Here is a 115,343-nt window from a genome sequence, read left to right as displayed (position 1 = left end):
CACGCCTTTGAACCTGATCATGGCAGTTCAACCTGATGTCATTGCCAAAGGCAGCGACTACACCGCAGCCCAAGTGGTCGGCGGCAAAGAGGTGCTCTCTTGGGGCGGTGAAATTGCATTGATTGACTTGGTGGAAGGCCGAAGTACCACCAACCTGATTAAAAAAATGCATGCATGAGTAGTGCTGACAAGATTCTGGTCATCGGCCCGTCGTGGGTAGGCGACATGGTTCTCGCGCAAAGCTTGTTCAAGCAACTCAAGTCGGACCGTCCCGCTTGCCAGATTGATGTCGCTGCACCTTTGTGGACACTGCCATTGCTGGCGCGCATGCCTGAAATCACCCAAGCCATCGCCCTGCCCTTCAAACACGGGCAATTATCTTTAGGCGCGCGCTGGCGCTTTGGCCGTGGCCTGAGGGTTCAGGGTTACACACAAGCCATCTTACTCACAAACAGTCTGAAATCAGCCATTTTGCCCTGGGCTGCCGGCATTCCATTACGGACCGGTTTTAAAGGAGAGATGCGTTACGGCTTGGTCAATGACATGCGCCCGCTGGATAAAACCCGTCTCAAAAAAACCGTCGAGCGCTTTGTGACGCTGGGTTTAAGCCCGCAAACTGTGCTCCCTAGCGCCTTGCCACAACCTGCATTGGTCGCGGATGCAGCCAATGCAGACCGATTACTGCATGCTTTCAAGCTCAATGCCTCCAAACCGATGCTGGGTCTCTGCCCAGGGGCCGAATATGGCGAAGCGAAACGCTGGCCAGCCGAGTATTACGCGCAAGTCGCCAATCATGCGCTAGATGCAGGCTGGCAAGTGATGCTGTTTGGTTCCGATAAAGATGCCCTGGTGACGGCCTCCATCCAACACCTCACGCAGCAGCGATGCCTGGACCTGGCGGGCAAAACCAGCCTGGGGGATGCGATTGACCTGATGTCGTTGTGCCAACGCGTGGTCAGTAACGACTCAGGGCTGATGCATGTGGCTGCCGCACTGGATAAGCCATTGGTAGCGATTTATGGCTCTTCTGACCCGAAACATACGCCACCGATGCACCCGGATGCAGTGATCCAATATCTGGGGCTGGCATGTAGCCCGTGTTTCAAGCGTGTATGTCCGCTCGGTCATTTGAATTGTTTGCGACAATTGTCCACTGAACAAGTCTTACCCACACTCGCACTCACGCGCGTGGAGTTTGCGTCATGAAACGCTTTTCTTACCTGCAAAAAATCACGCAAGCCCAGTGGTTAACCCTGTATTTGCTGGCCGCCTTTCTGATCGTCAGCAAAATTATGTATAACCAGCACGGCTGGGTAAACAACGACTCACTGTTGTATTTTGAGCAGGCCAGACTTCTGGCTGCCGGGCAATGGCATCAGGCGTATCGCCTGTTCTCGTGGCCGTTCTACCCAAGCCTGCTCGCACTGATACACCGCAGTACGGGTCTGGAGATACACAGCGCGGCCATCGGCTTGAATATAGTGTGCTTTGTGCTGTTTGTCGCAGGCTTTCAACAATTGCTGCTAGAAGCGGGCGCCAAGTTGCGCACGCTGCACTGGGGGCATGGCCTGCTGTTCTCCACGCAATATATGGTCGGCAGTGTATTAGGCATGTTGCTGCGCGACGAGGGCTTTTGGGCGGCCTACACCTGGGGCCTGGTATATTGGCTACGCAGCCTTAAAACGCAACGCTGGCAGGACCTGCTGGCGTTTCAGGCCGCCATGGTCATCGCCACCTTATTCCGGATTGAAGCGGCGGTTTATTTGCTCGCCCTGCCCTTCTGCGCGCTTGCCTATACCGGCTTAAGCGCCTCAGGGCGAATCAAGCTTTGGCTGCGCGCCAATAGCCTCAGCCTGCTCACAGCATTGATGTTAGGAATCGCCTTATTCGCTGGCGTATTGCGACTGGATCAATTAGGCAGATTGCAAGAAATCGTCACTCAGGTCACGCGCCTGTTTGGGGAACGCATCGATTTTATTCAACAAAAAGCCGCCATTATCAACCAGCAGGTATTAGGTGAAGATCTGGATGAATACGGCCTGTTCAGCCTCTGGGTAACCTTGATCCTGATTGCCATCAGCAAAACATTAAAAACGGCCGGCCTGCCAGCATTAATTGCCATCTGCTGGCCCAAACAGAGCTGGTGGTCGCGCTTACCGGCACCCGCCCGGCATCTGGCGCTGGCAACACTCAGCGTCAGCTTTGTCGTCAGCCTGGTGATCTTGTTGAATGTGTTTGTCCTCTCCAGCCGCTATGTCATTGCCAGTGGCATCGTGTTTATTTTCCTCGCCGCGTTTGCCATGACTGAATGGCAAAGCCGCTGGCCTAAGCTCAGTAGCCGAGGGGTTGCGTGCTTGCTGGTTGCCATGCTCGCCTACTCCTTATGGGATAGAAATCCGACTGATCTTGATCGGCAGGCGGTGGACTACATCCAGACCATAAATCCACAACAGCAACCGGTGTTTTATGACACCGAAAATGCGAGGTTTTATGCCCACCAACCATATCAGGATAGAGTACTGGGTCATACACTGTTTCCCGAGCTGGTGAAGCAGCAGGCGATCTCGAAGTATGACTACTATATGATCACTATCAGCAAGGATGCGGTGGACGTGGCTTATGAACAGCTCGCTGTGCAAACCTTGCAAAAAGCCAATTTCAAACTGGTCAAAACCTTTTACGGTTGGCGCGGTAAATCTAAAGTCATGATTTTTAGCAAACAGGCCGTGACACCCTGATGCAATACGTTAAAATTCATAAAAATAATTCACTATTCGTTCAGGCCTCCTCATGATTCATTCGCTGACCCAAAAATTTCCCATTCTTAACCTCTGGCAACCACCGTTCAAACATTTGCTGCGCTTGAGCATTCTTTGGGTGATTCTGGTCGCGTGTACCGCTAACGTCTGCAACAGCTTTTTCATTAAATGGGGTTTCCGCGACGACTCCCGCTATGCGTCGCTAATAGGGGTGATTGATGGCACGGCTTACCAGCCCTATGTTTACCGCTCAACGGTCCCGCGTCTGGCTGACCTGGCGGTGCAGCAGATTCCGGAAAAGAAACAGGAAAAGCTGTTTGAACGCATCATCTCGTCCGACAAACTGAAAAACCATTTCTTTCACGATGTACCTGCCGAGGAATGGACGCCTCGCGTGGCGCTGGACTACCACCTGATGTATGGCGTGACTTTGCTCAGTTTTCTGCTGACGCTGATTTACCTGCGCAAGATTTTTCTGCACTTTTCTGACAACTACTCGGCCTCTATCCTCGCCGTGGTGCTGTTTAGCCTGATCTACCCGCTGACTTTCAAGCGTGGCGGCTATTTTTATGATTTCTTTGAACTGCTTGGTATCACAGTCAGCACCTATTACTTTCTGACTGACCGCAAGTTTCTGGCGTCCATCTTGCTCATGCTCACGGCATTTAACAAAGAAACCGCCTTCGTTGCCGCATTCGGATTTTTCTTTTTACATGCCAAAGACTACCCCATGCAAAAGCGCGTGGCTTACTTTGCGCTGCAATTCATTGCCTGCTTCCTGATCCGGCAATGGATCATCGCACCCTATACCGGGAACACGGATTCTGCGCTGCATTTTCACTTGCTTGATAACGCAAAATTCTGGCTCAATCCGGTCAACTATTTCAAATTGAGTGATTTTTATACACTGGGATTGTTCTCGCCCACACTGCAGCACGTCTTGCTGTTTCCATGGCTGGCCTACTGGATACGCGCTGGCTGGCAACAAATGGATGACATGCTCAAACGGTATACATTGGGGATTTTTATTCCTAACCTGCTGCTGTTCCTGAACTTCACCACCAAGGATGAGTTCAGAAACTTCTCGCTGAGCATGATCGCCTTGTACATCATCCTGATTCATGGGTTTTCAAACTTCAGGCAGTGGCTGGACCAGAAGTGATTACGCACGCATGAGATTCGTAGATAAATTGCGCATGGGTTACCGGCGCTGGCAATTGGGTGACGCCTTCAAGCATCAATACAACTGCCACCCGGACTTTGACCTGCAGCGCGGGGAGCACAGCTGCACCGTCCTCTGGAAAAAGCAGCCAATAGCCACCATCCCTTTTGCGCATACGCTGAGCCAACAACAACGGGGACCATGCTGGATCGTCGCTTCCGGCCCTTCGCTGGCCGAGATTGATCTGCAGCAAATCGCCGCGTATCCGACCATCAGCCTCAATTGCGCAATTAAGAAATTTAGCGCGGCCAAGCTCCATCCGACCGACTGCGTGATTGTGGATCACCGCGTATTTGAGCGCCAGTGGGATTGTGTCGTCGAATCTGTCCGTTCGGGCGCGCGCTGTTTCTTCAACTTTGAAGGGCTGAGTATTATTGCTGAGCGGGCGCCGGAACTGCTGAAGCAAGGCAATCTCTACCTGATTGAGTCGGTGAGTCGCAAATATGGGGTGGCCAGAGGCAGTGCCGAGCAATACTTGCAGGCTTTTACGCAGTCGCCTGAGATTCTGCTGGCCCCGGATTTATTGCCCTACTGCCGCTCGATAGGCTTTAGCCACAATTTACAACAAGGCGTGTTTGCCGGGAAAACGGTGGCCACCTGGGCAGTTCAACTGGCGTTTGCCCTGGGCTATGAGGCGATTTATATTCTGGGCATGGATTTGGGCGGCACCGGTAAAGCCCATTTTTATGCCGACCAGCACAATCCTTCACCAGATTTTCTGCGCTATTACGAACCGCATATTCGCGGCTGCTTTGAGCTGGCGCGTCTGGCCAGTGAAAAAACAGGGGTTAAGCTATATAATCTGTCGCTACAGAGCGCCTTGCCTGCCGAGATTATTCCAAAAATGTCGTTTGCCGAGGCTTTGCAACAAATTACCGAGACGGCATCCGTCAAGAAATGATTTAAGTTATGAAAATTATTATCCCGCTGCAAACCTGCTCCACGCGTATTCCGCATAAAAATATTCGCCCTTTTTATCAGGACGATTCGCTGTTCGACATCAAGGCCAAGCAAATTCTGACCTTTGAAGCGCCAGAAAATGTCTATGTGTCATCAGAAAGTGTGGAACTGGTCAAACCGTTGTGTGACAAGTATGGCTTTCACTTTATGCAGCGCGATGCCTCCCTGACCGGCAACAAAATTTATCAGCCTGACCTGGTCAAAGCGCTAACCGACCCGCTGCCTGGTGACGATGACATTATGTGGATTCAGGTCACCTCGCCCTTATTTAATCAGTTCAAGGAAGCTTTGGCGGTCTGGAAAGATGTCCGCAACGATTATGATTCGCTGGTTGCTGTCAAGCCGTTCAAAGGGCATTTGCTGGATGACAAGGGCAATCCGGTCAACTATGGGTTTGGTTACTGGCACAAGGTCTCGCAAGACTTGCCCAAGTTATATTCGGTGTTGTGGAGCCTGTTTATTCTCAAACGCGAGACGGTCAACCGCTTTCACTACCATATTGGCGTCAATCCCTACTTGTTTGAAACCAACCATATGGTGGTCGATATTGATTACCATGAGGACTTCGAGCTGGCAGGCATGATTTACACCAAGCTACACGGTACGATTTAATTCACCCCGCCAAATCACTCACGCCGCGCTTACATGGCCACGCCAGCGCGGCGTTTGCGCTGGTACTTGGCGTAAAGCTTGTCGGCACGCTGCGCAATGGCACGGTAAAATGCCGACTCCCCACGCAATAACTGACGGTCGTCACCAACATAATGCCGAAGAAATGTGAGCAGATCTCCGCGGGTCAATTGAACATCCATGGCTGAAAAATACAGCGCAGCCAGATCTTTCATTTGCATACGTTGCGAAGGCTGTGCGCGGATTTCTGCTCTATGCAAATCCAGCACATGCAATCGTGGCGGCATCAGCGCGAGCTCAGCCGCTTTAAAGCAGAAATGGCAGATATAAAAGTCACGATGGTAGAGCGGATACGCATGCATCTGACGTGCAATCTCCGCCACCCGGCGGATCAGCGCCCGCTTGAACCGCAGTGTGGGCGGTGTGATTTGCCACTGTAGCGCCAAATCCTCCAGCGTGACAATCTCGCCCAAATCCTCGGTAATCACAAATGAGCGCTGAGTGGCGGGCAGCCAGCCCTGGATGCCATGCCCCACATAAGGCGTGGTGGGAATATGCAAGCGCTGCAAGGCGGCGATGGCCGCCACCTCATTCTGCGCATTCACCACCGGGCGTTTAAAGCTGAGCCAGTTTTTGAACAGCTCGCCCCACCCCACACCAAAATGCCGTTTAATAAAAAAATGCTGGCCGGCCAGCGCAATCCGCAAGGTCTCGCGTTCGGCAACCTTGCGGAAACTTTTGCCTGGCAACTGCATAAAAAAATCAAACACATCCGGTCGTTGCCGAATCTCTGCAGGCAGCGGATTTTCTGCTTTAAATTGCACCGTGGTACTCATGACGCCTTGTCTTTGTGCAAGGCCAAAAAGCGGCTGCAATTCTGGATCGCCTGCAATAACAATGGTTGATATTTGGCCATGAGGCTGTCTTGCGCGCTGGCAGATAACGATTCATCGTGCGGCCCGGTCGGCACAAAATGATCCACGCCATGATGCAAATATGGAATACGGTACTTCATATCCGTTGTTTGCACGCTAATAGAGTGCCAGTCACTGACCACAACAAATGGGCGTGACTGCGTGGTCAGCAACGACAGGCCCAGCGAATAGCTGCTACTATCTTCAGGCGCACCCAGGGCCTGTAATAACGTTGGTGAAATATCCAGATGGCTGGTCATGCGCTCAATCTCGGCATGCGAGTGCTGCGGCATCCACACCACCATAGGCGTATGTGTCTGCTCCTCAACAAAACTCGAGTTATGTCCCCAGAAGCCCTTTTCCAGAAACTCTTCTCCATGATCGCCAGTGATGATGACAATGGTATTGTCTAATGCGCCCTGCGCACGCAGTTCATCAAGCACCCGCCCCATTTGTTGATCGACCCAATGGGCAGCATTGGTATAGCGGTTTTTGAACTCGCCGATCTTGGGCTTGAGCGACTCGCGGCTCATGCCCCAGTAATTCACATCCTTTAAATATGGGGAGGCAATCACGGCTTGCTCTGGGAAGTCATAACGCGCATGCGTAGACTCAAAGAAGAAAAAGCTCATGAATGGCCGCTGCTTGTCCCGTGTACGCAAAAAGGCGATTTGCTCAGAGGCATTTTGTTGGTCGCGCTGCCAGGGGGTTAACTTCTCCTCCGCCTCGTGCAGCTGTGCAAGCGGCACGCTGGCGAATAAGGTTTTATTAAACTCGGGATAAGAAAACAGTGCGCTGGTACGCAGGTCGAGTTGGTAATTCAAGGCCTGCACGCGCTGCATGAGCAAGGGCGGCTGTTGTGCATGTAAAAAGCTGGACCAGTAAGAGCCATATAGCCCATAAAACATGCCGAACAGGCCTTCACGCGTACCGTTGCCACTGGAATAGTGGTTTTTAAAATACAAGCCTTGCTGCGCAAATTGCCAGACATGAGGCATGATCTCAGGCGTTAAACGATCCCAGCGCAGAGACTCTGCCACTAGAATGACAATATTGGGCGGCTGTTGGACGGCGCTAAACGTCACCGGCGATAAAGGATACTGAATTCTGGAAGTATCCACATTGAGATGGTTACTGCTATGGCGCACCGTTTGCACGCCCATTTTTTCTGCCCAACTGCGGAAGGTAATCCGTTTATAGAAGGGATAGACTGTCGCCGAATCAAGAATCGCCCCGTTATTTTTGACATCACTGATGCCATATAAGACAGCTTGCGCGACAAAGGCCAGCAGCACAACCAGATACAAAGGCCGTGTCAGCAATAGCGCGGGCTTGAATGACTGCATGCGCGTACTCAACCACCAGGCGAACAGCTGAATCAGGATGACAATCGCGACCGATACGCCGATCGCCACATAGGTCTCGTCGCTGGTCCCCAGCGAGGCCAGGCCGCCTTTGGTGGTAACCAGATTCCAGATAAAGCCGTTGAAATGAAAGTTATACAGGTCATAAATCATTAAATCCGATCTGACCAGTAAAATGCCTATCACGGAAAACGTGAGCGCCAATAGTGCGGTGTAGCGGTTGATGGTGCGTGCCAGCAGCGACTGCAGCCAGGCCGGGATCAGGGTCACGACGGCATAGGCAAAACTGTAAAACAGCCAGGCACAGACATGAAACCAGAAGGCTGCGCCCGTGGTGGCTTGCCCACCAATGCTGAAGAATCCCCAGCAGGTGACTAGCATGTGCAGTGTAGTCAGGCCTAAAAACAGTTTGAGTGGTGAAATTTTCTTCATGGCGGCATTCATCTTTAAGCAGTCAGGCGACGGTTAGGGCGCACAGAAAGCCGTTACAGGCGACAATTCAAGCTGATGACAAACGGTCACCCCATGCGTCTGGCAGTAGGCTTGCCAGTCCGGCATATCGGTCCAGTCTGCGACAAAAATGAAATCCAGCCCGGCGCCAGTCGAAGCCTGATGATCAAAGCGGCTATCGCCAATAAACAAGGCCGGGAACTGGATGGTCCCATCGGCAATCATGCTGGCCAGGTGCTCATTCTTTTTAGTCGGTCCACCATAAATGCCCAGTTCAAACAGCGTATCCAGGCCACGGCGCGGGAAAATTTGCCGCAATTCTGTTTGATCTCCGCCAGACAGCAGCATCCACTTGGCGTTTGCGGTTTCTTTTTTCAAATCCATCAGTGCAGGCGCAACCTCACACTGCATCAGGGTTTCATCCAGAATCTCGGTAAACGTATCCATAAAGGCCTGAAAACGCTCAGGCGTTAAAGGCTGTTTGATAATCTCGGTGATGTAATAACGGATTTTGTCATTGCGCGGGATGCTGCCCAACTGGATATGATAGTCCACAAAGGCCTGCGCCTGCGCCTCCGTCCCCCCCATACGCTTGGCGGTGTTGTAATAGGCATCCACCTTGGTCTGGTTGCTATTGAGGACAACGCCATCGCAATCGAGCACAATGGTTTTATACAGGGAGAGGTCTGGTCTTTGGGACATAACGGAGTGGGCTTGGCAAATAAAAAAGGCTTGTATCACTACAAGCCTTCATTATAGACGATTTGTCTAACGCTATACTTATTTGGCCGCCACGATCGCAGAAGCCTCTTTCGCCAGCTTGGTGATCTGTGCCCAGTCCTTATTGGCCACGGCATCGGCAGGTGTCAACCAGGTGCCGCCGCACACAACCACGTTAGGCAACGCCAGGAATTGTGGGGCGCTTTCAACGCTGACACCGCCCGTTGGGCAGAATTTCACGTCTGCAAATGGGCCGGCAAAGCCTTTGAGCAGGTTAATGCCACCCACCGCCACCGCTGGGAACAATTTCAGGAAGTAGTAATCATCGGCATTCGCCATCATGATTTCTGAGCCGGTAGACACGCCTGGCAACAGTGGCAAACCGATTTCACGGGCATATTTGCCTAACTCGCTGGTGTAGCCTGGGCTGACCGCAAACTGGCAACCTACATCCTTGGAGTTTTTCGCATCTTTCAGGTTACGTACGGTCCCGGAACCCAAGATCGCGTCAGGCACATGCTTGGCAATTTCTTCCATGGCTTGCAGTGCAACCGGGGAACGCAATGTGACTTCCAGCACCTTAATGCCGCCTTCCAGCAACGCTTCGGCCATCGGCACCGCATCTTCCACTTTGTTAATGACAATCACCGGAATCACCGGGCCATGATTTGCTAACTCTAATGTGCTCATGTTTTGAATATTGACCTAATAAATAAAAAAATTGTTTTTTTAATCGTTTGCTTTATGTAAATGAAGATTGCTAAGCAAGACTAGGCGCAGGCGCGTAGACAGTACGAATAGTACGGCAAGCAAACTGCAACGACGTATTGCGACGCAATGTGCATTTACAACCAGGTAACGGCGCCTTCTTCTGCAGACAGCACATTCCTGCGCATGCCACCAAACAACTCACGGCCCAAGCCATGGGCGTTGTAATGCCGTTTGGCATCGCTCAGCTCTTCAGCCTCGCGCTCAGCCCAGGTGTCTTCATCAACCAGCACATTCAACTGACCGACGGTACCATTGAGGCGGATGATGTCACCATTGCGGATTTTGGCAATCGGACCACCCGCGCTGGCTTCGGGACTCAAGTGAATTGCAGCAGGAATCTTGCCTGAAGCACCACTCATGCGGCCGTCCGTTACAATCGCCACCCGGAAGCCCTTGTTTTGCAACACAGCAAGTGGTGGTGTCAATTTATGCAACTCTGGCATGCCGTTGGCTTTAGGGCCCTGGAAGCGCACGACAGCAATGAAGTCACGCTCCAGCTCACCGCGGTCAAACGCGGCCAGCAATTCTTCTTGCGCATCAAACACAATGGCTGGCGCCTCGATGATGTGACGGTCTTCAGGGACGGCAGAAATCTTGATGACGCTGCGGCCAAGGTTACCCTTGAGCAGACGCAGGCCACCGGACTCGTTAAACGGATGAGAAGCTGTGCGCACGATGGTTTCATCACCACTTTCGGCCGGGTAGTCTTTCCACACCAGCTTGTCCGCTTCTTTTTCCGGCTTTTTACCGTAATCGCGCATGCCGCCACCACTCACGGTGTAGACATCCGGATACATATAACCGCCTTCGATCAGTTCGCGGATCACAAAACCTGGCCCACCAGCTGCTTGGAATTCGTTGACGTCGGCCTTACCGTTTGGATAAACACTGGCCAGCAGTGGCGTACCTTTAGCCAGATAATGGAAATCTGTCCAGTCAATGATAATGCCCGCAGCACGCGCAACCGCTACCCAGTGAATCAAATGGTTGGTGGAACCGCCAGTAGCCAGCAAAGCCACCATCGCGTTCACGATCACATGCTCATCTACCAGACGGCCAATCGGCACGAATTTATCTTTTTTAGCGTTTTGCACTACCAAACGCACCGCTTCACGCGTCAAGTCTTCACGCATGCCATCATGCGGGTGGATAAAAGCCGCCCCTGGCACGTGCAAGCCCATGGCTTCCAGCAACATCTGGTTACTGTTGGCCGTACCGTAGAAGGTACAGGTGCCGGCACCGTGGTAGGCCGCAGATTCGCTGGCCAGCAGCTCATCACGGTCACACAGGCCTTGTGCATATTTTTCACGCACTTTGGATTTCGAGGTGTTATCAATCCCGGTGCTCATCGGGCCCGCTGGCACAAATACACAGGGCAAATGCCCAAAATGCAAGGCACCGATCAACAGGCCGGGCACGATCTTGTCACAGACGCCCAACAGCAATGCCGCATCAAACACGTCATGAGACAAGGCAATGGCCGTACTCATGGCAATGGTATCGCGGCTGAACAGGCTCAGCTCCATGCCAGGCTCGCCCTGGGTAATCCCATCACACATGGCAGGCACACCACCGGCCACCTGCACGGTTGCGCCATGCTTGCGTGCTTCATCACGAATAATATCCGGATAGTTCACATACGGCTGATGGGCGGACAACATTTCGTTGTAAGCAGTGACGATACCGACGTGTGTCGGCTTCTCGGCGTAAATCTTGAATTTGTCGTTTTGTGGCATGGCCGCAAACGCGTGTGCCACGTTGGCACAGCCCAAGCGGTCCGGGCCTTTTTCACGGTTCAGGTAATCATCAATGCGCTGCAAATACGCCTTGCGGGTCGGACGGCTACGCTCGATGATGCGTTCTGTTACTTCAATGTGAGATTGTTTCATTGACTATCGCTCAACTGTGTTTTAACTACCTGATGAACTATCCTGGTGAACTGCTCTGAACTTGCTATTGCGTCACAGTATAGGGTGAAGATATATGAATCCAAACAGGCTCCCTACCCCCGATTATCTCCAAACTGCTGCACTACGTCAAATTGAATTACCCGAATCCAACATTTTTTCAGAGGATTCAATGACTTAAAACAATATACCTCTTTTTCGCGTAGTGCATTGACACTCATGGAATCTAGCCAGACATCAAGCAGATTTGGTCACCAGAATATCTTCCAGCATCAGATATTCCAGATCACAGCCATAAAACATATTGAGGGCATCAGTCGGGCTGCAAATCATCGGCTCGCCGCGTCTGTTGAGCGAGGTATTGAGCACTACGCCATTGCCGCGCAACTGCTCCAAATGCTCAATCAATGCGTAATAACGTGGATTGGTTTCCTTGGTGACGATCTGCGCACGCGCCGTCCCGTCTTCATGTACCACTTCTGGAATACGTGCTTTCCAGGCCGGGTTTACATCAAAGGTGAAAGTCATGTAAGGCGCAGGATGGTCGGTTTGCAAAATATCTTCTGCCACGCGGTCCAGCATGCTGGGGCAGAATGGCCGCCAGCGTTCACGGTATTTGATCTGCGCATTGATACGGTCAGCCACCCCAGGGAAACTGGGGTCGCCAAGGATACTACGGCAACCCAGCGCACGCGGGCCAAACTCCATGCGCCCCTGGAACCAGGCGAGTGGATTCCCAGCGGCCAGTAATTCTGCCGCTTTACGTGGGCCATCTTCTACACGGGTAAAAACAGGCTTGGACGGATGCGCTTCACAGGCGGCAATACATTCTTCATTGGTGTAAGAAGGCCCGAGGTAAGCGTGTTCCATTTTATGGATGTTTTCGCCCGCCAGGTGTGCAGCGTAAGTGGCCGCGCCCAGACTGGTACCGTTATCGCCAGAAGCAGGCTGTACAAATAATTCTTTCACGTGTGGCAAGGCGATAATGCGCTGATTCAGCTTGACGTTGAGCGCAACGCCGCCTGCCATCACAATCTTGCCGGTTTCGCGCAGAATATCGCCCAGATAATATTCAATCATCTGCAAAGCCAGGTCTTCCAGCAGCTTCTGTACACTGGCAGCGTAATGAATATACGGGTCGTCAATCTCGTCGCCCTCACGCTTGGGGCCTAGCCATTCAATCAGTTTGGGCGTGAAGTAGTAGCCTTTGCCATTTTCTTTGTAACGGCGCAAACCGACCACGTTGACGTATTCGGTGTTGATGATGAGCTCACCGTTTTCAAACTTGGCCAGGCGGCTCAAATCATATTTGTTCGGGTCACCATACGGCGCCATGCCCATGACCTTAAATTCACCATCCAGCATCTCAAACCCAAGAAACTCGGTGATCGCGCCATACAGCCCACCCAGTGAATCCGGGTCATAGAATTCCTTGATTTTGTGAATCTTGCCATGTTCGCCATAGCCAAAAAACGTGGTGGCATATTCCCCTTTGCCGTCAATGCCAACAATGGCGGTTTTTTCCTTGAAGCCACTCAGATGGTAAGCACTGGAAGCATGCGCCAGATGGTGTTCTACCGGCACATATTTGGCTTTGCTCAGCCCGAGTTCTTCCATCAATTTGAGGGATTTGTCGCGGTTGCGACGGAAACGGCGGTTACCATTAAAAATGGCATCCAGGGCACGGTCTGGCGCGTACCAGTAGCGCTTGGCGTAATGCCAGCGCGCAGCCGACGTCAGCGGAATTTCACCATAAGGGAAAGCCACGATATCGACTTGTTCAGGGGAAATGCCCGCCTGTTTCAGGCAAAACTTGGCCGCTTCGTAAGGCCAGTGATTTTTGGCGTGCTTGTCGCGGATAAAGCGCTCTTCTTCTGCCGCAGCGACAATTTTGCCATCTACCAGAATGGCAGCCGAAGCATCATGCCCCAAGGCACCGGATAAACCTAACACAATCATGCAGAAACTCGCGTAACGATCAAATCAATCGAATGGATTAAATGGAAATGCCCGCCAGGGTGAGTGGCGTATGGTCTGGATAAACCGTTTTAAATCTATCCACCAGCGCATTATACAGTGAACTATCCGGTTTCCAATTTTGCAGCAGCCGCCGCAGGTCGCGTGCATGTGCGCGCAAGGCCATTTGCGCACAGTGATGCTGGCGCATGCTGTCGAGATCAATCACCACGATCTGGCCTTGATCGGTGACCTGCAAATTGCTGCCTTTGAGGTCGCCATGCGATATTTTGAGCAGATACCACTGATAACAAAGCATGACCAATTGCTCCACCACCTGCGCCTCAAGCGCAGGATCGCGAGACTGCTGAAAAAATGTCAGCACATCGGGCCAAGGGCTAAATGCAGAGACAAAATACGCGCGGCCACGCAGCCCGCAGTAACGGCGTTCGTACATCAACATGGGTTGCGGGGTCAGCATGCCGTAGTATTGCAGGCGGTGTGCATTTTGCCACGAGGCGGCCGCCCGGCTGGGCCGCCAGGCCCGGCTCAAGGCATGCCAAGCATTTTTAATGTTATAGCGCTTGATCACGACAGGCTGATCTTGCAACTGGGTATGTCCTACGGTGCAGGTGTTGCCCGCCTTCAGGGTCTGCCCCACATGCATGGCCACTTCCAGCGCAGGCAAGTCCGTGGGATGCAATCCGCCAGCGGTACTGACCGCCTGCACACTTTGAGCCGTCTGTTGCCAGGTCACATCGCTACAGGTTCGGAAAATTTTACGCGTGACATAGTGTTCCACCTCACGCGTCTTCATCTGTTGCCCCCAGGCCAATACTTGTGCAGCGGTGAGGCTGCGCGGCCAGCCGCGTGCATGCAAATAGACATCCAGTAGCCGTTGCGCCCACTGCATCTGATCCAGTACCTGCAACTTCGAAATCAACTCAGCGAGTTGCAGGTGCGCCTGTTTGCGGCTCAGTGTTCGCTGACGGATCCCATCACCATCAATGGCCCAGACCACGCCTTCTGCCAATAAAAAATTCTTTAAATGCAAATCGGTTTGGCACAATCCTGCGACATGCTGTGCTGCCAAGGCCTCAACCAGCAGCGCCAGCAAAGCATATCTGCCCTCTGCAGGGCCTGCGGAATAAGCTTCTGCGGCATTGACCGCATTGGGAACAGCGGCATAAATCAATACTGCTAGCGGCTGGGTGCCGTCATGCAGCGTGCCTTGCCATAACAAGGCTGGCGTACGGATGCCCGCAGCCAGCATGCGGCGCGCGCCGTCCGCATCCCGCCTGGCGTAACGTGCCGCTTCTTTGCCCGCAAACAGCTTGGCATAGATCGCCTGGCCATCCCATGCCCCCCGCAACACCCAGCGCCGCTCCTTGAGCACGCGGACCAGCGTGTCCAATTGCAAGGGCGGCTGGGCGTCCATCGCGAATTCAAGGCGGATGGGGCCCGGCGAAGTGAACTGGCGCAGGGTCATGCTTGCGCAGGTCGTCCTAACAGCAAGAGCGCCTGCTGCAATACTTCTTGCGGGCGTATGTCCGCCATGCTGTCTTTTTTAATCAAATGTCGGTTGGCGCGTTGCGGATAAGGCCCGGTCAACAAGTGATTGGTCGGGCCAAACAGTCCCAGCATCGGCACTTGGGCGGCAGCCGCGACGTGAAATACACCACAATCATGTGAGATAAATAAATTGGAGCGCTCCATCAGTTGGCGCAAGTCTGCCACCGTGGTTTTGCCTGCAAGGTTAATACTGTTAGGCACCGCCTTGACGAATTTCTTTGCCAGAAAGGCTTCATTGCTGGTGCCGGTAATCACCAGTCGTACGCCCGGGATGGCTTGTACCAGCAATTGTCCCAATTGAATATAGGCATCAATCGACCACAGTTTTTTATCATCGGCACGCCTGGCGTAAAAAAACTTCCAGCCATGCAATAGCGTGGTGCCACAGCCCAAGTGAATATTGATCACGGTGTCTGCAGGCTGCACGTCAAAGCGTGACAACAAGCTCACCTGACCAGGCGCGCTGTAAATCGCATAGCAACGGTCTTCATCGGTGATTTCAATCTGGCGCTGTAACTGCTGGCTCAACCATTGCTGGCAAAAGGCTAGCAGCTGTTCGGCATAATGCACATCGGTTTTATCGATGGTCGCCAATTGCAGGCGCGGATCATTAAAAGGCAGCTTTTTGAGCGCATTTTTATTAAACGCCAGTACCGCGTCATAGTCTTGCGCGAGCTTATTGACGCGGCGGAGACTACTGGTCACCCACAGCTTGTTGATGGCCGGGTTGTGTTCAAACACCTGTGCGCTCAGGGCATTCAGCGCGACTACATCAATGCGTGCCTGTGGCAGATGCTTGCGCAAAAACCGTATAGCCGGCGTACAGAAGATATTGTTGCCCGTGCTACTCGATGTCAGTATTAACAGTGAATTAACCATGTTTCATTATCTCTTGTTTAAACGCTTCAATCCCCAGCGCAGCCACCACCAGCCGCAGCGTTGGTAACACTGGCCATGCTCGCTTGCATAGGCTTGATACAGCTGATACAACAGGCTGTCCGGCCAATCCTGCAAACGGCTCATGAATTGCCGCAAATCCCGCAAGCGTTGCCAGGCTGGCAGCCACATATGCTTAGCTTTTTCGAGATCAATAAATGCAATCTCATAAGCGCCAGACGTTTTGTGCTCAGGCAGCGCGCGGACAAACAGGTGCTTGGGGTATAGCGCCCGATGCTGTATGCCCGCAGCGTGCAATGTTTTTAACGCCTGTGCGACAGCGATCAGCAAAGGCGGATTGGCAGTCATATTGGCCGCCGTACAATACGGAGTGAGCTCCTCATAGCCTTGCAGTGCCTGCGTAGCCAGGATGGCCTGACGGCCCGCTGGCACATCGCGCACGCCCGCGTAAACCACCTCGGGCACCCTCACCCCCTGCGCCCGTAAATACTTGAGCATGTCATATTCAACCATAAAGGTCGGCAAGCCACGCCAGGGATAGCGCCAGCTAAAGCGGGTATGGTTCTGCTGGCGTTTCACATAGAGTTCAACCAGTTGATGATCAGCACATGGCAATTGCCAGCGCCCGACCCCACTCCAACCGCCTCTTTCCAGATTGGGTGGCTCCAGCCAGGCAATCGCCAGTTGCCACCAGGCATCAAAGTGGTCCATGCGCTGCGCAATCAGGGCATCGCGGACACGGCCCTCTTCGGTTTGAATCTCACTTATTTTCAAAATTAATCAGCGAATAGACGGGTTAGCAAACGACGATTTGTTAATATGGCAGGATTAGGGGGTGGATTTTAACAGAATGCACCCTGAGTGCGATTTTCCACGAGGCAGATTTTTTGATGTTGGTGTTTTTTTGCAAATGGCTTTCAAAGTTACCCTTAAGCTGCGTCCACCGTCTGGGCGCGGTGATTGGTCGATTAAGCTGGCATCTTGATCAAAAAAGTACCGGCATCGCTATCGAGAATATTCACCAAAGTGGTCTATGCAAAGACAAGGCAGCTGTTCAGCAACTGGCCAAAGATAGCCGGATAGAAGCAGGTAAATCCCTGATGGAATCCCTGTTTATCTGGGGCGCCCCACAATCCGGCTTGCTGCCACTGGTAAAAGCGACGACTGGCTGGCACTTGGTTGAAGCAGCACAACGTGCGGGCAAAGGCCTGATTTTTCTCACACCACATCTGGGTTGCTTTGAGATCACCTCTATTTATTATGGTAGCCAGCACCCGATCACCGTGCTCTACCGCCCCCCAAAACTGACCTGGCTGGAAGGCCTGCTACAAGAAGGCAGGCAAAAAGGCCAGGTTGCGCTGGCGCCCGCCAACGCCGCCGGGGTCAAAAAACTGCTGCAAGCGCTCAAACGTGGGGAAGCCATTGGCATTTTACCTGACCAGATTCCGCGAAATGGTGAAGGCGAATGGGCCGATTTTTTTGGCAAACCGGCTTATACCATGGGGCTAGCCAGCAAACTGGCCGTGAAATCAGGCGCAACGGTCATTATGGCGTTTGGTGAACGCCTGCCCGCTGGCGAAGGCTTTCATATCCATCTGTCCAAGGTCGAAGACATACAGACGCCCGCACTGCTGAACCAGGCGATTGAGCGGCAGGTATCCCAATGCCCGGTGCAATACCTGTGGCAATACAACCGTTACAAACAAAGGCGTTATGCCATGCAAAAACTGCAGCCTAAACAGAGCGGAATGGAGGACGAGCACTAACTCGCCCATGCGAAGATGGCGCTAGACTAGGCCCTGAATCCAGCGGCTATACACCTTGTCGGCGACAGCGTGCAAGACGTCGCAATCCTCGCTCACTTTTGCCAGCATGGTCTCTGCAGACTGGACCGCTGGGCTGGCGGCCGAGGTGGCAATATCGTTTTTCCATTGCTCCGTCCACATTTTGACCATGTCGGGTGTCATTTCAATATGGCATTGCAAACCGATATGTTTGCCCATGACATAAGCCTGGTTGACGCAATACGGGCTGGATAACACATGCGTTGCCCCTTGCGGCACCGAAAACGTTTCGCCATGCCAGTGAAAGCTGTTAAACACTTGCAAGTCACCAAACCAGTCTCGTGCGGCAGGATCGTCTGCCACCTGCACTTGTCCCCAGCCTATTTCTTTGACCGGGTTTTTACTCACCACACCGCCCAACGCCTTGCTGATTAACTGCCCTCCCAGGCAGTGCCCAAGCAAAGGGACATCTTTTTCTACTGCCTGGCGAATCAATTGGAGTAAAGGCGGAATCCAGGGCAGGTCATCGTTGACACTCATGGGGCCGCCCATCAACACAATGCCACTATATGCCTCGACTGAGTTAGGCACTGGCTCGCCTTTATCAATGCGCACCTCGCACCAAGGAATGGCATGCTGCGCTAAAAAAGTGCCCAAATAACCAGCACCCTCGCAGCAAGCGTGCCTGAATACCACCACCTGTTTCATGACATTACCTTCTTATAACTGACTTCCTGATATTGCCCAAGCAAGATTCCGTCCAATGTGTAAGGCCCAATGGCATAACGGATCAGGCGCAAGGTCGGAAACCCCACGTGGGCGGTCATCCGCCGCACCTGGCGGTTCTTGCCTTCACTGATTTTAATCTCCAGCCAGGTGGTCGGGATCTGTTTGCGCGCCCGAATAGGCGGGTCACGCTGCCATAAATGGTCAGGTTCATCGATGATTCTGACCTGCGCCGGCTGCGTGACAAAATCGCCCAAATCGACGCCGCGCAGCAATGGCATCAAATCTGCTTGTGTAGGAGCGCCTTCCACTTGCGCCCAATAGGTTTTGACCTGTTTGTGCTTGGGATGGCTCAAACGATGTTGTAATGCGCCGTCATCGGTTAGAATAAGCAATCCCTCAGAATCGGTATCTAACCGCCCGGCGGCATAAACGTTGGGAATCGAAATATAGTCCTTGAGCGTCGGGTGTTTTTCATGCGCAGTAAACTGGCATACGACGTTAAAGGGTTTGTTAAACAGTAATAACATGGAAAGTGCTATGTCTAAAATCAAGGTGCCCGCCACTGGCAGCAAAATCACCGTCAATGCTGATAATACCCTAAATGTTCCTGACCAACCTATTATCCCGTTTATCGAGGGTGATGGCATCGGCGTTGACATCACGCCCCCCATGATCAAAGTTGTGGATACTGCGGTTGAAAAAGCCTATGGCGGCAAACGCAAGATTTCATGGATGGAAGTCTATGCCGGTGAAAAATCCACCACGCTGTATGACAAAGACACCTGGTTGTCTGACGAAACCATGGCAGCCCTCAAAGACTATGTGATTTCAATCAAAGGGCCGCTGACGACTCCGGTTGGCGGCGGCATCCGTTCACTCAATGTGACCTTGCGCCAGGAGCTAGACTTGTACGTGTGTCTGCGCCCTATCCAGTATTTCACAGGCGTGCCCAGCCCGGTCAAGCACCCTGAAAAAACCGACATGGTGATTTTCCGTGAAAACACTGAAGACATTTATGCTGGCATCGAATGGGCAGCTGGCACGGAGGAAGTGAAAAAAGTCATCAATTTCTTGAGCGACATGGGCGTACGCAAGAAAATCCGTTTCCCGGAGGCGTCTTCCATCGGCATCAAGCCAGTCTCTATCGACGGCAGCAAACGCCTGATCCGCAAAGCCATTCAATACGCGATTGATAACAACCGCAAATCAGTCACCATCACCCACAAGGGCAACATCATGAAGTTCACCGAAGGTGGCTTCCGTGACTGGGGCTACCAGCTGGCCAAAGAAGAGTTTGGCGCAGAACTGATTGATGGTGGCCCATGGTGCAAACTGCCGAACGGCATCGTCATCAAGGACTGTATCGCCGACGCCTTCCTGCAAGAGATTCTGTTGCATCCTGAAGATTACGATGTTGTCGCTGCACTGAACCTGAACGGTGACTACATGAGTGATGCGCTGGCAGCACAAGTCGGCGGCATTGGCATTGCCCCAGGCGCGAACTTGAGCGACACCGTTGCCATGTTTGAAGCTACACATGGTACCGCGCCTAAAATCGCCGGTAAAAACCTGGCCAACCCCAGCTCCCTGATCTTGTCAGCCGAAATGATGCTACGCCACATGGGCTGGGTGGAAGCTGCGGACCTGGTGTTGCACGGTGTGGCCAAGGCCATCGCCAGCAAACGCGTGACCGGCGACTTCAGCAGCCAGATGGAAGGCGCGACGCAAGTGGGCACCGCTGAGTTTGGTGACGAGATTATCAAACAGATGGCGTAAGCAGACACGCAAGGCCCAGCATAAAAAAAACGGCTCGCTATGGCGAGCCGTTTTGTATTTTTTACCCCTAAAACAAAAATTATGCTTTTTGTATATTGGAGGCCTGCTTCCCTTTTGGACCTTCAGTCACATCAAAGGATACGCGCTGACCTTCTTTCAAGCTTTTGTAACCAGATTCAACGATTGCGGAGAAGTGCGCGAACAAATCGTCACCACCATCATCCGGAGTAATGAATCCAAAGCCCTTAGAGTCGTTAAACCACTTTACGGTACCTGTTGCCATTTTACTTCCTTACTTTTTTACTTAACAGGGAGGCGCCCCCAAAAGTTTGTCTCAAGTACTCCAGTCGCAATAAACAAGCTTTGCTTTACTTAAAGACGGCCACAAAAAACCTGAACCCAAACGCCTTAAGGATTTATAAGTGAGCATAATTTAAAAGTCAAGACTATTTTTGTATCTTTTGAGTTAAGTCAAGAAAACTCCCTAAAATTTGCACAAAAGCTGCATCAGAACGCGTCTTTTCTGCGATTTGAATCCCGCCTGGACCCCATATACTGAGGTAGAAAGTATTGTTATATCAGTCGATTAAACGGCGTATTTAAGGATTTTGGAAACAGACACAGAACGCTATGGCCACACTGGAAAGCACAAAAAAACTGGGCGGCATGGCCCGCATGCTGGTGCAATCTTCGCTGATGAGTGAAGAAGAAGCGGCCACCCTGCAAGAAAAATGTCAGAGCCAAAAAGCCAGCTTCCTCGCCGCGACGCTGGCACAAAAGAAAATCTCGCCCAAAGAAATCGCGCTCTCTGCCTCACAAGCGTTTGGTTTTCCTTTTTTTGACCTGGATGCGCTTGAACAGAATCTGCTGCCTGACAAAGGCATTGATATCAAACTGATGCAGTCGCATCGTGTGCTGCTGCTGCAACAAAAGGGCAATGTAGCCTATATTGCCCTGTCTGACCCGACCAACCTGCATGCGCTGGACACCATCCAGTTTCAAATGGGTGCAACCTTGTTCCCGATTGTGGTGGAAGATGACAAATTGGGCAAATGGATAGATAAAATTGTCGAATCCAAAGACACCAGCATGTCTGCACTCAATGCCAGCGGGGATGATTTTGATCTTGGCCTGGAGGAAAGCAGCGAAGAGCCAGAAGCGGATATCATGCAGGAAGTCGATGATGCCCCTGTGGTCAAGTTCCTGCAAAAAATCTTGATGGACGCCATTAATATGGGCGCGTCTGACTTGCACTTTGAGCCTTATGAAAAATTTTACCGTATCCGCTTTCGCGTCGATGGCGTGTTAAGGGATATGTCGCAGCCCCCGCTGGCCATCAAGGAAAAGCTGGCTTCACGCATCAAGGTGATTTCTAATCTGGACATCTCGGAAAAAAGAATTCCGCAAGATGGCCGCATGAAGCTGATCCTGTCGAAAACACGCGCAATTGATTTCCGTGTCAGCACCTTGCCACTGATCCATGGCGAAAAAATTGTCATGCGGATTCTGGATCCCTCCAGTGCCACGCTGGGCATTGAAGCGCTCGGCTACGAGGCACCACAACAGGAGGCGCTACTCAAGGCCATTCACCGCCCATACGGTCTGGTACTGGTCACCGGGCCCACCGGTTCGGGTAAAACCGTCTCGCTGTATACCTGTCTGAATTTACTCAATGATCCCGGCGTCAATATCTCAACCGCAGAAGATCCGGCCGAAATTCCGCTGGCGGGCATTAATCAGGTTAACGTCAATGACAAACAGGGGTTGACCTTCGCTGCAGCCCTTAAATCCTTTTTGCGTCAGGACCCGGACATCATCATGATTGGTGAGATCCGCGACCTGGAAACTGCAGATATGGCCATCAAGGCCGCATCGACCGGGCATATGGTGCTGTCCACCCTGCATACCAACGATGCGCCTACTACCCTCTCCCGTTTGTTAAATATGGGAGTCGCCCCCTTCAATATTGCCTCTGCCGTGACGTTAATTACTGCACAGCGCCTTGCAAGACGGTTGTGCAAGCATTGCAAAGTGCCGCTGAATGTCCCCAAGGAAGCACTATTGAAAGTGGGCTTTACTGAAGCTGATCTGGATGGCAGCTGGCAGTTATACGGTGCCAAACCAGGGGGCTGCGAACATTGTAACAATGGCTACAAGGGACGGGTGGGGATTTATCAGGTGATGCCGATCACCGAGGAAATCGCGCGCATCATCATGTCTCATGGCAACGCCATGGACATTGCCGCGCAGGCCAAACGCGAAGGTGTGAAAGATCTGCGCGAGTCTGGCTTGCTCAAGGTTAAACAGGGACTCACCTCGATTGAGGAAGTCGAAGCAGTCACCAACGAGTAACACGGGTAGGCATTCACTTTTTAAGAAGACATTATGGCGACTGGCAACATCAAACAATCTGTATATTTGTGGGAAGGTAAAGACCGCAAAGGCAAGGTGATCAAGGGCGAGATGCGCGCCAACGGCGAGGCCGTCGTCAATGCGACCTTACGCCGCCAGGGCATCAGTGTCAGCAAAGTGAAAAAGCAGAGCTCGCTGGCGACCAAAGGCAAGGTGTCAGAAAAAGATGTCACGCTGTTCACCCGCCAGTTGGCGACCATGATGAAAGCCGGCGTGCCTTTGCTGCAGGCGTTTGACATTGTCGGCAAGGGCCACCACAACCCTGCGGTCTCCAAACTGTTGGGCGACATCAAGGCCGATGTTGAAACAGGCAGCAGCCTGAGCGCGGCCTTCCGAAAATACCCGCTGCATTTTGACCAGTTATTTTGCAATCTGGTGGGCGCTGGCGAGCAGGCCGGGATTCTGGATGCCTTATTGGAACGCCTGGCAACCTACAAGGAAAAAATCCTCGCCATCAAAAGCAAGATCAAATCAGCGCTGGTATACCCGACTTCGATTATCGTGGTGGCGTTTGTCATTACCGCCGTCATCATGATTTTTGTGGTGCCCTCGTTCAAAGAGCTGTTCAGCAGCTTTGGCGCAGACTTGCCTGGCCCGACAGTGGTGGTGATTAACCTGTCAGACTTTTTTGTAAAATGGTGGTGGGCCATTTTTGGTAGTCTGGGTGGCGGCCTGTGGTTCTTTTTCTATACCTGGAAACGCTCGGCAAAACTACAGGCGACCATGGATCGGCTAATGCTACGCCTGCCGATTTTTGGTGAGCTCATCCGCAAAGCCACCATTGCCCGCTTTGCGCGTACGCTCTCAACCATGTTCGCCGCCGGCGTGCCGCTGGTAGAAGCGCTGGACTCTGTGGCAGGGGCTTCGGGCAATCAAGTGTATTTTGATGCTACCAAAAAGATTCAAAGCGAGGTTAGTACCGGGACCAGTCTCACCGTGGCCATGCAAAACACCAATGTCTTCCCGAATATGGTGATCCAGATGACCGCGATTGGTGAAGAGTCTGGCTCATTGGACAGCATGCTGACCAAAGTGGCCGATTTTTATGAGGGCGAAGTCGATGATGCGGTCGCGGCAATTTCCAGCCTGATGGAGCCGGTGATCATGGTGGTACTCGGCGTGCTGATTGGCGGGCTGGTGGTGGCCATGTACATGCCCATCTTCAAAATGGGTAAAGTGGTTAGCGGTGGTGGCTAGAACAACACACTTGCCTTGGCAATAAAAACAGCAGGATAAAAAAACAAGGGGCTACAAGTCCCTTGTTTTTTAACGCGAATAAATATGCACCGTGCTTACATGGCTTTTTTGCTAGCAGCCTGCAAGGACTTTTCAATCTCATCATAAGGCTGCGCACCCAGCATGCGTTTACCGTTTTCAAAGAACATGGTCGGCGTGCTGTTGACCCCGACTTTATGCGCCAGTTCGCCGACTTTTTCCAGCGGCACATCGCACTTGGCAGTAGTGGTCGGCAGCTTGTTGTTCATGATCCAGTCTTGCCAGGCTTTTACACGGTTGCTGGCACACCAGATGCTACGCGATTTGTTGGCCGCATCCGGGTGCAGCTGTTCAATCGGATACAAAAAGGTGTAAATGGTGACATCGTTAATGTTGGTGAGCTCTTTTTGCTCAAGACGCTTGCAGAATGGGCAATCCACATCCGAGAACACCACCAGCTTGCGGCTGCCATTGCCTTTGACCACCTTGATGGCCTGATCCAGAGGCAGCGTATTGAAATCAATTTTAGTGAGCTCGTCCATACGCTCACCGGTCAGGTCTTTTTTGGTTTTCGGATCTACCAGGCGGCCTTCAGCTATCAAAAAACTGAATTTATCATCGGTATAGATGATCTGGCCACCCATGTACACTTCGTACAATCCGGCGTAAGGGGTTTTGGTCACGCTATCCACCTTGAATTTTGGATAGGCACTCTCTATCTGTTTCTTCAGACTGGCTTCATCTGCCACGCTGCCCATAGACCACAGCAGACAGAGGGCCCCCAAGGCCTTGATGACAGCCGTTGCGTTGTATTTTTTCATACCAACTCTTTCTCGAACGTGCACCGGGCGCTACGCTTGCGTCGCGGTGCGAATTAAAAAACGTTTCAGCATAGCACTGTTTTCAACGCCGCGTAAGCCAAGCAAGGCGGCATGCGTCCACAGTGCCTGTGGACGCGCAAACAGAAAATCCAGTCCTCGCGTCAGGGCATGCATGCTTCGGATATCGCGTTGACGGCCACGCATGACATGCCGCAGCACGTTAACATCCCCCAAGGGCTTAATGCCCGGCAAGCGTGCGACTTCCGCACATAAGGCTTGCACATCTTCGAAGCCCAAATTGACCCCCTGCCCGGCCATAGGATGCACCTGGTGTGCGGCATCACCGAGCAACAGGATATTGGGCAACGCCATGGTTTCAGCTGTATTCTGCCTGAGGGGAAACGCCACCACAGCACCATTAGGCGTCAGTGGGCCCAAGACCTGACCACAGCGGTGTTCAACTGCGACTGCCAGCTCACCGGCAGACAGCGCCTGCATGCGGGCGGCCTCGGCGTGGGGTAAGGCCCAGACCAATGACACCTGCTGCTCAGGCATCGGCAGCAAGGCCAGCGTTTCATGGGCACCAAACCACTGCCTTGCCACGTGTTGATGCGCTTGTGTGGCAACATAATTGGTGACCAGCGCCGTCTGCGCAAAGTCCACTTGCTCCACGCCGACGCCACACTGCGAGCGCACCCATGAACTCGCGCCGTCTGCGCCTATCAATAATTGTGCTTCTATCGTTTGCTGCGGCAATGCTACACGGATTTGATGACCAAATTGTTGCAAGGATTGCGCCGGTGCGTCGGTGATGACCGTTACGTCGGCGTCTGCCAACACAGTCCAGCACGCCTGCATCAAGGCCTGACTCTCAACAATGCAGCCCATTTGGGCCAGATGCGCTTCCTTGGCTGTCAGGCTCAGGCTGGGCAGGACATGATGCTGCGTCGGTGACCATAAATGCATGGCGTTGACCGGGTTCACGCGCTGCGCAGGCACATGCTGCCAGACGCCAATCTCAGCTAACCAGTCCATGGTTTGATTGGTCAGCGCATAGATCCGGCTGTCCCAGTCTAACTGATCGTCGGCCCAGCCTGCTGGCAGCTCAAACGGTGGCTTGGCATCCGTCAGGACCACCTGCTTGCCCAGACGGGACAAGGCGATGGCAGCGGTCAGCCCCACCAACCCAGCACCGACAATCACTACGTCTGTCTGCATCAAGTGCTTTTCAGCGTCCATAACTCATTTTTTCCACCAGAAAACGCCGGGCCATCGGTAACATGCTGAGCATCCCCAGCCCCGCACCACGCAACACGCCCACCCCGATCAAATCATTTGAAAATACATTGACCAGAAAATCGGTAAACTGCAAGCCACGCCCGGTATCACGCTGTCTGGACGCCTGGTAGGCGAGCAAGCGGTGGTCAGCGCCCCACTCATGCGATGTCGTAGACGCCACATTCTCGGCCAGCGCCACCGCATCACGGATGCCGACATTAAAGCCCTGACCGGCGACCGGATGCATGGTTTGCGCCGCATTGCCGATGACCACGCAATGCGCCGCAAACGTCTGTTCCAGTTTGCTTAATTTAAGCGGGAACCTGAAGCGTTTTCCGGCATGCAGAAAGCGGCCGACGCGGTCACCAAAGGCGGCATGCAGGGCGTGCAAAAAGGCGGCATCATCAAGCGCAGCAATCTCGTCGATATACGCCTGCTCGCCCGTCCACACCAGTGAAAACTGGTCGCCATTGGGTAGCAGCGCCATCGGGCCACGTGGCGTAAAGCGCTCGTAGGCAATCTGCCGGTGTGGCAGTTCAGTTTGCACCAGGCCTACCAGTGCATCATGCCCATAATGCTTGGTGTCGCGCTGCAAGCCCGGAATAGCCTCCAGACTCCGGCCGCCATCGGCCACCACCGCTAACGGCGTAGACAGTGAGTACCGTTGCCCATCGGCTGCCGTATATACAATATCGGCGGCACTGGCATGCACCTGTAAGTCCGTCACCGGAGCTTCGTAATACAGCTTAATGCCAGTGGTCAATTGCGCCAGGCGCGCATCCAGCGCCCGCATCAACACGCCATAAGACACCACATAGCCCAGCGCCGGTAGCTGATGCTCTTGTGCTTTGAGCACGGTGCGGCCCAAACCTTTTTGCTGTGACACATGAATGGTTTCAATGGCAGTGACCGCATCGGCCAACATGGACCATACTTGCAATTGCTCCAACACCTGGCGCGTGCCAAAAGACAAGGCCAGGGCACGGCCATCGCCATACATGGCGCCTGGCGCCTGCGCTTCAAGCACGGTGACCGGCACACCAGCCTGCTGCAAAGACAAGGCCAGCACCAACCCGACCGGGCCACCGCCAATCACGACAGGATGTTCAATCAATTGCATGCTGCATCCATTTGTATGACAAAAATACACTCAAAAAATACATTTTTTAAAAGAGTCTTTTAGACCTAGCCGAAATCCGTTGCAAAAGATCAGCGTTGCGCCATCAGCGCTTCGATATCCGCGACGGTTTTGACCGCAGCGGCCGTCAACACTTCATGTCCGTGCTCGGTGACCAGCACATCATCTTCGATACGGATACCGATATTCCAGAAATGCGGCGGCACATTGTCTGCAGGACGCACATAGCACCCTGGCTCTACGGTCAACACATGACCAGGCTGTAACATAACCCATGCACCGTCGGCTGTTTTGTACTCGCCGGCATCGTGCACATCCAGGCCCAGCCAGTGCCCGGTGCGGTGCATGTAAAACTGGCGGTAGCTACCAGTTTCGAGCACCGCGTCGCGGCTGCCCTGACACAAGCCATAGTGAATGAAGCCATCCACCAACACTTCGAGCGCAGCTTCATGCGGCGCATTCCAGTGCTGCTGCGTATTCACTTTACCCAAGGCGGCTGCCTGGGCTGCCAGCACTAATTCATACAAGTCCTTTTGTGGGCCACTGAAGCGGCCATTGACCGGGAAGGTACGCGTGATGTCCGAGGCGTAACCATCCAGTTCACAGCCAGCATCAATCAACAGCAAATCCCCGTCTTTGAGCTGGGCATTGTTAAAGTTGTAATGCAGGGTGCAGGCATTGGCGCCACCAGCCACAATGCTGGTATAAGCAGGCGCTTGCGCACCATGGCGATAAAACGTGTGTAAAAACTCCGCTTCGACCTCATACTCCCATTGCCCGGGACGGGTGTGCTGCATGGCACGGTTATGCGCGGTGGCCGCAATCTGTGCTGAACGGCGCATGACGTCCATCTCCTCGGACGATTTAAGCAGACGCATGGCATCCAGCGCTTGACGCACATCAAGCAATTGGGCGGGTGCTTGCATGCCAGAGCGGGTTTGTGCTTTGACCGCATTCAACCAAGCAGTGACCTTGCTGTCCCAGGCGTTGTCTGCGCCCAAACTGAAATGCAAAGCCGGCTGATTCGCCATCAGTTTGGGTAGTTCGGTGTCCAGCTGCGTGATCGAATAAGCCTCATCAAAGCCAAACACTGTTTTGGCAGCTTCAGGGCCATAGCGGAAACCATCCCAGATTTCGCGATCCAGGTCTTTGTCACGGCAAAACAAAATACTTTTGGGCTGGGGTCCGGCCATCAGCACCAACACCGCTTCCGGCTCTTTAAAGCCAGTCAGGTAATAAAAATAGCTGTCAAAGCGGTAGGGATAGTGACTGTCGCGGTTGCGTGTCACTTCGGGCGCGGTAGGAATGATCGCAATACCGGCCTGCATGTGGTTGATCAACTGCTGGCGGCGGCGAGAAAACTCTTGCATGGAAACACTCAAAGCTAATCCTGGATGATTGGGCATTGTAGCGTATTTGGTCGGCGATTGCTGGATTGGTTCCCCCTGCCTGCCAGGCACCCGCAATCAAAATCCCATCATCTCATACAGTGGTGATCGCCTGACCGATTGCTCAGCTTGTTCTATGGTGCCATCTTGTTGCCATTGTTGCAGTTGACGTGCCAGGATGGGTCGCACCTGGGCGGCATGCATGCCAGGCTTGATGGCGGGTAAATACAGCATTTTGAGCAACAAGGCATCCAGCCCCGTCAGCAAGGCCTCGGGCGTTTTATCGTTAAAAACCGAAGGAAACACGCGCTCGGAATCATTGGGCAAGCCCATGGCCTGGGTGATTTCTTCGACGATGCACGAGACCAGTGACCGGTGCGCTTGCGCATAATCTACCGGAATCACCACCCAAGCCCGCTTGAGCGCCTGCCCGGCATCAGCGGTAGACCCAAACATACAGACCGCGTCGTCTGGCGGCTGCATGTTTGGATTGCCACTCACCGTTCTCAAATCCTGCTGCCATTGTGCCGCCTCGCTAAAAATCACGATCATATTGGCGTCAGCCGCACTGCTGGCAAAATCCACAGCATGCCCGGTAATTTGCGCCAGATGCTGAAGGTGGTAGCGCGTCAGTGTTGTATGCTTTTCCTGTTCGTCGGCATGGTGAACCAGCCATACCTTGACCGGCTTTAACCACTTGCGAACCCCAAACTCCCCTGGCCGGTATTCGTTGTGTAATGCGACTTCAGCAAAGGCAAGCTGCAGGTACGCCGGCGACTGCCAAGCCTCTTCGGCTTTGCTGGCCTGCACAGACAATAGCGCAATCAGCAAAACAATCCCTTTAAATATCGTCATGCCTGTGCGTTTCGCGTAAGGGGTTGAGTAATGGCGACAAACCATTGTGGTCGATCTCCTGCATCAATTGCAGCAACCGCCCCAACTCACCGCGTGGAAAGCCTTCTCGGGCAAACCAGTTTAAATAGTGGCCGGGCAAATCGGCAATCAAGCGTCCCTGATACTTGCCATAAGGCATTTTGACGCTGACCAGTTGTAATAAATCTTCGTTTTTCATGGGGCTACTTAATGCGGGATCAACTTGGAATCATCGTGGCTATTCTACTAAAAAAACTGTCGGCCCTCGCAGGCAAAGGGCCTGGCCTCAAGAATTCCGTGCAGCTGCCGATATGTTATCCAGTATGCCCAAATCACAAATAAAGATTACCTAGTGTTGAACTGAACATCGCGGAAAACCATGATGCAATACGAAGTCACCAAAGAAAAAAGTGCAGAGCACCTGCGGCAAGCCATCCACCATATGTCGATGCAGGATGCCGCCTTTCATCCAGTCAGCTATGCAGTCTGGTATGAATACTCGTCCGGCGAACATGCGCGCCTGATTGATGAGGTCAACGCACTGATTGAAAAAGAAAAAAAACTCAATGAAAAAAGCACGGCCCATGTCTTTAACAAGCATATTGCCGGCATTGATACCGATCATGCGAAAAAACTGGTAGAACGTTTCAGCCAAGTCGTCACCGAAATGCGCAGCTCGACCGAAAAAACCGGGCTGCAAACAAGCGAATACAGTAAAACCCTGGATGCCTGGTCTAACGAGATCCAGCAACAGGAGCCGCAACTGGCTTTGCAACTGGACTCATTGCTGTCAGAAACGCTGATGATGACCAATAGCCTCAACCATTTGCAAGGCAAATTGAGCTCAAGCCTGGAAGAGGTGGACGCGCTCAAAAACGAAATGATCAAGGCCAGACAAGAAGCCTTGCAAGACGGGCTGACTGGCCTCATGAACCGCAAGGGCTTTGACGTGGCGCTGCACGATTGCCTGCAACAGCACATCGTCGATACCAGCCTGATTATTGCGGATATTGATTACTTCAAAAAGGTGAATGACAGCTATGGCCACTTGTTTGGCGACAAGGTGATCCAGGCAGTTGCCAGCATTTTTAAAACCGTTGCCGGCAACAGCTACACGGCGGCGCGCTATGGCGGTGAAGAGTTTGTGTTGCTGCTACCGAATACGCAGCTGGAAACCGCGCGTGAAATCGCCGAGCAAATCCGGCATAAAGTTGCAGCGATCAATATCAAAAACACCATCACGCAGCATATGATTTCCAACATCACCATCTCATTGGGCGTGGCCGCCTACCAGCCTGGCGAACAGCCAGAGGACCTGTTCAGCCGTGCCGATCAGGCCCTGTATACGGCAAAAGCCAATGGCCGCAACCGGGTCACCCTGTCCAGCGAAGCCCTTGTTGCTGCCTGAGCCGTGCCGCTGAGGACCTCAGCGGCCAATTACAACAAATCCCGTTTTTGCTGGGGAATATCCTCATAAGGATAGCGGGCATGGCCAAAACGCATCACCAAGACCGAAACGGCCAGAATCAGAATCGCGGCAGACACTGCCAGCATATGCGTCTCTGTCATTTCTTTCATATCCAGCAACAAATACCGCGCCAGGGCCACCATGGCAATATAAATCGGGTAGCGCATCGGCAATTTGCCAGAGCCAAAATAACTGTTGATCATGGAAAAGACTTCCAGATACAGGAACAGCTGCAACAAATCGCCCAGGCCGACCATGCCGGCGTTCCACATACGCGACAGTTCATGCGCCAGTGAAAAGAAGGTGGCCAGTGTCACTAGCCCCAACCCTAAACGTTCTATCCACATCAAGGCCTGATGCGCCAGCTTGTCTGTTTTATGCTCGTACGGTGGTTTCATGATGCTCCCTTTTTGCTGCTTGTTATGATCTGCTTAACCATTCATCCAGTTGTTTTAATCGTTCTGGCGTCCCAATGTCATGCCAGACCCCCGCATGGTGCTGCCCGCTGACTTGTTGCTGCCGCATTGCGGCTTTTAATAACGGCGCCAGTTTGGCTGGCTGCCCGCGCGTCACCGTTACAAACAAGTCTGGATGATAAACCCCCACACCTGAGAACGTCAGCTTATGGCTGGCGTCTTCTTGCAGCAGGCCATTGACCAGGCCAAAATCTCCGGACGGATGTTGTGGCGGATTATCCACCATGACCAGATGCGCCAGTTTACCGGCGGGGAGCGCCAGGCGTGCATAGTCAATATCGGTATAGACATCGCCATTCACCACCAGAAATGGTTGCGTCCCTAATAGCGGCAAGGCATAGGCAATCCCCCCCGCAGTTTCCAGCGCCGTACTTTCTGCACTGTAACTGATATTCACCTGCCAGCGGTCACCATCGCCCAGCGCGGCTTCAATCTGCGCCCCCAGATGCGCATGATTAATGACAATCTCAGTGATTCCTGCTTGCGCCAAGCGCTCAATATGCCAGACGATCAAGGACTTGCCGCCCACTGCCAGCAAGGGTTTGGGCGTGTGGTCGGTCAGCGGCCGCATGCGCTCACCGCGACCAGCGGCCAGAATCATGGCGCGCATCTTCATGCCGCCTCTAGCGTCTTCAGCAACTTAAGGAAAGGGCGCAACTCTACATAGCGCTCGCAAGCGGCTTGCAGATATTGCATCACCAGCGGCATATCCTTAAGATAGCCCGACTTGCCATCCCGGTGATACAGCCGCGCAAAAATCCCCAGCACCTTGATATGCCGCTGAACGCCCATCCATTCAAAATCACGATAAAACTCGCCAAAATCAGTATTCACGGGCAACCCGGCCTGTTTGGCAGACTGCCAATAACGGACTACCCAATCCATCATGATTTCTTCATCCCAGTGGATATAGGCATCCTTGAACAGCGAAACCAGGTCATAAGTAATCGCCCCGATCACGGCATCCTGAAAATCAAGTACGCCGGGATTATGCTCGGCGGTAACCATCAAGTTGCGCGCGTGATAGTCTCTATGCACGGTCACTTGTGGCTGCTGCAAAATATTGTCGACCAGCAAGGCAAATGTCTTGTCCATCACCGCTTGCTGCTCCGGGGTCAGCGTTTTGCCCAAATGCTTGCCCACATACCATTCGGGGAACAACTGTAACTCACGCATGAGCAACGCACTGTCATAAGGCGGCAAGGCGGCGGGCTGGGTCGCCAGTTGCATCTTGATCAAGGCCTGGCATGCATCACCATACAAGGCTTTGGCATTGCCGGCATTGAGCTGCGACAAATAGGTGTCATTGCCCAGATCACTGAGCAGCAAAAACCCTTGTTCCAGATCTTGCGCGAGAATCTTTGGCACATTCAGCCCCGCGGCCAGCAACTGCTCGGCCACGCGGACAAAAGGACGGCAATCCTCTTGGGGCGGTGGCGCATCCATGGCAATCAGGGTTTCTGCGGCCAGATGTACGCGGAAATAGCGACGGAAACTGGCATCGGCGGAAGCCGTGCTGAGCGTAAAGGGTTGCTGAAGTACGTCTGTCAGCCATTGCTGAAGGTGCTGTGTTCTATCCACAAAATATCCCGAATCTTGAATAGGCCTGTCTGGTGGCCGCTGCGATGAAAATGCGGCAGCCATTTTAAGGGAAAAATGACTTTTTAAGCGTTTTCATGAATAATATAGCGCAATTGAAACAAGGCATCGGGCTAACATCCCAAAATTCGCCGTAATAATTACGCTGCCAACGGCAGGCCTGACCGAAACGATCACTCTTTGAATAACTTGCACGTTCACTCATCTACTTTTCAGGAGCGCGGGATCCGCCTGATTCTGGCATTGCTGGCCATAGGCACACTCTCGCCTGAGCACTTGCGCGCCGAGGAAGAGACTGCCCCTGAAAAAATTCAGCTGGCAGAGGCGGTCACCTTGCCAGGTGCGATTGAGATTGAAGGCGACACCCTGCAACTGCGCATGGACCGTCAAATGCGTGCGACGGGCAACGCTGTGATGCGCAAAGACGGGCAACAGGTCACGGGCGATGATATTCGCTACGATATCCAGAACGATGAATTGCAAGTCGAAGGCAATGCGGTGATTACCGCCGGTCAAACCAAAATCACCGGCCCGATGTTGCGCATGCGCCTGAGCGAAAACATCGGTGAAATGCGTGATGTATCCATTGAATTCAAGAGTAGCCCACCACCGCCCAACGATGAGGACGGTAGTCCCTTGCTGAATGATCAGGCAATTTTGCTCAGTGACCCCAAAAGATATCTGGAAGACAATCAGTCTTACAGCACCCAGGCCAGTACCAAAAGCAATGCATTTGACAACATTCGCGCCACCGCCAAACAGGTGCTGTTTGAAGGCCAGAACATCAAGCGCCTGAAAGGCGCCAGCTACACCTCTTGTGCAGCGGATGTGGATGACTGGTATATCAAAACGAATAGCCTGGAATTGAACGATTACTCCAGAACCGGCGTGGCAACCAATGCCTATGTGGAATTTAAAGGGGTGCCTATCCTCTACACACCCTGGATGAGCTTTTCGTATAACAACCAACGTAAAAGCGGCTTTCTGGCACCCTTGTGGGGCACGACCTCACGGAGTGGTTTTCAGCTTTTAACGCCTTACTATATCAATATCAGCCCGGATATGGATGCCACGGTATCCACCAACTACTTCAGCAAGCGCGGCCTACAACTGCAAGGAGAGTTCCGCTATCTGGGCGAAACCTATTCCGGCATCAACAACCTGGAGTATCTGGATAAAGACAACATGACGGGGCAAACCCGTTACTACGCCAAGCTCACGCATTTACAAAGCTTTGGCAGTAACTGGTCTGGCGGCTACAGCTTTGAAAAGGTTTCTGATGATACTTACTTTTCAGACCTGGCGACCCGGATTCAGGTCACTTCTCGCGTGAACTTGCAACAAGCCGTGTTTGCCAATTACAACAGTGAGCACGTCACCTTTAACGGCATCCTTCAGCGCTACCAAAACCTGGATAACGTGTCCTTTGTTTATCAGCGATTACCTCAGCTTACGTTAACCTACAACGATGATTTCAAAGGTTTCCATGTTCAGACAGGGGCGCAATACGTTAACTTTCAAACCATGGATGGCATGGTAGACAAGCCTAGCGGCAGTCGCATGAGTGTCTACCCTTCGATTTCATACCCGATGAAAAACTCTTACGCTTATGTGACGCCAAAAATTGGTGTGCAAAGTACGCAATACAGTTTGAGCAACAATATACCAGTAGGATATTCTCAGGAATACAATCAGTTGAATCGTACGCTGCCTATCATGAGCGTGGATTCTGGTCTGTATTTTGACCGTCAGACCAGCTTGTTTGATACCACGTATACGCATACGCTGGAACCACGGGCATACTATGTGTATATCCCTTATAAAGACCAGAGCAAGCTTCCGATTTTTGACACCTCGCTCAACACCTTGAACCAGAACTCGATTTTTTATGAAAATCAGTTCAGTGGCGATGACCGTGTCAATAATGCCAACCAGATGACACTGGCCCTCACCAGCCGTCTGATTGACAGTGAAACCGGCATTGAGCGCCTGAGTGGCACGCTGGCGCAGCGCTATTATTTTGAAGACCAGAAAGTCACACTACCCAATACCACCACCAGTATCAGTAAATCCTCGGACATTCTGGCTGGCTTCACGGCAAGGCTCTCCAGTCGCTTGAATCTGGATACTTTCTGGCAATACGATACAGAAAGAAGCAATATGCAGCGCAACAATTACTTGCTGCGCTATAACCCTGAACCAGGCAAATCGTTTACCTTCGGCTACCGTTACACGGCTAACACGCTGGAGCAAATTGATACTTCAGCGCAATGGCCACTAGGCTCCGGTTGGTACGGCATCAGCCGATTGAACTACTCTATCCGTGACGCCAATGCAGTACAGTTTTTGGGCGGACTTGAGTATGATGCGGGCTGCTGGCAGGCACGTGCTGTCATGCAACGTGTGCAAACAGCGACGGCCAATGCGAACTACGGCATGTTTTTTCAACTCGAACTCGGTGGGCTGACCTCTATTGGTGCCAACCCGCTGAATGTGATCAAGCGCAATATCCCAACTTATATGCGCACTTATGATATCCCGGCAATTTACAGAGACCAGAACGCGCAATGATGAAACATATACTGAATTTAATCCTCACGTTGAGTACCGCTTTGCTCATCACAGGACAGTCTGCAGCCTTATTCGCGGCAGAAAAAAAACCGATTGAAAAAATGGACCGCATTATTGCCGTGGTCGATCAATCCGTAATTACCGAGCGTGAAATGCTGAACCGTATGGAATATGTGAAAGCACAAATGCTCAAAAAAGGCGCTGACCTGCCGCTCGATGAAGCGTTGCAGAAACAGATTTTGGAGCGGCTGATTGTCGATAGCCTGCAATTGCAACTCGCAGCGCAAACTGGCATCAAGGTGGATGATGCGCAGTTGGACAAAACCATAGACCGGATTGCCGAACAAAACAACCTCACCTTGCCTGCGTTTAAAAAAGCGCTCGAAGAAGATGGCACCAACTTTTACAAATTCCGTGAAGATATCCGAAATGACATCATCATCGCCCGTCTGCGCGAGCGCGATGTTGATAACAAAGTAAATATTTCTGAAGCGGAAATTGATAACTACCTGACGACACAGGAAAAAGAAGGCGAACTGGATGAATTTAACATCTCGCAGATTTTGATTCGCCTGCCCGAAGACAGCGGCCCAGACGACATTCAAAAAGCCAAAGCACGTACCGAACAAATCATGAAAGCGCTGGCGGACGGCATGAGTTTTGAAAAAGCCTCGGCCAACTTTTCGGATGCACCGAATGCGCTGGACGGCGGCGGCCTGGGCTGGCGCAGTGGTCAGCAGATGCCTGCCCAGTTTCTTGAACTGGTTAAAACCATGCAGCCCGGCGGTATCTCTCGCCCAATCCGCAGTGCAAGCGGGGTGCATATCCTAAAGCTCAATGAAAGACGTGCGGGCGCCAGTACGCTGATTGTTGACCAGACCCATGTCCGCCATATTCTGCTCAAACCGAACGAGGTGTTGTCGGACAAGGAAGCCAGACAGAAAATAGAAGGCATTAAAGACCGTATAGACCACGGTACACCATTCCAGGACATGGCACGCCAGTATTCGGACGATGGCAGCGCCTCCAACGGTGGCGATTTAGGTTGGATCAGCCCGGGTGACACCGTGCCGGTATTTGAAAAAACCATGGCAGAATTGGCCATCAACGAAGTCAGCGCCCCTGTCCGTAGCCAGTTTGGCTGGCATTTGATCCAGGTGCTGGAGCGCCGTAAACAGGACATGTCCAAAGAATCCAAACGCTTGAAAGCGCGTCAGGAAATCCGTGCACGCAAGGCTGAAGAAGCTTACAACGACTGGGTTCATGAGTTGCGCGACAAGGCGTTTGTCGAAATGCGCCTGGAAGACAAGTTTTAAGTGCAGCGCACTGAAACCGGCGCATCTGCACCATCCATGAACGCCTTGCCCAAAATTGCCATTACTTCTGGCGAGCCTGCAGGCATCGGCCTGGATGTTTGCGTCAAGCTGGCGCATACCGCCCTACCAGCAGAGATTATGGTACTGGCTGATCCGCAAGCTTTACAGGCACGCGCTGCGCAACTGGGCATGCCACTCACCATACACACGGACATCCGGCCACGTCATTCCCACGCAGGCGATGGCACGCTGACCGTGCTGCCCATCCCAACGGCCGCCCCCGTCGTAGCAGGCAAACTGGATCCCCGGAATGGCCGCACTGTACTAGAGATGCTGGACCGCGCGCTGGCAGGTTGCCAGGCCGGGGAATTGGATGCCATGGTGACCGCCCCCGTGCATAAAGGCATCATTAACGAAGCCGGGATTGCGTTTACTGGCCACACCGAATATCTGGCAGAAAAAACAGGCACTGCACAAGTAGTGATGATGCTGGTGGGGGGTGGCATGCGCGTGGCTCTGGCGACCACCCATTTGCCACTGACCCAAGTGAGCGCCGCCATTACGCAAGCCTCGCTCACCACCACGCTGCGTATTTTGCACCATGATCTGGTACACACCTTCGGCATCCCGCAACCACGCATCTATGTCGCCGGACTGAACCCGCATGCAGGGGAAGATGGCTATCTGGGCATGGAAGAAATCGACACGATTAACCCGGTGCTGACACAGTTGCGCGCAGAGGGCATGCTGCTGCTGGGCGCCCTGCCCGCAGATACCATGTTTTCGCAGAAAAACCTGGCCCATGCTGATGCGTTTCTGGCCATGTACCATGATCAGGGCCTGACCGTGCTCAAACATGCCAGCTTTGGCCAAGGCGTCAATGTGACGCTGGGCTTACCCATTATCCGCACCTCGGTCGATCACGGCACGGCGCTGGATATTGCGGGCAGCGGTCAAGCCGATATCGGCAGCATGCTAAGTGCCATCCAGCTCGCCATTGCACTTTCGCATACACGCAAGACTCATCACAAATGAAACATATCGCCAAGAAAAAGTTTGGTCAGAACTTCCTGATCGACCAGAGCATTATCCAGAGCCTGATCAACGCCATTCATCCGCAAGCAGAGGATCTGATGGTGGAAATCGGCCCGGGGCTGGGCGCCATGACACAGCCGTTGCTCAAACAGCTGAACCACTTGCACGTCGTCGAAATCGACCGTGACATCATTCAATGGATGCAAGGCTTTTATCCGGCGCAAAAAATGACCATCCATAATTCGGATGTGCTCAAGTTTGACTTCGGCACCCTGGGTGAACGCATCCGCGTCGTCGGCAACCTGCCCTATAACATCTCCAGCCCCATCCTGTTTAAGCTGCTCGAAAACACGGCACAAATCATAGACATGCATTTTATGCTGCAAAAAGAGGTGGTCGAGCGTATGGTCGCCGCCCCCTCCAACGCTGAATATGGCCGCCTGTCGGTCATGCTGCAATACCGTTTGCAGATGGAATATCTGGTCACCGTGCCGCCCGAAGCCTTTGATCCGGCACCGAAAGTCGAGTCTGCTTTTGTCCGTTGCGTGCCCTACGCCAGCCTGCCTTTCGCGGCGACGGATGAAGCCCTGTTTGCCAAAGTGGTCACCGCCGCGTTTGGCCAGCGCCGCAAAACATTGCGCAACACACTTAAAGGACTGCTGGATGATGCGGGCTTCAGCGCGTTGAATATCGATTCGCAGTTACGCGCCGAAAATCTCAGCGTGGCCGAGTTTGTGGCGATCAGCAATTATCTGGCAAGCCAAAATCAATCATAAAACCGTTCATATCAACAAGTTAATAACAAAATAGTCACTTAGCAGAGGCTAGTCAATTTGCGATTGTGTGCAGCCTTAAGCTGATTTTAAATCTGCTTTAAAACAGAGCCTGATATAATTCTGTTTTTTTATTCTTACCCATTTTTGGAGCATGTTATGCGTTTGATTCTGCTGGGCGCCCCTGGTGCCGGTAAAGGGACACAAGCCACCTTTATCAAAGAAAAATTCAATATTCCGCAAATTTCCACCGGCGATATGTTGCGCGCAGCAGTCAAGGTAGGCACCCAACTAGGTCTGGAAGCCAAAAAATTCATGGATGCCGGCGGCCTGGTACCAGACGAAGTCATTATCGGCCTGGTCAAAGAACGCATTAAAGATGCCGACTGCGCCAATGGCTTCCTGTTTGACGGCTTTCCGCGCACCATTCCGCAAGCCGAAGCCATGAAACAGGCCGGCGTAGGCATTGACTACGTGGTTGAGATTGATGTGCCGGACGCCGCCATCGTTGAGCGCATGAGTGGCCGCCGCAGCCACCCGGCTTCAGGTCGTACCTACCATGTCAAATTCAACCCGCCAAAAGTGGAAGGCAAAGATGATGTCACCGGCGAAGACCTGGTACAACGTGATGATGACAAGGAAGAAGTGGTATTGAAGCGTCTGGAGGTTTACCACAACCAGACCGAACAGCTGATCGGCTACTACTCAGACTGGGCCAATTCTGGCCAGGGCGGCGCGCCAAAATACGTTAAGGTCAATGGCCTGGGTGAATTGAATACCATTAAAGAAGAAATCTTTGTAGCATTGAAATAATTTCTTCAAATCAAAAAGCCCGCAAGTTGCGGGCTTTTTTTATGGACGTTACGATTAGAAATCGTAACGTATGCCACCAAACACCTGGCGCTGGCGTCCTGCCACCATACCATCGACACGGCTAGCAAGATATTCGCGATCACCCAGATTATAAGCGCTGACAAAATAAGTCATGCGACTCCCAACCGGTCTGTAATTCACAGTCGCGTTAATGAGCGCGTAAGATGGAATATCACCTGTCACCCCTCGCAATACATTCGCACTATTACGGCCGGCTCTGAACGACACATCCTCTTCCTGACGGCTCACATAATCCACCCCGATACGTGCATCAAGACCAACCGGATGCTCGTAACCAAAGCTTAAAGAAGCAAGATGCCGAGGGGCATATGGCAAGCGATCACCGTCTACAATATTAGCTGCTGCATTGGTTTTTTTAAATTTAGCAGTGAACAAGTTAGTGTAAGAGCCTGCGATGTAGAAGTTGTGCGAAGTGTTGTAAATCTGCCCAAAATTAATTCGACCACCAAACTCGATACCATTCTGTTCAGACTGACCACCATTAATGAATGTGCCCTGTACAGGCCCAGCGACGACAATATCATCAAAGACCGTGTGGAATAAGGTACTCTCAAATGTAACGCCTTTAAAGAAACTCGATCTTAAACCTAACTCCCAATTAATACTCTCCTCTGGCTTGGTTTTACTCACAACGGCTGTATTCGCACCATTTTCAGCAAAAAGGTCACGGTCAGGACGTGGTGGTGCAAAACCTTTGTGCACACCCGCAAATAAAGTTGTTTTCTCAAAGCCATTCCAGGTCAAACCCAATCCTGGCAATAACTTAGTTTGATTATTCGTTAACTTGGACTCAGGGTTATTTTGGAGGTTACCATCTGCACGCATCACATCCGTTTTAATCCGGATATCCTCTAGTCTCAAACCGGGCGTAAATGTCCAGTCTCCAACATAGAAGGTATTCTGTGCGTAATAGGACTTTGCTTCTACTTCAATTTTAATATCTTCTCGTGGCAAGGTCGTTTGGGCAAAACCCAGATGTTGGAAACGGGCGTCATCACCACGATATTGTTTACGATCGATGTCTTCCTTATGATATCTGAAGCCCAATACTGCATTACTTTCGATCCCGAATAGGCTGTGTTGAATATCCAGACGTGGCTCAATCCCCCAATATTCAAACTCACGTGGCCGCCAACGCCCGCCGCATTGATCAGCTAACGCCAGATTAGGGTTACCATTACCGCCAATGCCTGCTGGACATCTTTCCAGTTGGGATCGACCCGCATTTTCACCTGGGTTGTTGATTTGCCTGAATGATGCCCGTTCAGATTTTGCATAATACGCTTGCGTACTCAATTTCACCTGCTCATTGACCTGAAACAGGTGCTGCAATTGAAAGGTAGTCCGCTCATGCTGAAACACATCATTCTTGCCAGTAGGTGCCTGATACTTATCTTCGTTATACTCCACAAGGCCCAAACCGGTTTCTGATACATGCGAGTCCTCGCGGAAATAACTGGCTTTAGCAATCAACGTATGTCGGTCCGACAAGTTTAACTGTCCTTTCGCCGTATACTCCTGAATCTCAAAGTCATGATGCTTGCGGATGCCATCGCCTTTTTTATGTAGGGCATCTATCATCAGTCCTCCACGCTCATCACCAGCGCCTATCGTGCCGTAAAGACTGCTAAAGTCATGGTTACCCAACGTCGCCTGTACACTTCCATGCACTTGTCCATCCGTTGGCACAGGCCGAGTCACGAAGTTGATCATGCCGCCCACGGTCTGTGGTCCATAAAGAATCTGGCCGGACCCCTTTACAACTTCAATACGCTGTACACGCTCAAGCGGTGTGGTGTAATGCGCTGCCGGATCTCCATAAGGCGTCAGAAAGATAGGCATCCCATCTTCCATTAACAAGATACGTGAAGTCCGGCGAGGGTTTAATCCCCGAATCCCGATATTCACGCCCAAACCAAATGTATTCTCCCCAACGACATTCACACCAGGCACATTGTTCAACGCTTCCTGAATTGAGAATGGGCGGCGCTCCATCAGTGCTTTTTCATCAATTAAATCGTATGACCCCGGCACGGAGTCCAGGCGGTCGGGCAAAATGCCACGGACTTCGAGTTTATCCAGCGCCACCGACTTGCTCGCTTGAGACTGGTCTTCTGCCAGCCCCTGTAGCGCATAGGCATGTAATGAAAATGCCGTCGCAACGACAATCAGTTTTTTTCTTGGTTTTTGCATGTGTGTAACCCCAAAAATGACAACAGAGTGTGTCAAGGCTGCAAACAACATGCCAACATATCGCGATAATTATTAACTATATTATTGTTATAAAAATAATCTATTTTATGACTATATATTAATGATAAATCAATTTAATCACTGGTCCAAAAAAACCAATCCGATTTAGAATTGGTTAATATCAACCACCACTTACGTGGATATGCAGGCGTTAAAAATTCCGCTTCAGGAAAATCATCCCCACCATCCAGCAGAACCTTAGTCAGGTATAATCTTGTTTTTTATTTCAAACCCATTTCAGCATGCAACAGCAGTATCCATTTAAAGAAGTCGAGCAACAGGCCCAACAGCACTGGGACAGCAAGCTGAGTTTCCAGGCCAAGGCAGACAGTCACAAGCCCAAATACTATTGCTTGTCGATGTTCCCCTACCCAAGTGGCAAGTTGCATATGGGGCATGTGCGTAACTACACCATCGGCGACGTATTAAGCCGCTATCACCATATGAAAGGCTTTAACGTGTTGCAACCCATGGGTTGGGATGCGTTTGGCTTGCCTGCCGAGAACGCGGCGATTCAGAATAGCCTGCCACCAGCGCAATGGACATATGACAACATTGCCTACATGCGCAAGCAGTTGAAGTCACTGGGCTTTGCCATCGACTGGAGCCGCGAGCTGGCCACCTGCCAGCCTGACTATTACAAATGGAACCAGTGGCTGTTTTTGCGCATGCTGGAAAAAGGCATCGCCTACAAAAAAACCCAGGTGGTGAACTGGGACCCGGTCGACCAGACCGTGCTCGCCAATGAGCAGGTGATTGATGGCCGCGGCTGGCGCACGGGGGCGATCGTAGAAAAACGCGAAATCCCTGGCTACTACCTCAACATCACCGGCTACGCACAGCAATTGCTGGATGATCTGGACAAACTGCCAGGCTGGCCTGAGCGTGTCAAAACCATGCAGGCCAACTGGATAGGCAAGAGCGTGGGCGTGCGTTTTGCGTTTACGCACGACATCAAAAACAATGACGGCCAATTGATTGATGACGGCAAACTGTGGGTATTCACCACCCGTGCCGACACCATCATGGGCGTGACCTTCTGTGCCGTGGCAGCCGAGCATCCGCTGGCGACACAAGCCGCACAACAAAACCCGGCGCTGCAAGCATTTATCGACAAATGCAAGCAAGGCTCCGTCATGGAAGCCGACATGGCCACCATGGAAAAAGAAGGCATGGACACCGGCCTGACCGTCACCCACCCGATGACCGGCGAGCAAGTGCCGGTGTGGATAGGCAACTATGTCCTCATGACCTATGGCGAAGGCGCCGTCATGGCCGTGCCTGCGCACGACGAACGTGATTTCGGCTTTGCCAAAAAATACAACCTGCCGATCAAACAAGTGATCAGCGTGCTCGGTCAGGAATTTGACCTGGCAGCCTGGCAAGAGTGGTATGGCGATAAAACCAAAAGCGTGTGCATCCACTCTGGCAAATATAACGATCTGGGCTACGCAGAAGCAGTTGAGGCTGTGGCAGCTGATCTGGCAGAAAAAAATCTGGGCGGCAAGCAGACCAACTGGCGCCTGCGCGACTGGGGCGTTTCCCGTCAGCGCTACTGGGGTTGCCCGATTCCGATCATTCATTGCGACAGCTGTGGCGATGTGCCTGTGCCCGACGACCAGCTGCCGGTGAAATTACCGGAAGATTGTGTCCCGGATGGTTCAGGCAATCCGCTCAACAAGCGCGAAGACTTTTTAAACTGCACCTGCCCCAAATGTGGCCAGCCCGCCAAGCGCGAAACTGACACCATGGACACCTTTGTCGATTCCAGCTGGTACTACGCACGCTATGCCTCAGGCTTTAGCAATGAAGCCATGGTGGATGCACAGACCAATCACTGGATGCCGGTAGACCAGTATATTGGCGGCATTGAACACGCAATTCTGCACTTGCTCTACTCCCGCTTCTGGAGCAAGGTCATGCGCGACCTCGGCCTGGTCAATTATGATGAGCCATTTGCCAACCTGCTGACACAAGGCATGGTGCTGAATCATATCTTCTCGCGCCGCACGGCTAAAGGCGGTATTGAATATTTTGCGCCGGAAGAAGTCGAGCTGGTACACGATAACAACGGCAAGGTGACTGGTGCCAAGCTGCTCAAAGATGGCTCGGCTATTGACTACCAGGGCATAGGCACCATGTCCAAGTCCAAGCGTAATGGCGTCGACCCGCAATCGCTGATTGAACAATATGGCGCGGATACTGCCCGCTTCTTTATGATGTTTGCGGCGCCGCCAGAACAAACGCTGGAGTGGTCAGACAGTGGCGTGGAAGGCTCACACCGTTTCTTGAAACGGGTATGGAATTTTGGCCATGTCTTGTCCCAACAAACACCGGCTGACCTGCCAAACAAACTGACCGGCGAGCTGGCCAACCACAGACGTGAAGTGCACAGCGTGCTCAAACAGGCCAATGTCGATCTGGGCAAGCTACAGTTCAACACGGTGGCCTCTGCCTGCATGAAAATCCTCAACACGCTGGAGAAAGTGCAAAAAGAGGCAGAAAAAGACTGGATCGCCGTGGCGTTTGAAGGCTACAGCATCCTGTTGCGTCTGCTATCGCCGATTGCACCGCACATCACGCAAGTGATGTGGCAATCGCTCAAACTTGGCGAAGACATTCTGTCTGCCAAATGGCCAGAACCAGCCAACTCAGCCCTGGTACAGGACGAGGTGGAATACGTGGTGCAGGTCAATGGCAAGCTGCGTGGCAGCATCAGCATCCCCAAGAGCATGGCCAAAGAGCAGATTGAAGCGACTGCCGTTAATCAGGACTTCGTCCAAAAATTCCTGAATGAAGGCAGCGTGAAAAAAATCATCGTTGTGCCCAACAAACTGATTAATATTGTGGTGGCTTAGCCCTTTCTTTCGAGGAGCGCATTGTGCAGCAGACAACCCCTACCCGCTGGATTCACGCGATCACTCTGTGGTGCAGCATCGCCGTGCTGACCGCGCTCTTGTCTGCTTGCGGGTTTCACCTGCGCCAACCGTCACCGATTGCCTTTAAAACCATTTTTATCAAGGGCTCTACGCAAATCAATATTGCGCTCAAAAAGGCCTTGGTAGAACAGGGTGTCAAGGTTGTGACCGACGCCGAAGAGGCTGAGCTGCAACTGGAATTGCTGAATGAAGAAAACGAACAACGTATTCTGTCTCTGAGCGGGACCGGGGTGGTGCGAGAATACGAGCTGTACTACCGCGTGCAATACCGTACCAAAGTCACCGGTGAGCCCACTTGGGCACTGCCGTTGATCATGGAAGGCCGTCGTGACTATACCTATAACGACGCCAACTTGCTGGCCAAGCAGGCCGAGCAAAAAATGCTCAGTGACAGCATGCAGTTAGACGTGCTCAACGGCATCATGCGACGACTGTCTGCCCTTAAAAAAGCCGAATAGCCATGCGCATTCAGGCGGCGCAACTTACGCAATATTTGCCTCCCAAACAGCATTTGTTCGTGCTGGCGGGCGATGAGCCCCTCTCCATCACCGAGGCCATAGACCAGATCCGCGCCGCCGCACGCCAACATGGCGCGCAAGAGCGTGCCAGTTTTACAGTGGAGCGCTACTTCAACTGGGGACAAGTCAGCCAGTTTCTGCAGAGCTTTTCGCTGTTTGCCGAGCAACGTATTCTTGAAATCAACCTCCCCACCGGCAAGCCCGGCGTGGAAGGCGCCAAAGCCTTGCAGCAACTAGCAGAACAGCCTGCGGCTGATACCACCATCATCCTCACCCTGCCCGCCCCAGACCGTGACATGACCAGCAGCGCCTGGTATGAAGCCCTGTCGCAACATGGGGTGCTGCTGGTACTGAATCAGGTGCCACTGGCACAACTACCGGAGTGGATTGCGCAACGACTGGCCATGCAACAGCAAACTGCTGATGAAGCCTCACGCCGCTTTATTGCCGAGCAGGTCGAAGGCAATCTGCTGGCTGCCCATCAGGAAATACAAAAACTGGGCTTGCTCTACCCACCCGGCCCGCTCAGTGAAGACGCCATCCGCCAATGCGTGCTTAATGTGGCCCGCTTTGATGTCTCGCAATTGGGGGAAGCCATGTTGCAAGGCGATCCGCAACGCGTGATGCGCATGCTGGAAGGCCTGCGTGAAGAAGGCGAAACCGCGGTGGCGGTCATGAACCCGCTGATTTGGCTGTTCCGCCCATTGTTGCAAGTCAGGCTGGCCATGCAACAAGGCATCGCCATGCAAGCAGCGCTGAGTCAGGCCAGGCTATTTGGTGACCGCCAGCAATTAGTCAGGCGCGCGCTGGAATTTTTACCGCAAAAACATATCGAAGCTGCTTTGCAAAAACTGTCTGACATAGACCGCATGGCAAAAGGCGTGGGCGATGGCGATGCCTGGCTGGAGCTGTCAAGGCTATGTACAGGTATTGCGCGCATGGCAGCCAACAAGACGGCCAGAACCGCCGCAGGCAGGTCTCGTTAAGGTTTTCAGTTAGAATAGCGATTATGGACATTCAACACTATATGAAACAACTGGGGGAGCAGGCACGCGCCGCCTCCCGCTTGATGGCAAAAGCTGACACCAACACCAAGAACCAGGCGCTGCGCAATATTGCCGCCCTGATCCGTCAGCACGAAAAAGCCCTGCTCGCCGCCAACCAGCAAGACCTGCAAGCCGCCCAAGCCAATGGCATGGAAGCCGCCATGCTGGACCGCCTGACATTAAGCGAGAAATCGGTGGCAACCATGGCAGAAGGCCTGGAACAAATTGCCAGCCTGCCAGACCCAATTGGCGAAATGAGCAATTTCAAATACCGTCCTTCCGGCATCCAGATCGGCCAGATGCGCGTACCGCTGGGCGTGATCGGCATTATTTACGAGGCCCGTCCTAATGTGACGGTCGATGCGGCGGGTTTGTGTATCAAATCCGGCAACGCCTGCATTCTGCGCGGCGGCTCCGAGGCCATCCATTGCAACCAGGCGCTGGCCAAACTCGTGCATCAGGGCTTGCAACAAGCAGGCTTGCCACAAGCGGCCGTGCTCGTGGTCGAGACCACTGACCGCGCTGCCGTCGGTGAACTCATCACCATGAAGCAATATGTGGATGTGATCGTGCCACGCGGCGGCAAAGGCCTGATCGAGCGCATCAGCAACGATGCCCGCATCCCTGTGATCAAACACCTGGATGGTAACTGCCATGTCTATGTCGATGACGAAGCTGACCTGGCCAAAGCCGTGCGTATCCTCGAAAACGCCAAAACCCAGCGTCTGGGCACCTGCAACACGGCAGAGTCACTGCTAGTCGCTCGCAGCATCGCCAGCACCGCCCTGCCTCAACTGGCCGAGATGCTGCTAGGCAAAGGTGTGGAAATTCGTGGTTGCGACGAAACGCGTGCCATCGTGCCACAGGCAAAGGCAGCGACTGAAGAAGACTATTACACCGAATATCTGGCCGCGATAATTTCTTGCAAAGTAGTCAGTGGTGTGGATGAAGCGATTGCGCATATCAACCAGTATTCCAGCCAGCACACCGAGGCGATTGTGACCGAAAACTACACCAAGGCACGCCAGTTTTTGCGTGAAGTGGACTCCAGCAGTGTGATGGTCAATGCCTCTACCCGCTTTGCCGATGGCTTTGAATATGGCTTTGGTGCAGAAATCGGTATTTCTACCGACAAACTGCATGCGCGTGGCCCGGTCGGTCTGGAAGGCTTAACCTCCCTCAAATATGTCGTTTTGGGTGACGGCCACGTCCGCGCTTAATCACGCTGGCAGCCGTTTGGCTTGTGCAATGCTAGATGCGCAACGCCATAATCTACCCAAAGAGTCATGAAGATGGAATGCATAGGCATATTCGGCGGCACCTTTAACCCCATTCACAACGGGCATCTGGCGCTCGCACAGACCGTGCTGGACACGCTGCACTGTACGCAAATCCGCTTTGTGCCAGCTGCCTTGCCCCCGCACAAGACTGCCCCAGCGGTTACGGCGCAACACCGTGCTGCCATGGTCAAGCTTGCCATTCAGGCGCATCCGCAATACGTGCTCGACAGCTGTGAACTGGATCGCCAGGGCCCCTCTTACACCATAGAGACGTTACACCTGCTCCGCCAGCGTTTCCCCGAGCAATCCCTCTGTCTGCTCATGGGCCAGGATAGCTACCAGCAATTGCCGACCTGGCACCGCTGGCAGGAACTGCTGGAGTATTGCCATCTGTTGGTTGTGCACCGTGCAGACTTGGAAACCGAACTAGTTTTGCATGCAGAACACACACAAAGATTCCTCGCTGGCGAAGCGTTTAGCAGCCAATGCTCTTCAGCCACGCATGGCTTCATCGGTTATTTGCCCGAGAGCCCACCAGCGATTTCCTCGACCGGCATCCGTACAGCACTGGCGCATCCAGGCCAGAATTTGACAGACCAGTTGCCTGCGTCTGTGCTCCAGTATATCCAGCAGCACCATCTATATCAGTCGGCTTAAGCCCCTTACGGACCCCATCGGGTGGCATGCTGTCGCATTTTGCCCTAAACGCAGGCTGCATCATGGCTATTTTTAGCCCAGACACGGCAGTATGCTCAACAGCAGACATAAAGTCGCTATACTGCGATTAAAACAACTCTAAATTACTTATCAAGAGGATACGTCTGCGATGAAATTGTTAACCTGGTCTCTTACTGCTTTGCTCGTTGCTTCCCCGTCCGCATTTGCCAATATTGATATCCAATTTGACTTTAGTTACGATACCAGCGGCTTCTTTAACAGCACCAACATTCAAACCCTCAATGCGGCTGCCTCGGTGTTTGAAACCCGTATTACCGACTCACTAAGCGCCATTAATTCAGGCGGCCTCAACAACTTCCAGGGTCTGATTCTTGACCCCTCGGATATTAACCAGACGCAAACGCTCTCCAATCTGAGTGTGGCGGCAAATGTGATCAAAATATATGTGGGTAGCGATAACCTTGGTGGCTTCACCATTGGTGCAGGCGGGTCCGGCGGCTATTCATGTAGTGGACTAGGCAGTTTTTGCGCCAATGCCGTAGACCGTGGCCAGACTAACACCACGGGTAACAGTGCCACCGACTTTGCCACCTGGGGTGGCATGATCAGCTTCAACAGTTCAACCTCATGGTATTTTGGCCAGGATCAGGCAGGGTTGACCAATACACAATTTGATTTTTACACGGTGGCCGTACACGAAATTGCCCATGTGCTTGGCTTTGGCCTGGCCCCATCGTTTGAAGCACAGGTGAACGGCAGCAATTTTAACAGTAGCGAAACCGGGACCGTCGCCCTCAGCAATGACCTGGCGCACTGGGCACCCGGCACCATGAGCACGGTTGGCGGAACACTACAAGAGACGGTGATGGACCCAGACATTACCCCGGGCACACGCAAATATTTTACCGATCTGGATTATGCAGGCATGGCGGCCATCGGTTGGTCGGTCGTAACACCGGTGCCTGAATCCAGCATCAGCCTGAATCTGTTGGCGGGCGGCCTGTTGCTTGGCCTGCTATACAGACGCAACCTTGGCAGCAGACGTCAAACGGTAATCAACGCATACGCTTAGCAAGGCTAGTTAAGCCATGCGTTTGCGCGCCAAAAACTGATCCAGTTGCCGCGCGAACGCGTGACGGTCAGACGCCTGCATGGCATTGGGGCCCTGCGTTTCCACCCCGCTGGCGCGCAGTGATTCCATAAAGTCGCGCATAGCCAGCCGCTCGCGGATATTCTCTGCCGAATAAAACTCCCCGCGTGGATTCAACGCATGCGCTTGCTTTTCAATCACCTGCGCGGCAAGCGGGATATCTGCCGTAATCACCAAATCGCCCGCTTCCAGCATCGCCACGATCTCGTTATCTGCCACATCAAAGCCCTTGGCGACTTGCAAGGCGCGCAAATGGGCTGAGGGCGGCACATAGAGCACTTTGTTGGCGACAAAGGTAGTCATGACCTGACTACGCTCCGCCGCCCGAAACAAGATGTCCTTGATCACGCCCGGGCAGGCATCGGCATCCACCCAAATCCGCATTAACCGGCTTTCGGCACCGGTCTGGCGCTAAATAACGCGCCGCCTTGTGGTTTGTGGCCCCCAGGCTGACGCGCAGATTTTTGCTGGGCTGCAGAATGACCAGATGCATTCACCGGTTTTTTCTGGCCAGCGTGTTGTCCAGCGTTGCGCGGGTTGCTTGGGGCAGCGTTGGGTTGGCCTGGTTTAGGCTGATGTTGCCTGGGTTGGCCTGGTTTCTGACTACGCGATGCGTCACGTGGCGCCTGGCCCGATTTAGGCGCAGGCCGTTGACCGCGCGGCTGAGTCCGTGATGGCCGATCCGGCTCTTCACTGTTTTTTTCGGGGGCGACAAAGCCCTCTACTGGCAGCTTGGGGATCTCACGCTTAATCAGCTTCTCAATGTCTTTCAACAATTTGAGTTCCTCCCTATCCACCAGTGACACCGCCGCCCCAGTGGCACCAGCACGGCCAGTCCGGCCGATGCGGTGCACATAGTCTTCGGGCACGTTAGGCAGCTCAAAATTCACCACTTGCGGCAGCTGGTCAATATCCAGGCCACGTGCAGCAATATCGGTCGCCACCAGCGCGGTGATTCCCCCCGCTTTAAACTCGGCCAGCGCCGCCGTGCGGGCATTCTGGCTCTTGTTGCCATGAATCGCCATCGCCGGGATGCCGTCTTTTACCAGCTTCTCCGCCAGCCGGTTCGCGCCATGTTTGGTACGCGTAAACACCAGCACTTGCTCCCACTGATGTTGCTTGATCAAAAAGCTCACCATCTCACGCTTGTGCGACTGCGGCACCATATGCACGCTTTGCTCAATCAGCGCGTTTGAGGTGTTCCGCCGCGCCACTTCAACCAGGTCTGGGTTATTCAGCAGATTATCTGCCAGCTGTTTGATTTCATCGGAAAACGTCGCCGAGAACAGCAGGTTTTGCCGCTGCTTGGGCAGCAAGGCCAGCACTTTTTTAATGTCGTGAATAAAGCCCATATCCAGCATGCGGTCGGCTTCATCCAGCACCAGAATTTCAATGCCAGACAACTCCAGCGCCTTCTGGTTGGTGAGGTCGAGCAAGCGGCCCGGCGTCGCCACCATGATATCGAGTGGTTTTTTCAAGCGGCTGATTTGCGGGTTAATGCCCACCCCGCCAAACACCACCATGCTTTTCAGCGGCAGATATTTACCGTAAGTGGTCACTGACTCGCCGATCTGCGCCGCCAGCTCGCGCGTTGGCGACAGAATCAGGCAACGCGGCTTGCCTGCGGCAGTTTGTTTTAACGGGGTTTCAGACAAGCGATGCAAAATCGGCAAGGTAAAGCCAGCGGTTTTGCCTGTCCCGGTTTGCGCTCCGGCCAGTAAATCGCCACCGCGCAATACATAAGGAATCGCCTGCGCCTGAATCGGCGTCGGTGAGGTATAGCCGGCATCGGCAATCGCGCGCAACACAGGCGCGCACAAATTCAAATCAGCAAACGTCGTGTTTGCAGGGGTATTTTCTTGTGACAAGGTTATTCAACTTTAATAGTGTGCATCGCCCATCACAAAAGACAGGCATGCAACAAATTATTGGGCGTTGGTCTGTTGCCGCAGCAACACCAATCTGGACGAACGAGGATTATATCGATGATTTATGACAAGGCCGCTGTGAGGATTGGTAGTTCACAGGGTAGCTACATTATACCCGCTATTTACGCAAACACTGTATTTAAAAATGTCTGCATCCAATCAAGCCACGGATGACGGACTTTTTTGCGTGGTGATCGTCTGAAACGTCCACGCCACAAAGCGGCTTTGCTTCTGGCCTTGCGCCATCTCCACCATTTTTACCCTCACTGCCCGCGCTTTTTTGAGTTCACGCATCACCAGCGGTAGGTTGCTGGCTTTGGAGACCAGCGTGGTAAACCATACACACTGTTGGGAAAAATGCCTGCTCTCGTGAATCATGGTGGTTAAAAACGCTACCTCACCGCCCTCATACACCAGCTCATTGGCTTGCCCACCAAAATTCAGCGCCTGCGGTGGCCGCTTGCCCAGCCCGCGCCATTTACGCTGAGTGCCCGCCTGTGCCTCAGCCGCCGAGGCATGAAAAGGCGGGTTACACATGGTCAGCGTCCAATGCTCGCTCGGCAAGATCACACCTTTAAAAATCGCCGCCGCATTTGGCTGCTGACGCACACTGATCTTTGGCTGCAAGCCATTGGCCTCAATCAGCTGCTGCGCATTGCGCAAGGCCTTGGCGTCAATATCCACGCCCACGCACTCCCAACCATAAGTCTGGGCCGCAATCAGCGGATAGACCAGATTGGCGCCCGTGCCAATATCGAGCAAACGCACAGATTGCGTATGACCAGACTCTGTCAACAAATCCGCCAGGTAATGCACATAATCGGCCCGGCCAGGAATAGGCGGACATAAGTAATGCTTGGGAATATCCCACACCGCCACGCCATAATACTGCTTGAGCAAGGCCTGGTTTAAGGTTTTCACTGCCTGCGGATGAGCAAAGTCTATCGAGTCATCGCCATAGGCATTCGGGCGCACATAGGGCGCCAGGGCCGGATGCGCCTGCACCAGCAGCGCAAAGTCATAGCCCTCGCGGTGCAGATTGCGTGGATGCCATGCAGATGAAGAACTGACGGGCTTCATGCCTAAGTATTCGCCAATTGCACTTGGGTAGCGCGCCTAAGCGGCCGCAGCCTTGGCGCGTGCGGCATGCAACTTCCGGTAACTGTCCAGCAGTCTATGGTGTCTGTCCAACCCATCCAGCTGCAGATTGGTCGGTGTCAGGCCATAAAAGCGCACGCTGCCATCGACAGAGCCTAGCACCGCGTCCATACGCGCATCACCAAACATGCGGCGGAAGTTTAGCTCGTAATCGGCCAGGTGCAGCTCCTCGTCTAGCTCCACCCCAAGCACTGCATTCAGGGCCTGGTAAAACAAACCGCGTTCCAGGGTGTTGTCGTTGTACTGCAAAAACGCCCCCACCAGATCCTGAGCCTCCTCAAACTGCTGCAAAGCAAGGTTGATGAGTAGCTTAAGCTCCAGCACCGTGAGCTGGCCCCATACCGTGTTCTCGTCAAACTGGATGCCGATCAAAGTCGCAATATCGCTGTAGTCATCCAGCTCGTTATTCTCCAGCCGCTCCAGCAAGGCCTGCAGGCTGTCATCGTCCAGCTGATGCAGGTTCAGGATATCTTCGCGGAACAACAACGCTTTATTGGTGTTATCCCACACCAGATCTTCCACCGGATACACCTCAGAATAATCAGGCACCAAGATGCGGCATGCCGTCGCGCCCAGCTGGTCATACACCGCCACATAGGCCTCTTTGCCCATCTCGGCCAAAATGCCGAATAAGGTCGCGGCTTCTTCAGCGTTGGCATTGTCGCCATTACCTGAAAAGTCCCATTCGACAAACTCGTAGTCCGATTTGACACTAAAAAAGCGCCACGACACCACACCGCTAGAGTCAATAAAATGCTCAACAAAGTTATTCGGCTCAGTCACCGCCTCGCTGACAAAGGTCGGCTGCGGCAAGTCGTTGAGGCCTTCAAAACTGCGGCCTTGCAGCAACTCGGTCAGGCTGCGCTCTAGCGCGACTTCCAGCTTCGGGTGTGCCCCAAATGAGGCGAACACACCGCCGGTGCGCGGGTTCATCAGCGTCACGCACATCACCGGATATTGTCCGCCTAACGACGCATCTTTCACCAGCACCGGAAAACCCTGCGCCTCCAGCCCCTCAATGCCCGCCACAATGCCGGGATACTTGGCCAGCACCGCTGGCGGCACATCCGGCAACGCCATTTCACTTTCAATAATCTCGCGCTTCACCGCCCGCTCAAAAATCTCAGATAAACATTGCACCTGCGCCTCGGCCAGCGTATTGCCTGCGCTCATGCCATTGCTGGCGTACAGGTTTTCAATCAGGTTAGACGGAAAATGCACCACCTCGCCATCTGACTGCCGCACAAACGGCAGCGCACAAATGCCGCGTTCACGATTGCCAGAGTTGGTATCAATCAAATGTGAGCCACGCAACTCGCCATCGGGGTTGTAAATGGCCCGCGTGTAGTCATCCAGAATCTCTTTCGGCAACGCATCTTTGCGCCCCGGCTTAAACCAGCGTTCGTTCGGGTAATGCACAAACGGCGCATTGGCAATGTCTTCGCCCCAGTAAGACCCGGCATAAAAATGGTTGTTACTCAGCCGCTCAATATACTCACCCAGCGCCGAGGCCAGCGCACTTTCCTTGGTCGCGCCTTTGCCGTTGGTAAAGCACATGGGCGAATGCGCATCGCGGATATGCAGCGACCACACGTTAGGCACAATATTGCGCCACGAAGCGATCTCGATCTTGATACCCAGGCTCGCCAGCAAACCGGTCATATTGGCAATGGTTTGCTCCAGCGGCAAATCCTTGCCGGTGATATACGTCTGCGTCTCCGCCGCCGGGTTCACCGTCAGCAAGGCCTGCGCATCGGCATCCAGGCTGGCCACTTCTTCAATCACAAACTCAGGCCCGGTCTGCACTACTTTTTTCACCGTGCAGCGGTCAATCGAGCGCAAAATACCAATGCGGTCTTTTTCAGAGATATCCGCAGGCAACTCAATCTGTATCTTGAAAATCTGCTTGTAACGGTCTTCCGGGTCGACAATATTGTTGTGCGACAGGCGGATGTTTTCGGTTGGAATATTACGGGTGCTGCAATACAGCTTCACAAAATACGCCGCACACAGCGCAGACGAAGCCAAAAAGTAATCAAACGGCCCCGGCGCCGAGCCATCGCCCTTGTAGCGGATAGGCTGGTCGGCAATCACCGTGAAGTCATCAAACTTGGCTTCAAGGCGGAGCTTATCGAGAAAATTGACTTTAACTTCCATGGGGGATTCCGAAAATGACGTTTGAGCGAAAACCGCTATTATCCCTCACAACATTCAGGCGACCTAATTTAGCAGCAACGCTGATTGCTTACTTGGCTACAAACTCAAGTCGAATAGAGAGTGAAACTTTGCTAGCCCCGCCGTTGAAACACTGAGTCCAGATGCTTGAAGCAAGTGTGCAGACCCGTAAAACGGTCAGCACTCGCGTCTCGTAAAATGAAGTCAAAAACAATTAAGTTTGTGTGATATTCTTCAAAGAATAAAACGACATTCTTCAGGGGTTACCACCATGGCTGCTGATGACAGAAAATTCATCATGCTGACTGATTATTTGCATGAGCCTGTCATACATTATGACCGTGATTGCCAGCGCACTTATCTCAATCCAGCCGCAATCAAACTGATTGGCGAACCGGCTAAAGATCTTGAAGGCAAAACTCCCAGCTCGCTCAGACCCTCCTCCGTCGCCTTACAACACTACCAAGAAAAAATCCGCGGCGTCATAGAAACCGGCACAGATACCGAGTTTGATTTTTTTCTAGACCGGCTACCGGATGGCCCGAATGTCCATACCAAGGTGCTCAGAATTCATGCCGTCCCCGAGTTGGATGGTGATAACAACGTGGTGGGTGCCCTTGCGATTGCGCATGACATCACGGCACTCAAGTTAAGTGAAAAACGTTTACGCGCACTCATTGAAAACCATCCTGACCATATTACCCGCTTTGACCAGCATGCCAGATACAGCTACGTCAGCCCTTCTTTCACAGCATTGTTTGGCATCGAGGAATCCATGCTGCTGGGTAAGACCCTGCTTGAATCTGACCAGATTGCCACGCCAGCAGAACGCAAAAAAATTCACCACGCGATTTTGCAAACCCTAGAGCAAGAAACCGCTTGCACCATTGAGAGCCACTGGCCGCATGACCGCGTCATTGAGCTCCGTCTTGTGCAGGAAAAAGATGCCATCGGCGAGGTCTCGGGGGTGCTTTGCATCTTGCGTGATATCACCCAGCAAAAGCAGTCCGAAAAAGCAATGCTGACACTCAATCGTTCACTGCGTTTGTTGAGTAGCTGTAATCAGACACTCATTCATGCAGAAAACGAACAACACCTGCTCAACGATATTTGCCAGTTGGTGATTGACTCTGGGGGCTATCCACTGGCCTGGGTGGGTTATCCCAACTATGGCACCTACCAACCGCTGCGTATTGCCGCAATGGCCGGTCAAAAGCTGACGAAGACGATTGCGCTTGAGCAGCAAACCCCGGAAATCAGCCTGGCCGTGAAAGCCTTTCAAAGCGAGCGTGTAGAGATTATCCAGGACTATCCCAATGCAGCCCGCTTGAATAATTTGGGCGACCTCGCCAGCCAGGAAGGCCTGCTTTCATGCATCGCCTTGCCACTCAAAGTGGCAAAACAGACCATAGGCGTGATCACGATCTACGCCTCCCGCACCTATGCGTTTTCTGATGAAGAGGTCACCCTGCTCGATGAACTCGCCAATGACCTGGCGTTTGGCATTCAGTCCCTGCGTATCCGTGCCGAACATCGGGACGCAGAAACAAAACTGGAATACCTAGCCCACCATGACCCACTGACCGGCCTCCCTAACCGCCTGTTACTGCGCAAGCGTTTTGAACAGTTTATCCATCAAGCCAACAAGCGCGAATACGGCCTCGCCATGCTGTTTCTTGATATGGATAACTTCAAAGAGATTAACGACAGCTTTGGTCATGCCATAGGCGATGCGCTGCTAAAAGAGGTGGTCAGGCGCCTCGAACGTATGCTGTCAGAGGCTTGCATGCTCAGCCGCGAGGGCGGTGACGAGTTTGTGCTGCTGATCAACAACGCCCACGCGTCCGATATCGTGACTCAAACCGCACAGCAAATTCTTAACGCCATGCAAGAGCCGTTTGAGGTCAGCGGCAACACACTGCATGCGTCTTTCAGCATTGGCATCAGCCTTTATCCGCACGATGGCAAAGACTTTGAAACCCTACGCAAAAACGCCGATGCCGCCTTGTATCTGGCAAAAGATTGTGGCCGCAATACCTACCGCTTTTTTGTCACGCAGATGAATGCCGACGCGCAAAAGCGCATGCGAATTCAAACAGACCTGCACACAGCACTTAAAAATAATGAGTTTTTACTGCACTACCAGCCACAAATACGCCTATCTGATGGTCGCATCAGTGGGATTGAAGCCTTAATCCGCTGGCAAAACGCCGATGGACAGATGCTCCCACCAAGCGAGTTCATTCCTATCGCAGAACAAAGCGGGCTGATTATCCAGATGGGTCAGTGGGTGCTGCGGGAAGCCTGCCGGCAACTGGCCGCATGGCACCAGCAAGGGCAAACCCAGCTGGTGGTGGCGGTCAACTTATCCTCACACCAGTTCCGGCATGGCAATATTGTAGAAACCATCAGCGCTGCACTGCATGATTTCGGCCTGCCCCCGCAATGCCTGGAGCTCGAACTGACAGAATCCATCCTGATCCAGGACACAGAATCCGTCATCAGCACCCTGCACACGCTAAAACACATAGGTGTCAAACTAGCCATTGATGACTTTGGCACCGGCTACTCCAGCCTGTCTTATCTTAAACGCCTGTCCGTCGACAAACTCAAGATTGATAAATCCTTCATCCGTGACCTTCACAAAGACCAAGACAGTGCAGAAATTGTCCGTGCGATCATCCAACTTGGGCACATTTTGCAACTCACGGTGATTGCAGAAGGGGTAGAAACTGAGCAGCAACTGGCTTTTCTCACCGACAGTCATTGCGACGAAATACAAGGCTATCTGTTTAGCCGCCCGGTCGCCGCAGAACACATACCAGAGATACTTGCTCGAATAGGCATTACGGGCTAATTCAGAGTCTTACAGCTCAGCCAGTTGACCAAGCTAAGGGTGCATTTGGGGATAAACTTAACGAGCAATAGTGGAATAGGCTGAAATTTATTCGCGATAATAAAAGCTGAAAACAGAGGATAAAATTAAAATGATCAATGCGATAACGATTCAGAATGTTGCTTCATACACCTCTCCAGTTACTCTTGACGATCTGCGAAAAATAAACTTCATATTTGGGCCTAATGGGAGCGGTAAAACTACCATTGGGCGAGCAATTGAGCAAGTAGATGGGCACATTGACTGTGAAGTACACTGGGCAGGACAAACACCGATGGAAGTTATGGTTTACAACCGTGATTTTGTCGAGAGAAACTTTAACCTTTCCAGTCCAGTTCGTGGAGTATTTACGCTAGGTGAAAATCAAGTTCAGGCTGAAGCACAAATTGCAACTTTAAGACCTGAGGTTGAGCGACAGTCAGCAAGAATCACTGCATTATCGAATCAGCTTGATGGTAGCCCTGAGCAATCAGGAATAAGACAAGAACTAGCGAGCCTAGAAATCTCATTTCGTGAAAAAGCTTTTAAACAAAAGCAAAAACACGATGATTATTTTCAGATTGCTTTCACGGGCGCTAGAAATAGCGCAGAAAAATTTAAAGAAAGAGTACTGCAAGAAACTCTAAGTAATAACGCTGATTTGCTTGATCTCACCGTCTTAAAAGAAAAAGCCTCCACTATATTTTCGTCAGCTTTGGTATTTGCAAATCCACTGCCTTTAATTTCATACACTAATTTGGTTTCATATGAATCAAATAAAATTTTGCAGAAACCAATTATAGGTAGCCAAGATGTAAATATAGCTGCACTAATAAATCAATTAGGAAATGCAGATTGGGTTAAACAAGGATTGCATTTTCACGAACAAGCAAATGGTACATGCCCATTTTGTCAGCAGAAAACTTCCCCTGAATTTACTGACGAATTGAATCAATTCTTCAATCAGGTTTATCAAGATGATCTTCAAGAGGTTGAACAATTAAAATCCAATTACGAATCAGCAACAAACACACTTAAGGCGATTATTGCCAGTGTCAAGCGAATAGACTCTCAATTTCTTAATAATGAATTGTTTGCTGCTGAAGCAAGTTTGCTTGAGGATTTGCTTGATCGAAATTTTGGCCTTATTTTGAACAAAATTCAGGAACCAAGTAGAAGATTGACACTTGAATCGGTAACCGATCTAGCAGAGAAGCTTTCTCATCATATTACTCAAGCAAATATAAAAATCACTAACTTCAATCTAATCATCACAAATCTAGGGCAAGAAAGATTAAAACTAACAGCCCAAATATGGAAATTTGTACTTGAGGAATTGAAAGCTGACATTTCAGATTATCAGACGACGAAAGCGCGCTTAGAAGGAACGATTAGAGGTATGGAGCAAAGCTTAAGTGAAGCGCAAAATAGAAAAAGAATGGTTGAGGAGGAAATCAAAACTCTAGAGAGACAATCGACCTCTATTCAGCCTACAAAAGATGCTATTAACTCTTTATTGAAAGTATTTGGTTTTACTTCCTTCACGATTGAAATTGCAAATGAACAAGGCCAATATAAGATTTCTAGAGCGGATGGAGGAGATGCACGTAAATCCCTTAGTGAAGGTGAAAAAACATTTATTACCTTTTTATACTTTTACTCACTGATCAAGGGCTCTCAGACTGCTGAAGGCACAACTACTAATCGAGTCGTAGTTTTTGACGACCCAATTTCAAGTCTTGATAGTGATGTTTTATACATTGTTAGTAGCTTGATAAAAGGTGTATTTGAGGAGGTGAAATCTCCAGCTAGCAATATCAAGCAAGTATTTGTGCTTACCCACAATGTTTATTTCCATAAAGAAATTAGTTTTAACTCTCGTCGCTCAGGTAACGTACCATTTACTGAGGAATCATTTTGGATGGTTAAAAAATTGTCAACAGGCACTATAGTTGAAAGATGTCCTGAAAATCCAATTAAATCTGCCTACGAATTGCTATGGAGCGAAGTCAAATCTGTACACCCTTCAAGCCTTACATTACAAAATACCTTACGCAGAATTCTTGAGAACTATTTCACTATGTGGGGTGGGAAAGGTAAAGACGAAATTTGTGAAATGTTTGAAGGACGCGAAAAATTAATATGTCAGTCCTTATTCTCATGGGTTAACGATGGGTCACATTCCGTTCATGATGACCTCTACATTAACTATGGCACTCAAACTAATGATAGTTATTTACAAGTCTTTCAGAGGATATTTGTAAATGCTGGACAAGAAGGTCACTACAACATGATGATGGGTATTGAAACTACTATTCCAGATACTGTTTTTGCAGCATAAATAGTTGATTGATAAACAAATTGAATTAGCTCCACTTTTCAAAAGTTAAAGAAATTCGAGACAAATATTTTGTTTAATTGTTTACTTATGGTTTGCTAAAGCCTTTATACACTGTAGAAAAACTACAATGAAAAGGCCTAAGCATGCCACAGAAATTAACAAATAATCTTAATACGAAAAGATTACTTACCATCATGATTATTGCAAATTAATTTTTTGCATAAATCGGCTCCACACCCAACTTTTTAATTCTTTTCCTAAATGGCTTAAACGCGCCAGACTTGAGCGACACAATAAACAAATGGATGGGAAACTCTTTGCTGACCAAGCGCTCGATGACTTTATTCGAGGGGTCGGTGAGCGAAAAAGTGGGCATTTCAAAGGCGAGCACATAGTCGCCCTTGGTGTTGTCGGCATCTAATACCCGCTTGAGTAAATAGACCCTTTTAATATCTTTGGCGTCGCTGGCGATGACGGCCCGGATTTGTTGCACGGTGGCGTCATCAAGATCATGTTTTGCCAGCGTTGCGGCGGGGGTTAAGGTCGAGAGCTCCTGGTGAATGGCTTGCAACTTGTTGGCGCGGGCTTGGTAGCGTTGCAGGTATTCATCGGCACGGGCCGGGTTCTTGGCGGCGTAGTAGTGATAGGCTTGCTCGCAGGCGGCGAGGATGGCGGATTCGTCTTGCGCCATCACGTACTCTAAATCTTCAATGCCGGTTTCATCATCGTCGAGGAGTTTATACACCCCTACTCTATAGCGGCCTTGCAAATGCTCAGGGTATTGCTGCACAAAGGCTTCAATGGCCGCGCGTTGCGGTTCGTCTGGCGTCAGGTCTTCTTTAATGGCGATGACTTGCCATTGCTCGTCTGCAGTCAGTGTTTCTTTGGCGAGCAGCTCATTCAAGGTAGCGGTTTGTGCCTGAATATCCTGATGGCGTGCGGTCCAGTTTTGCTCGATGCTGGACTGCCATTCTTGATCGAGCTTGTGGGTGAAGTGTGGCAGCTCGGGCCCTAGCCAGGCATCGGCGGCGGAGGTGCTATTGTCTGCGCGTGGCAGGGTTTTCAGGGTCTCAAGCTCAACGCCTATGGCTTTCAGGCGATCTTTGATGGCGGGATGCGTATCGAGATGGTTGGTCTCGTAGGTGTAGGCGATGTCTATGTAACGATGCAGGGTGTCTGGTTCTAGCGTTTGGTTGACGATAGATTGCCAAACGGCGCTTTTATCTTGCATGGGTTTGGGCTCAGTGGCAACGCGTTGCTGGATGTGCGCATGCAGGCATTCTTTTTCGAGCTGGTAGAGCACGTGCACGCGTAACAAGGCGCTGGCGGTGTTTTCTACCCCGGCGATTTTGACCGAGACATGGTCGGCCTGATATTCGTTTTTGCGCGCCAACACAAAGCTGTAGGCGTTGAAATAAGGCGCATACCAGCCAAACATTTTGGCCACATAGCGCGAGCCCCAGTCACGCCAGCCACTGGCCATGTCGTGCAGGCGCGCCCAGGTGGAGCGTAAGCGGTAAATAAAGCCGGACCAACGGCTATGGTCGCCAGAAAGGTGCCCATACTCATGCGCGATTACCGCCATCGCCTCGCCTTCGGTGAGGCCTTGCAACAGCGGCAGGCCCAGCATCAGGTAATTGGTTTCCCAGCCAAACAGGCCAAAGCGCGGATATTGAATAATCGCCGCATTGATATCGTGGGTGAGCAGCACATGGCTGATTTTTGGGCCGGCGAGCGCGGTTTCGAGTGACTTGATTTTTTGCCACAGCGCAGGCGCTTGGTCGGACGTGAGCTCGGTGCCCACTGGCTTATCAAAGCGGCTGAACAAGACTTTGAAGGAAGCTTTAAGCATCAAGAAAGCGGGCAAGATCATTAAAATCAGCAATTTGCCCAGCTTGAGCAAGATGAGTAGCACTGCACCACCAGCAACAAAGGTCAGCGCGACCAAGCCTATGAGTAAGGCCAGCGGGATCAAGGCCATCAAGATGGCAAATCCCAGAATCAAAAAGCCTAGCAGGCTCACGAGAATGACGCGGACAAAATAGGTACTGTAATTTTGCTCGGCCAGCCTTTCGGACCGCGTAATCAGGTTCTCTAAAGATGTTTCACGCATGCGCTACCTACCCCTTTACACCAAAGCCAAAACCATTCCAGTCATGGTCGAATCAAGATGAGGAAATCGTTGCACGCCTAGTTTTGTTGTATGCGTTTAATCACGGGGATCAAACAGTCTGGCGCGCTATTTTTTTAATGATTGTAAATGATGAGCTATTTTTTAAAAGGATTTTTTAATGCAGGCCATAACAGCATCAGCCTTGCACTCAGCAGATGGATATCAAGCTGCTGAGCGCAGCCTAACAATATGCCGCTAGACCATGATTAAGGCGACCGGGTAGCCGCCGAGCTGGCGATCTGCCGTCATTAACGTCACCCCTTCGACCTGCGTCTGCGCAAGCAACATGCGATCAAAAGGGTCTTTATGCACCTCTGGCAAGGTGGCGACGCTCATGGCATGGCTGCTATTGATCGCGATCTCCTCAAAACCGTTCTCCAGCAAGTTACGCCGCAATACGGCCAAGTCCACTTTAAAGTCCGCCCGGCCCAGGGTGTTTTTGATGGCGATTTCCCACAGACTGGCGCTGCTGAAGTAGAGTTGATTGCCTGTATCTTCAATGAGGGCTTTTGCTTTGCTTGGCAGTTGGTCTGCCCCCGCCGCTGCCCAAAGCAAAATATGGGTATCGAGTAACAGCTTCATCTTACTCTAGGCCAAACAGGGTTGACATTTCGGCTTTGCCCATCTCGTCAAAATCGGCAGGCACCTGAATTTGACCTTGCATAAAGCCAATACGCTTGATTGCGGGCGGCTCAGTCGCCTCTAGTCGGGTGACTTTTACCAGCGGCTTACCCGCTTTGGCAATAATGAAAGACTCCCCATTGACAGCCTGATCCACCAGTTTAGAAAGTTGTGTTTTTGCCTCGTGAATATTGATAATTTGCATGATGTCCAACTTAAACTAAGTTTAGTTAGTTTAGTTTAAACAGCTCGTGGATATGAGTAAAGCCTTTTTTGAGATGTCAGTCGCTGCTTCTGCTCTGCTTTACCTAGCCTCTCCTGCAAATGATGAGAGATTTATTGCTTAAAGACGCCCCAAAAAACTTAAGTTAGCTTCTAAATTTTAGGTGTTTTATGCAAATACCCCCTTAAAGTATTGAATTGAATCACTTATCTACCGCTTAGCGGTGTATACATCAGTAAAAAACTCTGATATGGTGTTTATAACTAAAAGAATTACGATGTTTTACAACGCATTGTTCCCGGGGTGGGTAAATTCGATTATGGCTAAAAGATCTGGAAAATATTTGTACTCCATACGTAGCGCCAATGGGGTGTTGGTAGAGAATCTGCAGGTGTACGGTAAATCCCGTGCCGAAGCGGATGAGAAAATTCGCCAGATGTATTGGCGCTGCGAAATTTTGAGTTGCAAGCTGGTCGCGGACCTAGATACACGTGCGCCCAACCTCAAAATGCAATGGGTGCGACCGGCACCGCGTGCCGCGGGCTAGTGCATGAGCTGATTTCCCATCAGAAGCTATTTCAGGCAAACCATAAAAAAGGCGCGATAAAGATTCGCGCCTTTTTTATTATTGATGCCATTTAAAACGGTAAGCCCTGAAACTTAAAACAAGGACAAGTTGCTGGCAGTAGAAACCGGCCTGGGGATGCGTCTTCTGGCCAGCTTTTTGACGCGGCTATCCAGCGTGGGCAAGTCATCATCAAACAGTGAGCCTTGGGCTGGGAACAGCTCTTCTTGTGCCTGGAACACTTGCAGCTCTGGCCGCAGCTCACAATCGAGGCGGATATCCGATTTGGGGACACAGCAACAGGGCAGGATTTCGTCACTGGCAATAAATGCGAGCGGCTGTTCCAGGTATTCGACCTCACCATCAAGCAGACGCACGCGGCAGGCACCACAATAGCCCCCGCGGCATTGGTACTCGACCTCGTGCCCGGTGCGCTCCAGCCCTTCCAGCAAAGTTTCATGCGGGATCAGGCTAAAGCGGGTATGTTGGCTGCGGACACTAATCATAAATCATAAAAATCAAAGTGAGCGAGTGGGGTAAACTGCAAGGCGCCCAGAGGGCAAACCCGCGTCACACCGCCATTTGCCCGCTTTTAAAGCTCAAAGTCGTTGAGATCGTCAGCCGAGACTTCTGAATCAATCTGCCCGATCAAATAAGAACTTAATTCTACCTCTTGAGGGGCCACTTGTACGGTGTCTGATGACAGCCAGGTGTTGATCCATGGAATCGGGTTGTTTTTGGCATTGGGGAACGCGGGTGGCAGACCCACCGACGCCATGCGAGTGTTGGTGATGTATTCCACGTACTGGCAAAGAATGTCTTTATTGAGGCCGATCATTGAGCCATCTTTAAACAGGTACTCGGCCCACAGTTTTTCCTGCTCGGCGGCGGATTTAAACATCTCGAAGCACTCGGTATGCAGTTCTGCGGCAATCTCGGCAAACTCGGCGTCATCCTGGCCAGAACGCATGATGTTGAGCATATGCTGTGTGCCGGTGAGGTGCAAGGCCTCATCACGCGCAATCAGGCGGATGATTTTGGCGTTGCCTTCCATCACCTTGCGCTCGGCAAAGGCAAACGAGCAAGCAAAGCTGACGTAAAAACGGATCGCTTCGAGGATATTCACGTTCATCAGGCAACGGTACAGCAGCTTTTTGAGCGCGCGCTTGTTGACCACTTTGGTCTCGCCATTGATGACATGATTGCCCTCGCCCAGCTGCGAGTACAGCATGGTTTGCTGAATCAGCTCATCGTAATAATGCGCAATATCCGAAGCGCGTGCCGTGATGTTTTCATTGCGCACGATGTCATCGAACATCACCGACGGATCATTGACGATATTGCGGATGATGTGGGTGTAGGAACGCGAGTGTATGGTCTCGGAAAACGCCCAGGTTTCAATCCAGGTTTCCAGCTCAGGCAGAGACACCAGTGGCAGCAAAGCGACGTTGGGGCTACGGCCCTGAATCGAATCCAGCAAGGTCTGATACTTGAGGTTGCTGATAAAAATATGCTTTTCGTGCTCGGGCAGATTCTGGTAGTCGGAACGGTCTTGCGACACGTCAACCTCTTCCGGGCGCCAGAAGAAGGAGAGTTGCTTCTCGATCAGCTTCTCGAATACCGGATATTTCTGCTGGTCGTAGCGCGCCACATTGACGGGCTGCCCAAAGAACATGGGTTCTTTGAGTTGATCGTTATCTGTTTTGGTGAAGATGCTGTAGGCCATCTGTGTTCCTAATGTTTAAGTTTAATGCTCAAACTGTTTTTAAATTGTACTTATTACCCCACTGCAATAAGCGTTGAATCAGTGAGCGAGCGGGATAAAGTGCAAGGCGTACGGAGCACAGAAACCGGAATGTACACGAGAGTACATGAGGATTTCGCGCACCGCACAACGCAGCAATTTGCCCGCGCAGCCACTGAGTCAATGCTTATTTAAATTTTGCAGGCTCCGCTGGCACACCCATCGTCCTCGGCTTCCGTACCGCCCTCGCTCGCACCATCGCGGGTGTTGTGGTAGTACAGCGTTTTAACGCCAAGTTTGTAGGCTTGCAGCAGGTCTTTCAGCAGTTGCTTCATCGGCACGCGGCCGCCTTCAAAACGGGTTGGGTCGTAGTTGGTATTGGCTGAAATCGATTGATCGACAAACTTCTGCATCACGCCCACCAGCTTGAGGTAGCCGTCATTGCTGGGGATGCGCCACAACAACTGGTACTGGTTACGCAGGCGGTCAATCTCAGGCACCACCTGGCGCAAGATGCCGTCTTTGGATTGCTTGACCGAGACCAGGCCACGCGGTGGCTCAATGCCGTTGGTGGCATTGGCAATCTGGCTGGAAGTCTCGGAAGGCATCAGCGCCGTCAGCGTGGAATTGCGCAAGCCATCTTTCTGGATTTCCTTGCGCAGGCTTTCCCAATCCAGACGCAGCGGCTCGTTGCACACGGCATCCAGGTCTTTTTTGTAGGTATCAATCGGCAAAATGCCTTTGGCATAAGTGGTCTCGTTAAACGCACCACACGCGCCAAACTCGCGAGACAGTTGTACGGACGCTTTTAGCAGATAGTACTGAATCGCCTCAAAGGTACGGTGGGTCAGGCCCAGCGCAGCATCGTCAGTATAGCTGGTGCCGTTTTTGGCCAGGTAATAGGCATAATTGATCACGCCCACGCCCAATGAACGGCGCTTATTGGTGGCGTTGAGCGCGGCTTTGACTGGGTAATCCTGGTATTCGAGCAAGGCATCTAATGCACGAACCACGAGGTCGGCCAGACCTTCGAGCTCGTCCAGCGATTCCAGCGCGCCCAGGTTAAATGCTGACAGGGTACACAGCGCAATTTCGCCTTCGGTGTCGTTGATGTCATTGAGTGGCTTGGTCGGCAGTGCGATTTCCATACACAGGTTGGACTGGCGCACCGGTGCAACGGCCGGATCAAACGGGCTATGTGTGTTGCAATGGTCCACGTTCTGGATGTAGATACGGCCGGTACCGGCGCGCTCTTGCATCATGAGCGAGAACAAGTCTACTGCAGGCAAGCTGCGCTTGCGGATGCTGTCATCGGCTTCGTACTGGGTGTAGAGGCGCTCAAAGGTATCCTGATCGGCAAAGAACGCGTCATACAGACCGGGCACATCATGCGGCGAGAACAAGGTGATCTGTTCACCTTTGATCAGGCGCTGGTACATGAGGCGGTTGATCTGCACGCCGTAGTCGAGGTGGCGCACGCGGTTTTCTTCCACGCCGCGGTTGTTTTTGAGGACCAGCAGGGATTCAACCTCAAGGTGCCACAATGGGTAGAACAACGTCGCCGCCCCGCCGCGCACGCCGCCCTGTGAGCAGGATTTGACCGCAGACTGGAACAACTTGTAGAACGGCAGGCAGCCGGTGTGCTGTGCTTCACCACCACGGATTTCACTGCCCAGCGCACGGATACGGCCCGCGTTGACGCCGATACCGGCGCGCTGCGACACATACTTCACAATCGCGCTGGAGGTGGCGTTGATACTGTCCAGGCTGTCGTCACACTCAATCAGCACGCAAGAGCTGAACTGGCGTGTCGGCGTCCGCACGCCAGACATAATTGGCGTCGGCAGTGAGATCTTGAAGGTAGACACCGCATCATAAAAACGCTTGATGTAATCGAGGCGTGCCTGGCCCTTGTAGTTGGCAAACAGGCTCATCGCCACCAGAATGTAAAGGAACTGCGGGCTCTCGTAGATCTTTTTGGTGACGCGGTTTTGTACCAGATATTTGCCCTCAAGCTGCTTGACAGCGGCGTAAGAGAAATTCATATCGCGCCAGTGGTCCAGATAGCCATTCAGCGTATCAAACTCTTCGCGGCTGTAATCCTTGAGCAGGTGCGGATCGTATTTGCCCAGCGCGGTCAGGTTGGTCACATGGTCAAACAAATGCGGTGGCTCAAACTGGCCATAAGCAATTTTGCGCAGGTGAAAAATATTCAGGCGTGCAGCCAGGTACTGGTAATCCGGGGTTTCTTCCGAAATCAGGTCGGCAGCAGATTTGATGATGGTTTCATGGATATCGTCGGTGCGGATACCATCATAAAACTGGATATGGGAGCGCAATTCAACTTGTGACACCGAGACATTATTGAGGCCTTGTGCGGCCCAATCAATGACGCGATGTATTTTGTCGAGGTTAATAGGTTCCTTGCGGCCATCGCGTTTCGTGGCCTGCATGGATTCGTATTGTGACATTATGGGCTCCCAATTCCGGCAGCGAAGGTGACCCGACAAGTGGCATAGACAACATTTTTCAGGCCGAGCAACCCCAATATCAAGCCCGATTCTGAAAAATCGTATCTGCCGAGGACACCCCGCCTCAAACGTTAACAAGAAAAAAATCACGGTAGGTCTCCTGGCTCTCAGGTCACCATTATTTGCTTGTGCCTTCCCGAATTTACTCAGTGGCGTCGATTGCAGCAAACAACTCGCTGATCACAGTTGCGGGGGCAGCCCTGGTTTAGTGATTCCTGCGCAGTTTCACGCACCAGGTTCCCTATTAAACACAGAAGAGGACACTCTTCAGCGTACCGTATGGATGCGACTATAAAACAATATCTATGGCTTTTCAATTGAAGAAAACACAATATATTGATTTATTTTGATTGACAACGGGCAACTGGTTGTTTTTATTGGGGAATATTTTTTAACGATTTGCCGCGCACAAAATGTGCTTGCACGCCTGGTGTTTTTAACGCAAATACATGCAGCAGATTTTTGAAAATGACGATGTTATAGGCTTTTGCGTGCAGGCCCTTCCCAGAAGGCCAGCCTGCACTCTCACAAGGATTTTTTTCACTTGATCATGGCGTAATACATGGTTTTCAACCGACTAAAAAGTGGCAGCCACACTGAACAGCACGCTACGCCCTGGCTGATAAAGTGGCGTGACGGTCCCAAAGCCTTGATAGGTAGCACGGTCCGCGTAGGCATCATCAAACAAATTACGCACATCCACGCGCCACTTGGTTTTAACTGTCCACTGAGGTTGATATTCGGCATAGAGATTAAACACTTCATACGACGGGAACGATAACGTACCTGCGCTGACTTTATTGTACTTTTGCGCAAACTCTGCATCGCCGCCGACGGTCACGTTGACAGACGGAAAATGATGTCCCACGGTCACATATAAAATCTCGCCAACCGGTGTTGCCAAGTAATTACCTGTATCGCTGTCGGTAGGCGCACCGTCAATCGTCACATCAATATCTGCCAGTCTTGCACGGGCAAAACTCTGCTCCCACTGGTAAGCCAGACCAAGCTCATATCCACGTGTGCGTACATCTCTGGCCAATACGCCGCTGTTGACAGCAAACCGGGCCGCACGCGCATTGTCTATCTGCGTTTCAAATACCTTGGCATCGGCAGTAAAGCCATAAAAACGGCTTTGCAAACCAAAGAAATAGTTATCTGCTTTGGTGGCTTTTGGACCACGGCCGTAGTTCCATGCCGTGTTCATGATAAAGTTTTCTGCCATCTGGCTACCGCTAAACACCTCAGAATAACCCGCTTTCACTGTTAACAGCTCAGGCACCACAGCCAACTCACCCGAAATGTTGGAACTGAGTCCGGAATGTGACCAACTGCTGCCTTGAGTACCCGTGAGTTCATGGTGGTCGTTACGAACACCTGCGGAAACGTGCAAAGGTTGCCAGGGATTGATTCTCGCCTGGACATAAACACCTCGGTTGTTTGCTTTCTCTTCAGCCTGGAAAGTGCGATCCTTGTAATCAGCTTTATCACGATAGAAATCGACACCTGCCGTAATGCTACCAGTATCAATTGGAAAACGGTTTTCAAACTTACCGTTAAAGCTGCTGGTTTCTCCTGTACCCGGATAAATCACAGTCCCTCCGGCAGTAAAAATAGGCACAGTGATTTCAGTCTTGCTATAGGCTAGCAGTGCCGTTGGATTCCACCAGTGGTCAGGGTTCACTTGCGTATACCGCAGAACAGTATTGTCGCGGGTCATCTCATAGTCACGCACACGTGGCTCCCATGCCGGGCGGCCTGAAATAAACCCGATATTGCCACGGAAAGGACGTGCAGCATCGTCACGCACCCGCTCATGACTTAATTGTAATCTGTGACCATCTGCTGCTTCAGCGCCTAATTTAAAGAAACCGCTGACCAGGTCGGTGCCCGTGCCATCGACTTTGTCACCATTGCCCGCTTCAAATCTGTTGCCGTTGGCAACGGTTAAATAGGCTAATCCATCCAGTTGTTCAGAAGCAGCATATCCGGCCAGGGTCTGGCTGAAAACATCGCCATTGGTATTAAAGCTGGAGCGGATATAAGCGCCCTTGCCGGGCGAAGTGAGAAAATCACGCGCGTTTTTGGTTTCGTAGGCAATGGCACCAGCAATGGCACCAGCGCCTGCATCCGCGGGTGCCACGCCCGCATTGACGCTCACTGCCTTCATAAATAATGGATCGATCAATGTCGTCCCGTTATGATGAAAGACCTTATTGTTTTGACGACTACCGTCGATGGTGACCGCGAGATTGTTTTCCTCAATCCCGTTCACATAGACCTTTTGCGACATTGGCGTAGAACCGCCCACCTTCACTGAAGGCTGCCCGTTAAAAATACCGCGTACGTCACTCGGGTTGTTGCGCGCAAGTGCTGCTTCGTCAATCAGTATGGTGACAGGCTCCTTAACAGGCATAGACTGATCAACCCTGGCAGATACCGCCACTTCAGGCAGTGTTTCGGCCTGTTGAGAGAGTGGCTGGGGAGTTTGTTCTTTGCTTGCCAGTACCACCGTAAAATGTGTGTCTCCTGTTTGCTTCAAGGCCAGGCCACTATTAAGCAACAAGGTGTGCAAGGCCTGCTGTGCGCTGTAGCGGCCTTTCAGGGCTGCGGCTTTTTTATCGCCAATCAAAGCGGCATTTGCGCTGAGGCTAATGCCGGTTTGTGCCGCGACTTGCGTCAACGCCGTTGAAAGCGGCCCGGCAGCAATATCAAACATTTGCGTGGTTTCTACAGCTTGTGCCCAAGCAACGGACGCAAATGGATTTAGCAGCGTGACAGGCAACAACATTGCACTACGAACTGCAAGCGTGAGCAAGTGTGGACGAAACATAATAACGGATGGCATAACATCAGGCTCCAAGGTTGAATATTGAATGGTTTCAACTGGTATGCCGGATGAACTTCAAAAAAGGGAACTCTGCCAGGGAAATTGTTTATCGTGCGGTGATCGCCAGACCAACAGCCGCATCCTGATGGATGCGCACTGGCAATACGTTTTCAATCGCAGCCAGGATCAAGGGGATGTCCTGCGTGGGATGATTGAGAGGATACACACCGACCAGATGCAAATTCGCCACCGCTGGCTGCACGCGGATAGGGACGTTGCTATACCGATTCAACTCGGCAATAAAATTGGCTAACGGCAGATTGTCCGCGACGATTTGCCCGCGTGACCAGGCTTCACGCGCGAGGTCTGCCCGCCCATCGGCGACTACCCCAGTTGCCGTGAACCTCGCCTGCTGCCCTGCCAGGATATCCACACTGGCAGCATCATGCGGGCGAATGCGTACGGCGCCTTCAAATACGGCCACATGCCCGCCCTGCAAATCACCACGTACCGTAAAGCGCGTGCCGAGTGCGGTCAACCGGGCATGCAGGGTATCGACCACCAATGGCCTGGACGGGCGCTGCAGATCACGCGCGGTGGTGACAAGAATTTCGCCTTGATGCAAAACGATGCGGCGCACATGCGGGTCATAGTGCACATCGACAGCGGTGGCCGTATTCAATGCCAGCAAGGTGCCTTCTGGCAGGCGCCAGGTTTTGCGCTCGCCGATCTGCGTGCGATAACCGGCATGCGCAATTGCATAGGCATTGAGCCAACCACGCCACGGCAAGGCCTGGCGCATAAGCAAGCCACTGGCAAGCACCGTCACGCCCAAACCCAAACGGCGCAAGGTACGGCGACGCTCGACAGACTGCACCTGCTTTAAGGTCGCTCGTGCCGTGGCGGCAGGCACGGTGGTCGCCAGCTGTTTAAAGGGTTGACTGATAGCTTCAACGCGCTGCCAAACCCGTGCATGCGCAGGATCGGCCGCCAACCAGGCTTGCCACTGTGCAAGCTCTTGTGCATGCAGGGACTGATCCTGCAAACGCGCGAACCACTCTGCCGCCTGATTTAAAATACGCTGCTCATCCGCCTGGTTGTGATGCATGGTTATGGCCCCTCATCCATCATCAGGCAAGCCAACATGGCTTGTGCCATGTATTTTTTCACCATGCGCTCGCCTACCCCCAGCCGCTCACCGATGTCTCGATAGCCGAGGCCATCCAGCTGTGATAACAGGAAAGCTTCGCGTACTTTGGGCTTTAGGCAGTCCAGCAACTGGTCAATGCGGACCAGCGCCTCAAGAATCAGGGCACGCTCTTCGGGTGAGGCAACAAAAGTCTCAGGCGCCACAGCCAGCGTCTCCTGCCAGGCACGTTCCACCGCTTGCCGGCGCCAGTGATCAATCAGCAAATGCTTGGCAATCTGCGTGAGGTAGGCGCGGGGTTGTTCGAGGGCATGCACATTGCGCTTGCCATGCATCATGCGCAAGAACGTATCCTGCGCCAGATCGGCAGCTTGCTCACTACAACCGAGCTTGCCGCGCGACCATGCGCGCAACCATTGGTGATGATCGATATACAAGGCGCCTACTGTTTGTTGCAGCGTATATTCGTTTGCCAGCATAACAAATGGATCATATGCAATAAATGATAATAATTCTCATTATATCATCTATCCGCGCGGGTGGCATGTTTGAGCCGCAGTATGGTTACGCCAGAAACTACGGCGCTGAATCAATGCCGTTGCAGTGTATTGGCAGGCTGTGGCGCGCGTAAGGTGACACGCGATTTACCTGCGCGCTTTCTACTCCAGATCAGCACACCCGTGACTGTCACCAGCACCAGTGACAAGCCAGTGCAACAGACAAAGATGCGGTAGGGCATGCCAAACACTTGCCCCATATGCAAGGCTCCCAGCCAGTTGCTAAAGGTGTTCCCGGACTGGTCTTGCGTCGGCAGCCAGTGGCCTTTGATTTCACCAGTATAGGCATCTATCGCAATGGCCGTATTGCCCCGGTCTTGCCGCAAATCGGCCGAGCTATGCACAAAATACTGGTACACGCCGCGCTCGCGGTCCAGACGCAAACGGTCTTCATAATCAATCTGCAGCTGATGATTTTTTGCAAAGCCTTGCATGGCTTGCTGCGCCAACTGGTGAGCCTGCGGCCAGGGCATGGGCAGGCTGGTCAGCGGTTGCGGCAATTTGGGGATGCTGCGCCAGGACAAATCAAACGGCATCAGCTTGGTCATGATGGGCAGATAGACCTGCTCGCGCAGGTTGAACATGACGCTGGACCAGGCAAAGACCAGCAACACGCTGCACAGCCAGAGCCCGACTGCACGGTGCAGGTCAAAGTTGATACGCGTGGTCGAAGCTTGCAATTTGACCAGCCAGGCCGGTTTCCAGCGTTGCCAGTAACTGCTTTTGGATTGTGGCTGCCGCCGGGGCAAGGTGAGGAAAAACGCCACAAAGGTATCCAGCGTCCACAGCACGGCAACGATGCCCATGATGAGGCGGCCGCTGACACCGGGCAAAGCCAGCGAATAATGCAACTTATACAAAAACGGTAATAGCGTCTCGCGCTGGAAAGGACCCGCCGTGGATAAGCGTGACCCCAGCACCTTACCTGATTGCGGGTTGATAAACAGTTGATCTGCCGGGATGCTGGCCTGCGGATCCACAGGCGTGAGGCGGAAGATCACGGCTTCTGCGTGGTGATCTTCCAGCGCGCTTTGTGGCAATTTGAATTGCAATTCATCGACCCGGGTATTGGCGGGCGCCTGCTGTTGCGCCTGCGCTTGCAGCTGGTACACGTCCAGCATGGGTTGGCCTGGTTGCGATAACGCTTGATACAGGTGTGGATTGAGCCATGCATCGAGCTCATCCTGAAAAGCGATGATGGCGCCGGTAAAGCCGGCAATGACCAAAAAAGCGGCCATCGCCAGGCCTACCCAGCGATGCCAAACCACAAGTGCGTGTCTCGTTACCATTGAAAATTTAAATTGGCCATCACATTACGACGGTAGCCCCATTTGCAACCGTCGCCACTGTATGCACAATTGGCCACATACTCCTTATCAAACAAATTACTGGCATTGAGTGCAAACTGCCAGCCTTTCCAGCTTGTGCCCAGCTGGGACAAATCATAACGGACCGCCAAGTCTACCAGCGTATAAGACGGCAGCTTGAAGGTGTTAGCATCGTTACCGAAACGGCTACCGGTGTAACGCACGCCCCCGCCGACCACCAGGCCGGGCAGCCATTGCCCAGGCAAGCGGTAGTCGGTCCATAATGCGGCAGTATGGTGAGGCACATGGTTAGGATCTTTGCCCTGGAACGGCACCCCCTGCAAGCTATTATTACTGCGCGTGATTTCAGGCAGCATATAAGTATAACTACCTATCAGCGACCAGGCGTCCCACTGGGTCTTGGCTTCAAGCTCCAGCCCGCGGGTACGCACTTCCCCATTTTGCAGATTAAACGTAGGATGTTGCAGGTCAGTCGTGGTCACGTTCTGGCGGCGCAAATCAAAGACGGCGGTACTTAACAGTGTCTGGCTGTCTTTAGGCTGGTAGCGGATGCCAAGCTCATATTGCTTGCCAGTTTCAGGGGCAAAGGCCTTGCCATCAAACATGGTGCCGATCACCGGTAAAAATGATTCCGTGTAACTGGCATACGGCGCAAGGCCATTCTCTGCCAGGTAAACCAGGCCGCTGCGCCAGGTTTCTGCCTGATCGCGTTGCGACGAGGAGGCAGCAGGACTCAGCACATTGTCTGTTTGCATGCGGGTGTGGTCCTGACGAACCCCCAGTGTTGCCACCCACTGGCGGTCAATTTTTACTTGGTCCTGCAAGTAAATCCCGGTCTGGCGTTGCTGTTGCTTCAAATTGGCTGACAACACCAGGTTCACCGGCGTCGCTCCATACACCGGCGTATACAGATCCAGCGGACTCGCCGTCCCTGATGTACGCAGCACATGGTTATCCAGGCGCTGGCTGTCTATCCCCGCCAGCACCGTATGCTCAAACATGCCGTGCGTCCAGTGGCCTTGCAGATGCGTATCAACCACCACATTGTCGACATTTTCATCGGTGCCCATCGCGGCCCGGTTGATGCTGCGCTGGTCTGCGCGCAAGCTCACCAAATAGGTTGAAATGGCATCGGTGCGCAGTTGCTGGTAGCGCAGGTTCTGACGCAGGGTCAAGTGCTCATTAAACGCATGTTCAAACTGGTAGCCCACCGAATATCGTTCCTGCACGTATTTATCCAGGCCTGGCTCACCCACATACCGGCTGGTGGAAATTTTGCCAAAGGGGCTGCTCACAAGCGTGCCGACCCGCGGCAATGCCTGGTAGCCCTGGCCACGGTCATTTTTCTGGTAGTCGGTCAGCAAGGTCAGCTGGGTCGCGTCCGAAGGTCGCCAGGTCAATGAAGGCGCCAGATAGACGCGGTCGTCAGTGACACGGTCGATCTGCGTATCGCTTTTTTGCACCAAACCCACCAGGCGGTAAGACCACACGCCCTCATCATCTAGCCATTGGCTGACATCGCCACGCACCTGTTGCCGGTCATACTGTCCCAAGGTCAACCCCAGCTCATGCAGCGGTTTATCCGTAGGCCGTTTGCTGACCAGGTTAACCAGCCCACCCGGCGCGCCCTGGCCATACACAATTGAGGAAGGGCCGCGCAATAAATCAATGCGCTCAAGGCCATAAGCCTCAACCACCGTACCGCCCTGATTATTAAATGCGTAATTACGCAAGCCATCGCGGAACTGGTCCCGGCCCAGGCTAAAGCCACGGATGCCGATATTGTCAGCGCGCGGGTCTGGCCCGTTTGCTTCGGACTGCACACCAGCGGTATAGCGCAAGGCATCGCCTACCGACTGCACGCCCTGTGCGTTCATCTGGTCACGCGTCACCACCGACAACGATTGCGGCGTTTCGATCAGGGCAGTATCTGTTTTGGTCGCCGTCACGCTACGCTTGGCAACATAGCCTTTGACTGGCCCATTGGCGGGTTCTTGTACAGTTTGCCCAGACACGCTGACCTCCGGCAGGTCTTGTGGCTCACTATGCGTATGTGGCGTCACAGGCGCGGCTTTAGTCAGCGTATAGCCAGAGGCGGTGGTCTTTAACACCAGTCCGCTGCCTGCCAGCAGTTTTTCCAGCGCCTGCCGCACGCTCAAATCACCTTTGAGCGCAGGTGCCTGCTTGTGCTCGGTGAGTTCCGTTGAAAAAATAATGCTTTCCCCGGTCTGGTGGGCCAGGGCCTTCAACGCCTTGTCTAGCGGTTGTGCGGGCATATCAAGCTCGACGGCATGCACAGACAGGCTGGAGAGCAAAGCGGCGAACAAGGCAGAGTTGCGAGTAAATGACATCTTCTTCCCATTGAATAAATAATGAATGACATGGGTATGTCGTGCCAGCCTTCGCCAATGTTGATGTCCTTTAGAAATTTTTTTAAGGATGATCCTGACTCAGCGTGATCGAACCGGCGAATCCGGCTTAACCGCACCAATTAACGCTGCCGGATCACCACGTCAGCCTCTGCCTGTTTTTCCACACGCACGGGCAAAATCTCGGGCAACACGGCCAGCAAGGATGCGATACCATTGATATCGTATTCGCCGGACAGGCGGTATTGCCCCACCCGGGCATCCGCCAATGTGATCTGACCAGCGTGATAGCGCTGCAATTCGGCCACCACGTCACGCAGTGGCAGCCCATCAAAAATCAATCGCCCGTGCTGCCAGGCGGTAGCCGCCTCGGCACTGGTGCACCGGTTTCCAGAAATGGCTGCGCCGCGGGTGGTCACCGAGAGATTTTTAGTCAGCCGACGCTGTGCCTGCGCAGTGATCACGTCTACACTGCCCTCCAGCACCGTGACCATGGCCCCCTCCGCGGTATTGCGGACGTTAAACACGGTACCGATATCGCGAATCTTCACCTGGTTGGCATCCACGGTAAACGGTTGCCAGGCGTGTTTCACCTTAAACAGTGCTTCTCCTTGTACCAGCGTTAATTGCCGCGAACGCAGATGTTGCTCGGCCACCAGAACGGTGTTGGTATTGAGACTGACAGCAGAGCCATCCGGTAACTGGAAGTGGGCAGACTGACCAATTGCCGTCTGCAGGTGCTGGCTGGACAATACCGGGTCATAGCAGATCACGGCCGCCAACAGGCCGCAAGCGGTGGTTGCCACCGCCTGTTTTATTCGACGCCGTTGCCGTGTTTGCTCCATGGCTTCCTGCAGCAAGGCCTCCCTGGAGGGAAAGTGTGCGCGCAAGGCGTCAGCGTATGGCGCCAGCGGATCTTGATGGTCAGCAGGCTGGTTGGGCGCACTCAATGTGTGGTCAGATGCTTTCATAGCCCCGCCCACTGTCGCTGGATGCTGCCCATGGCCTTGTTAAAATGTTGCGTCACCATATTGCGTGAAATACCCAGTGCATCGGCAATCTCCTGCTGCGGCATGTCGTGCAGGCGATGCAGCAAAAACACTTGCCGTTGCCGAGCTGGCAGCGCTTCTATAATGCGCTTCAAAGCCTCAAGACGTTGTACAAAATGCATGACGCGTTCGCCATCGATCTGGTGCGCGTGCTCTGCTGTCTGCTGCAAGTGATTGAGGTGGGATTGTTGCGTCTGATACTGCCGGTAGCGGTCAATCGCGCGGTGACGCGACAGCTTGCGCAAAAACGCCATCGGCGTTTGCACCGCCAGTTGCGGCGGCCGCTCCATGATCTCCAGGCAGACATCATGCACCACATCCCTGGCGAAATGCTGGTCGCCAAAACGGCGTCTGACATAGCTCACCAATTCGTCGTAGTGATAGACCAAGGCAACCACGAGTTTGGAATGTTCAGGATGAAGATGCACTGCGTGAAAGACAATCAATAAAAACCATATCTTAGCGGCAGGCAAGAAAAAATACAAATGAAAATCATTATCAATAAAAAATAATTGTTTACCGCCTCCTCGCGTGATAAAAAAGGGCCCGGTATGCGGGCCCTGTAAGTGAATGTGTAAGTGATTTTAGTACGCTGGCTTAAAGTGCGGCCTGTGCACGCAACTGCTGGGCCGCAGACACCATATTGCGCAAGGCCGGGATCACTTCTGCCCATTGGCGGGTTTTCAAGCCACAATCCGGGTTCACCCATAAACGTTCGGCCGGGATGCGCGCCGCCGCTTTTTGCATCAAGGCGACCATACGGTCAGGTTCTGGAATATTCGGCGAGTGAATATCGTAAACACCGGGCCCAATTTCATTCGGGTAGTTAAAGTCATCAAACGCATCCAGCAACTCCATGTCCGAGCGCGAGGTTTCTATGGTGATGACGTCGGCATCCATGTCGGCAATCTCGGCAATAATGTCATTGAATTCGGAGTAACACATATGGGTATGGATCTGCGTTTCATCTGCCACCCCATTTGCCGTGATACGGAACGATGCCACCGCCCATTGCAGATACTTTTTCCAGTCTGATTTACGCAGGGGCAAGCCCTCACGCAAGGCCGCCTCGTCAATCTGGATGATGCGGATACCGGCTTTTTCCAGGTCTAGCACTTCCTGGCGTATGGCCAGCGCTAACTGGTAGCAAGACACTTCACGTGGCTGGTCATCGCGCACAAACGACCAGTTCAACATGGTCACCGGGCCGGTCAGCATGCCTTTCATCGGTTTGCTGGTCAGTGATTGCGCGTATTCAATCCATTGCACTGTCATGGCTTGCGGGCGGCTGATATCACCGAACAGGATAGGCGGCTTGACGCAACGTGAGCCGTAGGACTGCACCCAGCCAAACTGGCTGAAGGCATAGCCCTCCAGTTGCTCGCCAAAATACTCCACCATGTCGTTGCGCTCCGCCTCGCCATGCACCAGCACATCCAGCCCCAGCGCTTCTTGCTCACGCACACTACGCGCAATTTCGGCTTTCATGACGGCCTGATAACCTGCCTGATCCAACTCACCTGCCTTGAACTGGCGACGCGCCTGGCGGATTTCTGCCGTCTGCGGGAACGAACCGATGGTCGTGGTGGGGAATTTGGGCAGATTGAACAAGGCGGCCTGTTTGGCAGCGCGCTGCGTATAAACGTTCTGGCGCTGCCCCAGTTGCGGCGTCAATGTTTGCAGCATGACCTTCACGGCCGGATTGTGCACACGCCTGGACAACCGACGTGCCTCTATCGCCACCTGATTGACGGCCAAAGCCACTTTCACCGCCTCGCGGCCATGATTTAAGGCCGTGGCCAGCACCTGCAGCTCTTCGAGCTTTTGCTTGGCAAATGCCAGCCATGACTTGATTTCGCTATCCAGTTTAAGCTCGCTGTCAAGGTCCACCGGCACATGCAACAGCGAACAAGAAGGCGCCAGCCACAAACGGTCCCCCAGACGCTCGGCAATCGGCGCCAGCCAGTCCAGTGTCGCATTCAAGTCGGTTTTCCAGATATTGCGGCCATTGATCACGCCCAATGACAGCACCTTGTGTGCAGGCAACATCGCCAGCAACGGCACAATTTCATGGCGTGCATTGATGGCATCTATATGCAAGCCAGCCACCGGCAAGTTGGCTGCCAGGTATTGGTTATCCGCCAGCGGGCCAAAATAGGTCGCCAGCAGCAGCTTGACGCGGCTACTCTTGAGTTGGTGATAGGCCAGGTTAAACGCATGCTGCCATTCCGGTGTCAGCTCGGTCACCAGCACAGGTTCGTCCACCTGCACCCACGCCACGCCCTGCTGCGCCAGCGTTTCCAGCAATTCGGCATACACATTGAGCAATTGCGGCAACAGCGCCAGCCGGTCTGAATCATCCTTGGCCTTGCCAATCGCCAGATAAGTCACCGGCCCAATGATCACCGGCTTGGCTTGCACGCCCAGTGCCCTCGCTTCGGCCAATTGCGCAAGCAGGCGCGACGCATCCAGCTTGAAATGGGTGTTGGCCGTAAACTCGGGCACGATATAGTGATAATTGGTATCAAACCATTTGGTCATCTCGCCTGCCGCCACACCACCACAACATTGCGCATGCGCTTCCGCAGACTCAGCCGAGCGTCCACGCGCCACACGGAAATAGTTATCCAGTGGGTCACCATGAAAATCCTGGACCCGCGCAGGCAAATTGCCCAGCGTAAAACTCATGTCCAGCACCTGGTCATAAAACGCAAAGTCGCCCACAGGTGCAAAATCCAGCACCGATTGCAATTGCCAGTGCTGTTGCCGCAGGTCTTTGCCTATCTGCTTGAGGGTGTCTAACGAAGACTGGCCTTTCCAGTAAGCCTCCAGCGCAAACTTGAGCTCACGCTGTGCGCCTATGCGTGGAAAACCGAGATTGTGGGTCGTGATCATGATGGGTTCCTTAACAAATCAGAACCGGCATTCTAGAAAGCACAACCCATGAAGTAAAATGGTATTATTTCAACCATCTATTAATTTAATTCATATATAACACATGATAGAACGCATCCATCTGGCGATTATCCGCGAGGTCGAGCAACAAGGCTCACTCACCGCCGCTGCTGAAAAACTGTTTCTCACGCAGTCGGCACTCAGCCATTCGATTAAAAAGCTCGAACAAAAACTGGGGACGGATATCTGGCTACGCGAAGGCCGCAGCCTGCGCCTGACTCAGGCTGGACAATACCTGCTCGCCGTCGCTAACCGCCTGCTACCGCAGTTATCACTGGCTGAAGAGCGGCTGCGCCAATTTGCGCAAGGCGAACGCGGCACCCTGCGCATCGGCATGGAATGCCACCCATGTTACCAATGGCTGCTCAAAGTGGTTTCGCCCTACCTGGCCGACTGGCCGGATGTGGATGTAGACGTCAAACAGAAGTTCCAGTTTGGCGGCATCGGCGCGCTGTTTGGCTACGAGATCGACATGCTGGTCACGCCAGACCCCTTGTATAAACCCGGCCTGCTGTTTCAGCCAGTGTTTGATTACGAACAAGTGCTCGTCGTGCATCGTCAACATGCACTCGCGCAAGCAGACTACGTGCGACCCGAGCAACTCAGCAGTGAAACGCTGATCACCTACCCGGTAGACATAGACCGCCTCGATATTTACAACCAGTTTCTACAACCCGCCGGCATCAGTCCGCACCTGCATAAGCCCATAGAAACCACAGATATCATGCTGCAAATGGTCGCCAGCGGACGCGGAGTGGCAGCTTTACCGCGTTGGTTAGTGGAGGAATATCAAGCCCGGTTTGACGTGGTGCCGGTCAAGCTAGGTAAGCAAGGTATTGCCAAGCAGATTTACTTAGGGATTCGAGAAGCAGATATACAGATTGATTACGTACAGGCCTTTATTAGCTTGGCACAGGCTTAATGCACCCGTGCGGTTAGCCGTTTTGATTGGTGGCTAACCCACACGAATCAGATGGCTCGCCCAAGATGGTACGGTGGTGTACAAAGCATGGAAGCCGCTATTAAAGCTTCCAAAGTTAAATTGCTTGCTCTGGGCTAGCAGGGTGAGCGCGTTTCTTGAAAACAGGCTGATATGGCCATTACGCGGGGATGCATACCACCAGCTCAGCCGCTGGTTTGGATGGATATTACCGTCAGAGAGCAAGGTAGAAAACAACACCAATCCGTCTTGAGCCAGCAACGATGACAAGTCTGACATCAGCGCCCATACATCAGGCACATGCTCGAACACCTCAAAGGCGGTGATGAGCTCAAATTGTCCGAGCGATGCAATGTCTGTGTGCTTGTCTACAAAGGGATCATACGACCTAGAAAGCCAACCTGCCGCTGACAATTGCCGTGAGAGCAACCCGTTGCCGCCGCCATAATCCAGATGCCGTAACGTAGGCGGAAAAACAGGGAAGATCGAACGCAAAACCTCTGCATTTGAGGTTGGCCTGATCTGAAGATAGTCAGGATCGACCACCCCATAGTCCGCGTTGTAGATATCTTCCTCAAACTTGCTTAAAGGCCATTGGTGCAGCTCAGGCGCCCAGCAAAAACCACAGTGATTGCACAGGCTGTAATAGACGGCAACGCCTGCGAGAGGCAGATACTTTCCACGCTGTTCCTCGCAAGATTTGTTTAAATCCACCACATCCAGCAGTGATCCGGCAGTTTTGCAAACGGGGCAGACCAGGCGTTCTTTCATGATAGGCAAAGCGCTAACAAGGCTTTTTAAAACAATGATTCCTGCATGTTGCCAGTGCCGTGTATGGAGGTCAACAGGTGAGCATTCGAGGCTGGCGATTTATTGTAGCTGCAAAACTTGCTCGCGCAATTGCGCGAAGGTATTGGGCTCACCGCGCAAGGTGAAGAAGGTGCCCTCCTCCTCAGAGCGCTCGCTCAACACCTGGCAACTGCTATAAATTTTGCCGCGCACTTGTTGTGCCGACCATGGCAGGAAAAGCTCGGTTTCTTCCAGGTCTTGCTGAAAAAAGTCGACGATCTTCTGCCGCAGACTAGCCACTTCATCTGGACGGCGTGCACTCATGACGATGCAATCTGGATATTTCAGGCGCAACGCCGCCTCACACTCGGCTTGTGCGGCGGCATCGCCCACATAATCTATCTTGTTAAACACGCGAATCCGCGGCACGGTGTCTGCTTCAATTTCTTCCAGCACTTTGTCCGTGACTTCCAGCTGACGCTCAAAGCCAGGGTCGCTGGCATCAATCACATGCAGCAACAACGCCGCATCCAGTGCCTCATCCAGCGTGGATTTAAAAGAAGCCACCAGGCCATGCGGCAGGTTTTTAATAAAGCCGACCGTATCGCTGACCAGCACGCGCGGCACGCTTTCCGGGTACAAGGCGCGCACCGTGGTATCCAGCGTGGCAAACAGCTTGTTCGCCACCAGCACTTCGCTGCCCGTGAGCGCGCGCATCAGGGTAGATTTACCGGCATTGGTGTAACCCACCAGCGCCACACTCGCCATCGTCTGCCGCTCCTGACGCCGAGCACGCTGCGTGCGGCGCTCGCCATCCATGATCACAATCTCTTGTTGCAGTTCAGCGATGCGGTCACGAATCTTGCGTCTATCCAACTCGGTGTGCGATTCACCGGCACCACGCCCACCCGCCCCGCTACGCTGCCGCCCCTGCGGGCCCGCCAGTTTCGCCGCCTCGCGCAAACGTGGCGCCATATAGCCCAGCCGCGCAATCTCCACCTGTGCACGTGCCGCACGTGAGCGAGCGTTGCGGTGAAAAATCTCCAGGATGACCATGGTACGGTCCATCACCTCGCAACCCACTTCAATTTCGAGGTTACGCGCCTGCGACGGCGAGATTTCATGGTCCACCAGCACCGCCTCAATATTCAGCGCATCGGGATTAAACACCAACGCCTCAGGGTCTCCAGCCATACTGCGTACATAATCACGAATCTCTTCGCGCTTACCCACGCCCAGATAACCCGTGATATCAAAGCCTGCGCGCTTCTGCACAAAGGTGTGGACGATCTTGTAGCCCAGTGTTTTTGCCAGTTCACGCAGCTCATTCAGCGAAGCTTCAAACTCCATATCACTGACATTGGGCAATTGCACGGCCGCCACAAGGGCATGGCTGACGGGCTCTTTGACTTCACTTTGCATGAGGGAACGACGCTTCTTGAATGGTAGAGGGCAGATAGTACCTGCAAATGCGGGAATCACCACTATGGGTGGCGAGATAAAGTGTTAATGGGGATTGTTTTGGGTATGTCCGGGGACTAAATGGATATAGTCGCGATTAATGAGTTGGCATCACTGCACACATTTAAATGAATCTTGGGCAATCAATTGCCCACCCTACTACTCGGCTGGTCGTAACCAAGTGCGCGCGAGTGCCCCACCATTTCGAAAGTACCAGACCGCGAACTTTGGTGCACGACCTTGTTCGACGCGCACTTGCGTTTGCGTCGTTGATACGTATTGGCGGAATCCATTTCAGTTGTCGAACCTTATTGGCGGTTTCTCTGTTGGTGACGATGCCGCAAGAGCAATCCGCAACTTCCAATCGCCATGAGTAACATCGATCCCGGTTCAGGAACCGCCGTGATAAATGTGGATACACCGGAGGACGTTGCAATGGTTGGAGAGAAATCAAAGTCACCCGATGTTGTGAGCGAGTAAACACCACCCATCGCAGAAGCGGGTATAGCCGCGTCGTACTGGCCCGCAAGCAGACGGTTCCAGATTATGTCAAATGTGCCCACAACTCCACCTGTCGCATCGATCGTACTAAACTTACCCGGTTCTGAATTGAATGCATCGAAACCTACTCTGCTATTAGTAGCAGCTATAATGGCACCACGTGTGCCGAAATTTGGATTCGCCCAGGGGCCGGTAAGTGCGATGGTTGGATTAAAGACCGAGGCTATATTGCCTGCGGTGGGCAGACTCATAGGCGCGATTCGGAAGATAAATTCACCTACATTCTGCCCTCCAGGACTGCTAGCCCTACCGGTCAACGTATAGGTGATCTTTACTTGCGTCTCAAAGTCGATCCTGGCGGTAGGTGTGAGCGCCAGGATCACATCGGCTGAAGAAGGCGCCGCTAGCGATAACAGTCCTACGGCGAATAAAAATCTAATCGGCCACATCAAGTTCTCCCATTAGTATCAGAGCAGCGGGCGCTCAAGCAACCAGAACCTCTACAAGCCCGTCAAAAGCAAAAAATGAAATGCTACTTCTACAGGATTATAGCAAAGTTACTGCAAAGTGTATTTCAAGTATCTTTTTCACCGTAGTCAAATGGCAAAATACGCGGCCAGGTCTTGAGACCTGACCCCGTATTTCATGCTCGCTATGTTGAAGAAATCGCGTTGCGGTGTCGCTCAGTCTGTAGGGTGGGCAACTCGTTGCCCACGCGTAAACTCGTTATCCGTCACCAAACGCTCCTTCCACAAAATCTAGCCCCAAACCCCAATCCTCATCATAAACGCCCGCTTTAACATGTCTGTGAATGTTGAATAAGGCCAATATTTCACATTATTCACCAACCCATGTTTAAGCGGGTTGAAATGCAAATAATCCATATGCTTTGCATAATCGTTATCATCGCGAATTTGATGTTCCCAATAACGGCGTTGCCAAATGGTCGATTCACGATGTTTTGTTTTGGACGCTGACATCCATTCAGTATGGTTTAAGGGCGCACCGCAAGCACGGCTTACATAGCGTTTGATGAGTTGCCAACGAAGCGCAAAGTTTGCATCATTGGGTGGTAGCGTCCATATGGAATGAATATGGTCAGGCAACAACACCCATGAGTCGATTGTAAACGGGAGGTCAGTACGGACTTTTTGGATGGCATGTTTTAACGCATCACGTACATCATCACAAAGAAATCTTTGCCTGCGGTAAGTCACAACTGTAAAAAAGTAAGTGGCTCCAGCAGTATTGGCGCGACGATAACGTGACATGGTGGAATTGTACGTGAGTATTACCGCGTGGGCAACGAGTTGCCCACCCTACATGACTAACGCCCAAGTTCAGGGGCGCCCATATGGCGTGACCGAAGCGATGAGACGTATGAGCGTCCCCTGCAACGCCCAGTTAGGCTTGTGCGAGATGCAAGATTCGTTGCGGCGTTCATCACTTGAAAGGCTCGTCAATGGACCAGCCACGACCGACTGTGTACTCGGGCTTTAGCTTGGCTAGTACCGCACCGACCCAATTTGAGCGTGGATCCTTGTTTAACTCTTCTGCTTGGCGCTCAATCGGTTGACCCGCTTGCCATGCAACCAAATGTCCAGGATGCAATGTTGGGCCGGTCGCGGAAATGGTGCCGGCCAGCACCAGGAAGCCGCCGTCTTTAGCGCAAACACGTAAAGCAAGCATTTGGCCTCCATTTGGCATAGGCAAGACTGGACTGTCTGCGCCCAGTGCCTCACGTGCGTCTACGACCAAAGCAGGCAAGATCGCTTTGCTGGTGAGCTCGGCCGAAAGAAATTGGCAGGCGTATTGGAAAGCAGCTTCCGCATCCTTGAAATAAAGCGGAGCTTGAGCCTTGTTTGAACCAAACAGTTTTTTGATGAAGCTAACCATAGCTGCTCCGTAGTCAAGAGGCCTAACGTTTGAAGTAAGGGGCTGGCGACATTGGTGGCTCAACCCTCGTTATTAATAAACATATCATAGAAGCACCTTTTCGCCAGTCCCGCTTGACTGATGGGTTAGCCTTAGGACTCATTGCTTAAATCAATATCGGTTGGAAACTGCTGCCATAACTTGAAGTTTTCTTCAGAACATTCTTGAGCTTGTGATGAAGATATTTCACGAGCGTTCCAAGCAGTATTTATATGATGATACAGATGCGCCATAGAGACATACAGCTCTCCCGAGCTATAACTTTGGTCGGTTTTTATTTCATTAATCATACGAGCCAACTCTTCCGAAGCCTCTTGTAAGTGAAATAAAGTATGTTCTCGATTCATGATGGGCTAACGTAATGTAGGCATCCTAAATGACGGAAAACATTCCGTCATTGATGCTTTTTTGATTGAAGACTTAAGGGCTTTATTTAACATTTTCATATTGTTATTAAATTTTAGTCCATCCTAAAATACAAACCTAAACCCGTCAATCACGCTTTTTGTGAAAATCTAACTTCCCCCCAGCGCCTTATACAACCCTACCTGATTCTGCAACGCCTGCTGTTGAATCTGCACGGCTTGCGACTGCGCGTCCAACACGCTGCGTTGTGCATCAAGCAACTCTAAATAAGTCACCAGTCCCTGATCAAGCTTGCGTTTCACCAGTTGCAAGCGACTGCTCTCCAGCTCTCGCAAACGTTCTCTGGCGGCAAACTCTTCGGCAATCACTGTGCGTGTACTAAGCACATCCATCACTTCTTTAAACGCAGTCTGGATGGTTTTTTCGTAATTGACGACCTCGATATGCTGGCGGGCTTGGGCCAGGTTGAGGTTGGCTTTGTTGCGGCCGTAGTTAAAGATCGGGAGCACCAGTTGCGGGCTGAAGGCCCAGTAGTTGCTGCCTGTATCCGAGAACAATTTGGAGAAGTCTGAATTGACCAAACCGACATTGGTGGTGAGTTGCAGGCGTGGGTAAAACGCGGCTCTGGCAGCCCCTATATTGGCGTTGGCGGATTTGAGCTGATGCTCGGCGGCACGAATATCGGCACGTCTGGTGAGCAATGTGGAAGGCAAACCTGGCGTAACGTCGGCCAGTTTCAAGGCGGCGAGCGGCTTGACTGGCAGTGGCGTGCGGTGTGAGGTTTCGCCCAGTAGCAGATACAAGGCATTTTGCGTAGTGGCGAGCTGGCGCTGCCATTGTGCGAGCTGCGCTTGCACTTGCTCGACCTGAATTTGCGCGGCTTTCACGTCCAGCACTTGATCCAGCCCGGCTTCAAAGCGGCGCTGGGTGCGTTGCAGGGTTTGCTTACGGTCATCCAGCGTTTGCTGGGCGAGCTTGAGCTGGTCGTTGATCGCTAAAAAATTGACGTATTGGGTGGCAATCTCGGTGATCAGCGTGGTTTGTACCGCTTGCCGGTTTTCGCTCACGGCAAGGTATTGCTCCAGCGCGGATTGCGTCAGACTTTTCACGCGTCCAAACACATCGATTTCGTAGTCAGAAATACCCACACCAACGCGGTAAAGCTCCGCCTCAAATGCCTGGCTGGAGCTGAACACGGTGCGGCTACGGTCATAGTTGAGGTTGCCCTGTATGGTTGGCAGGCGGTCGGCCTTTTGTACGCCATAGGTGGCTTTGGCCTCATCCATGCGCAACACGGCGGTTTTGAGGTCACGGTTATGCGCCAGCCCAACCTGAATCAGGCGCTGCAAATCAGCATCTGCAAAGTAGCTTTGCCAGCTAAGTGGCGGCGCCTCAGTGACAGGTGTATTGGTCACGGTGTCACTTGCTGGCTGGCCTGGATAAACCTCAGGCACTGGCGCGGCGGGCCTGAAATATTCAGGCACGAGCGAGCAACCGCCCATTGCAAAAGCCACGGCAAGGATGATGGAAATACGGCTAAACTTCATGAGACACCCTTTGCTGTGAGGCTGGCTGTTTCATCCAGCGGCCCACGACAATAAAAAACAACGGCACAAAAAAGATGGCGAGCAAGGTAGCTGTGATAATCCCACCGAGCACGCTGGTGCCAATGGCTACTTGTGCGCCTGAAGCGGCACCGGTTGAAAATGCTAACGGGATCACGCCGACGCCAAAGGCGAGCGAGGTCATCACAATCGGGCGCAGGCGTTCTTTGGCGGCCATCAAGCTCGCTTCCATCAGCGGCATGCCTTGCAACACGTGTTCGCGCGCAAACTCCACAATCAGAATGGCGTTTTTGGCTGACAGACCGATGGTTGCAATCAGGCCGACCTTGAAATAAATATCATTGGGTAATTCACGCAAGGTCACCCCTAGCAAGGCGCCTAGCACGCCCAATGGCACCACCAGCATGACCGCAAACGGAATCGCCCAGCTTTCATACAAGGCGGCCAATACCAGAAACACCACCAGAATGGACAAGCCAAACAGCAGGCTGGCCTGGCTGCCCGACTGTTTTTCTTCCAGTGATTGCCCAGCCCACTCATAGCCGATGCCTTTGCCCAGGCCATTCACCAGGGTTTCCATGGTGCGCATGGCTTCGCCACTGCTAAAGCCAGGCGCGGGACCGCCATTAATGTTAAATGACGGAAAACCATTAAAGCGCGTGCGTTGCGGCGTACCCATGGCCCAGTCCAGCGTCATGATGGAAGCCAGTGGCACCAGACTGCCATCCGCCGCTTTGAGGCGGATTTTCTTGATATCTTCCAGCGTTTGCCGCTGCTTGCCATCGGCCTGCACAATCACGCGCCGCACCTGGTTACCATAGACAAAATCACCCAGGTAATTCGAGCCGAGCAGTGTCGCCAGCGAGTCGTTGATTTCATCCAGTGACACGCCCAGCGCCTTGGCCTTGCTGCGGTCTAGCTGCATGTTGACCACTGGCGTGTCATACAAGCCAGCAAACAATACATTGGCCAACTCTGGCCGCTGACCAGACTCAGCCAGCAACTGGTCGCGCGCTTTCATCAGCGCCTCAACACCCACGCTGGCACGGTCTACCAGCCGCAGGTCAAAGCCGCCAAAACTGCCCAACTCGGGCAAGGGCGGCGCATTCATGGCAAAAATAGTCAAATTGGGGCGACCAAAAAACTTCTGGTTGACGCGGTTTACAATCGCCTGCACCTGTTGATCTGGGTTTGGCCGTTCTGCCCAGTCTTTGAGCGTGATAAACAGCATGCCGCTATTGGTACTGGTGCCATAAAAGCTAAAGCCGCTCACCTCAAAGATAATATCAACGGGCTCATGTGCCTGTATATATTCACTCATGTCGCCCAGCACTTTGGCGGTTTCTGCCAGCGTCGCGCCTTGTGGCAACGACACCATGACCATAAAGTTACCCTGGTCTTCTTCGGGCAAAAACGCATTTGGTAAACGCACCAGTAGCCAGCCTGCCAGCGCGACAATCAAGGCAAACACGGCCAGCCAGCGCAAGGGCTTTTTGAGCAGGCCGCCAGTCAAGTGGGTATAGCGCTCGGTCATGCGCTGAAAGCTGCGGTTAAACCAGACAAAAAAGCGCGCTTTGTTGCCTGTCTCGTGGCGTAGCAACGTCACGCACAAGGCCGGCGTGAGTGAGAGCGCCAAAAAGGCCGAAAAGCTGATAGACACGGACAAAGCCAGCGAAAACTGGCGGTAAATATTGCCCACCGCGCCACTGAAAAAGGCCATGGGGATAAACACCGACACCAACACCGCCGTAATGCCGACCACAGCACCACTGATTTGCGACATGGCTTTGACCGTGGCATCGTAAGCGGACAAGCCCTCTTCCACAATCAGGCGCTCGACGTTTTCAACCACCACAATCGCATCATCCACCAGAATGCCAATCGCCAGCACCACGCCAAACATGGTCAGCACGTTGATCGAGTAGCCCAGCCAGTACATGACGGCAAACGTCCCCATCAGGGCAATTGGCACGACAATGGTCGGGATCAGCGTCGCACGCAGGTTTTGCATGAACAGGTACATGACCAGGAACACCAGCACAATGGCTTCCACCAAAGTCTGGATCACTTTTTTGATCGAAATCGAAACGAATGCTGACGAGTCATACGAAAGTTGAAAGGCGACATTGGGCGGGAAATACGGCTGCATCTGCTCCATCGCGACCTTGACTCGCTTGATGGTTTCAACCGCATTGGAACCCGGCGCCAGTTTAATCGCCATCCCGGCGGCATTCTTGCCATTGACCCTAGAACTGTAGGTGTAGTCACTGCTGCCCAGCTCAACCTTCGCCACATCTTTAATCAACAGGGCTGAGCCATCTGCCTGCATGCGGATAGGCACATTGGCAAAATCGTCTACCGTTTTTAACGTAGCCTCGGCTTCGAGTGAGACACTCAGCGGCGCACCGTCCGGCACACCACTGGCCCCCACCTGCCCCAAGGTCAGGCGGGTGTTGTAGCTGCGCAAGGCATTCACGATCTCGGTCACGCCAACATTGAGACCGGCCATTTTTTGCGGATCCGGCCAGATGCGCATGGCGTATTCCGGGCTGAACGATTGTACTTTACCCACGCCTTGCACACGCTTGAGCGTAGGCATCACCGTGGCCGATGACAGCTCGCCCAGATCAATCTCGCTGTAGCGGTTATCTTCCGAAGTCAGCGATACAATCAGCTGAAAGCTGTCAGCAGACTTTTCTACCGTGATGCCACTGCGACGCACGATTTCCGGCAAACGCACTTCGACACTTTTGAGGCGGTTTTGCACATCCACGGCAGCCAGATCAGGATTGGTGCCCTGACGGAAAGTGACACTGATGGAGGCCATGCCGACATTGCTGGTAGCAGAAACATACATCAGGCCCGGCATGCCATTCATCTCGCGCTCGATAATCGAGGTCACGGTTTCTTCCACCACTTTGGCCGAGGCGCCTGGATAAGTCGCGGCGATATTGACCACAGGCGGGGCAATATCAGGATACTGGGCAATCGGTAATTGTTTGATGGCGATGAGGCCGGCCAACACAATTAGAATGGCAATCACCCAGGCAAAAATGGGGCGATCAATAAAAAAACGGCTCATGGCCTGGTTCCTGTCTTTCTGCGCGCTGCCCGGTTAAGGGGCCACGGCTTTGGTGATATTGTCTTGGGCACTGATCAGTTTAGGCGTCACCTTGCTGCCAGCCGTTTGTGCCGCCACATTGGTGACCACCACTTGCTCACCGGCTTGCAGCCCTTGCTCAATGACCCACTGTTTGTCTATGACACGGCCGGCTTGTACCTCGCGTGACTCCAGTTCGTTTTTGGCATTCACCACCCACACACGCGTCGAAAACTGGTCACGCATCAACGCATCTCTGGGAATCAGAATCGCATTCGGATTGGTGGCCTGACGGATTTTGATTCTGACGTATGCGCCTGGCATCAACACCTGCTGCGGGTTTTCAAAAATGGCACGCATGACCACAGAGTCGGTCGTTTGGTTGACGGAGACGTCCGAGAATGAAAGTTTTCCTGCTTGGGCGTACATGGAGCCATCCGGCAAGACCAGTTTAATTTTAAAGTCACCATCGTTGCCTTTGAGCTGGCCATCGCGCAGCGCTTTGCGCAAGGTAAACACTTCAGAAGACGACTGGGAAAAATTAACATAGACCGGATTGACCTGCTCGACGGTGGTCAGTTGCGTAGCTTCATCTTTGCCGACCAGCGCCCCCTCGGTGACCAGTGCGCGACGGGCCACGCCATCAATTGGCGCGGTCACATTGGCATACCCCAAATCCAGCCGGGCACGATTAAGTTTGGCCTGGGCAGAGGCCACCTCGGCTTTTGCCAGTTGCGCCTCAGCTTGTGCCGCGCGGTAATCACGCTGGCTCACAGACTGGTCACCAATCAAAGCCTGATAACGCTGCAATTTGTCGTTGGCATTGACCAGGTTGGCCTCGGTCCGCGCCAACTCAGCCTCGGCTTCGAGCTTGCTGGCTTGCAACTGCTCGGGATTGATCTGGAATAACGGCGTACCGGCTTTCACCACCTGCCCTTCCTGGTACAGGCGTTTGGCGACAATACCAGAGACACGGGCGCGCACCTCGGCAATGCGGTAGGCCTCGACCCGGCCAGGGAGTTCGACCTCATCGGGAATATCTGCCACCTGCACCTTGACCACCTCCACCACAGGCGCCGCGCCTGCGGGCTGAGCGGCTTCTTTCGGCTTGCTGCACGCAGCCAATTGCAAGATCAATAGCGCCGAAAGCGCCAGCGTCGAGTGAGAAATACGGGACATGCACTACCCTTAATTGTATGGATGACAATATTCTAGCGGCACTTTTATAATTAATCAATCATGACTGATTAATTATTTTTTGGTATGATAGCGGCCATCATCAACGACTGGACTGTCACCGAGCCGCCAGGCTAGAACCACCCGACATGGCTAGAAAAACCAAAGAAGACGCGCAAAAAACCCGTGACCAGATTCTGGATGCAGCTGAGCTTGTGTTTTACGGCAAAAGCTTTACGCAGGCGACCATGGCCGATATTGCCGAAGCCGCGCAACTGTCACGCGGCGCCGTATACGGGCATTATAAAGGTAAGCTTGAAGTCGCCACGGCCATGGCCGAGCGTGTCATCCAGCAAGCCTCGCCGTTTCAGGGGCAACCGGCGCATAGCGCACTAGAAAACCTGAAACACTACTGTTTGCAGGAAGTCCGCAGTTATATCGAACCCAGCTCTATCCAGCGCGTGCTGTTTTTTCTGTATGTGGGCATTGATGATTCGCCCGAGCTGCTGCAACTGCGCTACAACTGGGAGAAAAAACGCATTGCGCAAATCAACAGCCTGCTGACACAGGCCATTGCCCACAAAGAGCTGCCCGCTGACGTCGATTTTGACTTGGTCAGTCTCTACTGCCAATCGGTGATCGAAGGCGTATTCAGCATTGTTTACTTTGGCAGCATGAGCGAAAGTGAACGTTGGCAGCGCGCAGAACAATTGTGTACCTACAGCCTGCAACGCTTGTCCATGCCTTTTTCTCAGCCTTAACCCCGTGCCGCCTGCGATTGGTGATTGACGCGGCATGGCTTCTTGCTGCAAGATAAAATAATGCATTGATCGCAATTAATTTCAACTTTTTGGCCAGCACACGGTCAGTCTGAACAGGCGGTATGCCTGTGCTTGAAATAGCATCAACGCTTGCGAAACCCATATTGCGTATGCCTGCGCAAATAAAATAACTTAAAAGAAACCCTGACCATGGACCATAACCTGAGCCTGATTACCACCATTGCCGTTGCGTTTGCGCTGGCACTGGTGTTTGGACTAATTGCCGAAAAACTCAAACTGCCTGCGCTGATTGGTTATTTACTGGCCGGCATCATGATCGGCCCCGCCACCCCAGGCTTTGTCGCCGACCTTGAAATTGCCTCGCAGCTGTCGGAAATCGGCGTCATGTTATTGATGTTTGGCGTCGGCCTGCATTTTTCGGTACAAGACCTGCTGTCGGTCAAACGCATCGCCCTGCCCGGCGCACTGGCGCAGATGACGCTGGCAACGTTGCTGGGCATGCTGGTCGCCTGGAGTTGGCACTGGAGCTGGGGCGAAGGCCTGGTATTTGGTTTGTCCCTGTCTTGCGCCAGTACGGTGGTATTACTCAAGGCGCTGGAGTCACGCCGCATTCTGGAAAGCATGAACGGCAAGATTGCAGTCGGCTGGCTGGTGGTGGAAGACATGGTGACCGTGCTGGTACTGGTGTTGATGCCTGCCCTGACGGGCGTGTTGGGCGGTAGCCAGAGTGAAGCAACCAGTGTTGCCGCCATTTGGCAAACCATAGGCATGACCTTGCTCGAAGTGGCAGGCTTTATTGCCATCATGCTCGTGGTCGGCAAGCGTGTGTTGCCGTGGTTGCTCTGGTATGTGGCGGGCACCGGCTCGCGCGAGCTGTTCACGCTGACCGTGATCGCGGTGGCGATCGGGGTGGCGTTTTTTGCCTCTACCTTATTTAATGTCTCGTTCGCATTGGGTGCGTTTTTTGCCGGCATGATCATGCGTGAATCAGAATACAGCCACCGTGCCGCTGAAGATTCGCTGCCGTTCCGCGATGCCTTTGCCGTGTTGTTTTTCGTCTCGGTCGGCATGTTGTTTGACCCCAGCATTCTGATCAAACAGCCCTTACAGGTATTGTCTGTAGTAGCCATTATTATCCTGGGTAAGTCGCTGGCGGCGGTGGCCATTGTGCTGGCCTTGCGTTATCCCTTAAATACCGCGTTAACCGTAGCCGCCAGCCTCGGGCAAATCGGTGAGTTCTCGTTTATTCTGGCCGGGCTGGGGGTCTCACTCAACCTGATGTCCCCCGATGGCATGAGCCTGGTACTGGCAGGCGCGCTCATTTCCATTGCCTTGAACCCGCTGGTGTTTGCCTCGATCAAGCCCCTGGCCAATTGGGTGGTCAGCAAGTCTGATCTGGCCCGGCAGTTCTCGTTACGCATGGACCCCTATGGTGAGTTGCCGATGACTACCGAGCGCAAATTCCTCGAAGGCCAGGTGGTGCTGGTCGGTTATGGCCGGGTGGGCAAACGCATTGCGCAGTCGCTGACCGCTGCCGCCATCCCCTACGTGGTCGCTGAACAAAACCGTGAAGTGGTGGAAAAACTGCGCAAACAGGGGCAACCAGCCGTCTCGGGGAACGCGGCGGACCCGATGGTGTTGATCCAGGCCCACATTGCCAATGCCTCTCTGCTGATTATTGCCACGCCGGATGCCATGAATATCCGCAAGATGGTCGAGATCGCCAAGCAGCTCAAACCGGATATCGAAGTCGTGATCCGCACCCATCATGAGGACGAATACCTGCGCCTGCAAAAAGAACTGGGCGAGACCGAAGCGGTGTTTTTTGGCGAGGAAGAACTGGCCAAGGGCATGTCTGCCCATGTGTTGCGGCGCTTTGAACGCCCGCATTAAGCGGTATCATCAATGACCTTGTACGCAAATTAACGTATGGCGTGCGGGCCTGGCTGGCGTTAAATTAGCACCAAGGTTAATACCTGCTACGCCCCACATTTTAATCACACCGTCAACAGCGCCGGTGATGATTCGAGCAAAAAAGCTCACCCGCCATTTGATGGCCGGTGGGCTTTTTTTATGCGTAATCGGTATGTATCGAGTCATTAGCCTTTTTTAAATTTTTCAGGAGAAGCTTCATGATACATGGTGATATTTCCAGCAGCCAGGACACCGTCGGTGTGGCCGTCGTCAATTACAAAATGCCCCGCTTGCATACCAAAGCCGAGATTCTGGCCAACTGTCGCAACATCGCCGACATGGTGGTGAATATGAAAGCCGGTCTGCCCGGCATGGATCTGGTGATTTTCCCGGAATACAGCACGCATGGCATCATGTATGACGGTCAGGAAATGTATGACAATGCCACCACCGTGCCCGGCCCGGAAACCGATATTTTTGCCGAGGCTTGCCGCAAGGCCAAAGTCTGGGGCGTATTCTCGATCACCGGCGAGCAGCACGAAGAGCATCCGAAAAAAGCCCCGTATAACACCCTGATCCTCATGAATGACCAAGGTGAAATCGTGCAGAAGTACCGCAAGATCATGCCATGGGTGCCTATCGAGGGCTGGTACCCAGGCAAGGAAACCTTTATCAGCGAAGGCCCCAAAGGCCTCAAGGTCAGCCTGATTATCTGTGACGATGGCAACTACCCTGAAATCTGGCGCGACTGTGCCATGAAAGGCGCCGAACTGATTGTGCGTTGCCAGGGCTATATGTATCCGGCCAAAGAGCAGCAGATCCTGATCAGCAAGGCGATGGCGTTTGCCAATAACACCTACGTGGCCGTGTCCAATGCGGCCGGCTTTGATGGCGTCTATTCCTACTTCGGCCACTCGGCGATTATCGGCTTTGATGGCCGGACGCTGGGCGAATGCGGCGAGGAAGAAAATGGCGTGCAATATGCGGCCTTAAGCAAACACCTGATCCGCGATTTCCGCAAACATGGCCAGTCCGAAAACCACCTGTTCAAGTTGCTGCACCGTGGCTACACCGGTGTGCTCAACTCAGGCGATGGCGATCAGGGCGTGGCGCAGTGCCCATATAGCTTCTACAGCAAATGGGTACAGGACCCGGCGGCTGCGCGCGACATGGTAGAATCGTTTACGCGCTCGACGTTGGGCACCAAAGAGGCGCCCATCGCAGGCTTACCTAACGAATAGTCGGATATTCTGACTGGCGATCACTCTAGACTAGATGAAACTAGACTAGATGAAACTAGGCGAGATCACACTAGAGTTGATCGCCGCAACGCAACACAATGGCTCCGGCCCGGCCGGAGCCACTGATGAAAGAATCTCATGGCAAACACTGACCCGATCCCGGTCGGCGTGCTGTTTTCCACCAGCGGCGCCACGGCGACCATAGAACGCTCACAGGCATTTGCCACTTTCTTTGCCATCGCAGAAATCAATGCCGCGGGCGGCATCGCTGGTCGTGAACTGGTGCCCGTCCACTATGATCCGCAGGGCATGCCGCAACAATATCAGATGCTGGCCGAACGCATGATTCGCGAGGATGGCGTCAATGTGATCTTTGGCTGCTATATGTCCAGCACGCGCAAAGCCGTGATTCCGGTGGTGGAAAAATGGCGCAAGCTGCTGTTTTACCCCACGCCTTACGAGGGCTTTGAATTCTCGCCGCATGTGATTTATACAGGTGCGGCGCCCAACCAGAACAGTGCACAACTGGCTGACTATATGACGCGACATTTTGGCGCGCGCGTCTACATGATCGGCTGCGACTACATTTACCCGTATGAGTCCAACCGCATCATGAGTGACTTTATCCTTGAAGTTCCAGGCGGCAAAAAACTGGCCGAGCGCTACGTGCCGCTGACGGCGACAGAAAAGGATTTTTTAGCGGTGGTGCGTGACATCAAGGCCAAATCGCCAGACTTTGTGTTTTCTACCGTGGTGGGGCAAGCCACCCGCCTGTTATACCAGGCTTATGCCGAGATCGGCATGGATGCCCAGCACACCCCGATTGCCAGCCTGACCACCTCAGAAGCAGAGGTGGCAGAAATGGGCGGCGGTGCGGCCCAGGGCCACATCACGTCTGCGCCCTATTTTCAAAGCATTACCAGTACCGAGAACCAGGCCTGCATCGCGCGCTTCAGGCAACAGTATGGCCACGAGATTGCGCCCAATATGGCTTGGGAAGCGGCGTATTTTCAAACCCACCTGTTTGCCGAAGCGATGCGCGCGGCCGGTAGCGACCAATATGATGCCCTGTTGCCACAACTGCTGGGCCGTGCCTTTGACGCGCCGCAAGGCCGCATTGCCATTGATGCCGGCAACCACCATACCCGGCTACACCCGCGCATTGCGCGCGTCAATGCGGCTGGCCAGTTCGAAATCATCGCCGGTGGCGGTGCCGCAGCGGTGATCCCCGACCCTTATCTGGTGACGCACCCAGGCGCCAGCTGGAACAACCTGCCTTATGCGGCGGAGTATCGTGTTGGCTGAGTCGCCCACCGCCCCTCACCCTGGTCAGCGCCAGGCCAAGCAGGCGCAGGCGCAGCGCTCCACGCTGGAGCTGTTCCGCCATTTGCGGCATGCCTGCATCACGATTTTTCATCCTGAGGACGAAAACCGCGAGGTATTAACACAGCAACTGCACCGGATTGGCTGCCAGACGGTCGCGCTATGGCCGCCGGTGGCTGAGCTGCCCGCGCAGACCGAGCTGGTGATTTTTCTGCTAGATGCCCAAGCCAGCGCGAAAAAGAAACTGCCATGGCTGACACCAGAGTCGGCGATCCCGCTGATTGGGGTGCTGGATTATGAAAACCCGACCACCCTGGAAACAGCCACCGCGCTGGGCTGCCATGGCATGCTGGTACGGCCGTTGCAGGCCAAGGGGCTGCTGTCGACGTTGATCATGACCATGCATCACTGCCAGCAACTGAAAACCTTGCGCAAACGGACCCAGCGGCTCGAAGAAAAACTGCAAGCCGCAGGCGAAATCAGTGCTGCCCAAGCCATGTTGGCGCATGCGCGCGGCATTAGTGCAGTCGAGGCCTATAAAATTCTGCGCGAACAAGCCATGCTCAAGCGCGTGACGGTGGAAGAAATTGCACGGTCGCTGCTGCAAACCGACGGTCTACTGTCCAATCCAACCAAATCCCGTTAGAATGCAGGCCCTTTAAATGGCTGCAGGTTGCTGCCTGCGCACAGTTTTTGCTTTATCAAGCCTGATGAATACCGACATTTCCCCCGCACAAACCATTACGCTGGCCAAGATCAGGCATATCGAGGAGCTTGAGCGCCTGGATAGCTGTATTGCGTTTGTTGAGAAAATTGGTCAATTGATTCACCAGTTGCAAATTGAGCGCGGCGCCAGTTGTCTGTATATTGCCTCCGGTGGCCAGCGGTTTGCCACAGAGCGCGCAGAAGCTGTCGCACAGAATCAAGCCATTGAAACCGGCTTCCGGGCAGCGTTGCAGCAGCATCTGGATAAAAACAGTCGCGCCGATGCCAAGCAACTGACGCTGATCTCCTGGATATTGCTGGGCCTGGACCAGCTCACCACACTGCGGCATCAAATCACCCTGCTCAATATCTCGTTTGCCGATAGCATCGAATCTTTTAACCGCTTGATCGGCAGCTTGATTGCGCTGATATTCGAGATCACCGACAGCTCGGTCAACAGCAAGATCTCCACCTGTTTGCTCACCTTGTATAACCTGATTCAGGGCAAGGAGTTTGCCGGGCAGGAGCGTGCGGTAGGCGCTTATTTATTTGGCTCTGGCAGCCTGCAACTGCCGCACCAGCAAAAGCTGTTTGAACTGATTGCGCAGCAGGAACGGCACTTTGAACTGGTGTGCCAGTTTGGCAGCAAAGAGCTGTGTGAGGCCTGGCAACAGTGGCAAGCCAGTGACTGGCAGCAGCAACATGCCAAGTACCGCGCCAAGCTGACCAGCGCGCGCGACCAACAAACCCTGACCCCCAGCCATGCCGACCTCTGGTTTGACTTATGCAGCCGCCGCCTGAGCGAGATGTGGCAGATTCAGTGCCAGTTGGTCGACACCATGCATGAACTGCTGGCCGGGCTCACCCGCCAGGCCAAACAAGATTATGAGCAAACCCGGCAGTACCTGCAAACTATCCAGGCCAGTCCGCAGGCCAACTTGAACAGCACGTTTTTCAACCTGGCGATTCCCATCGAAAATGCGCTGAATTTTCAGGCCCATGACACCTCGCAAACCTATCCCATGGCGTCTATGATCGCCTTGCTGCAACACCAGTCCCGGCAAATTGCCGACATGGAAACAGAGCTGTCAGACACCAAAAAGGCGCTGACCGAGCGCAAATTGATTGAGCGCGCCAAGGGCTTGCTCATGAGTACGCGCGGTCTCAATGAAATGGAAGCCTACAAAACCATGCGTAGCCTGGCCATGGAGCAGAACCGTAAAATTATTGATGTGGCGGAAAATATTCTGGCCCATCACACCGTGACGCGATAACGGTTTTCACAACGCTCCCAGACCTTCAAATTGGTGCATCCGCACCCACGTGGTGCGAGAGGCATGCCCCCTTCTTAAGCCCTACTTGAAAAAAGTTCCGTTAAAACCCAATAAAAATCAAGCATTTAAAAACAATAACCCACTTGGCACAGGCTTTGCTTATATGAAATCAAGCAATATACCAAAGGCGGTGCGTTGCTTGTAGTGAGTTAACTGGAAACCCCAGTTTGAATTTCTGACTAGCCGTTGCTGTTTCATCATCCACGGCTGGCAAAGATAAGGACAAAGGCGTCCTGAGTGTAGACCACGGTCTGCATTCAGGACGCCTTTTTTGTTTTGTATTTTCCGAACCCCTTTTTCGAATCAAATCTCAAGGAGCCGACATGAGCAGTTCTGACAAAAAAAATGTATCCCCCACCGAGGCAACGCCGGTTGACCAGGTTAACCAGCAACGCCGCCATTTCTTTATGAATACGCTGGCAGGCGCGTTTGGTGCTGCCGCCATGATGAACATGGTGCCTTCCGCCATCCGTAGCCAAGCTTGGGCGGCAGGCTCTGATGCGCCAGAAATCACCGAAGTGAAAGTCGGCTTTATCCCGCTGACGGACTGTGCGCCGATTATTGTCGCCGCGCAAATGGGCTTTGATAAAAAATATGGCATCAAGATTGTACCGTCTAAAGAAGCTTCGTGGGCAGGTGTACGTGACAAGCTGGTCAATGGTGAATTGCATGCTGCACATGTGTTGTATGGCCTGATCTACGGCGTACAAATGGGCATCGGCGGCCAGCAAAAAGACATGAACGTGCTGATGACGCTGAACAACAACGGCCAGGGCATCACGCTGGCTAACCAGCTTAAGGAAAAAGGCGTGACCAGTGGTGCGACGCTGAAACGTTTGCTGGATAACGAAAACCGCGACTTTACCTTCGCCCAGACCTTCCCCACCGGCACGCACGCCATGTGGTTGTACTACTGGCTGGCGACCTATGGCATCAATCCAATGCAGGACGTGAAAACCATCGTCGTACCGCCGCCACAAATGGTCGCCAACATGCGGATTGGCAATATGGATGGCTACTGCGTGGGCGAACCCTGGAACGCCCGTGCCATTTACGACAAGATCGGCTACACCGTCGCCACCTCACAAGATATCTGGGTAGACCACCCGGAAAAAGTGTTGGGCACCACCGCTGACTTTATCGCCAAGAACCCGAATACCGCGCTGGCGTTAACCAAAGCCATCCTCGAAGCCTCACGCTACATTGATGCGACCAAAAACCGTGCCGAAGTGGCCAAGTTGATCGCAGGCAAAGCCTATGTCAATGCGCCAGAAGAAGTGATTGAAGGTCGCTTCCTCGGCCACTACGACAATGGTATCGGCAAAAAATGGGAAGACCCCAACTACATGAAGTTCTTCAATGACGGCAAGGTCAGCTTCCCTTACTTGTCAGACGGCATGTGGTTCCTGACCCAACACAAACGCTGGGGCTTGCTCAAGTCTGACCCGGATTACCTCGGCGTGGCGAAAAAGGTTAACCGCATTGATATTTATACCGAAGCCGCCAAATCTCTGGGCATCAGCGTGCCGACAGACGTGATGCGCAGCAGCAAGCTGATTGACGGTGTGGTCTGGGATGGTAAAGACCCCAAAGCCTATGCCAACAGCTTCAAGGTTAAAGCGTAATTCTTTCAAGGAGAGTCACCATGAGTGTCGTCAGCTTTAACAAGGAAAAAATCATGCAAAACAGTGAGCAGGCTGCCAAAGCAATGCCAGCCAAGCAAGCAAAACCGGTTGTCGCGGTGGTGAGCCCTCTCTCGGCCACCGCAACAGCAGCCACCCCGGCAAGCAAAAAAGCCGGGGCATGGGCGGCAATGGCCAAACGTGTCTTTGAAGGACTGTTGCCGCCTGTGATTGGCTTGCTGATCTTTGGCGCCATCTGGTCTACCGTGGCCGCCCTGACTCAGGGCTTGCCAGGGCCGGTGCAGACCTGGCATTCGGCGGTGGAGCTGTTTAGCGACCCGTTTTATATCAACAACCCGAATGATATGGGTATCGGCTGGAACATCCTGAACTCGCTCAAACGCGTCGCCACCGGCTTTGCGCTGGCAGCGATTGTCGGCATCCCCATGGGGTTTATCATCGGCCGCTATGCCTTTATGTCAAAAATGGCGGCGCCGATTATCAGCCTGCTCAAGCCGGTCTCCCCACTGGCCTGGTTGCCGATCGGCCTGCTGGTATTCAAAGCGGCCAACCCGGCCGCGATCTGGGTGATTTTCATCACCGCGGTCTGGCCCATGATCATCAACACCGCCGTTGGTGTCAGCAAAGTGCCGCAAGACTATATGAACGTGGCCAAGGTACTGAACCTGTCCGAGTGGAAAGTCATCACCAAAATCCTGCTGCCGTATGTCATGCCTTACATGATGACCGGTGTGCGTCTCTCCATCGGTGCCGCCTGGCTGGTGATTGTGGCGGCAGAAATGCTGACCGGCGGCGTGGGCATTGGCTTCTGGGTGTGGGATGAATGGAACAACCTGAACGTTGAGCACATCATCATCGCGATTTTCATTGTGGGCATCGTCGGCCTGTTGCTGGAGCAGTGCCTGGTCATGCTGGCCAAACGCTATAGCTACGAATAACCACGACACCTCATTGACTGGTAAAGGACTCTGATCATGACCACCGCTGTAAAACAAGACCGCTATGTGTTGATTGAAAACGTCAACATGATTTTCAACACTAAAAAAGGCAGTTTCCAGGCCTTAAAAGACATCAACCTGTCTATCCAGGAAGGTGAATTCATTTCCATCATCGGCCACTCCGGCTGCGGCAAATCGACCGTGCTCAACCTGATTGCCGGTTTGCTGCAACCGACAGACGGCTACCTGTTTTGTGCCGGACGCGAAATCGCCAAGCCCGGCCCTGAACGCGCCGTGGTGTTCCAGAACCACTCCCTGCTGCCATGGCTGACCTGTTTTGAAAACGTCTACCTGGCGGTGGAACGCGTGTTTGCTGCCACCGAAACCAAAGCACAACTGGCAGAACGTACCCGCGCGGCACTGGAGCTGGTGGGCTTGAGCCACGCCATGGAAAAACGCCCGAACGAAATTTCTGGCGGCATGAAGCAACGTGTCGGCATTGCACGCGCCCTCGCCATGGAACCTAAAGTGCTATTACTTGATGAGCCTTTTGGCGCACTCGATGCACTGACCCGTGCCGGCCTGCAAGACGAACTGATGGCCATCATGGCACGTTCTGGTTGTACTGCCGTCATGGTGACGCACGATGTGGACGAAGCCGTGTTGCTGTCTGACCGCATCGTCATGATGACCAACGGCCCGGCAGCCACCATCGGTGAAATCCTGACGGTCGATTTACCCCGTCCGCGCAAACGCCTGGAGCTGGTGGAAGACCCAGCGTATACGCATCTGCGCAGCGAAGTTTTGAAGTTTCTGTATGAGCGGCACGCCAAAAAGGCGGCCTAAGTGAAAGGTGCTGGCAGGCGGCCACCTGTCAGCACCACTTGCTTATCAAAAGCAATCCTCATCCAAGCAAGGTTACCCCAATAGAGAAAAGGAGCAACACATGAACGCTAACCTACACCCACGCTTGCGTCAAGTTTCCGCAGCCATCTTGCTGGCGGCACTTGGCTCCCCTGCAATGGCAGAAGAAGAAGTTCTGCCTGAATACACTTTTATGGACGCGATTAAAACCGGTAAAAATCTGACCAGTTTCAGACTACGTTATGAGTATGTCGATCAGGATGGCTTACAGCCGGCCACTTTTGCCAACGGCAGCCCTAACCCGACTGCCAATCAAGCCCTGGACAACGCCAACGCCATGACGATGCGCAGCCTGGTTGGCTGGCAAACGGCCCCGTACCACAACTGGAGTTTTGCCGCGCAACTTACCAACGTCAGCAAACTGCAAGATGATTTCAACGATGGCACTAACCCAGTGCGTGTCAATGGCGCCTCTAATGAGAGCGACAAGATTAATTACGCCAAAGTAGTGGATCCTGACTATACCGATGTGAACCAGCTGTTTGTAGACTGGACCGGCATTAAAAATACCAAGGTGCGTTTGGGACGACAAATTGTCAACCTGGACAATGTGCGTTTTATTGGGGATATTGCTTTCCGCCAAAATACACAGGTCTTTGATGGTCTGTCCATCTTGAACAAGTCAATTCCAGATACTGAAATTTTCTATGCTCACTTTGACCGTGTCCGCCAGATTTTCACGACGCACAGAAGCGGCGACCTCGACATTTTGAACACCAGATACCGTATTTCCCCGACCGAATTTCTGGTTGGCTACGCTTACCTGAGCGATTTTGACAATCTGGGCTTTGGCAATGCCTGGTTTGGCACCGGAACAGCCAATTATGCCGCCAGCCAGTCCAACAAAACGTTTGGCGTACGCCTCGATGGCACACATCCATTCACCCCGAACTACCGCGCGCACTACACTGCCGAATATGCCAAACAGGATAATTACCGGGGTGGTGATAGCCGCATTGATGCGCATTACTACAAGCTGGGCGGTGGCTTCGGGATTGATAACTTCAATATGCGTGTCGATCAGGAATTGCTCTCCAGCAACAACAATACTTTCGCGTTCCAGACTCCTTTTGGTACCAACCACCTGTTTCAAGGTTGGGTAGACAAGTTTCTGGTCACCCCACGTGAGGGCATTAAAGATACCTTTGTCACAGCCACTTACCGTTACGGCGACTTTCTGTTCTTTGCCGATTACCACGTGATTGACTCTGACAATGACTTTTATACCGTGGGCAGCGGCACCAACCGTAATGGCAGCCGTTACGGCACGGAATGGAATGCCGCCGTCACCTGGAATATCGATAAAAACTGGATGACCAAGTTTGAATACGGAAAATTCAGTGAAGGTGACCAGTTTGGACTTGGGCCGAATACCACCAGCAATGCTGCTGGCACACGTGGCCGTTTCCGTGATACCGAAAAACTGTGGCTGACCGCCATGTATACGTTCTAAACGGACGTCTCGTCTGTAAGCAAAGGAGCCCCTCATGTCAGCAAGCAAAGTGTATTTAATCGGTGCCGGTCCTGGCGACCCTGAGCTCATCACGCTCAAGGCAGTCAAGGCCTTGCAGCTGGCAGAGGTGGTGCTGGTCGATGACCTGGTCAACCCGGAACTGCTCAAGCATTGCCCGCAGGCGCGTATTGTGCCGGTGGGCAAGCGCGGCGGTTGCAAGTCTACGCCACAGCATTTTATTCACCGCATGATGATCGCCCTGGCCGAACAAGGCCAAACCGTGGCCCGCCTGAAAGGCGGTGACCCGTTTGTGTTTGGCCGGGGTGGCGAAGAAATGCTGGCACTGCGTGCAGCCAATATTGATTACGAAATTATTCCTGGCATGACCAGTGGCCTTGCCAGTTGCGCCAGCATGGAGGTACCGGTGACCCACCGTGCCTACAACCATGGCGTGACGCTAGTCACTGGCCATACCAAAGATGGCGGCCCCCTGCCCTGGCAGGCGCTGGTGGCCAGCCATACCACGCTGGTCATTTACATGGGCATGCAGCATCTGGCTGAAATCTGCCGTGAACTGATCGCTGCAGGCATGCCCACAGACATGCCCTGTATGGTGGTTGAAAACGGCACACGCGCCGAACAGCGTGGCCTGACCTCAACGCTGCAAGCCATGCCTTACCTGGCCCATCAGCAAAGTCTTAAAAGCCCGTCCATTATCGTGGTCGGCGAAGTGGTTAAATTAGCCAGAAACAGCCAACAGGAACAAGATTGGCAACAAAACCTGCAACACTGGCTCAGCATCGGCGATGCAGCATAAGCGCTGAAAGGAGTGATTCAATGATAAAACAGAAACTGGTGGTGGTCGGCAACGGCATGGCTGGCATGCGGACGGTGGAAGAACTGCTCAAGATCGCGCCGGACATGTACGACATTACCGTGTTTGGCGATGAGCCCTACCCAAACTATAACCGCATCATGTTGTCGCCCGTGCTGGCCAACGAGCAGACCATCGATGACATTATTCTCAATAGCCGCGAATGGTATGCCGAACACAACATTACCTTGCATACCAGCGCCCGTGTCAACAAGATAGACCGCAAGGCCCGCACCGTGACCGCCGACAACGACCTCACGGTCGAATATGACCGCCTGTTGCTGGCAACCGGCTCCAAGCCGTTCATCTTGCCGATTGCAGGTGCAGACTTGCAGGGTGTGCTGGGCTACCGCGATATCAAAGACACCAACGACATGATCGCTGCGGCCAAAGTCTACAAGCATGCCGTCGTCATCGGCGGCGGCTTGCTGGGCCTTGAGGCTGCCAACGGCCTCAAGGTACAAGGCATGGACGTGACCGTGGTGCACAAAAACGAATGGCTGCTGGAACGCCAGCTAGACAAAACCGCAGGCAAGATGCTGCAAAAATCCCTAGAAACGCGCGGGCTGCAGTTTTTGCTGCAAAAAGACACGGAGCAATTGATTGGCAAAGACGGCCGCGTGGTCGCCGTGCGCTTTAAAGATGGCCAGGAAGTGCCTGCAGACCTGGTGGTGATGGCAGTCGGCATCCGCCCCAACTATGCGCTGGCCGAATCGGCAGGCATTTATTGCAACCGCGGCATTGTGGTGAGCGACACCATGCAGACCTATGACCCGCGCATTTATGCCGTAGGCGAATGCGTCAACCACCGTGGCATTGCTTATGGCCTGGTGGCCCCCTTATTTGAAATGGCCAAAGTGTGCGCCACACATTTGGCCAACTTCGGCATTGGTGTATACAAAGGCTCGGTCACTTCGACAAAATTGAAGGTGACCGGCATAGATTTGTTTTCTGCCGGTGATTTTATGGGCAGTGACGATGCCGAAGAAATTTTACTGCACGACGCGGTCGGCGGGGTATACAAAAAACTCGTGATCAAAGATGACACCATCATCGGTGCCGTGCTGTATGGCGATACGACGGATGGGGCCTGGTATTTCCAGCTGCTGCGCGACAAAAAGCCGATCCACGAAATCCGGGATCACTTAATGTTCGGGCAGGATAGTCTGGGCAATACCGGCCACCAGGGTCAGGACAAGGTGTCTGCCATGACCGACGAAATGGAAGTCTGCGGCTGTAATGGCGTCTGTAAAGGCACCATTGTCAAAGCGATTCAGGCACAAGGCCTGTTCACGTTGGACGACGTCAAAAAACACACCAAAGCCGGTTCCAGTTGTGGCAGTTGTACCGGCCTGGTTGAGCAGATTCTGGCCTCGACGCTGGGCGGCGGTTACGCGCCGCCTTCGAGCAGCAAAGCCGTGTGTGGCTGCACCGACTTTAACCACGAAGAAGTGCGCGACGAAATCCGCAAACACAAATACCTGAGCATCCCGGCCGCCATGAAGGGCATGGGCTGGAAAACGCCGAATGGCTGCGCCACCTGCAGGCCGGCGTTGAATTATTACCTGATTTCCACCTGGCCGCATGAAGCCAAGGATGATCCGCAGTCACGCTTTATCAATGAGCGCGTGCATGCCAATATCCAGAAAGACGGCACTTACTCTGTGGTGCCGCGTATGTACGGCGGTGTCACCTCGCCCGAGCAATTGCGCAGAATTGCCGATGTGGCCGACAAATACAAGGTCCCAATGGTGAAAGTTACTGGCGGTCAGCGCATCGACTTGCTGGGCGTGAAAAAAGAAGACCTGACCGGCATGTGGGCGGACCTCGATATGCCATCCGGCTATGCGTATGGCAAGTCTATCCGCACTGTCAAAACCTGTGTTGGCTCGGAGTTCTGCCGTTTTGGCACCCAAAACTCCACCCAACTGGGCATTGATATCGAAAAAGCCTTTGACCATATGTGGGCCCCGCACAAGGTGAAGTTTGCGGTCTCCGGCTGTCCGCGCAACTGTGCCGAATCCGGGATCAAGGATGTCGGCGTGATCGGCGTGGATTCCGGCTGGGAGATTTATGTCGGTGGCAACGGCGGCATCAAGACCGAAGTCGCGCAGTTTCTGTGTAAGGTGAAGACCGCTGAGGAAGTGATTGAATACTCGGGCGCGTTTATCCAGCTCTACCGTGAAGAAGCACGTTATCTGGACCGTACCGTGCACTGGATCGCCCGCGTCGGTCTGGATTACGTGAAAAAACGCATTCTCGACGATGCTGAAGGCCGCAAAGCGGCATATGAGCGTCTGCTATATGCGTTGCAAGGCGCGGTGGACCCTTGGGCAGAACGCGTCAACCAACGTGATGCCCACAAAGAGTTCGACACGATTACTGTGTAACGACAAATACTGTTTAAATGAAAAGTGGCGTGCCATTCTCCTGATTGCACGCCCGGGAGATAGATGATGCAAAAAAGTTTTTGGGAAGTGGGCCATAAACCCACCCTGTTTTCGGCCTTCTTTTATTTTGACCTGAGCTTTATGGTCTGGGTCATGCTGGGGCCGCTGGCGGTGCAAATCGCCGCCGACCTGCAATTGAATCCGGCACAAAAAGGCCTGATGGTCGCTACGCCGGTACTCACAGGCGCGCTGCTGCGGATTGTCATGGGCGTATTGGTGGATCAGCTCAAGCCGAAAAAAGCCGGCCTGATTGGTCAGGTGATTGTGATTGCCGCGCTGCTGACAGCCTGGCTGCATGGCATCCATACCTACCAGCAAGCGCTGTTGCTGGGCATGTTCCTGGGCTTTGCCGGTGCTGCATTTGCAGTGGCCTTGCCACTGGCTTCGCGCTGGTATCCGCCAGAGCACCAGGGCACCGCGCTGGGCATTGCCGGGGCAGGCAACTCGGGCACGGCCCTGGCTGCCTTATTCGCCCCTGGCCTGGCCGTGGCCTTTGGCTGGAACAATGTATTTGGCCTGGCACTGATTCCACTGGTGCTGGCGTTGCTCGTCTATGTCACGATGGCCAAAGACGCCCCGGATACGCCTGCGCCAAAATCGCTGTCGCAATACCTGGCCGTGCTCAAGGATAAAGATGCCTGGTGGTTTATGTTTTTCTACAGTGTCACTTTTGGTGGTTTTGTCGGTATGGCGTCTTCATTGACTATTTACTTCCACGACCAGTATGGCCTGGATGCGGTGCACGCGGGTTATTTCACTGCAGCCTGTGTCTTTGCCGGCTCGCTGGTACGCCCCATAGGCGGTTGGTTGGCTGACCGCATCGGCGGTATCCGTTCACTGAGCACCATGTATGTGCTGGCAGCGGTATTCCTGTTTATCCTAAGTTTTGGCATGGCTAGCCAGTCACTAGGCTTGCTGGTAGTAGTGCTCGCCATGGCAGCACTTGGTATGGGCAACGGTGCGGTCTTCCAGCTGGTGCCACAGCGTTTCCGCAAGGAAATCGGCGTCATGACCGGCTTGGTCGGCATGGCCGGGGGCGTTGGTGGCTTTTACCTGGCGTCCAGTTTAGGCTACTCTAAACAAGTGACGGGCAGTTATCAGGTCGGCCTGACCATTTTTGCCGGCTTGGCAATTCTGGCGCTGATCGGTCTCTCCCGCGTAAAAAACCGCTGGCGCACCACCTGGGGCGCAGCAACGGTCACCAGCGCCAAAATTTAATGGCATCGGACAACCGCCCAGCATTGCAAAGTTAGCGTCATCACGGACCCCTGCATGAAATTACGGATCAGCGTCGGCGAAAGCAGCCTCACCGGACCGCGGCCTCGTAACGAGGACTACGTGGGCCTGGTGACGCCTGCCGATGCGCAGCTGGAGATCAAGGGCGCCCTGCTGGCGGTGGCAGATGGCATCAGCGGGGGGGCTGGCGGGGCTGAAGCTGCCGAGATGACGATACGCACGGTGTCGGCAGATTATTACGCCACGCCCGATACCTGGACGATCCAGCATGCGCTGGACAAGGTGGTTCAGGCGGCTAACCGCTGGGTGCTGTCGCAGGCACGCAAACACAGTCAGATGGCCGGCATGGCGACCACGCTGTCCATGCTGGTGCTGCGCGGTCAGCGCTATGTGCTGGCGCATGTCGGCGACACCCGCATCTATCGCCTGCGCGAGCAGTCGCTGCAATGTCTGACCACCGACCATGTCTGGGACCGGCCAGATATGCGGCATGTACTCAAGCGTGCAGTCGGCCTCGATGACCAGTTGAGCGTGGATTATGCCGAAGGCCTGCTGCAAACCGGCGATGTGTATGCCATTGTCAGTGATGGTGTGTGGGCCGCACTGGGCGAGGCCGAGCTGCACAAAATATTGATGCTCTACCATACACCGCAGTTGATGGCCGAACACCTGACCCGGCAAGCGCTGGAACAAGGCGGTCAGGATAATGCCTCTGCCGTGGTGGTGCGGATCGATCAGCTCGGACAAGACCACCTGACCGACATGCTGGCCGATGCCTTGAGCCTGCCGGTGCCGCCCAAGCTGGCGGTGGGCGACACCCTGGATGGCTTTACCGTCACCCGCGTGTTACATGATGCACGCATAAGTTTGTTATATCAGGTAAAAAATGCCGCAGGGCAATTATTTGTGCTGAAAACCCTGCAACCCGCCCGCGCGGAAGATAAGGCCAGTTGCGAAGCCCTGCTTAATGAAGAGTGGCTGGGCAAGCGCGTGGTGTCGCAATGTGTGCCGCAAATTTTGCCGCTCACGCGTGAACAGCGCACGCATTTGTATTATGTGATGACCTGGCATGAAGGGGCCACCTTGCAGCAACGGCTGGATGCCGGCCATCACTTCACCATCAATGGCGTGGCCAATATCGGCCAGGATCTGTTGCGTGGCTTGAGCATGCTGCACCGGCTCAATATTGTGCACCGCGATATCAAACCGGCCAATATTCATCTGGGTAGCGATACACGGCTGCGCATCCTCGACCTTGGCGTCGCGCTTAACACCACGCTGCCCATGCCCGAGCAGATGGAAAATCCCGGCACGCCCAGCTATATGGCGCCGGAATTGTTTGACGGCAAATTGGCCGACCGCCAGGCAGATATTTATGCCGCAGGCGTCACGCTGTACCACCTGCTGACGCGTAAGTATCCCTATGGCGAAATCGAGCCGTTCCAGTCGCCGCGCTTTGGTGAACCGGTGCGCCCCAGCCGCTACCGCCCCGAGATTCCGGCCTGGCTGGAAAACCTGATTCTGAAAGCGATTGCCCGCAAACCGGAACACCGCTTTGAAACCGCCGAAGAAATGCTGCTGGCGCTAGAGCATGGCGAACTCAGACCCATCGTCATCCCGCGTACGCCGTTGATTGCCCGCGCGCGGCTGGTCAAATGGCAGTGGCTGGCCATCATTTCATTGTGCGTGAATGTGTTATTGATTTATTTGTTAATGGTCTCATAAGGCCAGTAACAAATTGGAAAAGAGGAAAAAAATGCGTTGGACTAAAATTTGCCCGCTAAACGACATCCCAGCCCTGGGCGCACGTGTGGTGCGTCATGGCGAAACCGACATTGGTGTGTTCCGCACTGAAGATGACCGCGTGTTTGCGCTCAACAACCGTTGCCCGCACAAAGGTGGCCCGCTGTCGCAAGGCCTGGTCTATGGTGACAAAGTCGCCTGCCCATTGCATAGCTGGAAAATCAGCCTGGTCGATGGCCAGGCCGAAGCACCCGATGTCGGCCAGACTGCCTGCTATGCAGTCAAGGTCGAAGATGGCATGGTCTATCTGCAATTAAACCCGTAATTTTCAGGCAACACGGACAGCTCCCTTATGTCGCAACAGCAACAACTCCAGACTGCAAACGATCTGCTCACCGCAGTACCGGTCTCCTTCCATCCGCAACGACGTGAAACCCGCAGCACCTGCTGCTATTGCGGTGTCGGCTGTGGCGTCATTATTACCACCGAGGGACAGCAGATTGTCGATGTGAAGGGTGACCCTGAGCATCCGGCAAACTATGGCCGTTTGTGCACCAAAGGCTCTACGCTACACCTGACCGCCAAACTGGATGCACGCGCGCTGTATCCGGAAGTCCGCCTCTCCCGCCATGCGCCCAGAGAGAGTGTGAGCTGGGATACCGCCCTCGACTACACCGTTGACCGCTTTGCCGAAATTATTAAGACCCACGGCCCGGATGCAGTGGCTTTTTACATCTCTGGACAGTTGCTCACCGAAGATTATTATGTATTTAACAAGCTGGCCAAAGGCCTGATTGGCACCAACAACGTCGATACCAATTCCCGCTTGTGCATGAGCTCTGCCGTCGCCGGTTACAAGGCCACACTGGGCGCCGATGCGCCACCGGCCTGTTATGAAGATATCGACCATACGCAATGTCTGTTCATCGCGGGCTCAAATACCGCCTTTGCCCACCCGATTGTGTTCCGCCGCATTGAAGATGCCAAGGCGAAGAATCCAGACATGAAAATTGTGGTGGTAGACCCTCGCCGCACCGATACCGCACAGCTGGCAGACTTGCACCTGGCGATCTTGCCCGGCACCGACGTGGCGCTGTTTAACGGCCTGTTGCATGTGATGCTGTGGGAAGGCCTGCTCGATATGGTCTATATCCGCAACCATACCGAAGGTTTTGAAGCGCTCAAGGAAACCGTGCGTGAATATACGCCCAAGATGGTGGCCGATATTTGTGGCGTGCCTGAGGCCGACATTATCCAGGCCGCCAAGTGGTTTGGCGCGGGCCCGACCTTGTCCATGTATTGCATGGGACTGAACCAGTCCATCCATGGCACTGAAAAAAATGCTGCGCTGATCAACCTGCACCTGGCCACCGGCCAGATCGGCAAGCCCGGCGCAGGCCCGTTCTCGCTGACCGGTCAACCCAACGCCATGGGCGGCCGCGAAGTCGGCGGCATGGCCAACCTGCTGTCTGGCCACCGCGACCTCGCCAATGCCGAACACCGTGCAGAAGTCGCGCGCTTGTGGGGCGTGCCCGACGTCCCGGCCACGCCGGGCAAAACCGCGGTAGAGATGTTTGAGGCGGTTAAAAGCGGCGAGATCAAGGCGATCTGGATTGCCTGCACCAACCCCGCACACTCCATGCCAGACCTCAACAATGTGTTGGCCTCCCTGCAACAGGCTGAGCTGGTCGTGTTGCAAGATGCGTTTAACAATACCGACAGCAATGTCTATGCGGATGTATTTCTGCCTGCTTCGACCTGGGGCGAAAAAGAAGGCACGGTCACCAATTCGGAGCGCCGCATCACGCGCGTGCAGCCAGCCGCCCCCAAGCCGGGTGAAGCCCGTCATGACTGGGAGGCAGTGGTCGACTTTGCCCACCGTTTGGCACAAAAACTGGGTAAACCAGACACCCTGTTTAACTACCCGAATACCGAAACCATTTTTAACGAGCACCGTGAAAGCACGCGTGGCCGCGACCTTGATATCACTGGCTTGAGTTACCAGATTCTGGAAACCCGCGGGCCACAACAATGGCCGTTTAAATCGGGCGCCAGCCAGGGCGAAGCCCGCTTGTACACAGATGGCGTGTTCCAGAAACCGGGCGGTAAGGCGCATTTTGTCAGCGCGGTGTACAAGCCGACCGCCGACAAGCCGGACGCGCGCCATCCCTTCCGCCTGCTGACCGGCCGCCTGCGCGACCAGTGGCATGGCATGAGCCGCACCGGCACGCTGGCGCAGCTTTACAACCATGTCGAAGAGCCAGTAGTTTCCATGCATGCCGATGACATGCAACGTCGCCAGATCAGCGAGGGCGACATCGTTAAATTGAGTAACAAGCGCGGTGAGTTAATCATCAAGGTACAGCAATCAGACGAAGTCAAACCGGCCGAGCTGTTTATCCCCATGCACTGGGGCAGCCAGTTTATGCACGGCTTGGGCGTGAATGTGTTGATGCCACCGGCTTTTGATAAAACCTCCAAGCAACCGGAACTCAAGCACACGGCAGTCAAGATCGAAAAGTTGAGCTTGCCCTGGCAAATGACGGTGATGCGCAGCTGCAACGACCTGCACTTGCTCGCCAACATCCGCGCGCTATTGGTGGCCTTTGATTACGCCACCGTGGGACTGTATGGCCGTGGCAACGGCATGCTGATGCTGCGCGCGGCGCACCACGCTGCCCCGGATAGCCAGCTGATCGCCCGGCTGGATCATTTGCTTGGCATGGTCGAAGATGCGCCCATGCTACGGCTGGATGATGTCAAACGCGGCATCAGTAAACGCATTCTGGTCGAGCAAGGCCAGGTCAGCGCGGTGCGCCTGATTGGTGAAATGCTGGCCGCAGACTGGCTCAAGCAAGTCATGCTTGAAGGCCAGTTCACCGATGAATTGCGCAAATGGGCACTGGCGCCGCTGGCGGCCCCACCCACCGGACAAAAATCACGCGGCAAGATCGTCTGTAACTGCCTGGATGTCTCAGAAAACGAGATTATCGAGACCTGTCAAATGGGAGCGGATTTACCGACGCTGCAAGCCAAGCTGAAATGTGGCACCAGTTGCGGCTCCTGCGTGCCGGAACTCAAGCGGCTGGTCAAACTGCATGGCAAAACCCATGCGGGATAAGGACATCACGCGCGCACCTGAATGCAGTTGATCGCCTGTCTGCACAGGATTGCGCCAAGGATGGTGCAATCCTGTGCACATGCCTCATTAGCGTGCACCAGACCAATGGCAGATGGATCGTACGGTGCCCGCAAGCTCAAATATACACGCAATATCTCAGATAAAACACATCAGGAACAATAACTTAGCATAAATCCTGATTCATCTGCGCCTCCATCCTGGCGGTTGGCATGCCAATTGCTTTTTTATCACAAAGTGGCGTTTTATCATGCCATTTTTAAATCAGAGATTTTCCATCGTCGGCAAATCTCATACTGGACAACGGCGTCCATAGCTTGTTTCGCAGGATTGCAATGTGCAATCGCGGCATAGGCTATGGACGCCGTTTTTGTTTTTAGGCTTTGAGTTTGATAACGCAATGCTCGCAACTGACATGAAAAACATCGTGACACTGCCTGCTTGCATCTGATTAGGAATACAAGATGAATCAACACACACGCATCCTCGTCGTCGGCAACGGCATGGTGGGTCATTACTTTGTGCAAGAACTGGTGAAACATCACCCTGACCTGGCCGCCGCCAACCTGCAAGTCACCGTGCTGGGCGAAGAACCACGCCCGGCTTATGACCGCGTGCACCTCTCCAGTTTTTTCTCGGGCAGCACGGCGGAAGACCTGTCGCTGGTCGAGCCTGGATTTTATGACCGGCCGGGCCTGACGTTGCGCCTCAATGCCCGCGTCAGCCATATAGACCGCCACCAGCATACCGTGACACTGACAGACGACACGATCTTGGCCTACGATAAGCTGGTACTGGCGACTGGCTCTTATCCATTCGTCCCTGCTGTCGCCGGGCGTGACCGGGAGAACTGTTTTGTCTACCGCACCATTGAAGACCTCGAAGCCATGACGGCAGCAGGCAAAACCGCCAAGAGCGGTGTCGTTGTTGGCGGTGGCCTGCTGGGCCTGGAATGCGCCAAGGCCTTGAAAGACATGGGCCTGGAAACCCATGTGGTTGAATTTGCGCCCCGTTTGATGGCAGTGCAAGTAGACGAAGCAGGCGGCAAAGTGCTGCGCAGCAAAATTGAGGAGCTGGGTGTACACGTGCACACCAGCCGCAATACCACGGCGATTGTCGATGGTGCAACGGCACGTCACCGTATGGTGTTCTTTGATGACACCTGGCTGGAAACCGACATGATCGTATTCTCTGCCGGTATCCGTCCACGCGATGAACTGGCACGTGAATCCGGCCTGGCCATCGGTGCCCGTGGCGGTATCGCCATTGATAACTTCTCCCGCTCCAGTGACCACAATATCTACGCCATCGGCGAATGCGCCAGCTGGAACGACGAGATGTTTGGCCTGGTTGCGCCTGGCTATGACATGGCCCGCACTGCCTGCGCACACCTGCTGGGTGAAACATCGACCACATTCCAGGGCGCAGACATGAGCACCAAGCTCAAACTGATGGGTGTGGATGTCGCCAGCGTGGGCGATGCGCATGGCAAAACCCATGGTTGCCGCAGCTACCAGTACACCGATGAGGTGCGCAATATCTACAAAAAAATCGTCGTCAGTGAAGATGGCAAAAAACTGCTGGGCGCCGTGCTGATTGGCAATGCCGATGAATACGGCACGCTGCAACAGATGACCGTCAACGACATGCCGCTGCCGGAAAATCCTGAATTCCTGATTCTGCCAGCCAGTGATGGCAAGGAAAAACCTG

At 53.1% G+C, this 115,343-nt stretch carries 91 protein-coding genes, 1 pseudogene and 1 riboswitch (2 of these 93 only partly in view); of the genes and pseudogenes, 43 read left to right on the top strand and 49 right to left on the bottom strand.

The window, feature by feature from the left end; all coding sequences use genetic code 11:
- The 6 genes in view from hldE to AACH41_RS04805 are tightly spaced (at most 52 nt apart) and all read left to right on the top strand, a layout consistent with a single transcriptional unit that may run on beyond the window.
- Positions 1–178 carry the end of a bifunctional D-glycero-beta-D-manno-heptose-7-phosphate kinase/D-glycero-beta-D-manno-heptose 1-phosphate adenylyltransferase HldE gene (hldE, locus tag AACH41_RS04830; protein ID WP_338657118.1) on the top strand. The gene continues 1,280 nt to the left of window position 1, outside the view, so the window shows 178 of its 1,458 coding nt (coding positions 1,281–1,458); its start codon lies off the left edge, out of view; the stop codon is at positions 176–178.
- Complete coding sequence (waaF, locus tag AACH41_RS04825) at positions 175–1,206, top strand: lipopolysaccharide heptosyltransferase II (protein ID WP_338657116.1); 1,032 nt, start codon at positions 175–177, stop codon at positions 1,204–1,206. The genes hldE and waaF overlap by 4 nt, the downstream gene beginning before the upstream one ends.
- Positions 1,203–2,738 (top strand): hypothetical protein, encoded by a 1,536-nt coding sequence (locus AACH41_RS04820; RefSeq protein WP_338657114.1) that lies wholly within the window; start codon positions 1,203–1,205, stop codon positions 2,736–2,738. The genes waaF and AACH41_RS04820 overlap by 4 nt, the downstream gene beginning before the upstream one ends.
- Positions 2,739–2,790: 52 nt before the next feature.
- Positions 2,791–3,921 carry a hypothetical protein gene (locus tag AACH41_RS04815; protein ID WP_338657112.1) on the top strand — a complete coding sequence of 377 codons (1,131 nt, stop codon included), beginning with the start codon at positions 2,791–2,793 and terminating at the stop codon, positions 3,919–3,921.
- A 10-nt stretch (positions 3,922–3,931) separates the two neighbouring features.
- Positions 3,932–4,882 carry a hypothetical protein gene (locus tag AACH41_RS04810; RefSeq protein ID WP_338657110.1) on the top strand — a complete coding sequence of 317 codons (951 nt, stop codon included), beginning with the start codon at positions 3,932–3,934 and terminating at the stop codon, positions 4,880–4,882.
- 8 nt (positions 4,883–4,890) lie between these two features.
- Entirely contained in the window at positions 4,891–5,553 is a 663-nt protein-coding gene (locus AACH41_RS04805) for a CMP-N-acetylneuraminic acid synthetase (RefSeq protein WP_338657108.1), read from the top strand.
- Between the two features lie 29 nt (positions 5,554–5,582).
- Here the strand turns inward: AACH41_RS04805 and rfaP are convergent, their stop codons facing one another.
- The 9 genes from rfaP to AACH41_RS04760 form a co-directional block, all read right to left on the bottom strand.
- Positions 5,583–6,407 (bottom strand): lipopolysaccharide core heptose(I) kinase RfaP, encoded by an 825-nt coding sequence (rfaP, locus tag AACH41_RS04800; RefSeq protein WP_338657106.1) that lies wholly within the window; start codon positions 6,405–6,407, stop codon positions 5,583–5,585.
- Positions 6,404–8,281 carry a sulfatase-like hydrolase/transferase gene (locus AACH41_RS04795; RefSeq protein ID WP_338657104.1) on the bottom strand — a complete coding sequence of 626 codons (1,878 nt, stop codon included), beginning with the start codon at positions 8,279–8,281 and terminating at the stop codon, positions 6,404–6,406. The genes rfaP and AACH41_RS04795 overlap by 4 nt, the downstream gene beginning before the upstream one ends.
- Before the next feature lie 33 nt (positions 8,282–8,314).
- Positions 8,315–9,001, bottom strand: coding sequence for an HAD hydrolase-like protein (locus tag AACH41_RS04790; protein ID WP_275356942.1), 687 nt, complete (start codon positions 8,999–9,001; stop codon positions 8,315–8,317).
- Positions 9,002–9,079: 78 nt separating this feature from the next.
- Positions 9,080–9,709, bottom strand: a complete 630-nt coding sequence (gene eda / locus AACH41_RS04785; RefSeq protein WP_194747147.1) for a bifunctional 4-hydroxy-2-oxoglutarate aldolase/2-dehydro-3-deoxy-phosphogluconate aldolase — start codon at positions 9,707–9,709, stop codon at positions 9,080–9,082.
- A 155-nt stretch (positions 9,710–9,864) separates the two neighbouring features.
- On the bottom strand, positions 9,865–11,679 hold the full coding sequence (gene edd / locus AACH41_RS04780) for a phosphogluconate dehydratase (RefSeq protein ID WP_194747148.1): 1,815 nt from the start codon (positions 11,677–11,679) through the stop codon (positions 9,865–9,867).
- Between the two features lie 255 nt (positions 11,680–11,934).
- Complete coding sequence (locus AACH41_RS04775; RefSeq protein ID WP_338657100.1) at positions 11,935–13,656, bottom strand: carbamoyltransferase; 1,722 nt, start codon at positions 13,654–13,656, stop codon at positions 11,935–11,937.
- A 37-nt stretch (positions 13,657–13,693) separates the two neighbouring features.
- Complete coding sequence (locus tag AACH41_RS04770; protein WP_338657098.1) at positions 13,694–15,142, bottom strand: lipopolysaccharide kinase InaA family protein; 1,449 nt, start codon at positions 15,140–15,142, stop codon at positions 13,694–13,696.
- The gene (locus AACH41_RS04765; protein WP_338657096.1) at positions 15,139–16,104 is read right to left on the bottom strand and encodes a glycosyltransferase family 9 protein; all 966 of its coding nucleotides are present in this window, start codon (positions 16,102–16,104) and stop codon (positions 15,139–15,141) included. Before AACH41_RS04765 ends, AACH41_RS04770 begins: the two co-directional genes overlap by 4 nt.
- A gap of 6 nt (positions 16,105–16,110) precedes the next feature.
- Positions 16,111–16,896, bottom strand: a complete 786-nt coding sequence (locus tag AACH41_RS04760; RefSeq protein WP_338657094.1) for a lipopolysaccharide kinase InaA family protein — start codon at positions 16,894–16,896, stop codon at positions 16,111–16,113.
- 116 nt (positions 16,897–17,012) lie between these two features.
- Here AACH41_RS04760 and AACH41_RS04755 point away from each other — a divergent pair, with 116 nt between their 5' ends.
- The gene (locus tag AACH41_RS04755; RefSeq protein ID WP_338657093.1) at positions 17,013–17,888 is read left to right on the top strand and encodes a lysophospholipid acyltransferase family protein; all 876 of its coding nucleotides are present in this window, start codon (positions 17,013–17,015) and stop codon (positions 17,886–17,888) included.
- Positions 17,889–17,909: 21 nt separating this feature from the next.
- On the opposite strand, the gene AACH41_RS04750 is transcribed toward AACH41_RS04755, so the two are convergent.
- A complete protein-coding gene (locus tag AACH41_RS04750; RefSeq protein ID WP_338657091.1) occupies positions 17,910–18,614 on the bottom strand; it encodes a type 1 glutamine amidotransferase in 705 nt (234 codons plus the stop codon).
- Positions 18,611–19,162, bottom strand: a complete 552-nt coding sequence (locus AACH41_RS04745) for a pseudouridine synthase (RefSeq protein ID WP_338657089.1) — start codon at positions 19,160–19,162, stop codon at positions 18,611–18,613. Before AACH41_RS04745 ends, AACH41_RS04750 begins: the two co-directional genes overlap by 4 nt.
- Between AACH41_RS04745 and icd the strand changes: the two genes are divergently transcribed.
- On the top strand, positions 19,161–20,411 hold the full coding sequence (gene icd / locus AACH41_RS04740) for an NADP-dependent isocitrate dehydrogenase (RefSeq protein ID WP_194747156.1): 1,251 nt from the start codon (positions 19,161–19,163) through the stop codon (positions 20,409–20,411). The genes AACH41_RS04745 and icd overlap by 2 nt on opposite strands.
- 79 nt (positions 20,412–20,490) lie before the next feature.
- Here icd and AACH41_RS04735 read toward each other — a convergent pair whose 3' ends face one another.
- Positions 20,491–20,694 (bottom strand): cold-shock protein, encoded by a 204-nt coding sequence (locus AACH41_RS04735; RefSeq protein ID WP_013441419.1) that lies wholly within the window; start codon positions 20,692–20,694, stop codon positions 20,491–20,493.
- 347 nt (positions 20,695–21,041) lie between these two features.
- On the opposite strand from AACH41_RS04735, the gene pilB reads away from it, so the two are divergent.
- Both pilB and AACH41_RS04725 read left to right on the top strand, forming a co-directional pair.
- The gene (gene pilB, locus AACH41_RS04730; protein WP_313983824.1) at positions 21,042–22,763 is read left to right on the top strand and encodes a type IV-A pilus assembly ATPase PilB; all 1,722 of its coding nucleotides are present in this window, start codon (positions 21,042–21,044) and stop codon (positions 22,761–22,763) included.
- Between the two features lie 33 nt (positions 22,764–22,796).
- A complete protein-coding gene (locus tag AACH41_RS04725; protein WP_338657061.1) occupies positions 22,797–24,020 on the top strand; it encodes a type II secretion system F family protein in 1,224 nt (407 codons plus the stop codon).
- A gap of 95 nt (positions 24,021–24,115) precedes the next feature.
- Here the strand turns inward: AACH41_RS04725 and AACH41_RS04720 are convergent, their stop codons facing one another.
- The 6 genes from AACH41_RS04720 to AACH41_RS04695 all read right to left on the bottom strand — a co-directional run bounded on the left by AACH41_RS04720 (position 24,116) and on the right by AACH41_RS04695 (position 29,735).
- Entirely contained in the window at positions 24,116–24,859 is a 744-nt protein-coding gene (locus tag AACH41_RS04720; RefSeq protein ID WP_194747159.1) for a DsbC family protein, read from the bottom strand.
- Between the two features lie 30 nt (positions 24,860–24,889).
- Positions 24,890–26,077: an FAD-dependent monooxygenase gene (locus AACH41_RS04715; RefSeq protein WP_338657057.1), complete on the bottom strand. Its 1,188-nt coding sequence runs from the start codon at positions 26,075–26,077 to the stop codon at positions 24,890–24,892.
- Between the two features lie 10 nt (positions 26,078–26,087).
- Positions 26,088–27,257 (bottom strand): FAD-dependent monooxygenase, encoded by a 1,170-nt coding sequence (locus AACH41_RS04710; RefSeq protein WP_194747161.1) that lies wholly within the window; start codon positions 27,255–27,257, stop codon positions 26,088–26,090.
- 89 nt (positions 27,258–27,346) lie between these two features.
- Positions 27,347–28,645: a Xaa-Pro aminopeptidase gene (gene pepP, locus AACH41_RS04705; RefSeq protein WP_338657053.1), complete on the bottom strand. Its 1,299-nt coding sequence runs from the start codon at positions 28,643–28,645 to the stop codon at positions 27,347–27,349.
- A gap of 96 nt (positions 28,646–28,741) precedes the next feature.
- A complete protein-coding gene (locus AACH41_RS04700; RefSeq protein WP_338657051.1) occupies positions 28,742–29,518 on the bottom strand; it encodes a DUF2927 domain-containing protein in 777 nt (258 codons plus the stop codon).
- Positions 29,505–29,735, bottom strand: coding sequence for a DUF3820 family protein (locus AACH41_RS04695; protein WP_194747164.1), 231 nt, complete (start codon positions 29,733–29,735; stop codon positions 29,505–29,507). Before AACH41_RS04695 ends, AACH41_RS04700 begins: the two co-directional genes overlap by 14 nt.
- 180 nt (positions 29,736–29,915) lie before the next feature.
- Between AACH41_RS04695 and AACH41_RS04690 the strand changes: the two genes are divergently transcribed.
- Positions 29,916–30,944, top strand: a complete 1,029-nt coding sequence (locus tag AACH41_RS04690; protein WP_275356957.1) for a diguanylate cyclase — start codon at positions 29,916–29,918, stop codon at positions 30,942–30,944.
- A gap of 29 nt (positions 30,945–30,973) precedes the next feature.
- Here AACH41_RS04690 and AACH41_RS04685 read toward each other — a convergent pair whose 3' ends face one another.
- The 3 genes from AACH41_RS04685 to AACH41_RS04675 are packed head-to-tail and all read right to left on the bottom strand — an operon-like array spanning position 30,974 to position 33,061.
- Positions 30,974–31,402 (bottom strand): phosphate-starvation-inducible PsiE family protein, encoded by a 429-nt coding sequence (locus tag AACH41_RS04685; protein WP_194747166.1) that lies wholly within the window; start codon positions 31,400–31,402, stop codon positions 30,974–30,976.
- A 22-nt stretch (positions 31,403–31,424) separates the two neighbouring features.
- Positions 31,425–32,090: an N-acetylmuramate alpha-1-phosphate uridylyltransferase MurU gene (gene murU / locus AACH41_RS04680; RefSeq protein WP_194747534.1), complete on the bottom strand. Its 666-nt coding sequence runs from the start codon at positions 32,088–32,090 to the stop codon at positions 31,425–31,427.
- Positions 32,091–32,092: 2 nt separating this feature from the next.
- The gene (locus AACH41_RS04675; protein WP_338657048.1) at positions 32,093–33,061 is read right to left on the bottom strand and encodes a phosphotransferase; all 969 of its coding nucleotides are present in this window, start codon (positions 33,059–33,061) and stop codon (positions 32,093–32,095) included.
- 198 nt (positions 33,062–33,259) lie between these two features.
- Here AACH41_RS04675 and AACH41_RS04670 point away from each other — a divergent pair, with 198 nt between their 5' ends.
- The 5 genes from AACH41_RS04670 to adk all read left to right on the top strand — a co-directional run bounded on the left by AACH41_RS04670 (position 33,260) and on the right by adk (position 39,587).
- Positions 33,260–35,650 carry an LPS-assembly protein LptD gene (locus AACH41_RS04670; protein WP_338657046.1) on the top strand — a complete coding sequence of 797 codons (2,391 nt, stop codon included), beginning with the start codon at positions 33,260–33,262 and terminating at the stop codon, positions 35,648–35,650.
- Entirely contained in the window at positions 35,647–36,966 is a 1,320-nt protein-coding gene (locus tag AACH41_RS04665) for a peptidylprolyl isomerase (RefSeq protein ID WP_338657043.1), read from the top strand. The genes AACH41_RS04670 and AACH41_RS04665 overlap by 4 nt, the downstream gene beginning before the upstream one ends.
- Before the next feature lie 36 nt (positions 36,967–37,002).
- Positions 37,003–38,001 (top strand): 4-hydroxythreonine-4-phosphate dehydrogenase PdxA, encoded by a 999-nt coding sequence (pdxA, locus tag AACH41_RS04660; RefSeq protein ID WP_338657576.1) that lies wholly within the window; start codon positions 37,003–37,005, stop codon positions 37,999–38,001.
- A complete protein-coding gene (rsmA, locus tag AACH41_RS04655) occupies positions 37,998–38,777 on the top strand; it encodes a 16S rRNA (adenine(1518)-N(6)/adenine(1519)-N(6))-dimethyltransferase RsmA (RefSeq protein ID WP_338657041.1) in 780 nt (259 codons plus the stop codon). Before pdxA ends, rsmA begins: the two co-directional genes overlap by 4 nt.
- 156 nt (positions 38,778–38,933) lie before the next feature.
- Entirely contained in the window at positions 38,934–39,587 is a 654-nt protein-coding gene (adk, locus tag AACH41_RS04650) for an adenylate kinase (RefSeq protein WP_338657039.1), read from the top strand.
- A 54-nt stretch (positions 39,588–39,641) separates the two neighbouring features.
- Here the strand turns inward: adk and AACH41_RS04645 are convergent, their stop codons facing one another.
- On the bottom strand, positions 39,642–41,912 hold the full coding sequence (locus tag AACH41_RS04645) for a TonB-dependent receptor (protein WP_338657037.1): 2,271 nt from the start codon (positions 41,910–41,912) through the stop codon (positions 39,642–39,644).
- 251 nt (positions 41,913–42,163) lie between these two features.
- Between AACH41_RS04645 and leuS the strand changes: the two genes are divergently transcribed.
- The 6 genes from leuS to AACH41_RS04615 all read left to right on the top strand — a co-directional run bounded on the left by leuS (position 42,164) and on the right by AACH41_RS04615 (position 49,454).
- Positions 42,164–44,779 (top strand): leucine--tRNA ligase, encoded by a 2,616-nt coding sequence (gene leuS / locus AACH41_RS04640; protein ID WP_338657035.1) that lies wholly within the window; start codon positions 42,164–42,166, stop codon positions 44,777–44,779.
- A 23-nt stretch (positions 44,780–44,802) separates the two neighbouring features.
- Positions 44,803–45,318 carry an LPS assembly lipoprotein LptE gene (gene lptE / locus AACH41_RS04635; RefSeq protein ID WP_338657033.1) on the top strand — a complete coding sequence of 172 codons (516 nt, stop codon included), beginning with the start codon at positions 44,803–44,805 and terminating at the stop codon, positions 45,316–45,318.
- Positions 45,319–45,320: 2 nt separating this feature from the next.
- Entirely contained in the window at positions 45,321–46,364 is a 1,044-nt protein-coding gene (holA, locus tag AACH41_RS04630) for a DNA polymerase III subunit delta (RefSeq protein ID WP_338657031.1), read from the top strand.
- 23 nt (positions 46,365–46,387) lie between these two features.
- Positions 46,388–47,644 carry a glutamate-5-semialdehyde dehydrogenase gene (locus tag AACH41_RS04625; protein ID WP_338657028.1) on the top strand — a complete coding sequence of 419 codons (1,257 nt, stop codon included), beginning with the start codon at positions 46,388–46,390 and terminating at the stop codon, positions 47,642–47,644.
- Between the two features lie 66 nt (positions 47,645–47,710).
- On the top strand, positions 47,711–48,361 hold the full coding sequence (nadD, locus tag AACH41_RS04620; RefSeq protein WP_338657026.1) for a nicotinate-nucleotide adenylyltransferase: 651 nt from the start codon (positions 47,711–47,713) through the stop codon (positions 48,359–48,361).
- Between the two features lie 169 nt (positions 48,362–48,530).
- The gene (locus AACH41_RS04615) at positions 48,531–49,454 is read left to right on the top strand and encodes a matrixin family metalloprotease (protein ID WP_313983773.1); all 924 of its coding nucleotides are present in this window, start codon (positions 48,531–48,533) and stop codon (positions 49,452–49,454) included.
- Between the two features lie 9 nt (positions 49,455–49,463).
- Here AACH41_RS04615 and AACH41_RS04610 read toward each other — a convergent pair whose 3' ends face one another.
- The 4 genes from AACH41_RS04610 to AACH41_RS04595 form a co-directional block, all read right to left on the bottom strand.
- The gene (locus tag AACH41_RS04610) at positions 49,464–49,916 is read right to left on the bottom strand and encodes a YaiI/YqxD family protein (protein WP_338657021.1); all 453 of its coding nucleotides are present in this window, start codon (positions 49,914–49,916) and stop codon (positions 49,464–49,466) included.
- A complete protein-coding gene (locus AACH41_RS04605) occupies positions 49,916–51,400 on the bottom strand; it encodes a DEAD/DEAH box helicase (protein WP_338657019.1) in 1,485 nt (494 codons plus the stop codon). The genes AACH41_RS04610 and AACH41_RS04605 overlap by 1 nt, the downstream gene beginning before the upstream one ends.
- Before the next feature lie 219 nt (positions 51,401–51,619).
- On the bottom strand, positions 51,620–52,540 hold the full coding sequence (gene rlmF, locus AACH41_RS04600) for a 23S rRNA (adenine(1618)-N(6))-methyltransferase RlmF (RefSeq protein WP_338657017.1): 921 nt from the start codon (positions 52,538–52,540) through the stop codon (positions 51,620–51,622).
- Positions 52,541–52,576: 36 nt separating this feature from the next.
- Positions 52,577–54,775 carry an OsmC domain/YcaO domain-containing protein gene (locus tag AACH41_RS04595; RefSeq protein ID WP_338657015.1) on the bottom strand — a complete coding sequence of 733 codons (2,199 nt, stop codon included), beginning with the start codon at positions 54,773–54,775 and terminating at the stop codon, positions 52,577–52,579.
- Positions 54,776–55,064: 289 nt separating this feature from the next.
- Between AACH41_RS04595 and AACH41_RS04590 the strand changes: the two genes are divergently transcribed.
- Positions 55,065–57,650, top strand: a complete 2,586-nt coding sequence (locus tag AACH41_RS04590) for an EAL domain-containing protein (RefSeq protein ID WP_338657013.1) — start codon at positions 55,065–55,067, stop codon at positions 57,648–57,650.
- A gap of 130 nt (positions 57,651–57,780) precedes the next feature.
- Positions 57,781–60,009 (top strand): AAA family ATPase, encoded by a 2,229-nt coding sequence (locus AACH41_RS04585; protein WP_338657011.1) that lies wholly within the window; start codon positions 57,781–57,783, stop codon positions 60,007–60,009.
- A 208-nt stretch (positions 60,010–60,217) separates the two neighbouring features.
- Here the strand turns inward: AACH41_RS04585 and AACH41_RS04580 are convergent, their stop codons facing one another.
- The 3 genes from AACH41_RS04580 to AACH41_RS04570 all read right to left on the bottom strand — a co-directional run bounded on the left by AACH41_RS04580 (position 60,218) and on the right by AACH41_RS04570 (position 63,008).
- Positions 60,218–62,122: a M48 family metallopeptidase gene (locus AACH41_RS04580; protein ID WP_338657009.1), complete on the bottom strand. Its 1,905-nt coding sequence runs from the start codon at positions 62,120–62,122 to the stop codon at positions 60,218–60,220.
- A gap of 255 nt (positions 62,123–62,377) precedes the next feature.
- Positions 62,378–62,764 (bottom strand): type II toxin-antitoxin system VapC family toxin, encoded by a 387-nt coding sequence (locus AACH41_RS04575; RefSeq protein ID WP_338657007.1) that lies wholly within the window; start codon positions 62,762–62,764, stop codon positions 62,378–62,380.
- A gap of 1 nt (position 62,765) precedes the next feature.
- The gene (locus tag AACH41_RS04570) at positions 62,766–63,008 is read right to left on the bottom strand and encodes a type II toxin-antitoxin system prevent-host-death family antitoxin (protein ID WP_338657005.1); all 243 of its coding nucleotides are present in this window, start codon (positions 63,006–63,008) and stop codon (positions 62,766–62,768) included.
- A 337-nt stretch (positions 63,009–63,345) separates the two neighbouring features.
- Between AACH41_RS04570 and AACH41_RS04565 the strand changes: the two genes are divergently transcribed.
- Positions 63,346–63,573, top strand: coding sequence for a hypothetical protein (locus AACH41_RS04565; RefSeq protein WP_228518658.1), 228 nt, complete (start codon positions 63,346–63,348; stop codon positions 63,571–63,573).
- Positions 63,574–63,686: 113 nt separating this feature from the next.
- Here AACH41_RS04565 and yfaE read toward each other — a convergent pair whose 3' ends face one another.
- From yfaE to metE, 11 genes are all read right to left on the bottom strand, one after another.
- Entirely contained in the window at positions 63,687–64,097 is a 411-nt protein-coding gene (gene yfaE / locus AACH41_RS04560) for a class I ribonucleotide reductase maintenance protein YfaE (protein WP_338657001.1), read from the bottom strand.
- 86 nt (positions 64,098–64,183) lie between these two features.
- A complete protein-coding gene (gene nrdB, locus AACH41_RS04555) occupies positions 64,184–65,317 on the bottom strand; it encodes a class Ia ribonucleoside-diphosphate reductase subunit beta (RefSeq protein ID WP_275356988.1) in 1,134 nt (377 codons plus the stop codon).
- Between the two features lie 209 nt (positions 65,318–65,526).
- Entirely contained in the window at positions 65,527–67,806 is a 2,280-nt protein-coding gene (gene nrdA, locus AACH41_RS04550; protein ID WP_338656998.1) for a class 1a ribonucleoside-diphosphate reductase subunit alpha, read from the bottom strand.
- Between the two features lie 132 nt (positions 67,807–67,938).
- Positions 67,939–68,161: riboswitch (cobalamin riboswitch) on the bottom strand.
- A 282-nt stretch (positions 68,162–68,443) separates the two neighbouring features.
- A complete protein-coding gene (locus tag AACH41_RS04545; protein ID WP_338656996.1) occupies positions 68,444–70,714 on the bottom strand; it encodes a TonB-dependent receptor in 2,271 nt (756 codons plus the stop codon).
- Positions 70,715–70,802: 88 nt separating this feature from the next.
- On the bottom strand, positions 70,803–71,804 hold the full coding sequence (locus AACH41_RS04540; RefSeq protein ID WP_338656994.1) for a FecR domain-containing protein: 1,002 nt from the start codon (positions 71,802–71,804) through the stop codon (positions 70,803–70,805).
- 2 nt (positions 71,805–71,806) lie between these two features.
- The gene (locus tag AACH41_RS04535; protein ID WP_338656993.1) at positions 71,807–72,322 is read right to left on the bottom strand and encodes a sigma-70 family RNA polymerase sigma factor; all 516 of its coding nucleotides are present in this window, start codon (positions 72,320–72,322) and stop codon (positions 71,807–71,809) included.
- A 110-nt stretch (positions 72,323–72,432) separates the two neighbouring features.
- A complete protein-coding gene (locus AACH41_RS04530) occupies positions 72,433–73,668 on the bottom strand; it encodes a PepSY-associated TM helix domain-containing protein (protein WP_338656991.1) in 1,236 nt (411 codons plus the stop codon).
- 14 nt (positions 73,669–73,682) lie between these two features.
- Positions 73,683–76,079, bottom strand: coding sequence for a TonB-dependent siderophore receptor (locus AACH41_RS04525; protein ID WP_338656989.1), 2,397 nt, complete (start codon positions 76,077–76,079; stop codon positions 73,683–73,685).
- Between the two features lie 140 nt (positions 76,080–76,219).
- A complete protein-coding gene (locus AACH41_RS04520) occupies positions 76,220–77,068 on the bottom strand; it encodes a FecR domain-containing protein (RefSeq protein ID WP_338656987.1) in 849 nt (282 codons plus the stop codon).
- The gene (locus tag AACH41_RS04515) at positions 77,065–77,592 is read right to left on the bottom strand and encodes an RNA polymerase sigma factor (RefSeq protein ID WP_338656985.1); all 528 of its coding nucleotides are present in this window, start codon (positions 77,590–77,592) and stop codon (positions 77,065–77,067) included. Before AACH41_RS04515 ends, AACH41_RS04520 begins: the two co-directional genes overlap by 4 nt.
- Positions 77,593–77,743: 151 nt before the next feature.
- Positions 77,744–80,041 (bottom strand): 5-methyltetrahydropteroyltriglutamate--homocysteine S-methyltransferase, encoded by a 2,298-nt coding sequence (metE, locus tag AACH41_RS04510; protein ID WP_338656983.1) that lies wholly within the window; start codon positions 80,039–80,041, stop codon positions 77,744–77,746.
- Between the two features lie 103 nt (positions 80,042–80,144).
- Here metE and AACH41_RS04505 point away from each other — a divergent pair, with 103 nt between their 5' ends.
- Positions 80,145–81,023: a LysR substrate-binding domain-containing protein gene (locus AACH41_RS04505; protein WP_338656982.1), complete on the top strand. Its 879-nt coding sequence runs from the start codon at positions 80,145–80,147 to the stop codon at positions 81,021–81,023.
- Positions 81,024–81,056: 33 nt separating this feature from the next.
- On the opposite strand, the gene AACH41_RS04500 is transcribed toward AACH41_RS04505, so the two are convergent.
- The 9 genes and pseudogenes from AACH41_RS04500 to AACH41_RS04460 form a co-directional block, all read right to left on the bottom strand.
- On the bottom strand, positions 81,057–81,812 hold the full coding sequence (locus AACH41_RS04500) for a class I SAM-dependent methyltransferase (RefSeq protein WP_338656981.1): 756 nt from the start codon (positions 81,810–81,812) through the stop codon (positions 81,057–81,059).
- Positions 81,813–81,911: 99 nt separating this feature from the next.
- Positions 81,912–83,252, bottom strand: coding sequence for a GTPase HflX (gene hflX / locus AACH41_RS04495; protein ID WP_338656980.1), 1,341 nt, complete (start codon positions 83,250–83,252; stop codon positions 81,912–81,914).
- Between the two features lie 347 nt (positions 83,253–83,599).
- Entirely contained in the window at positions 83,600–84,241 is a 642-nt protein-coding gene (locus tag AACH41_RS04490) for a PEP-CTERM sorting domain-containing protein (protein ID WP_338656979.1), read from the bottom strand.
- 277 nt (positions 84,242–84,518) lie between these two features.
- A pseudogene (locus AACH41_RS04485) lies at positions 84,519–85,063 on the bottom strand (transposase).
- A gap of 172 nt (positions 85,064–85,235) precedes the next feature.
- Positions 85,236–85,688, bottom strand: coding sequence for a hypothetical protein (locus AACH41_RS04480; protein ID WP_338656978.1), 453 nt, complete (start codon positions 85,686–85,688; stop codon positions 85,236–85,238).
- A 131-nt stretch (positions 85,689–85,819) separates the two neighbouring features.
- A complete protein-coding gene (locus tag AACH41_RS04475) occupies positions 85,820–86,074 on the bottom strand; it encodes a hypothetical protein (protein ID WP_338656977.1) in 255 nt (84 codons plus the stop codon).
- 168 nt (positions 86,075–86,242) lie between these two features.
- Positions 86,243–87,640 (bottom strand): efflux transporter outer membrane subunit, encoded by a 1,398-nt coding sequence (locus tag AACH41_RS04470; protein ID WP_338656976.1) that lies wholly within the window; start codon positions 87,638–87,640, stop codon positions 86,243–86,245.
- On the bottom strand, positions 87,630–90,740 hold the full coding sequence (locus AACH41_RS04465) for a multidrug efflux RND transporter permease subunit (protein ID WP_338656975.1): 3,111 nt from the start codon (positions 90,738–90,740) through the stop codon (positions 87,630–87,632). The genes AACH41_RS04470 and AACH41_RS04465 overlap by 11 nt, the downstream gene beginning before the upstream one ends.
- Positions 90,741–90,773: 33 nt before the next feature.
- Positions 90,774–91,937: an efflux RND transporter periplasmic adaptor subunit gene (locus AACH41_RS04460; protein ID WP_194747215.1), complete on the bottom strand. Its 1,164-nt coding sequence runs from the start codon at positions 91,935–91,937 to the stop codon at positions 90,774–90,776.
- Between the two features lie 146 nt (positions 91,938–92,083).
- On the opposite strand from AACH41_RS04460, the gene AACH41_RS04455 reads away from it, so the two are divergent.
- The 17 genes from AACH41_RS04455 to nirB (AACH41_RS04375) form a co-directional block, all read left to right on the top strand.
- The gene (locus AACH41_RS04455; RefSeq protein ID WP_338656974.1) at positions 92,084–92,695 is read left to right on the top strand and encodes a TetR family transcriptional regulator; all 612 of its coding nucleotides are present in this window, start codon (positions 92,084–92,086) and stop codon (positions 92,693–92,695) included.
- A 210-nt stretch (positions 92,696–92,905) separates the two neighbouring features.
- Complete coding sequence (gene ybaL / locus AACH41_RS04450) at positions 92,906–94,609, top strand: YbaL family putative K(+) efflux transporter (RefSeq protein ID WP_338656973.1); 1,704 nt, start codon at positions 92,906–92,908, stop codon at positions 94,607–94,609.
- 239 nt (positions 94,610–94,848) lie between these two features.
- Positions 94,849–95,871 carry an aliphatic amidase gene (locus AACH41_RS04445; RefSeq protein ID WP_338656972.1) on the top strand — a complete coding sequence of 341 codons (1,023 nt, stop codon included), beginning with the start codon at positions 94,849–94,851 and terminating at the stop codon, positions 95,869–95,871.
- A gap of 138 nt (positions 95,872–96,009) precedes the next feature.
- Positions 96,010–97,176 carry a transporter substrate-binding domain-containing protein gene (locus AACH41_RS04440; RefSeq protein WP_338656971.1) on the top strand — a complete coding sequence of 389 codons (1,167 nt, stop codon included), beginning with the start codon at positions 96,010–96,012 and terminating at the stop codon, positions 97,174–97,176.
- The gene (locus AACH41_RS04435) at positions 97,151–97,840 is read left to right on the top strand and encodes an ANTAR domain-containing protein (RefSeq protein WP_338656970.1); all 690 of its coding nucleotides are present in this window, start codon (positions 97,151–97,153) and stop codon (positions 97,838–97,840) included. Before AACH41_RS04440 ends, AACH41_RS04435 begins: the two co-directional genes overlap by 26 nt.
- A gap of 64 nt (positions 97,841–97,904) precedes the next feature.
- A complete protein-coding gene (locus AACH41_RS04430) occupies positions 97,905–99,173 on the top strand; it encodes a nitrate- and nitrite sensing domain-containing protein (RefSeq protein ID WP_313983678.1) in 1,269 nt (422 codons plus the stop codon).
- Between the two features lie 383 nt (positions 99,174–99,556).
- The gene (locus AACH41_RS04425; RefSeq protein WP_338656969.1) at positions 99,557–100,858 is read left to right on the top strand and encodes a CmpA/NrtA family ABC transporter substrate-binding protein; all 1,302 of its coding nucleotides are present in this window, start codon (positions 99,557–99,559) and stop codon (positions 100,856–100,858) included.
- Positions 100,859–100,878: 20 nt separating this feature from the next.
- On the top strand, positions 100,879–101,814 hold the full coding sequence (gene ntrB, locus AACH41_RS04420; protein ID WP_194747226.1) for a nitrate ABC transporter permease: 936 nt from the start codon (positions 100,879–100,881) through the stop codon (positions 101,812–101,814).
- A gap of 36 nt (positions 101,815–101,850) precedes the next feature.
- The gene (locus AACH41_RS04415) at positions 101,851–102,660 is read left to right on the top strand and encodes a nitrate ABC transporter ATP-binding protein (RefSeq protein ID WP_338656968.1); all 810 of its coding nucleotides are present in this window, start codon (positions 101,851–101,853) and stop codon (positions 102,658–102,660) included.
- A gap of 100 nt (positions 102,661–102,760) precedes the next feature.
- Positions 102,761–104,191, top strand: a complete 1,431-nt coding sequence (locus tag AACH41_RS04410) for an alginate export family protein (protein ID WP_194747228.1) — start codon at positions 102,761–102,763, stop codon at positions 104,189–104,191.
- A gap of 34 nt (positions 104,192–104,225) precedes the next feature.
- The gene (gene cobA / locus AACH41_RS04405; protein WP_194747229.1) at positions 104,226–105,008 is read left to right on the top strand and encodes a uroporphyrinogen-III C-methyltransferase; all 783 of its coding nucleotides are present in this window, start codon (positions 104,226–104,228) and stop codon (positions 105,006–105,008) included.
- Positions 105,009–105,028: 20 nt separating this feature from the next.
- A complete protein-coding gene (nirB, locus tag AACH41_RS04400) occupies positions 105,029–107,455 on the top strand; it encodes a nitrite reductase large subunit NirB (protein ID WP_338656967.1) in 2,427 nt (808 codons plus the stop codon).
- A gap of 66 nt (positions 107,456–107,521) precedes the next feature.
- A complete protein-coding gene (locus AACH41_RS04395; RefSeq protein ID WP_338657575.1) occupies positions 107,522–108,733 on the top strand; it encodes a nitrate/nitrite transporter in 1,212 nt (403 codons plus the stop codon).
- A gap of 54 nt (positions 108,734–108,787) precedes the next feature.
- Positions 108,788–110,476 (top strand): bifunctional protein-serine/threonine kinase/phosphatase, encoded by a 1,689-nt coding sequence (locus AACH41_RS04390; RefSeq protein WP_338656966.1) that lies wholly within the window; start codon positions 108,788–108,790, stop codon positions 110,474–110,476.
- 31 nt (positions 110,477–110,507) lie between these two features.
- Positions 110,508–110,819 carry a nitrite reductase small subunit NirD gene (gene nirD, locus AACH41_RS04385; protein ID WP_194747233.1) on the top strand — a complete coding sequence of 104 codons (312 nt, stop codon included), beginning with the start codon at positions 110,508–110,510 and terminating at the stop codon, positions 110,817–110,819.
- A gap of 27 nt (positions 110,820–110,846) precedes the next feature.
- A complete protein-coding gene (locus AACH41_RS04380; RefSeq protein ID WP_338656965.1) occupies positions 110,847–113,615 on the top strand; it encodes a molybdopterin-dependent oxidoreductase in 2,769 nt (922 codons plus the stop codon).
- Positions 113,616–114,097: 482 nt separating this feature from the next.
- Positions 114,098–115,343: the start of a nitrite reductase large subunit NirB gene (gene nirB / locus AACH41_RS04375; protein ID WP_338656964.1), read on the top strand. Its footprint extends 1,331 nt past the window's final position; 1,246 of the gene's 2,577 nt are visible here — the first part of the coding sequence; it begins with the start codon at positions 114,098–114,100; its stop codon lies off the right edge, out of view.

Origin of the sequence: Methylophilus sp. DW102 (assembly GCF_037076555.1) — a bacterium.
Lineage (GTDB): Bacteria > Pseudomonadota > Gammaproteobacteria > Burkholderiales > Methylophilaceae > Methylophilus > Methylophilus glucosoxydans.
This window is presented reverse-complemented; position numbering and strand designations above follow the sequence as displayed.

Coding starts and splice junctions, on each gene's coding strand:
- hflX (WP_338656980.1), bottom strand. CDS start 83,252: ATGCAAAGTGAAGTCAAAGAGCCCGTCAGCCATGCCCTTGTGGCGGCC.
- AACH41_RS04665 (WP_338657043.1), top strand. CDS start 35,647: ATGATGAAACATATACTGAATTTAATCCTCACGTTGAGTACCGCTTTG.
- AACH41_RS04380 (WP_338656965.1), top strand. CDS start 110,847: ATGTCGCAACAGCAACAACTCCAGACTGCAAACGATCTGCTCACCGCA.
- AACH41_RS04480 (WP_338656978.1), bottom strand. CDS start 85,688: ATGGTTAGCTTCATCAAAAAACTGTTTGGTTCAAACAAGGCTCAAGCT.
- rlmF (WP_338657017.1), bottom strand. CDS start 52,540: ATGAAGCCCGTCAGTTCTTCATCTGCATGGCATCCACGCAATCTGCAC.
- AACH41_RS04570 (WP_338657005.1), bottom strand. CDS start 63,008: ATGCAAATTATCAATATTCACGAGGCAAAAACACAACTTTCTAAACTG.
- nadD (WP_338657026.1), top strand. CDS start 47,711: ATGAAGATGGAATGCATAGGCATATTCGGCGGCACCTTTAACCCCATT.
- AACH41_RS04545 (WP_338656996.1), bottom strand. CDS start 70,714: ATGCCATCCGTTATTATGTTTCGTCCACACTTGCTCACGCTTGCAGTT.
- leuS (WP_338657035.1), top strand. CDS start 42,164: ATGCAACAGCAGTATCCATTTAAAGAAGTCGAGCAACAGGCCCAACAG.
- AACH41_RS04795 (WP_338657104.1), bottom strand. CDS start 8,281: ATGAAGAAAATTTCACCACTCAAACTGTTTTTAGGCCTGACTACACTG.
- AACH41_RS04770 (WP_338657098.1), bottom strand. CDS start 15,142: ATGACCCTGCGCCAGTTCACTTCGCCGGGCCCCATCCGCCTTGAATTC.
- nrdB (WP_275356988.1), bottom strand. CDS start 65,317: ATGGCCTACAGCATCTTCACCAAAACAGATAACGATCAACTCAAAGAA.
- holA (WP_338657031.1), top strand. CDS start 45,321: ATGCGCATTCAGGCGGCGCAACTTACGCAATATTTGCCTCCCAAACAG.
- AACH41_RS04765 (WP_338657096.1), bottom strand. CDS start 16,104: ATGGTTAATTCACTGTTAATACTGACATCGAGTAGCACGGGCAACAAT.
- AACH41_RS04575 (WP_338657007.1), bottom strand. CDS start 62,764: ATGAAGCTGTTACTCGATACCCATATTTTGCTTTGGGCAGCGGCGGGG.
- AACH41_RS04615 (WP_313983773.1), top strand. CDS start 48,531: ATGAAATTGTTAACCTGGTCTCTTACTGCTTTGCTCGTTGCTTCCCCG.
- yfaE (WP_338657001.1), bottom strand. CDS start 64,097: ATGATTAGTGTCCGCAGCCAACATACCCGCTTTAGCCTGATCCCGCAT.
- AACH41_RS04820 (WP_338657114.1), top strand. CDS start 1,203: ATGAAACGCTTTTCTTACCTGCAAAAAATCACGCAAGCCCAGTGGTTA.
- AACH41_RS04690 (WP_275356957.1), top strand. CDS start 29,916: ATGATGCAATACGAAGTCACCAAAGAAAAAAGTGCAGAGCACCTGCGG.
- AACH41_RS04625 (WP_338657028.1), top strand. CDS start 46,388: ATGGACATTCAACACTATATGAAACAACTGGGGGAGCAGGCACGCGCC.
- AACH41_RS04435 (WP_338656970.1), top strand. CDS start 97,151: ATGCGGCGGAGTATCGTGTTGGCTGAGTCGCCCACCGCCCCTCACCCT.
- waaF (WP_338657116.1), top strand. CDS start 175: ATGAGTAGTGCTGACAAGATTCTGGTCATCGGCCCGTCGTGGGTAGGC.
- AACH41_RS04695 (WP_194747164.1), bottom strand. CDS start 29,735: ATGAAAAACGAAGATTTATTACAACTGGTCAGCGTCAAAATGCCTTAT.
- AACH41_RS04685 (WP_194747166.1), bottom strand. CDS start 31,402: ATGAAACCACCGTACGAGCATAAAACAGACAAGCTGGCGCATCAGGCC.
- AACH41_RS04610 (WP_338657021.1), bottom strand. CDS start 49,916: ATGCGGATTTGGGTGGATGCCGATGCCTGCCCGGGCGTGATCAAGGAC.
- murU (WP_194747534.1), bottom strand. CDS start 32,090: ATGCGCGCCATGATTCTGGCCGCTGGTCGCGGTGAGCGCATGCGGCCG.
- AACH41_RS04790 (WP_275356942.1), bottom strand. CDS start 9,001: ATGTCCCAAAGACCAGACCTCTCCCTGTATAAAACCATTGTGCTCGAT.
- AACH41_RS04465 (WP_338656975.1), bottom strand. CDS start 90,740: ATGAGCCGTTTTTTTATTGATCGCCCCATTTTTGCCTGGGTGATTGCC.
- AACH41_RS04775 (WP_338657100.1), bottom strand. CDS start 13,656: ATGATTGTGTTAGGTTTATCCGGTGCCTTGGGGCATGATGCTTCGGCT.
- AACH41_RS04710 (WP_194747161.1), bottom strand. CDS start 27,257: ATGCAATTGATTGAACATCCTGTCGTGATTGGCGGTGGCCCGGTCGGG.
- rfaP (WP_338657106.1), bottom strand. CDS start 6,407: ATGAGTACCACGGTGCAATTTAAAGCAGAAAATCCGCTGCCTGCAGAG.
- AACH41_RS04815 (WP_338657112.1), top strand. CDS start 2,791: ATGATTCATTCGCTGACCCAAAAATTTCCCATTCTTAACCTCTGGCAA.
- nirB (WP_338656967.1), top strand. CDS start 105,029: ATGATAAAACAGAAACTGGTGGTGGTCGGCAACGGCATGGCTGGCATG.
- nirD (WP_194747233.1), top strand. CDS start 110,508: ATGCGTTGGACTAAAATTTGCCCGCTAAACGACATCCCAGCCCTGGGC.
- AACH41_RS04415 (WP_338656968.1), top strand. CDS start 101,851: ATGACCACCGCTGTAAAACAAGACCGCTATGTGTTGATTGAAAACGTC.
- AACH41_RS04460 (WP_194747215.1), bottom strand. CDS start 91,937: ATGTCCCGTATTTCTCACTCGACGCTGGCGCTTTCGGCGCTATTGATC.
- AACH41_RS04735 (WP_013441419.1), bottom strand. CDS start 20,694: ATGGCAACAGGTACCGTAAAGTGGTTTAACGACTCTAAGGGCTTTGGA.
- icd (WP_194747156.1), top strand. CDS start 19,161: ATGGAAAGTGCTATGTCTAAAATCAAGGTGCCCGCCACTGGCAGCAAA.
- AACH41_RS04525 (WP_338656989.1), bottom strand. CDS start 76,079: ATGTCATTTACTCGCAACTCTGCCTTGTTCGCCGCTTTGCTCTCCAGC.
- AACH41_RS04595 (WP_338657015.1), bottom strand. CDS start 54,775: ATGGAAGTTAAAGTCAATTTTCTCGATAAGCTCCGCCTTGAAGCCAAG.
- AACH41_RS04580 (WP_338657009.1), bottom strand. CDS start 62,122: ATGCGTGAAACATCTTTAGAGAACCTGATTACGCGGTCCGAAAGGCTG.
- AACH41_RS04745 (WP_338657089.1), bottom strand. CDS start 19,162: ATGTTATTACTGTTTAACAAACCCTTTAACGTCGTATGCCAGTTTACT.
- AACH41_RS04500 (WP_338656981.1), bottom strand. CDS start 81,812: ATGAAAGAACGCCTGGTCTGCCCCGTTTGCAAAACTGCCGGATCACTG.
- AACH41_RS04410 (WP_194747228.1), top strand. CDS start 102,761: ATGAACGCTAACCTACACCCACGCTTGCGTCAAGTTTCCGCAGCCATC.
- AACH41_RS04645 (WP_338657037.1), bottom strand. CDS start 41,912: ATGTTGTTTGCAGCCTTGACACACTCTGTTGTCATTTTTGGGGTTACA.
- AACH41_RS04475 (WP_338656977.1), bottom strand. CDS start 86,074: ATGAATCGAGAACATACTTTATTTCACTTACAAGAGGCTTCGGAAGAG.
- AACH41_RS04585 (WP_338657011.1), top strand. CDS start 57,781: ATGATCAATGCGATAACGATTCAGAATGTTGCTTCATACACCTCTCCA.
- AACH41_RS04725 (WP_338657061.1), top strand. CDS start 22,797: ATGGCGACTGGCAACATCAAACAATCTGTATATTTGTGGGAAGGTAAA.
- cobA (WP_194747229.1), top strand. CDS start 104,226: ATGTCAGCAAGCAAAGTGTATTTAATCGGTGCCGGTCCTGGCGACCCT.
- rsmA (WP_338657041.1), top strand. CDS start 37,998: ATGAAACATATCGCCAAGAAAAAGTTTGGTCAGAACTTCCTGATCGAC.
- AACH41_RS04750 (WP_338657091.1), bottom strand. CDS start 18,614: ATGAAACAGGTGGTGGTATTCAGGCACGCTTGCTGCGAGGGTGCTGGT.
- AACH41_RS04470 (WP_338656976.1), bottom strand. CDS start 87,640: ATGAAGTTTAGCCGTATTTCCATCATCCTTGCCGTGGCTTTTGCAATG.
- AACH41_RS04715 (WP_338657057.1), bottom strand. CDS start 26,077: ATGCAGACAGACGTAGTGATTGTCGGTGCTGGGTTGGTGGGGCTGACC.
- eda (WP_194747147.1), bottom strand. CDS start 9,709: ATGAGCACATTAGAGTTAGCAAATCATGGCCCGGTGATTCCGGTGATT.
- AACH41_RS04565 (WP_228518658.1), top strand. CDS start 63,346: ATGGCTAAAAGATCTGGAAAATATTTGTACTCCATACGTAGCGCCAAT.
- metE (WP_338656983.1), bottom strand. CDS start 80,041: ATGATCACGACCCACAATCTCGGTTTTCCACGCATAGGCGCACAGCGT.
- AACH41_RS04535 (WP_338656993.1), bottom strand. CDS start 72,322: ATGCTGGCAAACGAATATACGCTGCAACAAACAGTAGGCGCCTTGTAT.
- ntrB (WP_194747226.1), top strand. CDS start 100,879: ATGAGTGTCGTCAGCTTTAACAAGGAAAAAATCATGCAAAACAGTGAG.
- AACH41_RS04805 (WP_338657108.1), top strand. CDS start 4,891: ATGAAAATTATTATCCCGCTGCAAACCTGCTCCACGCGTATTCCGCAT.
- AACH41_RS04505 (WP_338656982.1), top strand. CDS start 80,145: ATGATAGAACGCATCCATCTGGCGATTATCCGCGAGGTCGAGCAACAA.
- AACH41_RS04755 (WP_338657093.1), top strand. CDS start 17,013: ATGTTGGTGTTTTTTTGCAAATGGCTTTCAAAGTTACCCTTAAGCTGC.
- edd (WP_194747148.1), bottom strand. CDS start 11,679: ATGAAACAATCTCACATTGAAGTAACAGAACGCATCATCGAGCGTAGC.
- AACH41_RS04490 (WP_338656979.1), bottom strand. CDS start 84,241: ATGTGGCCGATTAGATTTTTATTCGCCGTAGGACTGTTATCGCTAGCG.
- AACH41_RS04720 (WP_194747159.1), bottom strand. CDS start 24,859: ATGAAAAAATACAACGCAACGGCTGTCATCAAGGCCTTGGGGGCCCTC.
- AACH41_RS04590 (WP_338657013.1), top strand. CDS start 55,065: ATGGCTGCTGATGACAGAAAATTCATCATGCTGACTGATTATTTGCAT.
- AACH41_RS04810 (WP_338657110.1), top strand. CDS start 3,932: ATGAGATTCGTAGATAAATTGCGCATGGGTTACCGGCGCTGGCAATTG.
- AACH41_RS04390 (WP_338656966.1), top strand. CDS start 108,788: ATGAAATTACGGATCAGCGTCGGCGAAAGCAGCCTCACCGGACCGCGG.
- AACH41_RS04430 (WP_313983678.1), top strand. CDS start 97,905: ATGAATACCGACATTTCCCCCGCACAAACCATTACGCTGGCCAAGATC.
- AACH41_RS04455 (WP_338656974.1), top strand. CDS start 92,084: ATGGCTAGAAAAACCAAAGAAGACGCGCAAAAAACCCGTGACCAGATT.
- AACH41_RS04425 (WP_338656969.1), top strand. CDS start 99,557: ATGAGCAGTTCTGACAAAAAAAATGTATCCCCCACCGAGGCAACGCCG.
- AACH41_RS04445 (WP_338656972.1), top strand. CDS start 94,849: ATGATACATGGTGATATTTCCAGCAGCCAGGACACCGTCGGTGTGGCC.
- nrdA (WP_338656998.1), bottom strand. CDS start 67,806: ATGTCACAATACGAATCCATGCAGGCCACGAAACGCGATGGCCGCAAG.
- pepP (WP_338657053.1), bottom strand. CDS start 28,645: ATGCAAGAGTTTTCTCGCCGCCGCCAGCAGTTGATCAACCACATGCAG.
- AACH41_RS04440 (WP_338656971.1), top strand. CDS start 96,010: ATGGCAAACACTGACCCGATCCCGGTCGGCGTGCTGTTTTCCACCAGC.
- adk (WP_338657039.1), top strand. CDS start 38,934: ATGCGTTTGATTCTGCTGGGCGCCCCTGGTGCCGGTAAAGGGACACAA.
- AACH41_RS04520 (WP_338656987.1), bottom strand. CDS start 77,068: ATGAAAGCATCTGACCACACATTGAGTGCGCCCAACCAGCCTGCTGAC.
- pilB (WP_313983824.1), top strand. CDS start 21,042: ATGGCCACACTGGAAAGCACAAAAAAACTGGGCGGCATGGCCCGCATG.
- AACH41_RS04395 (WP_338657575.1), top strand. CDS start 107,522: ATGCAAAAAAGTTTTTGGGAAGTGGGCCATAAACCCACCCTGTTTTCG.
- AACH41_RS04540 (WP_338656994.1), bottom strand. CDS start 71,804: ATGCATCACAACCAGGCGGATGAGCAGCGTATTTTAAATCAGGCGGCA.
- ybaL (WP_338656973.1), top strand. CDS start 92,906: ATGGACCATAACCTGAGCCTGATTACCACCATTGCCGTTGCGTTTGCG.
- pdxA (WP_338657576.1), top strand. CDS start 37,003: ATGAACGCCTTGCCCAAAATTGCCATTACTTCTGGCGAGCCTGCAGGC.
- AACH41_RS04700 (WP_338657051.1), bottom strand. CDS start 29,518: ATGACGATATTTAAAGGGATTGTTTTGCTGATTGCGCTATTGTCTGTG.